113 protein-coding genes, 1 pseudogene and 1 riboswitch (2 of these 115 running past the window's edge) are annotated in these 115343 nt (G+C 64.3%); of the genes and pseudogenes, 54 read left to right on the top strand and 60 right to left on the bottom strand.

Going from position 1 to position 115343, the window contains the following annotated elements; all coding sequences use genetic code 11:
* The 13 genes from murC to FGL95_RS07585 all read right to left on the bottom strand — a co-directional run.
* Positions 1-450: the 5' portion of a UDP-N-acetylmuramate--L-alanine ligase gene (gene murC, locus FGL95_RS07645; RefSeq protein WP_338079780.1), read on the bottom strand. 1050 nt of this gene lie to the left of the window's left edge; 450 of the gene's 1500 nt are visible here — the first part of the coding sequence; its start codon is at positions 448-450; its stop codon lies off the left edge, out of view.
* An 8-nt stretch (positions 451-458) separates the two neighbouring features.
* Positions 459-1592 (bottom strand): undecaprenyldiphospho-muramoylpentapeptide beta-N-acetylglucosaminyltransferase, encoded by a 1134-nt coding sequence (gene murG, locus FGL95_RS07640; RefSeq protein WP_169585608.1) that lies wholly within the window; start codon positions 1590-1592, stop codon positions 459-461.
* Positions 1589-3094: a putative lipid II flippase FtsW gene (gene ftsW, locus FGL95_RS07635; protein ID WP_169585607.1), complete on the bottom strand. Its 1506-nt coding sequence runs from the start codon at positions 3092-3094 to the stop codon at positions 1589-1591. The genes murG and ftsW overlap by 4 nt, the downstream gene beginning before the upstream one ends.
* Positions 3091-4524: a UDP-N-acetylmuramoyl-L-alanine--D-glutamate ligase gene (gene murD, locus FGL95_RS07630; RefSeq protein ID WP_338079750.1), complete on the bottom strand. Its 1434-nt coding sequence runs from the start codon at positions 4522-4524 to the stop codon at positions 3091-3093. Before murD ends, ftsW begins: the two co-directional genes overlap by 4 nt.
* Positions 4525-4530: 6 nt before the next feature.
* Complete coding sequence (mraY, locus tag FGL95_RS07625) at positions 4531-5610, bottom strand: phospho-N-acetylmuramoyl-pentapeptide-transferase (RefSeq protein ID WP_169585606.1); 1080 nt, start codon at positions 5608-5610, stop codon at positions 4531-4533.
* Between the two features lies 1 nt (position 5611).
* The gene (locus FGL95_RS07620) at positions 5612-7132 is read right to left on the bottom strand and encodes a UDP-N-acetylmuramoyl-tripeptide--D-alanyl-D-alanine ligase (RefSeq protein ID WP_169585605.1); all 1521 of its coding nucleotides are present in this window, start codon (positions 7130-7132) and stop codon (positions 5612-5614) included.
* On the bottom strand, positions 7129-8706 hold the full coding sequence (locus FGL95_RS07615) for a UDP-N-acetylmuramoyl-L-alanyl-D-glutamate--2,6-diaminopimelate ligase (protein WP_169585604.1): 1578 nt from the start codon (positions 8704-8706) through the stop codon (positions 7129-7131). Before FGL95_RS07615 ends, FGL95_RS07620 begins: the two co-directional genes overlap by 4 nt.
* A 55-nt stretch (positions 8707-8761) precedes the next feature.
* Positions 8762-10534: a peptidoglycan D,D-transpeptidase FtsI family protein gene (locus FGL95_RS07610; protein WP_169585906.1), complete on the bottom strand. Its 1773-nt coding sequence runs from the start codon at positions 10532-10534 to the stop codon at positions 8762-8764.
* 140 nt (positions 10535-10674) lie between these two features.
* Complete coding sequence (gene ftsL / locus FGL95_RS07605; RefSeq protein ID WP_206071600.1) at positions 10675-11352, bottom strand: cell division protein FtsL; 678 nt, start codon at positions 11350-11352, stop codon at positions 10675-10677.
* Positions 11349-12356: a 16S rRNA (cytosine(1402)-N(4))-methyltransferase RsmH gene (gene rsmH / locus FGL95_RS07600; protein WP_169585603.1), complete on the bottom strand. Its 1008-nt coding sequence runs from the start codon at positions 12354-12356 to the stop codon at positions 11349-11351. The genes ftsL and rsmH overlap by 4 nt, the downstream gene beginning before the upstream one ends.
* Before the next feature lie 153 nt (positions 12357-12509).
* Entirely contained in the window at positions 12510-12941 is a 432-nt protein-coding gene (mraZ, locus tag FGL95_RS07595) for a division/cell wall cluster transcriptional repressor MraZ (RefSeq protein ID WP_169585602.1), read from the bottom strand.
* A 448-nt stretch (positions 12942-13389) separates the two neighbouring features.
* A complete protein-coding gene (locus FGL95_RS07590; RefSeq protein ID WP_169585601.1) occupies positions 13390-13812 on the bottom strand; it encodes a DUF3040 domain-containing protein in 423 nt (140 codons plus the stop codon).
* 142 nt (positions 13813-13954) lie between these two features.
* Positions 13955-14413: an SAV_6107 family HEPN domain-containing protein gene (locus FGL95_RS07585; RefSeq protein WP_169585600.1), complete on the bottom strand. Its 459-nt coding sequence runs from the start codon at positions 14411-14413 to the stop codon at positions 13955-13957.
* A gap of 160 nt (positions 14414-14573) precedes the next feature.
* Between FGL95_RS07585 and FGL95_RS07580 the strand changes: the two genes are divergently transcribed.
* The 3 genes from FGL95_RS07580 to FGL95_RS07570 are packed head-to-tail and all read left to right on the top strand — an operon-like array spanning position 14574 to position 17598.
* Positions 14574-15191 (top strand): GNAT family N-acetyltransferase, encoded by a 618-nt coding sequence (locus FGL95_RS07580; protein ID WP_338079749.1) that lies wholly within the window; start codon positions 14574-14576, stop codon positions 15189-15191.
* Positions 15188-16744 carry an FAD-dependent oxidoreductase gene (locus tag FGL95_RS07575; protein ID WP_169585599.1) on the top strand — a complete coding sequence of 519 codons (1557 nt, stop codon included), beginning with the start codon at positions 15188-15190 and terminating at the stop codon, positions 16742-16744. Before FGL95_RS07580 ends, FGL95_RS07575 begins: the two co-directional genes overlap by 4 nt.
* Complete coding sequence (locus tag FGL95_RS07570) at positions 16729-17598, top strand: carotenoid biosynthesis protein (protein WP_476726934.1); 870 nt, start codon at positions 16729-16731, stop codon at positions 17596-17598. The genes FGL95_RS07575 and FGL95_RS07570 overlap by 16 nt, the downstream gene beginning before the upstream one ends.
* Positions 17599-17704: 106 nt before the next feature.
* On the opposite strand, the pseudogene FGL95_RS33260 reads toward FGL95_RS07570, so the two are convergent.
* Positions 17705-17929, bottom strand: a pseudogene (locus FGL95_RS33260) (acyl-CoA thioesterase); the annotation flags it as partial.
* Positions 17930-18058: 129 nt separating this feature from the next.
* Between FGL95_RS33260 and FGL95_RS07560 the strand changes: the two are divergent.
* Together FGL95_RS07560 and FGL95_RS07555 are read left to right on the top strand one after the other, a co-directional pair.
* Positions 18059-18781: an LppM family (lipo)protein gene (locus FGL95_RS07560; RefSeq protein ID WP_169585597.1), complete on the top strand. Its 723-nt coding sequence runs from the start codon at positions 18059-18061 to the stop codon at positions 18779-18781.
* 3 nt (positions 18782-18784) lie between these two features.
* On the top strand, positions 18785-19921 hold the full coding sequence (locus FGL95_RS07555) for a glycosyltransferase (protein ID WP_169585596.1): 1137 nt from the start codon (positions 18785-18787) through the stop codon (positions 19919-19921).
* Here FGL95_RS07555 and metF read toward each other — a convergent pair.
* Complete coding sequence (metF, locus tag FGL95_RS07550; RefSeq protein WP_169585595.1) at positions 19901-20869, bottom strand: methylenetetrahydrofolate reductase [NAD(P)H]; 969 nt, start codon at positions 20867-20869, stop codon at positions 19901-19903. The genes FGL95_RS07555 and metF overlap by 21 nt on opposite strands.
* Before the next feature lie 154 nt (positions 20870-21023).
* Here metF and FGL95_RS07545 point away from each other — a divergent pair, with 154 nt between their 5' ends.
* From FGL95_RS07545 to FGL95_RS07535, 3 genes are all read left to right on the top strand, one after another.
* Positions 21024-22082: a polyprenyl synthetase family protein gene (locus tag FGL95_RS07545; RefSeq protein WP_420838025.1), complete on the top strand. Its 1059-nt coding sequence runs from the start codon at positions 21024-21026 to the stop codon at positions 22080-22082.
* The gene (crtI, locus tag FGL95_RS07540; protein WP_169585594.1) at positions 22079-23644 is read left to right on the top strand and encodes a phytoene desaturase family protein; all 1566 of its coding nucleotides are present in this window, start codon (positions 22079-22081) and stop codon (positions 23642-23644) included. The genes FGL95_RS07545 and crtI overlap by 4 nt, the downstream gene beginning before the upstream one ends.
* Before the next feature lie 63 nt (positions 23645-23707).
* On the top strand, positions 23708-25270 hold the full coding sequence (locus FGL95_RS07535) for an alpha-(1->6)-mannopyranosyltransferase A (RefSeq protein WP_240962810.1): 1563 nt from the start codon (positions 23708-23710) through the stop codon (positions 25268-25270).
* A 7-nt stretch (positions 25271-25277) separates the two neighbouring features.
* Here the strand turns inward: FGL95_RS07535 and FGL95_RS07530 are convergent, their stop codons facing one another.
* Positions 25278-25646, bottom strand: coding sequence for an Rv2175c family DNA-binding protein (locus FGL95_RS07530; protein WP_169585592.1), 369 nt, complete (start codon positions 25644-25646; stop codon positions 25278-25280).
* A gap of 79 nt (positions 25647-25725) precedes the next feature.
* Between FGL95_RS07530 and FGL95_RS07525 the strand changes: the two genes are divergently transcribed.
* Together FGL95_RS07525 and pknB are read left to right on the top strand one after the other, a co-directional pair.
* Positions 25726-26643: a phytoene/squalene synthase family protein gene (locus FGL95_RS07525; protein ID WP_169585591.1), complete on the top strand. Its 918-nt coding sequence runs from the start codon at positions 25726-25728 to the stop codon at positions 26641-26643.
* Positions 26644-26657: 14 nt separating this feature from the next.
* Complete coding sequence (gene pknB / locus FGL95_RS07520; protein WP_169585590.1) at positions 26658-28712, top strand: Stk1 family PASTA domain-containing Ser/Thr kinase; 2055 nt, start codon at positions 26658-26660, stop codon at positions 28710-28712.
* 12 nt (positions 28713-28724) lie between these two features.
* Here pknB and FGL95_RS07515 read toward each other — a convergent pair whose 3' ends face one another.
* Positions 28725-30113, bottom strand: coding sequence for a class II 3-deoxy-7-phosphoheptulonate synthase (locus FGL95_RS07515; RefSeq protein ID WP_169585589.1), 1389 nt, complete (start codon positions 30111-30113; stop codon positions 28725-28727).
* Between the two features lie 91 nt (positions 30114-30204).
* On the opposite strand from FGL95_RS07515, the gene FGL95_RS07510 reads away from it, so the two are divergent.
* Positions 30205-30708, top strand: a complete 504-nt coding sequence (locus FGL95_RS07510) for a polyadenylate-specific 3'-exoribonuclease AS (RefSeq protein ID WP_169585588.1) — start codon at positions 30205-30207, stop codon at positions 30706-30708.
* Positions 30709-30748: 40 nt separating this feature from the next.
* Positions 30749-31960: a glycosyltransferase 87 family protein gene (locus FGL95_RS07505; protein WP_169585587.1), complete on the top strand. Its 1212-nt coding sequence runs from the start codon at positions 30749-30751 to the stop codon at positions 31958-31960.
* Here the strand turns inward: FGL95_RS07505 and FGL95_RS07500 are convergent.
* The 10 genes from FGL95_RS07500 to FGL95_RS07455 form a co-directional block, all read right to left on the bottom strand.
* Positions 31957-32688, bottom strand: coding sequence for a lysophospholipid acyltransferase family protein (locus FGL95_RS07500; protein WP_169585586.1), 732 nt, complete (start codon positions 32686-32688; stop codon positions 31957-31959). The genes FGL95_RS07505 and FGL95_RS07500 overlap by 4 nt on opposite strands.
* Before the next feature lie 102 nt (positions 32689-32790).
* Positions 32791-33771, bottom strand: a complete 981-nt coding sequence (locus FGL95_RS07495) for an ROK family protein (protein ID WP_169585585.1) — start codon at positions 33769-33771, stop codon at positions 32791-32793.
* Positions 33753-34199: a hypothetical protein gene (locus tag FGL95_RS07490; protein ID WP_206071597.1), complete on the bottom strand. Its 447-nt coding sequence runs from the start codon at positions 34197-34199 to the stop codon at positions 33753-33755. Before FGL95_RS07490 ends, FGL95_RS07495 begins: the two co-directional genes overlap by 19 nt.
* Complete coding sequence (locus FGL95_RS07485) at positions 34196-35428, bottom strand: ArsA family ATPase (RefSeq protein WP_338079778.1); 1233 nt, start codon at positions 35426-35428, stop codon at positions 34196-34198. Before FGL95_RS07485 ends, FGL95_RS07490 begins: the two co-directional genes overlap by 4 nt.
* Before the next feature lie 29 nt (positions 35429-35457).
* A complete protein-coding gene (locus FGL95_RS07480; RefSeq protein ID WP_169585584.1) occupies positions 35458-35895 on the bottom strand; it encodes an SRPBCC family protein in 438 nt (145 codons plus the stop codon).
* Between the two features lie 45 nt (positions 35896-35940).
* The gene (locus FGL95_RS07475; protein WP_169585583.1) at positions 35941-36321 is read right to left on the bottom strand and encodes a polyketide cyclase / dehydrase and lipid transport; all 381 of its coding nucleotides are present in this window, start codon (positions 36319-36321) and stop codon (positions 35941-35943) included.
* Positions 36322-36427: 106 nt separating this feature from the next.
* Positions 36428-37567 carry a glycosyltransferase family 4 protein gene (locus FGL95_RS07470; protein ID WP_169585582.1) on the bottom strand — a complete coding sequence of 380 codons (1140 nt, stop codon included), beginning with the start codon at positions 37565-37567 and terminating at the stop codon, positions 36428-36430.
* 31 nt (positions 37568-37598) lie between these two features.
* Positions 37599-38849 carry a hypothetical protein gene (locus tag FGL95_RS07465; RefSeq protein ID WP_338079748.1) on the bottom strand — a complete coding sequence of 417 codons (1251 nt, stop codon included), beginning with the start codon at positions 38847-38849 and terminating at the stop codon, positions 37599-37601.
* Between the two features lie 97 nt (positions 38850-38946).
* Positions 38947-40008, bottom strand: coding sequence for an NlpC/P60 family protein (locus FGL95_RS07460; RefSeq protein ID WP_169585581.1), 1062 nt, complete (start codon positions 40006-40008; stop codon positions 38947-38949).
* Between the two features lie 258 nt (positions 40009-40266).
* Positions 40267-40812 (bottom strand): C40 family peptidase, encoded by a 546-nt coding sequence (locus tag FGL95_RS07455; RefSeq protein ID WP_169585580.1) that lies wholly within the window; start codon positions 40810-40812, stop codon positions 40267-40269.
* A 13-nt stretch (positions 40813-40825) separates the two neighbouring features.
* A riboswitch (cyclic di-AMP (ydaO/yuaA leader) is annotated at positions 40826-40990 on the bottom strand.
* A 533-nt stretch (positions 40991-41523) separates the two neighbouring features.
* Between FGL95_RS07455 and FGL95_RS07450 the strand changes: the two genes are divergently transcribed.
* On the top strand, positions 41524-43266 hold the full coding sequence (locus tag FGL95_RS07450; RefSeq protein WP_169585579.1) for a DEDD exonuclease domain-containing protein: 1743 nt from the start codon (positions 41524-41526) through the stop codon (positions 43264-43266).
* A 33-nt stretch (positions 43267-43299) separates the two neighbouring features.
* A complete protein-coding gene (locus FGL95_RS07445) occupies positions 43300-43575 on the top strand; it encodes an Lrp/AsnC family transcriptional regulator (RefSeq protein WP_169585578.1) in 276 nt (91 codons plus the stop codon).
* On the opposite strand, the gene trpD is transcribed toward FGL95_RS07445, so the two are convergent.
* Positions 43576-44643: an anthranilate phosphoribosyltransferase gene (gene trpD, locus FGL95_RS07440; RefSeq protein WP_169585577.1), complete on the bottom strand. Its 1068-nt coding sequence runs from the start codon at positions 44641-44643 to the stop codon at positions 43576-43578.
* A gap of 215 nt (positions 44644-44858) precedes the next feature.
* Between trpD and ctaE the strand changes: the two genes are divergently transcribed.
* The 4 genes from ctaE to qcrB all read left to right on the top strand — a co-directional run bounded on the left by ctaE (position 44859) and on the right by qcrB (position 49353).
* Positions 44859-45476 carry an aa3-type cytochrome oxidase subunit III gene (ctaE, locus tag FGL95_RS07435; RefSeq protein ID WP_169585576.1) on the top strand — a complete coding sequence of 206 codons (618 nt, stop codon included), beginning with the start codon at positions 44859-44861 and terminating at the stop codon, positions 45474-45476.
* Between the two features lie 63 nt (positions 45477-45539).
* Positions 45540-46415, top strand: a complete 876-nt coding sequence (gene qcrC / locus FGL95_RS07430) for a cytochrome bc1 complex diheme cytochrome c subunit (protein WP_169585575.1) — start codon at positions 45540-45542, stop codon at positions 46413-46415.
* Positions 46412-47659 carry a cytochrome bc1 complex Rieske iron-sulfur subunit gene (gene qcrA, locus FGL95_RS07425; RefSeq protein ID WP_206071596.1) on the top strand — a complete coding sequence of 416 codons (1248 nt, stop codon included), beginning with the start codon at positions 46412-46414 and terminating at the stop codon, positions 47657-47659. The genes qcrC and qcrA overlap by 4 nt, the downstream gene beginning before the upstream one ends.
* On the top strand, positions 47656-49353 hold the full coding sequence (gene qcrB / locus FGL95_RS07420) for a cytochrome bc1 complex cytochrome b subunit (protein WP_169585574.1): 1698 nt from the start codon (positions 47656-47658) through the stop codon (positions 49351-49353). Before qcrA ends, qcrB begins: the two co-directional genes overlap by 4 nt.
* Before the next feature lie 398 nt (positions 49354-49751).
* Here the strand turns inward: qcrB and FGL95_RS07415 are convergent, their stop codons facing one another.
* Positions 49752-50168, bottom strand: a complete 417-nt coding sequence (locus FGL95_RS07415) for a cytochrome c oxidase subunit 4 (protein WP_169585573.1) — start codon at positions 50166-50168, stop codon at positions 49752-49754.
* Positions 50169-50182: 14 nt separating this feature from the next.
* On the bottom strand, positions 50183-51223 hold the full coding sequence (ctaC, locus tag FGL95_RS07410) for an aa3-type cytochrome oxidase subunit II (protein WP_169585900.1): 1041 nt from the start codon (positions 51221-51223) through the stop codon (positions 50183-50185).
* Between the two features lie 230 nt (positions 51224-51453).
* On the opposite strand from ctaC, the gene asnB reads away from it, so the two are divergent.
* Positions 51454-53379 carry an asparagine synthase (glutamine-hydrolyzing) gene (gene asnB / locus FGL95_RS07405; RefSeq protein ID WP_169585899.1) on the top strand — a complete coding sequence of 642 codons (1926 nt, stop codon included), beginning with the start codon at positions 51454-51456 and terminating at the stop codon, positions 53377-53379.
* A gap of 2 nt (positions 53380-53381) precedes the next feature.
* Here asnB and FGL95_RS07400 read toward each other — a convergent pair whose 3' ends face one another.
* Positions 53382-54347, bottom strand: a complete 966-nt coding sequence (locus FGL95_RS07400) for a PfkB family carbohydrate kinase (RefSeq protein WP_169585572.1) — start codon at positions 54345-54347, stop codon at positions 53382-53384.
* A gap of 92 nt (positions 54348-54439) precedes the next feature.
* The gene (locus tag FGL95_RS07395; RefSeq protein ID WP_169585571.1) at positions 54440-54790 is read right to left on the bottom strand and encodes a HesB/IscA family protein; all 351 of its coding nucleotides are present in this window, start codon (positions 54788-54790) and stop codon (positions 54440-54442) included.
* A 95-nt stretch (positions 54791-54885) separates the two neighbouring features.
* Here FGL95_RS07395 and FGL95_RS07390 point away from each other — a divergent pair, with 95 nt between their 5' ends.
* Positions 54886-55533, top strand: coding sequence for a DUF3043 domain-containing protein (locus FGL95_RS07390; protein WP_169585570.1), 648 nt, complete (start codon positions 54886-54888; stop codon positions 55531-55533).
* On the opposite strand, the gene FGL95_RS32745 is transcribed toward FGL95_RS07390, so the two are convergent.
* The gene (locus FGL95_RS32745; protein ID WP_277351751.1) at positions 55530-55655 is read right to left on the bottom strand and encodes a hypothetical protein; all 126 of its coding nucleotides are present in this window, start codon (positions 55653-55655) and stop codon (positions 55530-55532) included. The two genes, FGL95_RS07390 and FGL95_RS32745, sit on opposite strands and share 4 nt — an antisense overlap.
* 87 nt (positions 55656-55742) lie before the next feature.
* Between FGL95_RS32745 and FGL95_RS07385 the strand changes: the two genes are divergently transcribed.
* From FGL95_RS07385 to FGL95_RS07370, 5 genes are read left to right on the top strand one after another with little or no spacing between them, the layout of a single operon-like run.
* The gene (locus tag FGL95_RS07385) at positions 55743-56711 is read left to right on the top strand and encodes a helix-turn-helix domain-containing protein (RefSeq protein WP_169585569.1); all 969 of its coding nucleotides are present in this window, start codon (positions 55743-55745) and stop codon (positions 56709-56711) included.
* Between the two features lie 4 nt (positions 56712-56715).
* Entirely contained in the window at positions 56716-57243 is a 528-nt protein-coding gene (locus tag FGL95_RS32230; protein WP_338079747.1) for a bifunctional adenosylcobinamide kinase/adenosylcobinamide-phosphate guanylyltransferase, read from the top strand.
* Positions 57244-57252: 9 nt separating this feature from the next.
* Positions 57253-58293 carry a nicotinate-nucleotide--dimethylbenzimidazole phosphoribosyltransferase gene (cobT, locus tag FGL95_RS07380; RefSeq protein WP_240962809.1) on the top strand — a complete coding sequence of 347 codons (1041 nt, stop codon included), beginning with the start codon at positions 57253-57255 and terminating at the stop codon, positions 58291-58293.
* Positions 58290-59027 carry an adenosylcobinamide-GDP ribazoletransferase gene (locus FGL95_RS07375; protein ID WP_169585568.1) on the top strand — a complete coding sequence of 246 codons (738 nt, stop codon included), beginning with the start codon at positions 58290-58292 and terminating at the stop codon, positions 59025-59027. The genes cobT and FGL95_RS07375 overlap by 4 nt, the downstream gene beginning before the upstream one ends.
* Positions 59028-59036: 9 nt before the next feature.
* The gene (locus tag FGL95_RS07370; RefSeq protein WP_169585567.1) at positions 59037-59747 is read left to right on the top strand and encodes an MBL fold metallo-hydrolase; all 711 of its coding nucleotides are present in this window, start codon (positions 59037-59039) and stop codon (positions 59745-59747) included.
* 11 nt (positions 59748-59758) lie between these two features.
* On the opposite strand, the gene FGL95_RS07365 is transcribed toward FGL95_RS07370, so the two are convergent.
* Positions 59759-60865, bottom strand: coding sequence for a branched-chain amino acid aminotransferase (locus FGL95_RS07365; RefSeq protein ID WP_169585566.1), 1107 nt, complete (start codon positions 60863-60865; stop codon positions 59759-59761).
* Between the two features lie 27 nt (positions 60866-60892).
* Positions 60893-61993, bottom strand: a complete 1101-nt coding sequence (gcvT, locus tag FGL95_RS07360) for a glycine cleavage system aminomethyltransferase GcvT (RefSeq protein WP_169585565.1) — start codon at positions 61991-61993, stop codon at positions 60893-60895.
* Positions 61994-62073: 80 nt separating this feature from the next.
* Here gcvT and FGL95_RS07355 point away from each other — a divergent pair, with 80 nt between their 5' ends.
* Positions 62074-63558, top strand: coding sequence for a leucyl aminopeptidase (locus FGL95_RS07355; protein WP_169585564.1), 1485 nt, complete (start codon positions 62074-62076; stop codon positions 63556-63558).
* Here FGL95_RS07355 and FGL95_RS07350 read toward each other — a convergent pair.
* Positions 63555-63887: an oxidoreductase gene (locus tag FGL95_RS07350; RefSeq protein ID WP_169585563.1), complete on the bottom strand. Its 333-nt coding sequence runs from the start codon at positions 63885-63887 to the stop codon at positions 63555-63557. The two genes, FGL95_RS07355 and FGL95_RS07350, sit on opposite strands and share 4 nt — an antisense overlap.
* A 237-nt stretch (positions 63888-64124) precedes the next feature.
* On the opposite strand from FGL95_RS07350, the gene sucB reads away from it, so the two are divergent.
* Genes sucB through FGL95_RS07320 form a run of 6 tightly spaced genes read left to right on the top strand, consistent with a single transcriptional unit; the run spans position 64125 to position 69800 of the window.
* Complete coding sequence (gene sucB / locus FGL95_RS07345) at positions 64125-65888, top strand: 2-oxoglutarate dehydrogenase, E2 component, dihydrolipoamide succinyltransferase (RefSeq protein ID WP_169585562.1); 1764 nt, start codon at positions 64125-64127, stop codon at positions 65886-65888.
* 6 nt (positions 65889-65894) lie between these two features.
* Positions 65895-66779, top strand: a complete 885-nt coding sequence (locus tag FGL95_RS07340) for a TIGR01777 family oxidoreductase (RefSeq protein ID WP_169585561.1) — start codon at positions 65895-65897, stop codon at positions 66777-66779.
* On the top strand, positions 66776-67270 hold the full coding sequence (locus tag FGL95_RS07335; RefSeq protein WP_169585560.1) for a GNAT family N-acetyltransferase: 495 nt from the start codon (positions 66776-66778) through the stop codon (positions 67268-67270). Before FGL95_RS07340 ends, FGL95_RS07335 begins: the two co-directional genes overlap by 4 nt.
* A 17-nt stretch (positions 67271-67287) precedes the next feature.
* Positions 67288-68007, top strand: a complete 720-nt coding sequence (lipB, locus tag FGL95_RS07330; RefSeq protein ID WP_169585559.1) for a lipoyl(octanoyl) transferase LipB — start codon at positions 67288-67290, stop codon at positions 68005-68007.
* The gene (lipA, locus tag FGL95_RS07325) at positions 68004-69020 is read left to right on the top strand and encodes a lipoyl synthase (RefSeq protein ID WP_169585558.1); all 1017 of its coding nucleotides are present in this window, start codon (positions 68004-68006) and stop codon (positions 69018-69020) included. The genes lipB and lipA overlap by 4 nt, the downstream gene beginning before the upstream one ends.
* Positions 69021-69062: 42 nt before the next feature.
* Complete coding sequence (locus FGL95_RS07320; RefSeq protein ID WP_169585557.1) at positions 69063-69800, top strand: DUF4191 domain-containing protein; 738 nt, start codon at positions 69063-69065, stop codon at positions 69798-69800.
* A 4-nt stretch (positions 69801-69804) separates the two neighbouring features.
* Here the strand turns inward: FGL95_RS07320 and FGL95_RS07315 are convergent, their stop codons facing one another.
* Positions 69805-70266 (bottom strand): RDD family protein, encoded by a 462-nt coding sequence (locus FGL95_RS07315; RefSeq protein WP_169585556.1) that lies wholly within the window; start codon positions 70264-70266, stop codon positions 69805-69807.
* 236 nt (positions 70267-70502) lie between these two features.
* Here FGL95_RS07315 and glnA (FGL95_RS07310) point away from each other — a divergent pair, with 236 nt between their 5' ends.
* Positions 70503-71939, top strand: coding sequence for a type I glutamate--ammonia ligase (gene glnA / locus FGL95_RS07310; RefSeq protein ID WP_169585555.1), 1437 nt, complete (start codon positions 70503-70505; stop codon positions 71937-71939).
* 1 nt (position 71940) lies between these two features.
* Here glnA (FGL95_RS07310) and FGL95_RS07305 read toward each other — a convergent pair whose 3' ends face one another.
* Positions 71941-73080, bottom strand: a complete 1140-nt coding sequence (locus FGL95_RS07305) for a tyrosine-type recombinase/integrase (protein WP_338079746.1) — start codon at positions 73078-73080, stop codon at positions 71941-71943.
* Between the two features lie 146 nt (positions 73081-73226).
* Positions 73227-73820 carry a helix-turn-helix transcriptional regulator gene (locus tag FGL95_RS07300; protein WP_169585553.1) on the bottom strand — a complete coding sequence of 198 codons (594 nt, stop codon included), beginning with the start codon at positions 73818-73820 and terminating at the stop codon, positions 73227-73229.
* A 90-nt stretch (positions 73821-73910) separates the two neighbouring features.
* Between FGL95_RS07300 and FGL95_RS07295 the strand changes: the two genes are divergently transcribed.
* From FGL95_RS07295 to FGL95_RS07280, 4 genes are all read left to right on the top strand, one after another.
* Positions 73911-74144 (top strand): helix-turn-helix transcriptional regulator, encoded by a 234-nt coding sequence (locus FGL95_RS07295; RefSeq protein ID WP_169585552.1) that lies wholly within the window; start codon positions 73911-73913, stop codon positions 74142-74144.
* Between the two features lie 5 nt (positions 74145-74149).
* On the top strand, positions 74150-74533 hold the full coding sequence (locus FGL95_RS07290) for a hypothetical protein (RefSeq protein ID WP_169585551.1): 384 nt from the start codon (positions 74150-74152) through the stop codon (positions 74531-74533).
* Positions 74534-74692: 159 nt separating this feature from the next.
* The gene (locus FGL95_RS07285; RefSeq protein ID WP_169585550.1) at positions 74693-75238 is read left to right on the top strand and encodes an HNH endonuclease family protein; all 546 of its coding nucleotides are present in this window, start codon (positions 74693-74695) and stop codon (positions 75236-75238) included.
* Between the two features lie 203 nt (positions 75239-75441).
* Positions 75442-78195 carry a DUF3987 domain-containing protein gene (locus FGL95_RS07280; RefSeq protein WP_169585549.1) on the top strand — a complete coding sequence of 918 codons (2754 nt, stop codon included), beginning with the start codon at positions 75442-75444 and terminating at the stop codon, positions 78193-78195.
* 471 nt (positions 78196-78666) lie between these two features.
* Here the strand turns inward: FGL95_RS07280 and FGL95_RS07275 are convergent, their stop codons facing one another.
* The 3 genes from FGL95_RS07275 to FGL95_RS07260 all read right to left on the bottom strand — a co-directional run bounded on the left by FGL95_RS07275 (position 78667) and on the right by FGL95_RS07260 (position 81552).
* A complete protein-coding gene (locus tag FGL95_RS07275) occupies positions 78667-79236 on the bottom strand; it encodes a hypothetical protein (protein WP_169585548.1) in 570 nt (189 codons plus the stop codon).
* 504 nt (positions 79237-79740) lie between these two features.
* Complete coding sequence (locus tag FGL95_RS07265) at positions 79741-80589, bottom strand: hypothetical protein (protein ID WP_169585547.1); 849 nt, start codon at positions 80587-80589, stop codon at positions 79741-79743.
* A 96-nt stretch (positions 80590-80685) separates the two neighbouring features.
* Positions 80686-81552: a DUF6602 domain-containing protein gene (locus FGL95_RS07260; RefSeq protein WP_169585546.1), complete on the bottom strand. Its 867-nt coding sequence runs from the start codon at positions 81550-81552 to the stop codon at positions 80686-80688.
* Between the two features lie 100 nt (positions 81553-81652).
* Here FGL95_RS07260 and FGL95_RS07255 point away from each other — a divergent pair, with 100 nt between their 5' ends.
* Complete coding sequence (locus FGL95_RS07255) at positions 81653-81895, top strand: hypothetical protein (protein WP_169585545.1); 243 nt, start codon at positions 81653-81655, stop codon at positions 81893-81895.
* A gap of 48 nt (positions 81896-81943) precedes the next feature.
* Here the strand turns inward: FGL95_RS07255 and FGL95_RS07250 are convergent, their stop codons facing one another.
* The 5 genes from FGL95_RS07250 to FGL95_RS07230 all read right to left on the bottom strand — a co-directional run bounded on the left by FGL95_RS07250 (position 81944) and on the right by FGL95_RS07230 (position 86759).
* Positions 81944-83047: an LppP/LprE family lipoprotein gene (locus FGL95_RS07250; RefSeq protein ID WP_169585544.1), complete on the bottom strand. Its 1104-nt coding sequence runs from the start codon at positions 83045-83047 to the stop codon at positions 81944-81946.
* A gap of 106 nt (positions 83048-83153) precedes the next feature.
* A complete protein-coding gene (locus tag FGL95_RS32880) occupies positions 83154-84197 on the bottom strand; it encodes a ScoMcrA-related endonuclease (protein ID WP_169585543.1) in 1044 nt (347 codons plus the stop codon).
* A 337-nt stretch (positions 84198-84534) separates the two neighbouring features.
* Complete coding sequence (locus FGL95_RS07240; RefSeq protein WP_169585542.1) at positions 84535-85305, bottom strand: hypothetical protein; 771 nt, start codon at positions 85303-85305, stop codon at positions 84535-84537.
* A 40-nt stretch (positions 85306-85345) separates the two neighbouring features.
* Positions 85346-85948 carry a hypothetical protein gene (locus tag FGL95_RS07235; protein ID WP_169585541.1) on the bottom strand — a complete coding sequence of 201 codons (603 nt, stop codon included), beginning with the start codon at positions 85946-85948 and terminating at the stop codon, positions 85346-85348.
* A 79-nt stretch (positions 85949-86027) separates the two neighbouring features.
* A complete protein-coding gene (locus FGL95_RS07230) occupies positions 86028-86759 on the bottom strand; it encodes a recombinase family protein (RefSeq protein WP_169585540.1) in 732 nt (243 codons plus the stop codon).
* A 287-nt stretch (positions 86760-87046) separates the two neighbouring features.
* Between FGL95_RS07230 and FGL95_RS07225 the strand changes: the two genes are divergently transcribed.
* On the top strand, positions 87047-87580 hold the full coding sequence (locus FGL95_RS07225) for a hypothetical protein (protein ID WP_169585539.1): 534 nt from the start codon (positions 87047-87049) through the stop codon (positions 87578-87580).
* 151 nt (positions 87581-87731) lie between these two features.
* Here FGL95_RS07225 and FGL95_RS07220 read toward each other — a convergent pair whose 3' ends face one another.
* Complete coding sequence (locus tag FGL95_RS07220) at positions 87732-88346, bottom strand: hypothetical protein (protein ID WP_169585538.1); 615 nt, start codon at positions 88344-88346, stop codon at positions 87732-87734.
* Between the two features lie 295 nt (positions 88347-88641).
* On the opposite strand from FGL95_RS07220, the gene FGL95_RS07215 reads away from it, so the two are divergent.
* The 3 genes from FGL95_RS07215 to FGL95_RS07205 all read left to right on the top strand — a co-directional run bounded on the left by FGL95_RS07215 (position 88642) and on the right by FGL95_RS07205 (position 90664).
* Positions 88642-89106: a hypothetical protein gene (locus tag FGL95_RS07215; RefSeq protein ID WP_169585537.1), complete on the top strand. Its 465-nt coding sequence runs from the start codon at positions 88642-88644 to the stop codon at positions 89104-89106.
* 10 nt (positions 89107-89116) lie between these two features.
* A complete protein-coding gene (locus FGL95_RS07210; protein WP_169585536.1) occupies positions 89117-89941 on the top strand; it encodes a hypothetical protein in 825 nt (274 codons plus the stop codon).
* Positions 89942-90208: 267 nt separating this feature from the next.
* Entirely contained in the window at positions 90209-90664 is a 456-nt protein-coding gene (locus FGL95_RS07205; RefSeq protein ID WP_169585535.1) for a hypothetical protein, read from the top strand.
* A 167-nt stretch (positions 90665-90831) separates the two neighbouring features.
* Here FGL95_RS07205 and FGL95_RS07200 read toward each other — a convergent pair whose 3' ends face one another.
* The 3 genes from FGL95_RS07200 to FGL95_RS07190 are packed head-to-tail and all read right to left on the bottom strand — an operon-like array spanning position 90832 to position 92424.
* Positions 90832-91539 carry a hypothetical protein gene (locus FGL95_RS07200; protein ID WP_169585534.1) on the bottom strand — a complete coding sequence of 236 codons (708 nt, stop codon included), beginning with the start codon at positions 91537-91539 and terminating at the stop codon, positions 90832-90834.
* Positions 91536-91751, bottom strand: a complete 216-nt coding sequence (locus tag FGL95_RS07195) for a hypothetical protein (protein WP_169585533.1) — start codon at positions 91749-91751, stop codon at positions 91536-91538. The genes FGL95_RS07200 and FGL95_RS07195 overlap by 4 nt, the downstream gene beginning before the upstream one ends.
* Before the next feature lie 10 nt (positions 91752-91761).
* Positions 91762-92424: a class II aldolase/adducin family protein gene (locus FGL95_RS07190; protein ID WP_169585532.1), complete on the bottom strand. Its 663-nt coding sequence runs from the start codon at positions 92422-92424 to the stop codon at positions 91762-91764.
* Positions 92425-92488: 64 nt separating this feature from the next.
* Here FGL95_RS07190 and FGL95_RS07185 point away from each other — a divergent pair, with 64 nt between their 5' ends.
* Positions 92489-93355, top strand: a complete 867-nt coding sequence (locus FGL95_RS07185) for a DMT family transporter (protein WP_338079745.1) — start codon at positions 92489-92491, stop codon at positions 93353-93355.
* Here the strand turns inward: FGL95_RS07185 and FGL95_RS07180 are convergent.
* Together FGL95_RS07180 and FGL95_RS07175 are read right to left on the bottom strand one after the other, a co-directional pair.
* Entirely contained in the window at positions 93273-94397 is a 1125-nt protein-coding gene (locus FGL95_RS07180; protein ID WP_338079777.1) for a glycosyltransferase, read from the bottom strand. The genes FGL95_RS07185 and FGL95_RS07180 overlap by 83 nt on opposite strands.
* A 5-nt stretch (positions 94398-94402) precedes the next feature.
* Positions 94403-95143 (bottom strand): DUF2334 domain-containing protein, encoded by a 741-nt coding sequence (locus FGL95_RS07175; RefSeq protein ID WP_169585530.1) that lies wholly within the window; start codon positions 95141-95143, stop codon positions 94403-94405.
* A 113-nt stretch (positions 95144-95256) separates the two neighbouring features.
* Here FGL95_RS07175 and FGL95_RS07170 point away from each other — a divergent pair, with 113 nt between their 5' ends.
* The 3 genes from FGL95_RS07170 (at position 95257) to FGL95_RS07160 (ending at position 99699) form a co-directional block, all read left to right on the top strand.
* Positions 95257-97329, top strand: a complete 2073-nt coding sequence (locus FGL95_RS07170) for a M20/M25/M40 family metallo-hydrolase (protein ID WP_169585529.1) — start codon at positions 95257-95259, stop codon at positions 97327-97329.
* A 64-nt stretch (positions 97330-97393) separates the two neighbouring features.
* A complete protein-coding gene (locus FGL95_RS32875) occupies positions 97394-98950 on the top strand; it encodes a CHAD domain-containing protein (RefSeq protein ID WP_169585528.1) in 1557 nt (518 codons plus the stop codon).
* Complete coding sequence (locus tag FGL95_RS07160) at positions 98947-99699, top strand: ParA family protein (protein WP_169585527.1); 753 nt, start codon at positions 98947-98949, stop codon at positions 99697-99699. The genes FGL95_RS32875 and FGL95_RS07160 overlap by 4 nt, the downstream gene beginning before the upstream one ends.
* On the opposite strand, the gene FGL95_RS07155 is transcribed toward FGL95_RS07160, so the two are convergent.
* The 5 genes from FGL95_RS07155 to FGL95_RS07135 are packed head-to-tail and all read right to left on the bottom strand — an operon-like array spanning position 99683 to position 107628.
* Positions 99683-100654, bottom strand: coding sequence for an endonuclease/exonuclease/phosphatase family protein (locus tag FGL95_RS07155; protein ID WP_338079744.1), 972 nt, complete (start codon positions 100652-100654; stop codon positions 99683-99685). The two genes, FGL95_RS07160 and FGL95_RS07155, sit on opposite strands and share 17 nt — an antisense overlap.
* A 54-nt stretch (positions 100655-100708) precedes the next feature.
* On the bottom strand, positions 100709-101650 hold the full coding sequence (locus tag FGL95_RS07150) for an endonuclease/exonuclease/phosphatase family protein (protein WP_169585526.1): 942 nt from the start codon (positions 101648-101650) through the stop codon (positions 100709-100711).
* The gene (locus tag FGL95_RS07145; protein ID WP_169585525.1) at positions 101647-104646 is read right to left on the bottom strand and encodes a bifunctional [glutamine synthetase] adenylyltransferase/[glutamine synthetase]-adenylyl-L-tyrosine phosphorylase; all 3000 of its coding nucleotides are present in this window, start codon (positions 104644-104646) and stop codon (positions 101647-101649) included. Before FGL95_RS07145 ends, FGL95_RS07150 begins: the two co-directional genes overlap by 4 nt.
* Positions 104647-104672: 26 nt before the next feature.
* Positions 104673-106013, bottom strand: a complete 1341-nt coding sequence (gene glnA / locus FGL95_RS07140) for a type I glutamate--ammonia ligase (RefSeq protein WP_169585524.1) — start codon at positions 106011-106013, stop codon at positions 104673-104675.
* Between the two features lie 49 nt (positions 106014-106062).
* The gene (locus FGL95_RS07135) at positions 106063-107628 is read right to left on the bottom strand and encodes an alpha/beta hydrolase (RefSeq protein WP_169585523.1); all 1566 of its coding nucleotides are present in this window, start codon (positions 107626-107628) and stop codon (positions 106063-106065) included.
* 196 nt (positions 107629-107824) lie between these two features.
* Between FGL95_RS07135 and FGL95_RS07130 the strand changes: the two genes are divergently transcribed.
* The 7 genes from FGL95_RS07130 (at position 107825) to FGL95_RS07100 (ending at position 112985) form a co-directional block, all read left to right on the top strand.
* Positions 107825-108538: an O-methyltransferase gene (locus FGL95_RS07130; protein WP_240962848.1), complete on the top strand. Its 714-nt coding sequence runs from the start codon at positions 107825-107827 to the stop codon at positions 108536-108538.
* Between the two features lie 91 nt (positions 108539-108629).
* On the top strand, positions 108630-108803 hold the full coding sequence (locus tag FGL95_RS07125; RefSeq protein WP_169585521.1) for a CsbD family protein: 174 nt from the start codon (positions 108630-108632) through the stop codon (positions 108801-108803).
* A gap of 189 nt (positions 108804-108992) precedes the next feature.
* A complete protein-coding gene (gene panB, locus FGL95_RS07120; RefSeq protein ID WP_169585520.1) occupies positions 108993-109829 on the top strand; it encodes a 3-methyl-2-oxobutanoate hydroxymethyltransferase in 837 nt (278 codons plus the stop codon).
* A gap of 56 nt (positions 109830-109885) precedes the next feature.
* Complete coding sequence (locus FGL95_RS07115; RefSeq protein ID WP_169585519.1) at positions 109886-110653, top strand: phosphotransferase; 768 nt, start codon at positions 109886-109888, stop codon at positions 110651-110653.
* Between the two features lie 45 nt (positions 110654-110698).
* Positions 110699-111133: a hypothetical protein gene (locus FGL95_RS07110; RefSeq protein ID WP_169585518.1), complete on the top strand. Its 435-nt coding sequence runs from the start codon at positions 110699-110701 to the stop codon at positions 111131-111133.
* A gap of 5 nt (positions 111134-111138) precedes the next feature.
* Positions 111139-112095 (top strand): prolyl aminopeptidase, encoded by a 957-nt coding sequence (gene pip, locus FGL95_RS07105; protein ID WP_169585517.1) that lies wholly within the window; start codon positions 111139-111141, stop codon positions 112093-112095.
* Positions 112092-112985: a CHAD domain-containing protein gene (locus FGL95_RS07100; protein WP_169585516.1), complete on the top strand. Its 894-nt coding sequence runs from the start codon at positions 112092-112094 to the stop codon at positions 112983-112985. Before pip ends, FGL95_RS07100 begins: the two co-directional genes overlap by 4 nt.
* Here FGL95_RS07100 and FGL95_RS07095 read toward each other — a convergent pair.
* Together FGL95_RS07095 and FGL95_RS07090 are read right to left on the bottom strand one after the other, a co-directional pair.
* Entirely contained in the window at positions 112959-114365 is a 1407-nt protein-coding gene (locus FGL95_RS07095) for an RNB domain-containing ribonuclease (protein ID WP_169585515.1), read from the bottom strand. The genes FGL95_RS07100 and FGL95_RS07095 overlap by 27 nt on opposite strands.
* Positions 114366-114377: 12 nt before the next feature.
* Entirely contained in the window at positions 114378-114713 is a 336-nt protein-coding gene (locus FGL95_RS07090; RefSeq protein ID WP_169585514.1) for a hypothetical protein, read from the bottom strand.
* Between the two features lie 174 nt (positions 114714-114887).
* Here FGL95_RS07090 and FGL95_RS07085 point away from each other — a divergent pair, with 174 nt between their 5' ends.
* Positions 114888-115343: the 5' portion of a lipoprotein LpqH gene (locus tag FGL95_RS07085; protein ID WP_206071592.1), read on the top strand. Its footprint extends 75 nt past the window's final position; the window shows 456 of its 531 coding nt (coding positions 1-456); the start codon lies at positions 114888-114890; its stop codon lies beyond the right edge, outside the window.

Raw genomic sequence — 115343 nt, 5'->3', positions numbered from 1 at the left:
GAGCTCGCCGCCGACCGCGAACGACGGATCGAAGCCGCAATGCTGCAGCGCCACGATCAACATCGATGTGGTGGAGGTCTTGCCATGCGTTCCCGAGACGAGCAGCGTGCGGTGCCCGCGCATCAGCGACGCGAGGACCTCAGGACGCAGAATCACCGGGATGCCGCGCTTACGGGCCTCGACCAGCTCCGGATTGTCCTTCGGTATCGCCGCATGCGTTGTCACGACGACGGTCGGACCACCAGGCAGCAGATCGAGCGCACTTGCGTCGTGGCCGATTCGAATCACGGCGCCTCGAGCGCGCAACGCCAGCACGCCACGGCTTTCCTTGGCATCCGAGCCGGAGACCTGACCGCCACGCGACAGCAGAATCCGGGCGATCCCGGACATGCCAGCGCCACCGATTCCGACCATATGCACGCGTTGCAGGTCTGCGGGAAGATCGGTCACCTCTTCACTCATCCGCGCGCTACCTCCAACACAATTCTGGCGACCTCGACAGCCGCGTCGCGATGCCCCGCGTCAGCCGCCGCGCGACTCATCACGAGCAAACGTTCGCGGTCGCGCAGCATCGGAATCACCTGATTCACGATGTAGTCCGGCGTGAGTTCGGCATCGGGGACGATTCTTCCACCGCCCTGCGCGACGATCGGTTTGGCGTTGAGTTCTTGCTCACCGTTGCCGTGTGGTAGCGGCACATAGATCGCAGGCAGGCCGACTGCGGACACCTCGGCGACCGTCATCGCGCCCGAACGACAGATAGCCGCGTCGGCAGCGGCGTAGGCCAAATCCATCCGCGACAGGTAGGGCACTGCGACGTACGGCGCGCCGTCCGTCGGCGACGGGAGGGTGATCGTGTTCTTCGGTCCGTGCGCGTGCAGCACGGAAATGCCTGCGGCGGCAAGCTGTTCCGCGGCACCGGACACCGCTTCGTTCAACGTGCGGGCGCCCTGCGAGCCACCGAAGACCAGCAGCACTGGGGTATCGCCCGGTAGACCGAAGTGGGCGCGCGCTCCCCCGCGGAACGCGTCACGGTCGAGACCGGTGATCGACGAGCGAACGGGGATCCCGATCACCTCGGCGTCCGACATGCCCCTGGCGTGAATCCCGGAACCGGGAACGGCCGCGAGCACTCGTGCGGCCCGCCGTGCGCCGATCTTGTTGGCAATTCCGGCTTTTGCGTTCGCTTCGTGAACCACGATGGGCACTTTGCGCCGGCGCTTCGACGGACCTGCACCCGCGGCAAGATACGCAGGCAGCGCGACGTAACCGCCGAAACCCACGATCACATCCGCCTCGACGCGGTCGATGACCTCGCGCGCAGCTTTGACCGACGCCCGCACGCGCGGCGCCAACTTGGCCAAGTCCATGGTCGGCTTACGCGGCAACGGCACCGGCGGAATCAACTCGAGCGGATAACCCCGCTCAGGAACAAGCTTCGTCTCCAGCCCGCGCGCGGTGCCGAGCGCCGTCACCCGGATCGATGGATCCAGCCGATGCAACGCGTCGGCCACCGCAAGCGCAGGCTCGATGTGCCCCGCTGTACCACCGCCCGCGACGATTACCGACAGACCCGTCGCTTCGTCGCTCACCTGGTAAATCCTCGCTCTCCTGCGCGCCGGCGTGGTTCCGGCGCTCGTCGCCGCTGTCCCTGCGACCTGAGTCCCTGCGACTGCTCTCTGAGCTGCCGCTGCTTGTGCATCTGCCGCTGCCGCGCCTGAGCAGCTTCTTTTGCCCGTGCGGCGCGCGCCTGCGCGGCTCGTGCAGCGTTGCGCTTGGCTGCCTTGGCTCGGGCAGCCTCCGCTTTCACCGGCGAGTACTTCTCCGGCTTCGGCAGTCGGAGCAATTTGCTGAACCGCCCGTCCTTGCCGGCATGCAACGCCGCAATCGCTTCAGGCTCGTGTCTGGCCGCATTTGCGATCACACCGAACATCAGCAATGTGATCGCCAGCGAGGATCCGCCGGCGGACACCAGTGGCAACTGTAGGCCGGTGACGGGAAGGAGGCCAACGACGTAACCCATGTTGATGAACGCCTGCGCGACGATCCACGATGTCGCGGCCGCGGTGAGCAGGCGCAAGAACGGATCGGCCGATCGCATCGCGATACGCAGACCGGTATAGACGAACAAAGCGAACAGGCCGATCACCAGCGTGCAGCCTAGGAAGCCGAGTTCCTCGCCGATGATCGCGAAGATGAAGTCGTTGTGCGAGTTCGGCAGATAGTTCCATTTCGCGCGACTCTGCCCGAGCCCGCGTCCCCAGATACCGCCGTCGGCAAGGGAATACATCGCCTGCCTGGCCTGATAGTTCTTGCCCTGCGGGTCCAGACTCGGATTCAGGAAGCTCTGGACACGAGCCGAGCGATAGCCGACCGAGAGAGCGAGCACGACCGCCATCGCCATGCCACTGGCGACGATCGTGACGAACAACTTGACCGGCAGCCCGCCGAACCACAACAGCGCCGCGAGGATGATGCCGAGCGAGATCGTCGTACTGAGGTTCGGCTGCAACACGACCAGACCACAGACGACGACGCCGGCCGGGACCAACGGAATGATGATCTCTTTGAGGCTGGCGTTCTCGGACCGGCGCGACGCGAGAATGTGCGCGCCCCACAGCGCCAGCGTCACCTTCGCTATCTCCGACGGCTGGACCGACACACCGAAAATGTTGAACCAGCGACGCGCGCCGTTGACCCACACACCGATGCCGGGAATCAATACGAGTACGAGGGCCAGCACCGAGGCAGCGAACGCCGGGAACGACAGCTTGCGCAGCACGCGGATGGGCATTCGCAGCGCGAAATAGAACAGCACGAGACCGAGCAGCGCAAACATCGCCTGCTGGAAGAACAACCCGTACGCCGAACCGTCGTGGCTGTAGGACTCGACGCTCGATGCAGAGAGCACCATGACCAGACCGAGCAGGGTCAGCAGCGTTGCGATCGTGACGACGAGATGAAACGACGCGAGTGGACGCTGCAACCATGCCCCGAACCGCGTCCGGGGCTGCGGCTGCTTCGAGTCACGGGTGGCGACGACGCTCTTGTCCTGTTTGGCGGGTGTTGCCCGGACCGAGTCGAGGACACTCATCGGCGCGCCACGTCGGGGCCGGAGAGCGCGCGGACGGCGTCGGCAAAGCTGTCGCCGCGGTGGCCGTAATCGGTGAACATGTCGAGGGATGCTGCGGCGGGAGCAAGCAACACAGTGTCGCCGGAAGACGCAAAACGTGCCGCAAGCGTCACCGCGGCTGCCATGATTGCGTCCGGATCCGGATGTGTCGGTGCTTTGCTCACCCCAGCATCGTCTCCCGCACCCACGCGGACGACCGGAACATCCGGCGCGTGTCGCGCCAAAGCCTGGGCGAACTCGCTCGCATCACGCCCGATCAGGACAACTCCGACAAGCCGATCGGCGATCTCGGCCACCAATTCGTCCACCGAAGCGCCTTTGAGCAATCCGCCAGCGACCCAGACCACACGCGAGTGCGCCAGGATCGACGACCGTGCGGCGTGCGGGTTCGTCGCCTTGGAATCGTCGACGAATTGGATTCCGTCCATCGTACGAACCAGCGTCGCGCGGTGCGGTCCGACGCTGAAATTGCGCAAACCGTTGCGGACCGCGCTCGGTGCGACGCCGATCGAGCGAGCCAGGGCTGCCGCCGCGAGGGCATCCATGACTCCGGCGGGTCCAGGCGGGTTGATCTCGCTGACCGGCGCAAGAACCTCGTCGTCGCCGAACGCGCGGTCGAGCAGCTGACCGCCCCACACGCCCAGTTCGCCTTCTTCCGGTTCGCCCAGCCGAAAGCCCACCGTCCCACGCTTGCGCTTGCCCAACGCCGCGGCGTTCGCGTCGTCGAGTCCGACGATGCCGACCTTTCCGGTCAGTGCTCGCGCCTTCGCCTCGATGTACGGCTCCATGCCGCCGTGCCAGTCGAGATGGTCCTCGGCGATGTTGAGCACGACGCCTGCCTCCGGGCGTACCGAAGGCGCCCAACGCAATTGGAACGACGACAGTTCGACCGCCAGCACTTCGGCACGTGGTTCACTCCGGCGCAGGGCCTCGAGAATCGGTATGCCGATGTTCCCGCAGGCTTCGCTGGGTATGTTCGCGGCTTCCAGAATAGAGGCGAGCATCGCCGTCGTCGTGGTCTTGCCGTTGGTGCCCGTCACAACCAACCAGCGCCGGACCGGACCGTAGATTTCCGCCTGGTCCACCTGCCAGGAGAACTCGACGTCGCCCCAGACCGGAATTCCCGCTTCGGCGGCGGCGACCAGCAACGGTGACGTCGGCGGCCAACCGGGGCTGGTGATCACCAACGCGAAGCGAGCCAATGCGTCCGAAGCGAGCAGATCGTCGGGCGTTGCGGTCGCCAGTCCCCGACCTGCCGCATCGGCCAGGCCGCTGCCGCTCGTGACGCAGATCTGGGCGTCCAGTTCCTGCAACGGCTCGACGAGTGCACGCGCGGAGATGCCCCACCCCGCGACCAGTACCTCTCGGCCGGCCAGCCACTCGAGACTCACTGTCGGTCAGTCCCCGACCGCCGCGAGGTACTCGCTGTAGAACAGGAACAGTCCGATCGCCGAAGCGATGGCAGCGAGTAGCCAGAACCTGATGATGACCGTGGTTTCAGCCCAGCCTGCGAGCTCGAAGTGATGGTGGAACGGTGCCATTCGGAATATTCGCCGTCGCGACGATCGAAACACTGCGACTTGAATCAGGACGCTTGCCGCTTCGGCGACGAACAGCGCGCCGATGACGACCATCAACAATTCGGTCCGCGTCGTGATGGACAGGCCCGCGAGCATGCCGCCGAGGGCGAGCGAACCGGTGTCACCCATGAAAATCTTCGCAGGAGCGGCGTTCCACCATAGGAATCCGACGCACGCGCCGGCACCTGCACCGCACAGCAACGCCAGGTCCAACGGGTCACGCACGTCGTAACAGCCTTGACCGGCCGACGTTTCGCACGCATTGCGGTACTGCCAGAACGTGATGATGACGTAGGCGCCGAGCGCGAGGCTCATCGAGCCCGCGGCGAGACCGTCCAGGCCATCGGTCAGGTTGACGGCGTTGGAGAACGCACTGACCAGGAAGTAGGTCCAGAGGATGAAGACCATCGCGCCCATGGACAAGAACGTGATGTCGCGAACGTAGGACACATGCGTGCTACCCGGCGTCAGGCCGCTCGCGCCCGGGAACTGCAGTGCAAGAAAGCCGAATGCAATTGCCGCACCGAATTGGCCGACCAGTTTCGCCGTCTTGTTGAGCCCGAGGTTGCGTTGCTTCCGGATCTTGATCAGGTCGTCCATGAAGCCGACGCCACCGAGCGCGGTCGCGAGACCGAGCACCAGCAGACCCGAGACCGACGGTCCGTCGGCGTGGTAACCGATACCGATCAGGTGCGAACCCCAATAACCTGCCCAGATACCCGCGATGATCGCGACGCCACCCATGGTCGGTGTGCCGCGTTTGGATTGATGACTGGCCGGGCCCTCGACGCGGATCTCTTGACCGAAACCTTGTCGCGAGAACGCTTTGATCAGGACTGGCGTCAGAAGAATCGATACGAACAGCGCGATTCCCGACGCGAACAGGATCTGTCTCAAGTTAGGTCGCCTCCATGCTGGTTCGATGCTGCCCGTCAGCGTCGAACTCCTGCTCGGGGGAGAGTAGCCGCTCTGCCACCGTCCATAGCCCGATCGATTGTGATGCCTTGACGAGAACCACATCGCCCGGACCGACTTCGGCCACCAGCAACGCGATCGCGGCGTCGATATCCGGCACCAACATCGACTCGTTTCCCCAGGAGCCCTCCATCACCGCGCCTTGATGCATGGCGTGCGAGGGTCGCCCGGTTCCGACAACGACGAGCCTGCTCACCGCGAGGCGCACCGCAAGGCGACCGATTGCGTCGTGAGCGGTCACCGACTCGTCCCCCAGCTCGCCCATCTCGCCGATGACGGCCCAACTGCGGCGCGGCGCGGCGGGATCGGCGCGGGCCATCGAGACCAGCGCCTTCAGTGCTGCGCGGACCGAATCGGGGTTCGCGTTGTAGGAGTCGTTGATGACGGTCAGGCCGTCCGGCCTGGTCTGCACGTCCATTCGCCTGATCGATGCGGCATTCGCGTTCTGCAGCGAATTCGCGATCATGGGCAGGTCCGCGCCGCATTCGAGCGCTACAGCTGCCGCGGACAGCGCATTGCCGACTTGATGTTCGCCGTGGACCGCGAGCTGTACAGCGATGTCGCCGATCGGCGTGACGAGGGTGAACGCCGCACGGGCCTCGGCGTCGAGCCGCACGTCCTCGGCCCGCACCTGGGCATGAGAATCCTGGCCGACGAGCACGACGCGCGCCTGCGTTCGTGTCGCCATTGCCGCGACGAGCGGATCGTCGGCATTGAGAACGGCGACACCGTCGGCCGGAAGCGCTTCCGCAAGTTCACCTTTGGTTTCTGCAATCACATCGCGGGAACCGAATTCACCGATATGAGCAGTGCCGACGTTGAGGACTACGCCGATTCTGGGCGGCGCGGTCTCGCTCAACGACCTGATATGGCCTGGTCCGCGAGCAGACAGTTCCAGGATCAGGAACTTCGTGTCGGTGTCGGCACGCAACGCGGTCCACGGGTGGCCGATCTCGTTGTTGAACGACCCAGGGGGCGCCACCACCGGACCGAGCGGCGACAGCACAGCCGCGAGCAGATCCTTGGTCGACGTCTTTCCCGACGATCCGGTCACGCCGACGACGGTCAGTCCGTCGGCAGCAAGCCGATCGACGACCGCACGCGCAAGCTTCGCAAGCGCCGCCAGCACCGCAGCACCGGACCCGTCAGTGTCGTGCTCCAAAGCCATTGCGTTGGTTTCGGTTTCGCCGACCGGCTCGACGACGATCGCAGGCACGCCGACCGGGCGCGCGGCAAGTACAGCAACCGCGCCCGCCTCGATCGCGCCCGCGGCGTGCTCATGACCGTCGACACGAGCGCCGGGGAGCGCCAGGAACAACCCGCCGGGCCCGACTTTTCGGGAATCGAATTCGACTGTCCCGGTGACCTTTGCGGTCGGGTCAGGGACATCGTGCAACGTTGCGCCGACGATCTCTGCGATCTCGGCAAGTGAAAGGGCGATCATTTCCCAACCCGACTTTCGAGGGCGTCCGCAAGTACTTCGCGGTCGTCGAACGGATACTTCACTCCCCCGATGTCCTGCCCGACCTCGTGGCCTTTGCCTGCGACCAGCACCACATCGCCCGGCTTCGCCCACGCCACGGCTTGCGCGATGGCGCCCGCACGGTCGCCGATCTCACGAATCTCGGCGCGGCCCTGCTCGGCGGTAGCGCCTGCCACGATGGCAGACCGGATGGTGGCAGGGTCTTCGCTGCGGGGATTGTCGTCGGTGACGATCAGAAGGTCAGCCAGGCGCGCGCTCACCGCACCCATGATCGGGCGCTTCTCTGCATCACGGTCACCACCGGCGCCGACAACGACAGCGACGCGCCCGACAGTGCTTTCCCGAAGCATGGTGATGACCTTCTCCAATGCGTCGGGCTTGTGTGCGTAGTCGACCACGGCAAGGAAGTCCTGGCCCCGATCGACGCGCTCGACCCTGCCTGGCACGTCCACGGTCGCTATTCCGGGCACTGCTGCGGCAGGCTCGACTCCGACCGCCGCGCAGGCCGCGACGGCGAGCAGCGCATTGGCAACGTTGTAGCGGCCGGGCATGCGCACCGTCGCGTGAATCGTTCCGGCTGGTGCGTCGATGTCGAAGCTCTGCGAACCACCGGGGGCAATCTCGACGTTCTCGACAGTCCAATCGGCATCGGTCGTCGTCGACACTGTGACGGCCGAGTCACCGGCAACTCCTGCCATGCGCACGCCCCACTCGTCGTCGATGCAGACGACGGCGTGTTCCGCACGGACTGTGGAGTCTTTGGCGAACAAGCGTGCCTTCGCCGCAAAATAGTCGTCGAAATCCTTGTGGAAGTCCATATGGTCCTGCGAGAGGTTCGTGAAGGCACCGACCTCGAACCGCGTCCCGTCGACCCGGCCCAGCGAAAGCGCGTGGCTGGACACCTCCATCACGACCGCGTCCGTACCCTGCTCGACCATGAGGGCCAGCAGAGCCTGCAGTTGCGGCGCTTCTGGCGTGGTCAGCGCGCTCGGCACGCGATGGCCGTCGATCCGGGTCTCGATCGTCCCGATGAGGCCGGGTTTGAGCCCGGCAGCGGTGAGGCCCGCCTCAATCAGGTACGAGGTGGTCGTTTTCCCCGAGGTTCCGGTCACGCCGATCACCTTCAGGCGCTCGGACGGCTCACCGTAGATCGTGGCTGAGATGTTGCCGAGGACCCCGCGCGGGTTCGCTGCGACGATGACCGGAACGTCCGGATCGGCTCCGAGGACGTCGACTCCGGCTTCGTCGGTCAGCACTGCCACAGCACCACGCTCGATGGCTGCTGCCGCGTACTCCGCTCCATGGGAATGGCGGCCGGGCAGTGCGGCGAACAGGTCGCCTGGCTGGATGGCCTGGTCACGTAGTTCGATGCCGGTGACATCCCGGTCTGGGCCGGACAGTCGCGCCGAGATCGACTCGGCGAGGAAGGCCACGGACGTCGACGGCGGTGCCGACGGGCGGAGCGCAGGCTGCGCAGGCAACTTTGCTCCTCTCGGGCGATATGGGAAAGGTACAGCGAGGCTGCACGACAACATGGTCGATCGAACAGGTTACCGGCGCGCAAGCTTGCGCGTGAATTGCCGGGGCTGCTCAGTCGGCCGTCAGGACTTGTGGCGGGCCCGGATCGGGCGAAAGCGGGACGCTCGCGCGCTGCAGCATCCAGGACGCAATGTTATGGAAGAGCGGGGCGGCAGACTGTCCACCGGAGCCGTCGGCGCTACGCACCGGAGCGTCGAGCATGATTCCCACCACAAAACGCGGATTGTCGGCCGGTGCGATGCCTGCGAACGTAATTCGGTACTCCGAGTTCGAGTAGCACTTGCACTTGGGATCGACCTTCTGCGCAGTGCCCGTCTTGCCGGCGATCTGATAACCCTCGATCGCTGCCGGCCAGCCGGTTCCGGTCTGGTCGCCGCGCATGGGATCGCGCTGCGTCACCGATCGGAAAATCTGGCGCAGGGTCGCCGCCGTCTGCTCGCTGACAACTCGAATGCCCTCGGGCTGCTCGCTTTCGGTCCGCGAGCCGTTGGGTTCGACGGTCGCCTTCACGATTCGCGGCGGGATCCGCAGTCCGTCGTTCGCGACAGCCTGGTACATGCTCGTCATCTGCAGCAAGGTCATCGAAAGACCCTGCCCGATAGGCAGGTTGGCGAACGTACCACCGGACCACTGTTCACGGGCGAGTAGATCGCCTGCACTCTCGCCCGGCAGCTCGATTCCGGTCCGCTGGCCGAGGCCGAAGCGATTCAACATGTCTGCGTAGCGCTCTTCACCGACGCGCTGCGCCAGGATGAGTGTGCCGACGTTGGACGAACGGCCGAAAACACCGGTCGTCGTGAACGGTTCGACCCCGTGCGGCCACGCGTCGTTGACCGTGACGCCGGCCATCCGGATGCTGCCGGGGACCTGCAGCACCTCGGTCGGGTTGGTCAAGTTGTTCTCGACCGCTGCCGCGGCCGTGACGATCTTGTTCACCGACCCCGGTTCGAACGGCGACGTGATCGCCGGGTTGTACAGCTCTGCGTCTTTGTTCCGCTTGTCGCCGATACCGATCGCCGGGTTGAATGTGTTGTCGTTCGACATGGCGAGCACTTCGCCGCTTCGCGCGTCGAGCACGACGGCGGACGCGTGCTGGGCACCGGAGAGATCCTTGGCCTGCTGGACTTGCTGCTGGACGTAGTACTGCAGGTCCGAGTCCAGCGTCAGTTCGATGTTGGAGCCGTTGATGGCTGGCTGATTGTCGCGTTGGCTGCCGGGAATGACCGCACCGTCCGAGCCGCGGTCGTAGGTGTGCGAGCCGTCGGTGCCTGCCAGCGAAGCGTCGAGCGCTTCCTCCAGCCCGACCGCGCCGTGCTTGCCGTCCCACCGAGTCGCGCCGACGACGTTTGCCGCGAGCGAGCCACCGGGGTATTGCCGGATGTCCTCGCGGTCCGCGCCGATTTCTTCGTATTTGGTTTGAATTTTCGCTGCGATCGCCGGATCGATGCCGTGCGCGAGATAGTCGAACGTTTCGCCGCTACTGATCTTTGCGTAGAGCTCGCTCTCCGTCGGACCGGCTGCGCCGAGGATCTCGTGGATTCCTTTCGCGATCTCCTTGAGCCGCTTCTCCACGTCCGGCTTCGTCGGGTCCTTCTGATGCTTCTGCGCAATTTCCTTCTGGACGCGAGTCGGCTGAATCGTCAGCGCGCGGGCCTCCATGGTGAAGGCGAGCTTGCGACCGGATCGATCCATGATCGCGCCGCGGGTCGCGTAGTCCTTGTCTTTGTAGGACCGCTGGGTCGCTGCCTCGGCCGACAGGTCGGCAGCCGTAAACCCTTGCACCCACAGCAATTGCACCGCCGCCACGGCAAGTGCCGCGAACATGACGGTGCGACCGACGCGAAAGCGAAAGCGCACTCCTGAATCGGGTTTAGATTTCGCACGAGCCGAATGCGGCCGGTGCGGGAGGCGACGGCCTGGTGCCCGCGAGGAACCAGCACGAGGCGACCGCTGCGGCGATCGGCTCACCGCGGCGCCGCCGTTGCGGGCTGCGGACTGATCGTCATGGGTACCAATTGTTCACCCTGCGCTTGCAACTGCGGCCCATTCGTGGTTTGCGGCGTGGCGTTCGGGCTATTGGTCGGCGACGGTCGGACCGCCGGATTCGGCCTAACCGGACCCGGCTGAGCTGTGTTGTTCAGCAGTGGCGCGGGCGCCCCCGATGCGGGCGTCGGCTTGCCGATCACAACGACCGATCCGTCGGGTGCGACGACCAACCGTGCCGGATCTTTTGCCGGGATCATGCCGAGTTCGCGAGCCTTGGCGGCGAGGTCCGGGGCGGAATCGGCTGCCTGCACATCGCGCTGCAGGGCTGCGCGCTCCTGTGACAAGCGCTCGTTGTGCTCGCGGGCGGTCGACAACTCGTAGCTGTCTTGTGCGGCACGTGTCGTCAGCAGCAAAGTAATCGCGAGACCCACACCGAGCAACGCAATGATCGTGGCCACGAAAGGAACTCGCGCAGCTAAGGTCGACGCGGTCTGTGGCAGGACACCTGTTTCGGAGCTCGCCAGGGCACCGGCGCGCTGATTGCGGCGTTCGTACGCGCGCTTGGCCGCGCCCGACCGGCTGTCCTTCTTCTTGGCCGTCTTTCTGGCAGGTTTGGCATCGTCGTTGCGTCGACGTTTCGATGTGCGATCGCTCATGCGGCCGACCTCCTGGCAATACGTTCAGCAGCGCGCATTCGCACCGGTGCCGATCTGGGGTTCTGCTCGATTTCGGTGTCGGAGGCCTTCTCGGCCCCTCGGGTCAGCAACGTGAATTCGGGTCCCATCCCAGGCAGTTCGACCGGTAGTCCAACAGGCGTCGCCGACAACACACGCGGGGCCAGAGCCTGTTTGACGACCTTGTCTTCCAGCGATTGGTACGACATGAACACGACGCGGCCCCCGATGCGCAACGCATCCAACGCCGCCGGAATTGCAGCGCTCAGCGAGTCGAGTTCGCCGTTGACTTCGACGCGCAGTGCTTGGAACGTCCGCTTGGCTGGATGGCCACCGGTTCGTCGGGTCGCGGCGGGGATGGCGTCGTAGATCAGCTCGACCAACGCGGCACTCGTCGTGAACGGCACCTTCTGCCTGCGGCGTACGACCTCCGATGCGATCCGGCCCGCAAAGCGCTCGTCGCCGTAGGTCTTGAGGATGCGCGCCAGATCGCCATGACTGTAGGTATTGAGAATGTCGGCCGCTGTCAGCCCAACGGTCGGGTCCATTCGCATGTCCAGCGGGGCGTCGATGGAATATGCAAAGCCGCGGTCGGACTCGTCGAGTTGCATCGACGACACGCCGAGATCGAACAGGATCGCGTGCACCGAGTCGGTCGGCGCGAGGCCCGCGTGGGCAAGTGCTTCGGCGATTCCGTCGTATCGGCTGTGTACCAACGTGATTCGATCGGCAAAAGGCGCGAGCCGCTGACCGGCCATCGCGAGCGCTTGCGGATCGCGATCGAGACCGATCAAGCGCAGATTCGGGTAGGTCCGCAGAAAGTGTTCGGAATGTCCGCCGAGCCCGAGGGTGGCATCGATGAAAACGGCATCGTCACCGCCGACAGCAGGTCCCAGCAATTCGTCTGCGCGATGCAGGAGAACCGGGATGTGCGTGGCAGCGGGGTGGCCGGGAGGATTCTGGTCGGCTCCCGCATCGCGGTCCACGTGTGTCCTCCGGATCCTGCTTTTGCTTCGGCCGCCTGCTGTGGGAGCGAGTGCCGCGGGGTCCCTGACCGAGCGGGGAACCTGGCGCTGGGGAAGTGCGTCAGGGTCCCCCTCGGGCAGAGGCCTCGCGGCGCTCGCCTGAGTCGTGGCCGGCTACAGAATTCCGTCCAGCGACTCGTCGCTAGCTTGCGAGTAACTCTCTTCGTTCGCGGCGGCGTAGTTTTCCCACGCCTCCTTGTCCCAGATCTCCACGAAGTCGACCGAACCGATCACGACGCATTCCTTGGAAAGGCCTGCGTACTTGCGATGATTCGACGACAAGGTGATGCGGCCCTGGGCGTCCGGAACTTGTTCGTCGGTGTTTGCGGCCAACTGGCGAACGTAGGCACGCGCTTTCTCGTTGCTTCGCGACGCTGCAGCGGCTCTACGAGCCAATGCGGCGAACTCGGCACGTGGGTAGACGGCAAGGCTGTGGTCTTGACCGTTCGTCACCATCAACCCTCCCGCCAGATCGTCGCGAAACTTTGCGGGCAACGTGAGTCGCCCCTTGTCATCGAGTTTGGGCGTGAAGGTACCGAGGAACACTCGACACCTCCGGTTGCTTCACCCTTCGCTCTCCGCTTTGCACCACATTACCCCACTTTCCCCCACACGCAATCACCTCGGTGTAATTCCCAGGTCAGGCGTGTCTTTCAGTGTGCAGCACTACGGTGATCATGGACAAAAGGACCGTTCGTACTGCGTAAATTGGTCCCTTTCTCCGTGATCACCGTAGCTGGTGGTGGTTTGTGGGGTGAGAAACCGCCACACGGCGGCGCGGTGGGGCGAAGTGGGGGCGATGGCCCGCTCGGTGGCGGAAGCGGCCTGCGCCAGCCCTGATTACCGCCGCCGGGCCCGCATCAATGTCACATTCAGCCGATCTGACCGGTTGAATGTGACATTCATGCCCTAGGTGCGCCGAACCGACCGCGGACGCACAAAAAAACGGCGCCGCACCCATCCGGGTACTGCGCCGTTGTTGTCGGTAAGGAGACTATTCCTGTTCGAACCTGCGCCGGAAGCGGTCTTCCATGCGCGCCGCGAAGCCACCCGACTTGCGGGCACGAGACTTCGCTCCCCCACTGCCGGGCCGCCGGATATCGCCGCTGGGCGGCTCGGCGGCGTCACGATGGGCTTTAGCGGAGCCGCCAAGAAGTAGCAGCACACCTGCTCCGAACATCACGATGAAGCCGATCAGACTGATGATCGGAAATCCGCCGGGCTTGATCGGCAGAGCAACACCTGCGACTAGTAATACGAGGCCAAGGACGAACAACGCCGCCGCTTGGAGCCGACGACGGCTGGAGGCTGCGCGTAGACGACCAGCCTTCACCGTCGAAGCGAACTTGGGGTCCTCAGCATAGAGAGCGCTCTCGATCTGATCGAGCATGCGCTGCTCGTGCTCGGAGAGTGGCACGGTACCTCCCCTTGCACTAGATCTCTTGCCGCCTTTGTGCGAAGACGACGAGTAGCCGACTTTGGCGGCTACCTATTCACCATGATACGAGGTGATTGTAAGCCGTACCACCAATCCACCCCCTACTTGCAAACATTCCCCCTCAAGCAGACACTCCGGACCCCCAATCGGACTCTGGACGGAGCCTTCCGGCCTCTCCAAGGAGATCTTCGACGTCATGGAGGAAGGCACTGACCCGCGCGTAGAAGGCGTCGGCCTGCTGATCGGTGATCTCACGCGACAATCCAGCCTCCAGCGCAGCGCGCGTCGCCGAATGATCCGCGAAGTAATCGGCCCACATCACGAACTCTGGAGCCGCTCCCGCCAGCAATACCCACGCACTGCGCGACCGCTCCCGCGCGGGACGCGTTGCGACCGTCGCCGCCAACACCGCCGCAGCCCCTCGCAGGGCGGCAAGGTAGGCGACCTGGAAGCGCTCGCGCGGATCCTCTTCGCCCACCGCGTCCATCAACAAACGGTCTGCACGGTCGAGCAAAGCGCGTGGCGCCCGCACACCCACGGGCGGCGCAATCCGCTTCGCCCGACTGACCTGACCAGCCATTTAGTTGACCTCCTCGCCACCGGCCGGATGATCGGATAATCAAGCTCGGGACCCGGCGTGACCCGCTTCCCTCGGGTGTACGCCGGATCACCGACATCGAACGTTTATTCGACGGTTTGAATATAGAGCGGGCCACCGACAGGTTTCGTCGACAGAAGAGGTGAGGGCAGTCGAACACATCCCCGCCCAGACACCGCTTGTCGTCGATCTGTCGCCGCAGGAGGTCCGTGCGCGGCTTCGCGAAGCTCTCGCCATCTACGTCGCTGCGATGGACTACCCGAAGGGCACCGAACACCACCGGGCACCCATGTGGACCGAACACATCTCCAGACCGGGTTGGCGGGCAGTCGGGGCCGTAGTCAACCAAGGCCAATCGTCCAAACTGGTCGCGGTCGGCTACGGCTACCGCGGAGCCCCACACCAGTGGTGGCACCAACAGGTCTACGGCGGCATGCGCAACGCAGGGTGGAGCGAGGCCGCAATTCGGCAAACGATGGCCAACTACTTCGAATTGACCGAGTTGCACGTTCACCCGAACGCGCAAGGACACGGCTTGGGTGAAGCGATGCTGGTGCGGTTGCTGGCCGACCGCACCGAGCAGGTCGCGCTGCTGTCCACTCCCGAGGTGAACCACGAAGACAACCGAGCGTGGCGCTTGTATCGCAGGCTCGGGTTCAACGACGTCATCAGGAACTTCACTTTCACCGGCGACAGCCGGCCGTTCGCCGTGCTCGGCAGGAATCTGCCCCTCACCGCCGACGACCGACCGACCTCGTGATCGACGTTGCGGTCGTCGGGTCCGGACACAATGCGCTGGTAGCGGCCTGTTACCTCGCAAAGGCGGGGTTGTCGGTCGAGGTGTTCGAATCCGATTCGGTCCTAGGTGGCGCCGTGTCGACCGTCGAACGCTTCCCCGGCCATCGCGTCGACCGCGGTTCGTCGGCGCACATCATGATCCGCCACACCGGGATCATCGAGGAGCTGGACCTCGCCAGCCACGGCCTTCGCTACATCGACTGCGACCCATGGGCTTTCGCGCCCGCTGCGCCCGGCACCGGTGGTCCGGGAATCATCTTCCACCGCAGCGTCGAGCGCACCTGCGAGTCGATAGCGGCCTCATGCGGTCTCGCCGAGGCGGCTGCGTATCGCGGGTTCGTCGACGTGTGGGCACCGCGCAGCGAACGCGTGATGCGGGCCTTCCGGTCCGCGCCGTCGCCCGGTGGCCTGCTGCGATCGTTCTGGGGCCTCGACGCAGACGACGGCGGCAGCGAACTGTCTCGACAGTTTCTGTCCTCCGGCGACGCGTTGTTGGACGAGACTTTTCGCGACGAGCGGCTGAAAGCGGCGCTGGCCTGGTTCGGCGCCCAGTCGGGACCGCCGATGTCGGAACCTGGCACCGCTCCGATGGTCGGATTCGCCGCACTGATGCACACCACACCCCCTGGTCGCGCTGTCGGCGGTAGCGGCGCATTGACGGACGCGTTGGTATCGCGGCTGGCTGCCGACGGCGGCGTCGTCCATGCGTCCACCGCCGTGACCGAGCTTCGGCACACCGACCGTGGCTGGCTGGTCCGGACGGCGGACGGCGAGCTCCGTGCACGGACCGTCGTGGCCGGCTGCCACGTCCTGACCACGTTGGACCTGCTGTCGCACGGCGGTTTCGACACCGCGACGCTGGACGACTGGCGTCGACGCATTCGAGTCGGTCCGGGGATCGGGATGGTCGTGCGGCTGGCGACGTCGGGGCTACCCAACTACGGGCAATCCACCGCCGACACTGCGACCGGCCTGCAGCTGCTCGTGCACGACCGTGCCCAATTGCGTCTTGCCCACGGCGCCGCTCTCGCGGGCGAATTGCCCCCGCACCCGGCAGTGCTCGCGATGAGTTTCAGCGCTGTCGATCCGTCGATCGCGCCGGCCGGCCAGCAGCAGATTTCGCTGTGGTCGCAGTGGCAGCCGTACGCGCTGTCCGGCGGCAGGTCGTGGACCGATGCCGCAGAGCCCGAGGCAGATCGGATCGTTGCAGAACTCGAAAGTTACGCACCGGGATTCACGGACTCCATCCTCGACCGGCACGTCCAGTCCCCTGCAGAGCTGGAGCGAGAGATCGGTCTGATCGGTGGCAACGTGATGCACGTGGAGATGTCGCTCGGCCAGATGATGATGTGGCGGCCGCTTCCCGAACTGTCCGGCTATCGAGTGCCTGGCGCGAAAGGGCTGTACCTGACCGGGGCGTCGACCCATCCGGGTGGTGGCGTGTCCGGAGCGAGCGGTCGTAGCGTCGCGCGGCTCGCCCTCGCCGACCGTCGAAAACCGTGGCGGCGAGCGTGATCGCCGGACGCGTGTCCGTCGCGCTGGCGATCGCAACGGTGTTGACGCAGATTTCGTATCCGTTGACGAACGGTCATGCGCGTGACGTCGTCACCGTTGCCGTCGTGGTGCTGTTTGCTGCCGCATGTCTCGTTCACGCCGCAGCCGTACGTGGCTTCGCCTGGGCGGCAGCCTTCTTTGCGATCACCGGCGGAATCGGTCTGGCCGCCGAAATTGCCGGTGTGACCACGAGTTTCCCGTTCGGCTCCTATCACTACGACCTCTGGCGGCTGGGTCCGTCCATCGCGGACGTGCCCGCAATCGTCCCCCTCGCCTGGACCGCCGGTATCTATTCTGTGTGGACAGTCGCAGCATTTCTCTTGCCCAGCAAGCCGATTCGGATCCTCGCCACCGCGATTGGAGCAGTCGGCTGGGATCTCTACCTCGACCCACAGATGGTCGCCGACGGGCAATGGACCTGGACCTCGCCGCGGCCGGGACTGCCTGGCCTGGAACACATTCCGTACACGAACTATCTCGGCTGGTTCGCGGTCGCGCTGCTGATGGCGGTACTCATCGAGGTCGTGAGTCTTTTTGGAGTCCATAGACTCCAAAAAGACTCACGAGGGTTGGCGGCAGTGCCGTTCGCGCTGTTCACCTGGACCTGGCTCGGATCGGCGTTGGCGCACACGGTGTTTCTCGAGGCACCTGAGCTGCGGTACTCGGCCTTTTACGGCTTCGTCGTCATGGCAGTGCTCGGGATTCCGCTGTCGCTGCGTATGTGGCGCGAATTGCAGCCAATCGAGCTTCCATCTCTCGCCGCAGTTCGCGGCGCTGCTTGGCCGCCTCGAAGCGCTCGCGATCGTCGTCTGTGACGAGGTGCTTCGGCGGCACTGCGACAGGCTTCCCCGACGGATCGACAGCGACCATCGTGAAATAGCACCGGTTGGTGGTTCGGATGGACTTGGACCGAATGTCCTCGGCGACAACCCGAATTCCGATCTCCATCGACGTTCGGCCCGTGTAGTTGACCGTCGCGTGGAAGGTCACCAACTCCCCCACGTGAATCGGCTCCTGAAACGTGACCTGGTCGACCGACATGGTGACGACGTACGACGACGCATAGCGACTCGCGCAGACGTACGCGACTTGATCGAGCAATTTCAAGATCGTGCCGCCGTGTACGTTTCCCGAGAAATTGGCCATGTCGGGCGTCATCAAGACTGTCATCGAAGCGCTTGTGCGCGATTCGTCCATCGCGGCCCTTTCTGATCGGCCGGATCTCACCACACCAAGTCTGCCGTGTGACCAGCTTCGGCCACCAGGTCTGGCAGGATGTCGCATGTGCCGCCGACCCCCACTGCGAACGCTCGACGCGTCTTCTCCGTCGCCATACTCGCGCTGTTGATGGTCCCGATGCTGACGAGCTGCCTGCGCGTCCAGGTGTCGATGGGCGTTTCGGCTGACGACCGCGTATCCGGCCAGATCGTCGCGGCTGCCGTTCCGCAGAACGAGAACGACAAGGGTCCGCAGCTCAAGCCGCCGGACTCGCTCTCGGGCAAGGTGCGCGTGCAGGAATACAAGCAGGACGGCTACGTCGGTAGCCAGGCGTTTTTCAGCAACTTGTCGTTCGGCGATGTGCAGCAGTTGGGCCAGATGTCGGATCAAAGCAGCGGCGCGTTTCAGCTGCAGTTCCAGCGTGCAGGCGACCTCGTGTCGCTGACCGGAAAGGCCGACCTCAAGAACGTGCCTGCTCAGGGCAGCGATGTGCAATTCACGATTGCATTCCCCGCCCGCGTTGCGACGACGAACGGCACCCGCGAAACAGACTCGATCGTCTCCTGGAAGCTGCCGCCCGGGTCGGTCACCACGATCCGCGCCGAGGTCCGCTACGCCGATCCGAACACCCGCAGCTTTGCCGGGTGGGCAGGCATCGTCGGTGGCGTCGCCATCGGTGTCTCCGCGATCATCGTCGCCCTCGCGTACGTCACCCGCACACCTCGCCCTGGTCAACCCAGGCCGACGTTGAAGTGGCCGAAGGCAAAGCAGGACGCCTAGTTCGTGTTCGGTTCGTCTGCGGCCACGTCGACTCGCATCGGCGCCGCGATCTCGATCGGTTTCGCGTCGACCGCCCTGTACAACCGGCTGACGTTGCGTCAACTCCGACCCAATGGCCCCGTCGGACCGGTCACTGTCTGCATTCCCGCTCGCAACGAGCGGACCCGACTGCCAGCCTTGATCACGGACCTTCGGGTTCAGCGCGGTGTTGCTCTGCGAGTTCTGATCCTCGACGACGATTCGACCGATGGCACGGCCGCAGCCGCGTCGATCGCCATCGACGGCGACCCTCGTTTCCAGCTCTTGTCGAACCACGCTTCACCCGACCCCGGCTGGACCGGGAAGGCCGCCGCGTGCCGTCGGCTCGCCGAAGCCGCAGGTCAGGCTGACACACTCGTACTCCTCGACGCAGACGTCCGGCTCAAGCCCGATGCCATCGCCGCCGCAGTGGCCGAACGTCGCCGCTCGGACGTTGCGTTGCTGTCGCCATGGCCGAGGCAACAGGCCGAGTCGATGACCGAGCGGCTTGTGCAACCGCTGCTGTGCTGGTCGTGGAGCAGCTCGCTGCCGATTACCGTCGCCACGCGTAGTCGGACGCCGTCGACAGCGGTCGCGTGCGGACAGTTCCTGGTGTTCGACGCCGACGCCTATCGGGAAATCGGTGGGCACGCGGCGGTCGCGTCGAGCGTGACCGAGGATCTCGACATCGCGCGGGCACTACGTCGCGCCGGTCACCGGACCGCACCGGTCGGCAGCGGCGGCCTAGCGCGTTGCCGAATGTATACCGGCGCAACCGAACTCGATGCCGGCTATACGCGATGGTTGTGGTCGGCGTACGGCTCGGCCCCTGCGAGCGCAGCCGTCGTGGCGGTCGCTGCGCTTGCGTTCGTGGTTCCACCGGCAGCGGCGCTGACGGGTAGCCGCGCGGGAGTTGTCGGATACCTCGCCGCCGTGGCGTCGAGGCTGCTCGCAAGGTCGACCGAAAGCGACGGACACCTCACCCGCGCGGACCTGCTCGACGCGCTGGCCCACCCGGTCTCGGTCCTCGCCTATGCGAGGCTGACGTGGCGATCGCACCGCGCCCACCGTCGCGGTGCGCTGATGTGGAAGGGCCGCGACCTAGACGCGCGCGGCACCTAGCCCAAGATTTGCGAGGACCTCGCTGGTCGCGCGGGCGAAGTTGAGCGTGATGAAGTGCAGGCCCGGCGCCCCTTCGGCGATGAGCCGCTCCCCCAATTGGCTAGCAGCCTCGATCCCGACCTCGCGGACCGCCGCGCGATTTTCGTCCGGCCCGTCGCCTGCAGCCTTCGCCAGTCGCTGCTCCAATTCGGTCGGGAGTGCCGAGCCCGACAGTTCGACCATCTTGCGCACCGACTTGAGCGAAGTGATCGGCATGATTTCCGGAATGATCGGTTTGGCGCCTTGCTCCGCATCGAAGGCTGCCACGCGGTCGCGCAGCCGCAGGTAATGCTCGATGTCGAAGAACATCTGGGTGATCGAGTACTCGGCTCCCGCACGAAGTTTCGCGACCAGAAACTTCGTGTCGTGCTCGAGGTCCGGTGAGCGGTAGTGCCCTTCGGGAAACGACGCGACGCCGACGTGGAAGTCGCCGAGATCGCGCACCAGCCGGACCAGTTCGTCGGCGTATTCGACACCTTGGGGATGGCGCTGCCATTCACCCAGGGGATCGCCGGGTGGGTCGCCTCGGAGCACGAGGATGTTGCGGATCCCGCAGTCGGCGTACGCACCGACCATTGCGCGCAGTTCCTCGACGCTGTGCGAGACGGCTGTGAGGTGCGCCACCGGCAGCAGTGTTGTTTCCTGGGCGAGTTGCCCGGTCACGCGGACCGTACGGTCGCGAGTCGAGCCACCGGCACCGTAGGTCATCGACACGAATGCGGGCCGCATCGTCTCGAACTCGCGGACTGCGCGCCACAGCCGTGCTTCGGCAGCAGCGTCGCGCGGCGGCGAGAACTCGACGGAAAACGGCACGCGACCATCGGTTTCCGACCGCAGACGGTCGACGACGGAGGGTGTTTGCGACACCCAGCCCGCGCTGGAACGGCCCCTGACCGAATCGAATACCACTGATTCAGCATACGGAGTTGGGGGTACCCGGTCTCACACGAGATCCGGAGCGAGGCGAAGTTAGAGTGTTAGAAAGCCGCGCAACACTCGAGCGATCGCTAAGGAGACACCACTGTCTGCGGGAGTTGTCCCCATCTCGACCGAGCCGACGGCCTTGACCGCGGCGTTCGAGGCTGCGCTGCGTGAGTTCTTCGAATCCCGCAGGCCGACCGTCGATTCGATCGGCGGCGATTTCGCGGTTGCGGTCGACCACTTGGAACAGTTCGTGCTCCGTGGCGGCAAGCGCATTCGGCCGGCATTCGCATGGACCGGTTGGCTGGGCGCCGGAGGCGACCCTGCCGGTCCGGATTCCCCGATCGTGCTGCGGGTCTGTGCCGCGCTCGAGCTGATTCAGGCGTGCGCGCTGATTCACGACGACATCATCGACTCGTCGCATACCCGGCGCGGTCGGCCGACGGTGCACATCGCCTTCGCCGATCGGCATCGCGGCCGAGCGTGGTCGGGCGACTCGACCGACTTCGGCGATGCGGTCGCCATCCTGCTCGGCGACCTCGCGTTGTCCTGGGCGGACGACATGGTCCGCGAGTCGGCCCTCTCCCAGGCAGCAACGGCCAGGCTGGCGCCGGTGTGGTCGGCAATGCGGACCGAGGTGCTCGGCGGTCAGTTCCTCGATCTCCATTCCGAGGTCACCGGCGACGAGACTGTCGAGGCCGCGTTGCAGATCGATCGGTACAAGACCGCCGCGTACACCGTCGAACGTCCGCTGCACATCGGTGCGGCGCTGGCCGACGCCGACCTGGCCCTCATCGATGCCTATCGCCGCTTCGGAGCCGACATCGGCATCGCGTTCCAACTTCGCGACGACCTGCTCGGCGTATTCGGTGATCCATCGGTCACTGGGAAGCCATCGGGCGACGACCTGCGCGAAGGCAAACGGACCGCTCTGTTCGCGGTCGCACTCCAGCGTGCGGACCGCGATTCCCCAGCAACCGCAAGCCTGCTGCGGAGCAGCATCGGGACCGAACTCGACGACGAACAAGTCGAGACCATCCGCGCCGAACTGCACCGGCTCGGCGCAGTAGACGACATCGAAGCGCGGATTTCCGCACTGACTGAACGGGCGATCGACACATTGTTTACAAGCAGCGCCACGCCGGTGGCCAAAGACCTCCTTCGAGACATGGCCGTTTCGGCGACCTCGCGCACCTCATGACCAGGACCATCAGCGGGTCCGGCGACCACGTGGTCATCGTCGGCGGAGGCCTCGCAGGACTGTGCGCGGGCCTGCATCTGCTCGGCGCAGGTAAGCAGGTCACGATCCTGGAACGCAACGATCACGTCGGTGGTCGGGTCGGCGTCTACGACTTCGACGACTACCAGATCGACAACGGCGCGACCGTGCTGACTATGCCGAACCTGATCACGGAGGCGCTCGCGGCGGTCGGCGCGGACGCCGACTCCACGACTCCCCCGCTTCGCATCCTCCCGCTCGCGCCCGCCTATCACGCGCGGTTCAGCGACGGTTCGGACATCGACGTGTATTCCGACACCAACGCGATGTTCGCCGAGATCGAGAAGAAGTGCGGCACCGAGGATGCGCGTTCGTATCTGACGATGCGGCAATGGCTGGCTGATCTGTTCGAGGTCGAGTATCCGACCATGATGGACGAGAGCTTCGACTCGCCGCTCGACCTGCTGTCGTCGCCGCGCGCGTTGCTTCGCTTCCTCATGCTCGGCGGATTCGGGAAGTTGGGCCGCAAGGTCGCCAAGTTCATCGACGACGAACGGCTGGTTCGACTTTTCACATTCCAAGCTCTGTATGCGGGTGTCGCACCGGCAAAGGCGCTCGCCGCCTACGGCGCGATTCCGTACATGGATACCTGCCTCGGTGTCTTTTACCCCGAAGGCGGAATGCGGACGATCGCCGCGTCGATGGCGGACGCGTTCACAACGGCGGGCGGGCAACTGGAATTGCACGCCGATGTCGCTCGGATCGAATACGACGGCAAGCGCGCGCGAGCCGCAGTGACCGCGGACGGACGCGAATTTGGTTGCGACGCGCTGATTCTCACGGTCGACTTCGGTTCGATCGCGCCGCTCTTGGACAAGCGCAGGTCCCGCAAGCTGCGCGCGTCACCGTCGGCTGTCGTGCTGCACGGCACGATTCCCGTCCGGGTTTCGGACGAGTGGGCAGCGCCCGCGCACCACACGATCGACTTCGGAGCCGCATGGGCGACGACCTTCGAGGAACTGACCGCGAGCCGCGGTCGCGGACGACTGATGTCGGACCCGTCGTTGCTGGTGACGAGACCCGCCGTCACCGACCCGGGACTGCGCATCGAACGGGCAGGCGTTACCTACGAACCGTTGTCGGTCCTTGCGCCGTGCCCGAACCTTGTCTGCGCTCCGCTCGAGTGGGGCGCCCTCACCGACGCCTACGTTCGCGAATTGCTCGATGAACTGGAGCGCCGCGGATACACCGGCATCTCGACCGAGTACGTCGTCGATCACGTCGACACTCCCCAGACGTGGCTGGACAAAGGCATGCTCGCGGGCACGCCGTTCTCTGCGTCACATCTGTTCAGGCAGACCGGACCATTCCGGACTCGCAACCTCGTGCCGTCGAAGGAGAACGTCGTACTCGCAGGTTGCGGAACCACGCCGGGCGTCGGCGTTCCCACCGTGTTGATCTCCGGGAAACTCGCGGCCGAGCGGATCGTGGGCCGACAAGTGCGAGGCAGAAGCAAGATATCTGCACTTGAGCCACTAAACTAGGCACGCGACCGCACACCTTTGCTCATCCGACGCCGAGCACCTATGGGGGAGGAACCGGATTTGATGTCCCGCCCCCGAACACCATTCACGACGCGGCTCGCTCAAGTCGGAGTGTTCGCTCGGACCCCCGAAGGCCACGCCGCGGTGCTCGGAATGATCGGTTCGTTCATGATCATGTTCGGCGGCTTCGGCGCGGGCAGCGTTCGACGCCAGGATCCCCTGCTGGAGACGGCTCATCTGTCGTGGCTTCGTTTCGGGCATGGCTTGGTGTTGTCGACGCTGACTGTGTGGATCGGCGTGATCCTCATGATCACGGCGTGGGTTCGCCTGGGCCGCACGACGATCGGCGGCGGGGTCTCGCTCAACGAACTGCGCGCCATCATCCCGATGTGGATCGGGCCATTGCTGTTGTCGGTGCCGATGTTCAGCCGCGACGCGTATTCCTACCTTGCGCAGGGCGCGCTGCTTCGCGACGGCTTCGATCCGTACAAGGACGGTCCGGTCGTCAATCCAGGCATTCTGCTGGACAACGTGAGCAACGTCTGGACCACCACGACGGCACCGTACGGACCGATCTTTCTCATGCTCGGGCGCGGAATCACCAGCCTGACCGGCGACAACGTCGTGGCGGGGACGATCGTGCTGCGGTTGGCCATGCTGCCCGGGCTCGCGCTGATGATGTGGGCAGTGCCGCACATCGCTCGCCACCTCGGCGGTAAGCCTGCGGTCGCATTGTGGCTCGCAGTGCTCAATCCCCTCGTCCTCATCCACCTCATCGGCGGCGTGCACAACGAGATGCTGATGGTCGGATTGATGGCGGCGGGCATCGCCATGGTGCTCGAGCGCCATCACGTCGCGGGGATCGCGGTCGTGGCGATCGGTGTCGGCATCAAGGCGACCGCGGGCATCGCGCTGCCGTTCCTCGTGTGGATCTGGATGGTGCACGAACGCGAGAAGCGTGCGCAAGACTCTGATGCAAAACCCAACGACATTGTGCTGTTCGGCAAGACGGCAGGCGCGGGGGTCGGCGTGTTCGCCGTCATCTTCGTGGCCGCGTCGGCGCTTGCCGGCGTCGGAATTGGTTGGCTGACAGCACTTTCCGGTTCGGCAAAGATCATCAACTGGCTCTCGCTACCGACCATCATGGCGCACCTGATCACGGTCGGCGCGTCGTTGTTCGGCGACCTCAGCCTGCCGCCAGTCCTCAAGGTCACGCGGCTGATCTGCGCTATTGCTCTGCTCCTGATTCTCTGTTGGACGTGGTGGCGCTTCCGTCGCAGCGAGAAAGAGGCGGTTCTCGGCATCTTGATCGCCTTCATCGCGATCGTGATCTTGTCCCCCGCCGCGCTCCCCTGGTATTACTCGTGGCCGCTGGCTCTGGCCGCGGGCTTCGCGTTGTCGACGACGACGCTGATGATTCTGGTCGGCCTGTCGACCTGGTTGATGCTCGTTTTCCAGCCCGACGGTTCGATCGGCCTCTACACGTTCCCGCACGTCGCTGCGGCGACGTTTGCGGCGGTTGTCGCGGCGATGTCGTTGCGTACCGTAGATCCACTTCGACTGCGCGCGAGCAACGACGACACGCCGGTGCCGAAAGTGACTCAGGCAGCGCCCGGCGCCGCCTGATCGTCGGTCAGATGGCCATCGCTTGAGCGCGGCGAATGACTTCGCGCGCTTGATGCCCACGCAGTGCAGCCACCGGTGTACCCGGCAGACTGTCGTCTTCGGCGAACAGCCAACGCAGCGCCTCGACCTCGGTGAACCCGCCGTCCGACAGCACCGCGAGCAGTCCGGGCAGGAACTTCAGCACCTTGCCGTCGGCGCCGAAGAACTCTTCAGGGACCGCGATGATTCCGTCGCGCTTGACGGCGATCAACTGGTGGTCGCGAAGCAACTGGTGAACCCTGGTGACCGCGAGGCCGAGTTGCTTGGCCACATCCGGAAGCTGAAGCAGAGGCACGGATTCGGGCAGAACGTCGTCGGCGTATGGGATTGCACTCACAGGAGTCAACGTTATCGGGTCGGCCTGACATGAGCGTGCGGAACGCACCCGCGTCGGTGTCCGGGATAATCGATTTGTGATGAATGAGCGGAGCCGGTCCGAGGGCGCTGTCCTCGACGGCAGCTACCGCGAGTGCAAACGGATCAATCGCCGCCACGGCAAGACCTACTACTGGTCGACGAATTTGTTGCCGCGCGAGGTCAGGCCGCACGTGCACGCGCTGTATGCGTTCTGCCGGCTCGCCGACGACATCGTCGACGTCAGCGGCGAGTCGGCAGACACCCGCCTGATGGAGCTGAGGACGTTCGAATCGGCGTTCTTCACTGCCCGCGAGACCGGGCGCAGCGACCATCCCGTGATCAGCGCGGTGGTGCACACGGCACGCGAGTTCAAGCTGCAGGACAACGACTTTCGGCGATTCTTCGGCGCGATGTACCTGGATTTCGAAGTCGAGCGCTACGCGACGTTCGACGATCTGATGGGGTACATGGACGGTTCGGCTGCAGTCATCGGCGAGCTGCTGTTGCCACTGTTCGGCGCAGCCGACCCAGCGTTGCGCACACCGGCCGCCGCACTCGGCGTCGCCTTTCAGTTGACGAACTTCCTTCGCGACGTCGCCGAAGATCTCGACCGGCATCGCGTGTACCTCCCGCAGGACGAGCTTGCCCGGTTCGGTGCTGCCGAAGCGCTGATGCAGCGACGCGTGACGCCCGAATGGGAGCAGTTCATGGCCTTCCAGCTCGCGCGAACCCGCGAGTTCTACGATTCGGCGCTGCCCGGGCTTCGCGCGTTGCCGGGTCGAACGCAACGCTGCGTCGGCGCTGCGTGGCAGCTGTACGGCGAAATCCTGGACCGCATCGAAGCCGGTGGCTACGACGTCTTCTCACATCGCGCCTCGGTCCCCATGGCGCGCAAGGTGGCAATCGGTCTCGGCGTCCGCCGTCTCGTTCCGGTGGCTCAGTACCATCGAGCTTTGAACGTGCGCAGCACGACGTAGACGAAGGGGGTGACATGAGAGCGGACGGACACGGACTGATCGGCGAAATGCTGGATCGGCGCTACCGCGTGGATGCACCAATCGCGCGTGGCGGAATGTCGACGGTCTACCGCGGTCTCGATGTGCGCCTCGACCGGCCGGTGGCCATCAAGGTCATGGATGCGCAATACGCGGCCGATCCGAAGTTCCTGTCGCGGTTCGAGTTCGAAGCCCGCGCGGTCGCCCGGTTGAAGCATCCAGGGCTGGTTGCGGTGTACGACCAGGGCGTCGATGGCGACCTCGCCTTCCTCGTCATGGAACTCGTCGAAGGTGGCACGTTGCGCGAGTTGCTGCGCGAGCGTGGGCCGATGCCGCCGCACGCGGTCCGTGCCGTCGCCGAGCCGGTACTCGATGCTCTCGGCGTAGCCCACGCGGCCGGGCTCGTCCATCGTGACGTCAAGCCGGAGAACGTGCTGATTTCGGATTCTGGCGAGGTGAAACTCGCCGACTTCGGCTTGGTCCGAGCGATTGCCGCATCGAGCACCACCTCGAGCAGCGTGATCCTCGGCACCGCCGCCTACCTCTCCCCCGAACAGGTCGCGACCGGTGTCGCCGACGCGCGTAGCGATGTCTATGCAATGGGCATCCTGATATTCGAAATGCTCACCGGTAGAACACCTTTCACTGGCGACACGTCGCTGTCGATCGCCTATCAGCGGCTGCACAACGACGTGCCGAGCCCGAGCGAATTCATCGACGGTGTCCCTAGCGAATTCGACGATATGGTGCTCGACTCGACCGCACGCGAACCAGCACACCGGTTCGTGAACGCGGCAGCAATGGCGGCGCAACTGCGCATAGTCGCCCGCGCACTCGATCTGCCCGACTATCGCGTTCCCGCACCCCAGCGGTCCGCAGAGCACGCCAGCGCGCAGTTCCCCCGGCAGCGCGCCGCGCCGCCGACGGACCCGCTGCAGAAGCAGGCACCACCGGCCCCGCGGACGTCGACTGCGGTCGCAGCGACGCCCGCACCCCCCGCCGTTGCGCCGCAGCAGCAGCCACAGCACCCGCAGCAACGGCCTCATGCGCCGACGCAGCACACCAAGGTCTTCACTGCCTCGACGCCTCGGCATCCGCAGCTGCCACCCAGCGACCCGGGGATGCCGTCAGGTGTGCTGCCTGCGAACGACCGGCCCTACCCCGCGTACGTCGATACACGCCGCAAATCGCGCCGAGCGATGTACATCTGGCTGCTCATCGTGGTGCTGCTCGCGCTCCTCGTCGGGATCGCCGGCTGGTGGGTCGGGTCCGGTCGATACACGGCTGTGCCGTCGATCGACGGTCTCGATCGCACCGCCGCAGTTGCCGCCATCGAGAGCGCCGGGCTGAGGGCCGAGACGCAGAATCGCTATTCGGACACCGTGCCTGCCAACGCGATCATTGGGATCGACCCGGCGGCGGGGTCGCAAATTCTGCAGAATTCGACCGTGGCGCTGCTGATTTCGCTGGGCAAGCCCGTCATCCCGACGATCGGCGACAACGAGAGCGTCGCAGCGGTTCAGAAGAAGCTCAAAGACATGACGCTGGAGCCGATCGACGGCGGCGAAACGTTCAGCACCAAGGCGGCAGTCGGCTCGGTCGCCTCGCTCGACCCAGGTCCGGGCACGACCGTCGCTGTCGGGTCCAAGGTGAAGGTGGTCCGCAGCAAAGGCGCGCCTCCGGTCGAATTGCCCGATATCAGGAACCGCAGCGAAGAGGACGCACGCAGGGCGCTCGAGGCGGTCGGCGTCAAGGTCGGCGAAACGAAGACCGAATTCGACGACGGGATCGACGGCGGCAAAACGATCACCACCGACCCTGCGCCCGGCACAGCCGTCACCGCAGGCAGCGAGGTGACGCTCATCGTGTCGAACGCAGTGACGGTGCCGTTCGTGATCGGCCAGTCGGTCAGCTCGGCACGCGCCAAGCTCACCGACCTCGGACTGGACGTCAACGCCCGATCGGACGCGGGGTTCGTGATCGGTCAGCTTCCGGGCGGCGGCTCCAGGGTGAAGCCGGGTAGCAGCGTCAACCTGGTGTCGTTTCCCTGATCCGCTGGCGGATCAGTCGCGCAGCATCTCCGCAACGAGGAACGCCAATTCCAGCGACTGCTGGGTGTTGAGTCGTGGGTCGCACGCCGTCTCGTACCGTCCGGAGAGGTCGAGATCCGAGATGTCCTGTGCGCCGCCGAGGCATTCGGTGACGTTCTCGCCAGTCAGCTCGATGTGGATGCCACCTGGATGCGTGCCGAGGCCGTGGTGCACCTCGAAGAAACCCTGCACCTCGTCGACGATGCGGTCGAAGTGCCGCGTCTTGTAGCCGGTCGAGGATTCGTGGGTGTTGCCGTGCATCGGGTCGCACTGCCAGATGACCTGGTGGCCCGTCGCCTGAACCTTCTCGATGATCGGGGGCAGCAGATCCCGGACCTTCGTGTTGCTCATCCGCGACACGAGGGTGAGCCGTCCCGGCTTGTTCGTCGGATCGAGGCGCTCGACGTACTCGACCGCCATCTCCGGCGTCGTGCTCGGACCGATCTTGAGGCCGATCGGGTTGGCGAGCAGTTCGGCGAAGGCAATGTGGGCACCATCGAGCTGGCGGGTGCGGTCACCGATCCACAGGTAGTGGGCGGACAAGTCGTACAGCTGCGGGTTGCCCGCCTCATCGTGCGACAGGCGCAGCATCGCGCGCTCGTAGTCGAGAACGAGCGCTTCGTGGCTGGCGTAGATCTTGGCGGACTGCAGATTCGGATCCGTCACGCGGCAGGCATTCATGAATGCGAGGCCGCGGTCGATCTCGGACGCCATCTGCTCGTACCGTGCTCCGGCAGGCGAGTTCGCGACGAACGCGCGGTTCCAGTCGTGCACCTTGTGCAGGTCGGCCATCCCCGCTGCAGTCAGTGCACGGACCAAGTTCATCGCGGCACTCGCATTGGCGTAAGCCCGGACCAGCCGCGACGGATCGTGCACGCGGACCGCTTCGTCGGCGACGAGCGAGTTGATCATGTCACCGCGGTAGGACTGCAGGCCCAGGGCGTCGATGTTCGACGAGCGTGGCTTGGCGTACTGCCCCGCAATGCGGGCAACCTTGACCACCGGCAAGCTCGCGCCGTAGGTCAGCACGACCGCCATCTGCAGCAACGTCCTGATGTTGCCCTTGATGTGCGGTTCGGTGTTGTCGGCAAAGGTCTCCGCGCAGTCACCACCCTGCAGCAGGAACGCTTCACCACGCGCGACCTCTGCAAGGCTCGCCTGTAGATCCTCCACTTCGGAAGGCATACAGATCGGCGGAACGCTCTCGAGAACGGTCCGCATGGCAGCAGCTTGGCCCTCCGGCCAGTTCGGCTGTTGAGCGGCGGGCTTCGCGAGAGCCGCATCGAGCCCGTCCCGCAGGTCGGCAGGGAGGGGCGGCAGCTCGGGCAAGCGTTCGATCGGCACATCGACGGTCCAGTTCACTCTTACAGGATATTCGCAATCGCGCGTTTCCAAGGTGTCGGGATCCCCCACTAAGGTGAGTCGGTCCGGTCAGTGCGAGGAGAACGCTCGAGTGCGCTATTTCTACGATTGCGAATTCATCGAAGATGGCGTGACCATCGACCTTGTTTCGATCGGCATCGTCGCCGAAGACGGGCGTGAGTACTACGCGGTATCGACCGAATTCAACCCGGACCGTGCCATCCCGTGGGTCCGGCGGAATGTGCTGTCGAAGTTGCCGCCGCCGTCGTCGCCGCTCAACAAGAGCCGCCAACGAATTCGAGACGACGTGCTCGAATTCCTGGTTCCCCGGCCCGGCGTCGAACCCGAATTGTGGGCGTGGGTCGCTGCCTATGACCACGTCGCACTGTGCCAGCTCTGGGGCTCGATGACGGAGCTGCCCCGGGCACTTCCCCGCTTCACGAGAGAACTGAAGCAGCACTGGGAGGATCACGGCCGGGCGCCGCTGCCGAAGTTGCCGAACGACGCTCACGATGCGCTGGAGGATGCGCGGCACAACCTCGCGAAGTTCGACGCCATCGAGGCCTATCGTGCGCGGGCAAACCCCCAGCGGTAGCTATGCTCGTTCGGCGAGGCTGGTCGACGCGAGGAGTGCAATGGGGCGGGTTCGGTGGAGTGCGGCGGGGTTGAGCGCTCTGTGGCTCGCGGCGTTGATCGCCATTCCCTTGTTGCTGGTCGGCCGAGGCGAGCCCAACATGATCGACCTCGAGGTGTATCGAACGGGTGGTCGAGCCTGGCTCGAGGGGAACCAGCTGTACGCGAAGGATTTTCCCGGAACCCTGCCTGGCCCGCAGTTGCCGTTCACCTACCCCCCGATCGCGGCGATCATCTTCGGCGGTCTCGCGCTGATTCCGCTGTGGCTCGGTAAGGTCGTGATCTGCGTCGCCACCTTCCTCGCGGCAACTGGTACCTGCCTGGCGGTCGCGTCGAAACTGGGCTTCCGGCAAGCAGTTCTGCTTTCCGTCGTCGCGGGATCCGCGGTGGTCGGAGTACTGAGCCAGCCATTTCGGTCGACACTGGATTTCGGTCAGCTCAACGCGTTGTTGATGGTGCTGGTCGCGGTCGATTGTCTTGCCGTCCGCAGCGATCGTTTTCGTGGGATCCTGGTCGGCCTCGCAGCAGCGATCAAGCTGACCCCCGCGGTGTTCATCATCTACTTCCTGGTTCGTCGCGATTGGCGAGCGGCAATCATGACGGTCGTGTCGTTCGCCTTCTTCACACTGCTCGGACTCGTCTTCGCCTTCCGCGACACGAAGGACTACTGGTTCGACGCGCTGCTCGATCCGAGTCGGGTCGGCGGACTCGCTTATGCGACCAACCAGTCACTGCGCGGCGTGCTGCATCGGCTGCATCCGCCGGCTGAATCGAAATTATGGGCGTTGCTCGCGCTCGCTGTGCTGGCTCTAGCGGTGATCGCGGCGCTGCGCGCGGTGAAGGCACGCAACGACGTCGCCGCTCTCGTCTCGGTTGCGACCGCTGGGTTGTTGATCTCGCCCGTGTCGTGGGCACACCACTGGGTGTGGGTCGTGCCGGCGATGATGCTGGTGGGCGCAGCGATCTGGCACGCATCCGCCTGGCGCTACATCCCGGTCTTTCTCGGTGTCGGGACCGTCTTCTTCCTCGGCCCGTTCAATTGGCTGCCCAAGGAGCAAGACAACGAGATGCACTGGAATCTCTGGCAACACGTCGTCGGCAACTGCTACGCCTGGCTCGGTCTTGTTCTGCTGATCGTGCTGGCCTTCTACTGGCGCTACGACACCGACCCGAAGGCGGTCGAATCGGTCGACGAGGCCGCGGCAGCGAGTTAACCGGCGCGAGTGTCCGGAATGCGATCGGCGCGCGCAGACTTCGTCTCCGCGGCAGCGCCCTTCTTCTTGAGCGACGCGCCGTAGATGTCGACGTACTCCTGACCGGAAAGCTGCATCAACTCGTACATCACCTCGTCGGTCACAGCACGCTCGATGAAGCGGTTGCCGCCGAGTCCTTCGAAGCGCGAGAAGTCCATCGGTGCACCGACTTTCACGGTGACCTTGGCGGGACGATACTTCGTGGTCCCGGGCGGAGTGACGAGGTTCGTACCGATCATCGCCACCGGAATCACCGGCACACCGGTATCGAGTGCGATTCGCGCAAGGCCCGTCTTGCCCTTGAACAGACGCCCGTCAGGCGACCGCGTTCCCTCCGGGTACAGGCCGACGAGCTTGCCCTTTTCCAGATACTTCTTCGCGGTGTTCATCGCGTCCTCGGCTGCGTCGGCACCGCTGCGATCGATCGGCACCTGGCCGGTCGCAGTGAAGAACCAGCGCTGCAGCGCACCTTTGAAGCCAGGCGTCGTGAAGTACTCACTCTTCGCCAGGAACGTGACCCGGCGCGGCGACATCAACGGCAGGAACAGCCAGTCCGTGATCGACAAATGGTTGCTGGCGAGAATCGCAGGCCCGTCGGTGGGGATGTTTTCGAGACCTTCGATCCGTGGTCGATTGACCAGACGCAGGATCGGTCCGACCAACACGAACTTCAAGAGCCAGTACGCCATGGCAACCTTTCCCGATCGCGAGTGAACACTCGACTATCGAGGCGTAACTCTACCGAGCATTTTGGAGGTGAGCTACCGCGCCTACATGAACGACAGTCATCCTCACGCCAGCAATGACCGCGCAAGCTCGGCAGCGCCGATCATCGTCGCCGCCTCCCCCAACTGGGTGGTCCGGATGCGGGCCAGCGGGCGGTGCCCGGCTCCCGTGACGAGCGCGCCGTAATGCTCTCGCGCCTCGTCGAGGTACAGCGGCGCCGACGTGCTGACACCGCCTGCGATTACGATCAGGTCCGGGTCGTAGATATCGCTGATGAAGGCAAACCCGATGCCGAGCCAGTGCGCGAACTCCGCAACGGCAGCGAGCGCGATCCGGTCGCCGTCCTGGGCCGCTCCCGCGACCCGACGTCCCGTCAACGAGCCAGGATCGCGCACGGCTTCACGGGCCATGCTCGCCGATTCGGCAGGGTTCGCAGCGATCAGCTCGATCGCCGTATCCGCCAAAGCCGTTCCGCTGCAATAACGTTCCCAGCAGCCACGTTTGCCGCACGCGCAGGCGCGCCCGTCGGGAACGACCTGAACGTGGCCCAATTCCGGTGCGACACCATGACTACCGCGATACAACTTCCCGTCGATCAGCAGCGCGGCTCCGATGCCGGTCCCGATCGCCACGAGCACCACATTGTGGCCGCCGTGCGCGGAGCCGAATTTGTGCTCCGCCCAGATCGCCGCGTTGGCGTCGTGTTCGAGAATCACCGGCAAGCCGAGCCTGGTGCTCAGATCCCGACCGACCGGCGCGTTGACCCACGGCAGATGCGGCGCGAACCGCACCGTAGTCCGGTCGGGCGTGATGAAGCCTGCGACAGCGAGACCGACCGCGCCGATCGGGTGCCTGTTCGCCAGCTCCCGGACCGCACGGTCGAGAGTCTTTTCGAGCGCTTTGGCTGATTGCGGCGTGGGCGCCTGGATCGAATCCAGCACCTGGCCCGAAGCATCGACGACCGCGGCACGAATACTCGTGCCACCGACGTCTATACCTACTGTCAGTGCGGTCGCACCTTTGCGGCTCACACCACCGGTGTCCATGGGGTCGAATTGTGCCCACTCGAGCGTCGGTCCGTACTGGTCTCGGCTTTTATCGTCACCGGAATGTTCACCAAACGGTGAGAATCGGGCTCCGCAGGCTCTGGGTCCGCCGAAGCGGGCTTCGCCTCGGCCGGCAATTTCGGCTCGACCGGTACACCCGCGAGCGCCTCACGCAGAACGACGACGATGTTCGTGCCGTGGTCGGCAAGGATGCCGAGAAAGTCGTGGTGCTCGCCTCGGAGCAACGCGGCAGCGGCGCAGACCGGGCACCAATCGCAATTGGCCCACACCTCTTTGCCGACGCCCGTGGCCGCCGCACGCAGTGCGGGCTCGGCGCGTTCGAGGACGGCTTCGGCGAGCATCCGCAGCTCTTCACCGAGATCGGTGTGCTTCTCCGGCTTCGGTCCCTGCTTGTCTTGACGGCTCATTTCGGCCACACCTTCGGATCTGGGCGAAACCGGACAATCAAATTGTGACCGTCGAGCTCGGCCGCGTCGACTGTGCAGCGGCGAAGAACCGACGTGAGCCGAATCCGCCTGCGTGCACCGTCTGCTCCCACTATCAAATCGTCCTCCGCTCGTGCCAGGCTCAGGCTCGACGGCGCGGCCAGCGGAAGGTAGATCCGCATGGCATAAACCGATTCCGTGCCCGTTCCTGATTCCAGCCACACCGTAGGCGCCGTCGCATCCTCTTCGCGAGAGCCGTCGGTGTCGGCCAGTTCTGCGTTCACTGCATAAGCGAGCGCTCCTAGAGACGACAACCCTACCGGCTCCGGACCGGTGTGCTGAGCCGTGAAGACTATGACGTCGCTCATGGACTGTTCGAGCGATTCGACGACGTCGAGCTGTTCGCTGCGGCGGTTGCGGTACCAGCGCGCCGATGGATGGGCGTCACCGTCGACCTGCTCCCCCGGTGGGTCCAGTGGCGGAAGCACTTTGTTCACGATGACGGCGTCGAGGCGAAGGCCGAGGAGCGCGATCGCCGACCGGGTCCGGGCCGCTTCCGCGACAGCGACGCGCTCGGGTTCGGTGATCAAGCGCACGCCAGTTCGTTTGTGGTCGGCGAGTACATCGCGGACCGTGGCGACCGCCGACGAGATCTTCTCGACCGTCGCGACGATCACCGCCTGGCGAATGTCGATGCCGATTGCCGACGCCACGCGGCGATGCCGCGGCCAGATTCGCTCGAGATAAGCGAGGAACATGTCCGGTGCTGCAAGGGTGCGCAATGCGTCTGCTGTCGGTCCGCAGTCGACCACCACGATGTCCCACTGGTCGTCGGACGCCAACTCGACGATCTCGGCGAGGCCGAGCAGTTCCTGCACACCAGGCATGCCAGTGAGTTCGCCAGGTTCCAGCGAGGTGAGCTCAGCGCCGATCCCATGGTCGTGGCCGGTCCCGACCTTCAGCGTCTTCACGGTGTTGCGGTACTTGTCTTCGAGGAGCGCGAGCGTGTCGATCTCGATGACGTCGAGCTCGTCCATCACGGTCTTGAAGCCGGCGGTGGTGCCGGGGTCGTGCGGAATGTTGACGCCCATGGCGTCGCCCAACGAGTGGGCTTGGTCGATGGACGCGAGCAGTACCCGCTCCCCCGAACGTGCGAGCGATATTGCGGTCGCGCAGGCCAGCGTCGTCTTCCCGACGCCACCCTTGCCGATGAACAGCTCGATGCGCGCCGTGTCGCCGCTCAGCCTTCCACTCTCTTCTTCAGTTCCTTCAACGCCGTATCCGTGATGACTTTCTCTGCCTTCCGCTTGAACATGCCGATCATGGGAATGTTCAGATCGACAGCGAGCTCGTAGGTGACCTCGGTGCAGCCGCCGGGCTGGTCCGCCAAGGTGTAGGTGCCGTACTGCGATTTCTGAAGATCGCCGCGCACCAAGTGCCAACTGACGGATTTACCGTCAGCGGCCCAGTCGTAGACCAGATCGTAACTGTCCTTGACGATTCCCGCGTCCAGGACGAATCGGACCATATGCGCGCGGTCGTTCGCACCAGTCTCGACAACCTCGACCGTCTTGGCTGCTGCAACCCACACCGGGTACTGGTCGAAATCCGCGATGACGGCCATGACCTGGTCCGATGGTGCGGAAATGATGATCGACCGCTTTGTCATATCGGCCATCGTGAACCGCTGTCCCTTCGAGGAGATTGTGCTGGAGGAGATGGATCAGGCCGGCGGCTCGCCTGGTCGGCGGCCCGCTTCCAACTTGCCCTTCACTTCGAACGACATGCGCCGACCGGCAACCCGCCGAGCGCGAATCGCAGCCAGCAGGTCGCGCGGCCCGTCGTAGGACTGTCCGGTCGGTTCGGCATGCAGAAAATAGTGGAGGATCACACCGTCGAGTGACGGCTCGAGCCACACTTCCATCGTCCCGGACAACGCGCCCGCGACGGTCCAGCGGATGCCGTTCTCACCGCGGTCTTCGGATACGCCGAGAGTGAGGTCCGGCCACCAGTTCCGCCACTGTGACGGCGACGCGACCGCCGCTGCCACCCTCGCTGCAGGTGCTGCAACGAACGTCTGATCCGCGACCTGAATGCTGCTCACGCCGCAACCTCGCTTCGCTCGGTGGCAGCGCGCCCAGCGGCGCTGTGTCCAATTTGTCGCTCGCTGCGCTCGCTCATGCTTGCTTCACGGGCAGGAGCCTATCGACTCAATGCCCCTCGGAGCCAAGCAACCCGGTCAGCCTCGCGGCGAGCACGTCCCACCGCCAACTCTGGCTCACCCACTCCCGGCCCGCAGCCCCCATCGCAGCAGCGCGGTCGCGGTCGGAAAGTATCTCGATGATCGCGTCGGCCACCTCTACACCCGCCCGGCCGTTGACGACGGTCCCCGTTTTGCCCTCGACGACGGTCTCCGGCGCACCACCCGACCGCCCTGCCACGACAGGCACACCCGTCGCAGAAGCCTCGAGAAACACGATGCCCAGGCCCTCGACATCCAGTCCGGCACCGCGAGTGCGGCATGGCATCGCAAAAACGTCGGCAATCGTGTGGTGTGCGGCCAACTCGGCCGAGGGCACGCCACCGGTGATGATGACGTCGCCGGTCAACCCGAGGCCTTCGACGAGCTTGCGTAGCGCGTCCTCGTACGGACCGCCGCCCACGATCACCAGGACCGCGCCGTCGATCTTCTCTTTGACGCGCGCGAAGGACTTGATCAGAACGTCCTGCCCTTTACGCGGTACTAGACGCGACAGACATAGGACGGTTGGGCGATCACCGAGTCCGTATCGCTTGCGCAACTCCTCTCGCGCCGCGGGATCGGGTTTGAAAACGTCGGTGTCGACGCCCGGCGGGAGATGCTCGAGCGCGGCTCGAGCACCGAAGGCCGACGCGAATCGGCCGCGGGTATAGGCGCTGACATAGGTGACGACGTCGGTGTGATCGCCGATCACGCGCAGCGTCTGCCGCGCGGCGGGCAGCATCGACCAACCCACCTCGTGGCCGTGTGTGCTGGCAACGATGCGTTCCGCACCAGCCCGCCGCAATACCGGCGCGAGCACGGCCAACGGCGCTGCCGCCCCGAACCAGGCACTGTCGCACCCGCGGTCGGCGATCAGCTGCGCAGCCCGTCTGGCCACGAGCGGAGTCGGCAGCATCAACGTCGTCGGATGGCGGACGACCTCGAACGGCTGCTTGGCGTCGAAGCGAATATGGCTGTCACCCCGCCACCGAGGTGCATAGACGACGAGGTCGTCACCGGGCAGCTGCGTAGCCAGCGAATGCAAGTACGACTGGATGCCACCGGGGCGAGGTGGAAAGTCGTTGGTCACCAGCAGGGTGCGCGGCATGCGAACACCGTACTCAACCTGGCGGTGCGCGCTACGGCATGTGGCCGATCAGCGTCTCGCCCCAGCCTTTCACGAACTGGTCGGTGCCGATTCCGAGGACCTCGCGCAAGGCTCGGTCAAGGCCCGCGGCGTCGAGCGGTCCTTGTGCGATGCGGCGATAGAGGGCGACCAGCTTCTGCTCGCCGTACCGAGTGGCGACGTACGAGCAGATCGACCAGCCTTCCTCGTATGCCAGCCTTGCGGAATCGGGCGAGGAGAAGTCGGCGTCGGTCGGTAACTCGGTCGGCGGCCCGCCCGCCTGCAGTTGCGCGGTGAGCGTCGGCGCGATCTGGTGGAACGACAGGTCCGAATTTCGATAACCCGAATAGTCTGCGAAACCCTCGAGCATCCACAGCGGCGAGCCGTCGACCGTGGCCGCGCGAGCGGCGACGTGGGTGAGTTCGTGCCGCAACACCGTGCGAAGGGTGACCTCGGTCAAACGGTCGGCGGCTTCCGGACTGAACACGATGCGCTGACCACTCACGACGGATGTGCCCTTCGCGACGGCATCCGAGATCGAGACAGCGGCGATTTCTGTCCCGCTGTGCTCGGTGCCGACCAGTTCTGTGAACTCCTCCTGATCGCTGGCCGCGATGACGAGCGCCGCGCCCGCCCAATCGGGACCCCACAGTTCCGTCACCGCACTCACCGCGGTCGCAAGCTCGGCGGCGAGACTGTCGATCGTCGACTGCTGTTCGGGATGGCCGAGAACGACGGATTCGCGACCGTTGCCGTTCGGCACCTTCTCCGCCACCAGCGGGCCGAAATCCCATGGGCCACGCCACGTTTGGCGGCCACCAACGGCATCGTCGGAAACGAGTTTCCACGTATCGCCTCGTCGGGCGACGGTGAGCGACACTGGTTTGCGGGTCGAGACCGCATCGGGCCCCGCGACGGCGTATCGGAGATACACCGCCGGAGCCCACACATCGGAGGCCTGCAACGAGTCGAATACCTCGGGCGTGACCGGCACTTCCGGCTCCGCACTGATTTCGAATGCCCAGTCCGCGAGGGGTACACCGATGAGATTGTGTGCGCGTCGCACTTCACGGTCGAGGAAGCCAGCGCTCGCGCGTTCGTCGAACAGTGCGGGCAGGGCGTCGGCGTCGTCGTTGCGCAAGGCGGCAGCCCACTCGTCGAGCACCTTCTGCACGGCTGCTCGGCGCGCGGCATCGAACGGGTTGGCCGTCGAGGTGCTGCGCGATCCGGAACCCGGCAGATCGTCGCGACTCGGATGCAGCACGACGATGCCGATCGCGACGAGTACGGCAGCGACGAGCCCGATCAGGGCCGCGAGCTGCCAGCGTGCAATGCGGGAGGTAATCCGTTCCTACCCGCCGTCAGTACCGGCGCGCGCCGTAGAACGGACCGCCTCGATCCAGCGGCACGACGGCGACAGGTACACCGAACGTGGAGGCGTGGATCAGCAGACCGTTGCCGACGTAGATTCCGACGTGCGAAGCGTCTTCGTAGAACCCGATGACATCACCAGGCTGCAACTGGTCGCGCGGGACGGGCGTCCCGGCCGCCATCTGCGCCTGACTCGAGCGCGGCAGCGTCTTGCCTACCTGCTGGTAGGCCCATACGACCAGCCCTGAGCAGTCGAACGAGTTCGGACCGGTCGCACCCCACACGTACGAGTCGCCGACTCGGGTGAGGGCAGCCTGCAGCGCACCGAGGCCGGTTCCCGCAGGCAGACCCTGCAATAGAACGCTCGGATCGAACCCGGGCGGGAATGCTGCACCTGCGAGCATCGCCTGGTCGCCGGGTGAAAGCTGCGCCCACGCCGCCGTGACCTGTGCAATCGCGATCTGGAGTTCGCTCTGCTTCTTCTGCAGGTCCGCACTGACGGCCTTGGCCTGCTCGACGACGTTGCGCGCAGCGTCCGCGGACGCGCGCGATGCCTTCTCGGCACCGGCCGCAGCGTTGATCGCGACCCTGAAGGTATCGACTTGGGTGGTTGTCTTGTTCGAGATCACGTCGATCGCGGACATTTGATCGAGCAGCTGCTGCGGGGAGTCGCTCGTGAGGACTGCGAAGAGCCTGGTTGTGCGCGCACCTTGGTAGTTGGCTGCTGCAACCTTGTCGATCACCGGCTGATACTCGGCCACAATGCCTTTTGCGGCATCGAGTGCACGCTGATCCGCGGCTTGCCTGGCTTCGGCGTCCTTCTGGGCTCCGACCTTTTGATCCAGGTCGATCTGGGCGTTGTGGATCGCTTCGTTCAACTGCTCGGACTGCCGAGCAAGCTCCGTCAACTTCTGGACCGCATCACTCGCGTTGCCGGGTAACGCCACCGGGTCTGCCGCCGCGGGACCGGCGGGAACTCCTACCAAAGCGACCGCAAAGAGGCCGACGGCAACTGCGCCGCCGAGCGAACGCTTGAAACGCTGTAGCGCCACGGAACGAGTCTCCGTTCTTCCGTCATGCACCGGTCGCGGTGGCCGGTACGCCTAGGGCTGGGAAGATCAGCCCACGACCGCGAAAATATTCCGCGAGGTCTCGGATAGGTTACGGAACGGCATACATCGATGTCCAGCGCAGACACGATTCGATCACGACGAATCGCGTGCCGCGAGCTACCCAAGCCTCGGTCGCTGGACCCTACACGCAAAAAAGGTGGGCCGGTTGCCCAGCCCACCTGTCGCGCGTGCTCTGTATTAGATACGTCGTGCGGCGTAAATCGCCATCGAGTGCAACGGCGCATACTGCACCGGGGTACCCGAGGTGGAAGCGTGAATGATGTTTCCGTCGCCTGCGTAGAGGGCGGCGTGTCCACCACCGTTGTAGATGACGATGTCGCCGGGCCGCAGGTCGTCGACCGAGACCGCGTAGCCCGCGCCGGCCTGCGACTCGCTGGTGCGCGGGAGTCCGACGCCGACCTGGTTGTAGGCCCACATGACGAGACCCGAGCAATCGAAGGCGTTCGGGCCGGTTGCGCCCCAGACGTACGGGGAACCGAGCTTGCTCTGCGCAGCTTGAAGGGCCTGCTCGCCTGCGCTGATGATCGGCGCCGCGAACGGGGTGGGAACGCCCGGAATCGGCGGCAGCGGCGGGACAGCGAAGGGGACGTCGAAAGTTCCGATACCCGGGACGGTGACCGGGTCGGCGAGTGCGGGGGTGGCAGGCAGAATCATTGCGCCGAGGGCGATCGCCCCGGCGACGGCTGCACGACGCGCTTGTCGGTGCGAACTGAGTGACGCCATGAAAGTAGTGCTCCGTTCCGTTTTCATCCACCTGCCGAGTTAGCTGACGGGTTCGGGCTGGGAATCGTCAGCCCTACCCGCGTGATCGCTAGTGCGACGTCCGCGGGATTCACCCCAGAAGAACCTGGGTTCCCGGCTCGTCCGCCTTGTGTGGCGGCCGATTTGGCGGTGACCCGCGGTGCTGTGCAAGGTTGCTCAGCAAGACTCCGCAAGGTCTCGAAAAGGTTACGAAGCGATAAATCTGGTGTCTAACCTGCGACGCGTTCCCAGACCGGTTCGGCCTAAACCCGTTTCAGCCGATGCGACGGGGGTCACTTTCGACGCCATCCGGCGACACGCCGCGTGCAGCGCTCGAGTTGCGTACCGAAACAAGCCGCAAAACAGGGACCATCCCCGCTTCGGCCAGCACCGCAATCGCGTCCTGTTCTTCCTGGTCAAACCGAAATCGCTCGGTGCCCCCAGTAGTAGGGGCATGCGGGTGCCGTGGCAGCGCCGGTGGACCGAGCAGAACGGTGACAACGCATTCCGCGCACGCGGTGCCTCTGACAGCGCATTCATTGCAATCGACAATCACTGTGATCCCCATCTCCGAACGCCCGAAACGGCCGAGATGACGGCCGATACGCCGGAAAGCTAGCGCTCACCACCGACAAGTTCGGCGGTCCGGCGCGTCGGTCGGCGCTGTCGGTGGGCCGCCATACGCTGACGCCCGTGAGCACCGCACCAGCGCGTATCGGCCGCCAATTGGCGTTCGACGAGCTGGATACGCCGCTGCGAGACACGACATTCGTCGTCGTCGACCTGGAAACCACAGGTGGCAGCCCGACAGCAGACGCGATCACCGAGATCGGCGCGGTCAAGATTCGCGGTGGCGAGGTGATCGGTGAACTCGCGACGCTGGTCGATCCCGGGCGATCCATACCGCCGCTCATCGTCGAGATCACCGGAATCACCACGGCAATGGTGCTGGGCGCACCGCGCATCGAGCGCGTGCTGCCGAGTTTCCTGGAGTTCGCGGCGGGCGCGGTCCTCGTCGCGCACAACGCCCAGTTCGATACCGGATTCCTGCGAGCGGCAGCGAAGCAATGCAATGTCGAGTGGCCTGCGTTCAAGGTGCTGTGCACCGTGCAGCTCGCCCGCCGCGTCCTGACGCGTGACGAAGCCCCATCGGTCCGGCTGTCGGCGCTGGCCTCTCTGTTTGCTGCGACCACACAGCCGACGCACCGAGCCCTCGATGACGCACGGGCGACTGTCGACGTGCTGCACGCCCTTTTCGAGCGAGTCGGCAACCAGGGCGTGCACAGCTTCAGCGAGCTCGTCGACTATTTGCCTGCGGTGTCGTCGGGGCAGCGGGCCAAGCGGTCTCTCGCTGCGGGGTTGCCGCGCACTCCTGGTGTCTATCTCTTCCGCGGTCCATCGAACGAGGCCCTATATATAGGCACGGCAGTGAACCTGCAGCGCCGTGTCCGCAACTACTTCACCGGCTCCGAGACGCGCGGCCGGATGAAGGAAATGGTGGCGCTGGCAGAGCGGGTCGATCACGTCGAGTGCGCCCACGCGTTGGAAGCAGGCGTGCGCGAGCTGCGCTTGCTCGTCGCACACACTCCCCCGTACAACCGACGGTCGAAGTTTCCGAAACGGGCGTGGTGGGCGTCGCTGACCGACGAGCCGTTTCCACGGTTCAGCCTGACCCGAAAGGCGACACCGAACGCCCTCGGACCGTTCGGCTCGCGCACCGACGCTGCCGATGTCGCGGCCACCATCGCCGAATACTGCGGAATACGGACCTGCACCGACCGCATCGGGGCGTCCGGCGTGCACGGTAAGAACTGCCCACCCGCAGCGGTCGGTGGCTGCCCGGCGTCCTCTATACAGCCGCTGCAGACGGCCGAGGAGTACGCCGAGGCAGCCGCGAAGGCCGTGGCCCTGATCGCCGGCACCGACGACGCGCCGTTGCACCGCATTCGAGCACGCATCGAGCGCCTGTCGGATGCCGAGCTGTTCGAAAGTGCCGCACGAGTCCGCGATCGCGCGGCAGCGGTGGTGCTGGCACTGCGCAAGTTGCAGCGCCTGGTTGCGGTGGCCTCGATCACCGAACTCGTCGCAGCCCGGCCCGCGATCGAGGGCGGCTGGGAGCTGATCGTCGTCCGATCCGGTCGCTTGGCCTCGGCAGGCATCGCGGCCCGAGGCGTCGCCCCGATGCCGGTCGTCGCTGCGCTCACCGCCGCTGCGGAGACTGTCGTCCCGGACCAATCGCCCTTGCGCGGTGCGATGGCCGAGGAAGTCGGGCTCATCGCGCGGTGGCTGGACTCCCCGGGAGTGCGGATAGTCGCTGCGTCGGAGGGATACCGCGAACCGGCCGCCGGTGCAGGCAGTTGGCTAGGGTGGGCCGAGCTTGCCCGCGACGCGGTCCGGGCGGAGTCGGCAGGCGCTGCCTACCTACGCTTGGCCTGACACGTCTGCCGATCGACTCGAGAATGGAGCGAAATGATCACCGCAATCGTCCTGATCCATGCCGAGGCCGCGCAAATACCCGAGGCTGCGCAGGCGCTCGCCGACACACCGGGCGTGACTGAGGTCTATTCGTGTGCAGGTGACGTGGACTTGATCGCCATCGTGCGCGCGCAGGACCACGCCGAGATCGCGACCGTGGTCACGGGCCGAATCAACAAAGTCCCAGGAGTCGTGAAGACCGTCACTCACATCGCGTTCAAGTCCTACGCGACCGCCGAGGTCGACGCGGGGTTCTCGATAGGAGACTGACTAATCGGCGCCCAGTTCGTTCGACAGCGCTGACCACTTCTCCAGTACCGCGGTCGCGGCCCCACTGTCGATCGACTTCGCAGCACGTTCGAGGCCCTTGGCGATGGCACCTTCGAGGTCGTCGCCTACCCCCTCGAAGGACGCGATCGCAGCGGCAGCATTGAGTAGTACTGCATCGCGGACCGCTCCTGCCGCGCCGGCGAACGTGTCCCGCGCGATCTGTGCGTTCTCCACGGCGTCGCCACCGGTCAGCGCCTCCAGCGGGACCCGGGCGATGCCGAGGTCCGTCGGATCCAAGGTCCGTGGCGTGACCGTACCGTTCTCGACGACGAGCACCTCGGTGGTCGTCGACGTCGTGATTTCGTCGAGTCCGTCGTTCCCGCGGACAACGAGCGCACTGTTCCCTCTGGCCGCAAACACGCCTGCGACGACAGCCTGCAAATCGGCGAACGCACACCCGATCAACCCGGCGCGGGGCCGTGCAGGGTTGGTCAATGGTCCGAGGACGTTGAAAACCGTTGGGACGCCTATCTCTTTGCGTGGCGGGCCCGCGAAACGCAACGCCGGGTGAAAGACCGGGGCGAAGCAGAATCCGATCCCGACCTGTTCGACGCACCGGGCCACGCTCTCCGGTCCGAGGGCGATCCGAATCCCCAGCGCCTCCAGCACATCCGCGCCGCCACTTTTCGACGAGGCAGCCCGGTTGCCGTGCTTCGCAACTCGGACCCCAGCGGCTGCGACGACAACGGCGGCCATGGTCGAGATGTTCACGGTGCCGGACCGGTCACCGCCGGTACCGACAATGTCGACGAGGTTCGCATCGACCGGAACGACTCGCGAGTGCGCGAGCATCGACGTGGCCAGACCGGTGACTTCCTCTGCGGTCGGGCCTTTCATCTTCAGCGCTATTCCGAAGCCCGCAATCTGAGCGGACGTCGCGCGGTCGGACATGATCTCGTTCATCGCCCACTCGGTGTCGGCGCTCGCGAGGTCGCGACGGTCCGACAGAGCCCCGAGAATCAGTGGCCAAGTGCGCATGCTGTCGCCCTCGGCATCTGCTGCAACCATGCGTGCAGCTTAGTCAGGACCCGTTCGCTGCGCTCCAATGCCGCCGATCGTCCGGCGCGACGCTCCGAACGCAGGTCGGAGCTGATCTTGCGCCGCACCAGTGCACCCGCATCTACCTGGGCAAATTCGAGGCCGCGACGACGAGCGAAAAAACACTCCGACCAATTTCGCACCCCCGCACATGTTTCGTACTACGACCAGTCATACTTCTTCCTGTGACGACCGCAGTAGGTTCTCCAGGATCGGCAATTACCCAGCGCGTGCACTCGCTGAACCGGCCCAACATGGTCAGCGTCGGCACCATTGTGTGGCTGTCGAGTGAGCTCATGTTCTTCGCCGGGCTGTTCGCGATGTACTTCACCGCGAGAGCCCAGGCCCACGCGTACGACAAGTGGCCGCCCGAACCGACCGAGCTGAATTTGAAGCTCGCCATCCCGGTTACGGCAGTGCTCATCGCGTCGTCGTTCACGTGCCAGATGGGTGTCTTCGCTGCTGAGAAGGGCGACGTCTTCGGCCTTCGGCGCTGGTACTTCATCAGCCTGGTCATGGGCGCGATGTTCGTTGCCGGCCAGGGCTACGAGTACTACCACCTGGTCCAGGAAGGCACGTCGCTCTCGTCGAGCGTCTACGGCTCGGTCTTCTACATCACGACCGGTTTCCACGGCCTGCACGTCATCGGCGGTTTGATCGCGTTCATCTTCCTGATCGCACGAACGCTGGTCAGTAAGTTCACGCCCGCGCAGGCCACTGCAGCGATCGTCGTGTCGTACTACTGGCACTTCGTCGACATTGTGTGGATCGCCCTGTTCGCCACGATCTACTTCATCCGCTAGGAACACCGCAATTTCGGCCCCGTCGGTCCCCTCCAACAGCCCCCGCGAAAAAAGGGATCCCAGATGAGTTCCTCTCCCCCTCCAGCAGCTGAGCCTGACGGCCCGGTCCGGACAGCGCCGCTTTCGGCTTCGCAGTCGCGTCGCCAGCGCAAGCTTCGTAAACGTGTCGCGCGAGCGATGGCGTTGCTGCTGGGCTTGATCGGTGCCGGCCTGCTCGCTGCTGCGCTGACGCCGAACCCCCAGGTGGCCACCGCGCGCGAGGACGAAGAGGCGCTGATCATCGAGGGCAAGCAGCTGTACGAAACGTCGTGCATCACCTGCCACGGCGCGAACCTGCAGGGTGTCGCCGACCGCGGTCCGAGCCTGATCGGTACCGGCGAAGCGGCCGTGTACTTCCAGGTGTCGACAGGTCGCATGCCCGCCGCGCGTGAAGAGGCACAGGCAGAGCGCAAAGAACCGCGCTTCAACCTGCAGGAAACCGACGCTCTCGGCGCTTACGTTCAGGCCAATGGTGGCGGCCCCACCGTGCGGCGGGACGAGAAGACCGGAGAGATCGAAATGTCGTCGCTGCGTGGCGACAGCATCGCCCGCGGTAGCGAGCTGTTCCGCCTCAACTGCGCGTCGTGCCACAACTTCACCGGCAAGGGCGGCGCCCTGTCCTCCGGTAAGTACGCACCACCGCTCGCACCGGCGAACGAACAGCAGATCTACGACGCGATGCTGACCGGTCCGCAGAACATGCCCAAGTTCTCGGACCGCCAGATCACGCCGGCAGAAAAAGAAGACATCATCGCGTACGTGAAGTCGGCGACCGAGACGCTTCCCCCGGGTGGCTACGGGCTCGGCGGACTGGGTCCGGCCACTGAAGGTCTCGCGATCTGGGCAATTGGAATCGTCGCCATCGTCGGCGCGGCACTGTGGATCGGAGCAAGGTCATGAGCGACGCCGACGACGCGTCACTGGATAAGCCGTCGCTGGAAAAGCACGGCGAAGCAGAAAAGCACGCCGAACCGAAGAAGTACACGTCCGCTGAGCTCGAAAACATGAGCAAGGACGAGCTGTTCGAGCTCGGCACGAACCTCGACGGTGTCGACGTCGCGTTCCGTCGCGATCGTTGGGCGGTCAAGGGCACCCGCGCGGAAAAGCGTGCCGAGCGGTCGGTCGCATTCTGGTTCGCGCTGGCCGGGCTTGCCGGGCTCGCATTCGGCTTGATCTACGTCTTCTGGCCGAAGGACGCCAAGGGGAATGGGATCGCGACCGGCTGGGAGTACGCCGGAATCGATGATCCCGGGTACCTCATGTACACGGTGTACACCCCGCTTCTCGGTCTCACGCTGGGCCTCGCCGTCCTCTCGATCGGCATCGGTGCGGTCGTCTACACGAAGAAGTTCATCCCCGAAGAGGTGTCGATCCAGGATCGCCACGACGGCGGATCGTCGGAGGTGGACAAGAAGACCGTGGTCGCCGTGCTCGGCGATTCACTGACCACGTCGACGATCGGTCGACGCAAGCTCATCATCGGCAGCGGACTCTTCGGCGTTGGCGCGGTCGGAACCATGGCGATCCTGCCGTTCCTCGGCGCGATGATCAAGAATCCGTGGAAGGGCGGCGACAAGGCGGCCCTGTGGGTCTCCGGTTGGACTCCCGACTACCCCGGCCAGACGATCTACTTGCGTTACGACACCGGCCGCCCGCACGACATCGTGCTCGTCCGGCCCGAAGATCTCGACGCAGGCTCGATGATGACGGTGTTCCCGTTCAAGGAAGCCCACCGCAACGACGAGCACGCGCTTTTCGAAGAGCTCCGTGGCATTCGCAACGCGGTGATGTTGATCCGTCTGCGCACCAAGGATGCCGAAGGCGCGATCAAGCGGCGGGGTCAGGAGAGCTTCAACTACGGCGACTACTTCGCGTACTCGAAGATCTGCACGCACCTCGGTTGCCCGACATCGCTGTTCGAGCAACAGACCAACAAAATTCTCTGCCCGTGCCATCAGTCGCAGTTCCTCGCGACAGAATACGGCAAGCCAATTTTTGGTCCGGCTGCAAGGGCTTTACCTCAGTTACCACTTACGGTTATAAAGGAGAAGGGTCCGGACGGCAAAGTGGAGGAATTCCTCGTTGCAGCGTCCGACTTCCACGAGTCTCTGGGACCTGCATTTTGGGAGCGTAAAACGACATGAGCATTTCAGAGAAGGTCAATGCCAAGGCTGCGATTGCGGCCGAGAACGTCGACTCCCGCTACCATCTCGCCGCTGGATTGAAACGACAGATCAACAAGGTCTTCCCGACCCACTGGTCGTTCATGCTGGGCGAGATCGCGCTCTACAGCTTCATAGTCCTGCTGTTGTCCGGTGTGTATCTCACTCTGTTCTTCGACCCGTCGATGGCCGAGACCACCTACAACGGTGTGTACGCGCCGCTGAAGGGCGTCGACATGTCGCGGGCATACGCGTCGACACTCGACATCTCTTTCGAGGTCCGCGGCGGTTTGTTCGTCCGCCAGGTCCACCACTGGGCTGCGCTGCTGTTCGCAGCGTCGATCATCGTCCACCTGTTCCGCATCTTCTTCACCGGCGCATTCCGTCGCCCGCGCGAAGCGAACTGGGTGATCGGCAGCCTCCTGCTGGTGCTTGCGATGTTCGAGGGCTTCTTCGGTTACACGATCCCCGACGACCTGCTATCCGGCACCGGCCTTCGCGCCGCAATGGGCGGCATCACGCTGAGCGTCCCGATCATCGGCACGTGGACGCAGTGGCTGATCTTCGGCGGCGACTTCCCTGGCACGATCATCATTCCGCGGCTGTACATGGCGCACATTCTCCTGCTTCCCGGAATCATCCTGGCGCTCATCGGTATGCACCTCGCGCTGGTCTGGTACCAGAAGCACACACAGTTCCCCGGCCCCGGCCGCACCGAACAGAACGTCGTCGGCGTCCGCATTCTCCCTGTGTTCGCACTCAAGGGTGGCGCGTTCTTCGCCATGACGGTCGGTGTGCTCGCACTGCTCGGTGGCCTCGTGCAGATCAACCCGATCTGGAACCTCGGGCCATACAATCCGTCGCAAGTTTCGGCAGGTTCGCAGCCCGACTTCTACATGATGTGGACAGACGGTATGGCCCGCCTGTGGCCGGCTTGGGAGATCTACCCGTTCGGTCACACCGTTCCGGCCGTGTTCGCAATCGCGATCATCATGGGCCTGATCTTCACCCTGCTGTTCGCGTACCCATGGATCGAGAAGCGCCTCACCAAGGACGACGCGCACCACAACATCTTGCAGCGTCCTAGGGACGCACCGGTCCGTACCGGTATCGGCGCGATGGCGATCTCGTTCTACCTGGTGCTGACGTTGTCCACGGTCAACGACATCATCGCCTTGAAGTTCGACATCTCGCTCAACGCAACAACGTGGATGGGACGTATCGGGCTGCTTGTCGTACCGCCGCTCGCGTACTACCTCACCTACCGGATCTGCATCGGCCTGCAACGCGCCGACCGGGCAATCCTCGAGCACGGCATCGAAACCGGAATCATCAAGCGGCTTCCCCACGGCGAGTACATCGAGGTGCACCAGCCGCTCGGACCGGTCGACGATCACGGCCACCCGATCCCGCTCGAGTACCAAGGTGCGGCAGTCCCGAGCAAGATGAACAAACTCGGCTCAGCCGGCAAGCCTGGCATGGGCAGCCTCTTCAAGGCCGACCCAGGCTCCCAAGCTCGTGCACTCATCGCCGATGAGCACGAAGCCGAGCACCGCCAGCTCGCCATCATGAAGCGAGTTCAGGACGAGATCCACGGCCACAGCAACGGCAATGGCAATGGCAATGGCTCGTCGGGCAACGGCTCATCCGGCAACGGAGACGCACCGAGCCACTAGCTCCGCAGCGCACAAAGTCAAGGCCCCGAGTCCAACCGGACTCGGGGCCTTACCTTTTGCCCCACTCCCCCACCACGCTGCTCGAGTGCTGAATCCCGTAGGTGTCACCACGCACCCAGCTGTCGGCGATGTCGCGGGAACAACCCACACACACTGCATGGATGGCCCATCGCCTCACTCAGACTGCGACAATGGCCCATTCATGCAGTCCCCGCCCAGCCGACCACCGCATCAATGTCACAGCCAGCCGCTCAGATCGACTCAATGCCGCATTCATGCGGGTGTGCGGGACCAACTGTCAACGACCACCCACCACAGCCCCGACTTCTCCCCACAAATACAAACCTCGCGCACCCTATGGGGTACGCGAGGTCGGTAAAACAGGCGCTAAGTGGCGTTCAGTGCTTCTCTGGGCCGAGGTGGTACTCGAACAGCAATCCAGTGACCGCACCGAGGACACAAACGACTCCGAGGGCGATCAGCCATGGCTCGAAGAACGCGAGGCCGGTGGCGGTCAGAGCGGCTGCCGCGGCCAAGGTGACGGGCCAAATGCTGTGGGGGCTGAAGAAGCCCAGGTCGCCGGCACCGTCGACGATCTCTGCGTCTTCGTAGTCTTCCGGCCGCAGGTCGATGCGACGAGCGACGAATCGGAAGTAGGTACCGATGATCATGCAGAGGCCGCCGGTCAGGACCATGCCGGTGAGGCCTGCCCACTCGACGCCGGTGCGTGACAGTCCGGTGAAGACCGCATAGATGATCGCGACGATAAAGCAGAACCCAGTGAGGATCTCGAAGAGCTTGGCTTCGACCTTCATATCAGTTCGTGTCCTTACTTCTGATCGTCGTAAGTTGCTTCACGGGCCGTACGCACCGAGGTGAACGGCGTCGTCGTCGTGGCTACAGGCGATTCGCCGATGCCAGCCAAAGCCTCCGCATTAGTCTTTCCGCCCTTGCGGAGCGAGATGTAGGTGTTGAACTTCTCCGGCGTCACAGCCCGGACCTCGAAGTTCATCATCGCGTGGAACGTGCCGCACATCTCCGCGCACCGACCGACGAACGCACCTTCGTGCTCGATCTTGGTGATCTGGAAGGTGTTGTCCGAGTGGTTTTCCTTCGGATTCGGGTTCACGTCCCGCTTGAACAGGAACTCCGGAACCCAGAATGCGTGGATGACGTCGGCGGACGCGATGTCGAACTGAATGATGCGCTCGGTCGGGAGGACGAGCACGGGAATCTCGTGGCTGGACCCGACCGTCTCGATCTGGTCGTAATGCAGGTACGAGAGGTCGTTTGCATCCTTACCGTGGATCGGGCCGCGGCCGCCGTCTTCGACGGTGCGCTCTTTGGCTTTCTCGGCAGCCTCGTGCAGCGGTTCCTCGCGTGCGGTGTCGGTCAGCGCGTTCTGCTGGTCCTTGTCGACGGTCCGGTAGCCGAACTTCCAGTTCCACTGGTAGGCGGTGACGTCGACGACCACGTCCGGGTTGTCGACCTTCTCGAACACGTAGTTCTGGACAACGACCGTGAAGTAGAACAGCACGGCGATGATCACGAACGGCGCAGCCGTGTAGCTCAGCTCGAGCGGCACGTTGTAGCCGAACTGCTTCGGGAACTCCGGCGAATCCGCCTTCTTACGGTGGAAAACCACCGTCCAGAACGTAAGACCCCAGACGATCACACCCATCACCAGCGCCGCGATGACCGACCACGTCCACAGCTCGCGCATCCGAGTGGCCTGTGGCGTAACGCCTTCCGGCCAACCGAACCGCAGGACACTGTTGTTGATCGAGCAACCCGACAGCATCAGAGTCGCCAAACCCAGGGATCCAGCTAGCCCGGCTCGTCGAATAATCCGACTGTGCGCCACTTTCACGCCTTCCTGATCGCCGCAAGTTTCGATGGCGGTTTTCCACCGCCGGCCACTTGGCATGGCTCGAATACTACGCAGCGTAGACCAAACGCGGGGGCGGTTCGGGCTTGGGTATGAGCCGACACTCCGAACTATCTGCGGCATACTCGGCGTGGAGTTTCGGCGCCGCCCTCACCTAGGGCGATGAGCCATCGATTTCACGCAAGCGCAGCGAAAATGAGGTGCAAGTCACAGTGTGCGGACTGCTCGGGTATCTGACGGCCAACGGCACCACCGACCAGGCCGTCGAGGCGGTCGACGCTGCGATGCATTGCCTGCGGCATCGCGGTCCCGACGAGCACGGCACCTGGCACGACGACGACCTGGTCTTCGGCTTCAACCGCCTGTCGATCATCGACATCGAGCACTCCCATCAGCCGCTGCGCTGGGGCCCAGCCGACCAGCCGGACCGTTATGCCCTCACGTTCAACGGCGAGATCTACAACTATCTGGAACTTCGCGCTGAACTGGCCGAGAGCCATGGCGCCCAATTCCACACCGAAGGCGACAGCGAGGCCATCGTCGCTGCGTTCCACTACTGGGGCGATGCGGCCGTGGAGCGACTGCGCGGCATGTTCGCTTTCGCAATCTGGGACACGGTGACGCGCAAACTCTTCATCGCGCGCGACCCTTTCGGCATCAAACCGCTGTTTCTCGCCACCGGACCCAACGGGACCGTTTTCGGCAGCGAAAAGAAGAGCCTGCTGGAGTTGGCCCCACTCGTCGGCCTCCGTACCGACCTCGACCCACGTGCCATCGAGCACTACACGGTGCTGCAGTACGTTCCCGAGCCCGAAACGCTGCACCTCGACATTCGCAGGCTCGAATCCGGCAGCTACGCGCATCTGAGTCCGGGCGAGCCGCCCAAGATCGATCGCTATTTCACGCCGACGTTCCGGATCAAGCCGTTCGCGGAAGGCCAAGCCGAGGCGCGGTACGCAGAAATTGCCGCGGCTCTCGAAGATTCGGTCGCCAAGCACATGCGCGCCGACGTGACCGTCGGGTCCTTCCTCTCCGGCGGCATCGACTCGACAGCGATCGCGGCGCTGGCCATGCGACACAACCCGAAACTGATCACGTTCACCACCGGATTCGAGCGCGAGGGCTACTCGGAGGTCGACGTTGCGGCCGAATCGGCCGAATTGATCGGCGCGCGGCACATCGTCAAAGTGGTCGGGCCGGAGGAGTTCGCCAATTCGATCCCTGAGATCGTCTGGTACCTCGACGACCCGGTTGCCGACCCCGCGCTCGTCCCGCTGTATTTCGTCGCCAAGGAAGCCCGTAAGCACGTCAAAGTGGTCTTGTCGGGAGAAGGCGCCGACGAACTCTTCGGCGGCTATACGATCTATCGCGAACCGCTGTCGTTGCGCCCGTTCGAACGCCTATCCCCCGGCTTGCGCCGCGCGGCCGCGCGCTTGTCGGACCGCATTCCGGAGGGTCGACGCGGTAAGAGCCTGCTCAATCGTGGCTCGATGAGCCTTGAAGAGCGGTACTACGGCAATGCACGCAGCTTCAACGACGCGCAGTTGCGCGCGGTCCTGCGCGACTTCCGCCCCGAATGGACCCATCAAGACGTCACAGCGCCGATCTACGCCCAGTCCGAAGGTTGGGACCCGGTCGCTCGCATGCAGCACCTGGACCTGTTCACCTGGCTACGCGGCGACATCCTGGTCAAGGCGGACAAGATGACGATGGCGAACTCGCTGGAGTTGCGCGTGCCGTTCCTGGATCCCGAGGTGTTCGCCGTCGCGGAACGGATTCCGCTGGAGCAGAAGATCACGAAGGACACCACAAAGTACGCGCTTCGTCGCGCACTCGATGGCATCGTTCCTGCTCACGTACTGAACCGTGCCAAGCTGGGCTTCCCTGTGCCGCTTCGGCATTGGCTGAAGGGTCCGGAGCTGTTCGACTGGGCGCAGCAGCAGATCGCCGACTCGCAGACCGATCACCTGCTCGACAAGGCCGCCATCAAAGGCATGCTCGACGACCACCGGGCCGGAGTCTCCGACCACAGCCGTCGACTCTGGACCTTGCTGGTGTTCATGGTGTGGCACGGCATCTTCGTCGAAAACCGCATCGTGCCAACCATTCAAGAGCCGGTGTACCCGGTCTCCCTGTAGACCTAGAAGCAGGCAGCGCCGATTTCCTTGGCAGCGTCGGCGCCATAGGCGTCGGTGAGTCGTTCCAGCGCGACGTCGCGGTCGAGGATCCAATCCTGGGTGCCGGTGGTCTCGAGGATCAGTACGGCGACCAACGACCCCAACTGCGCGGACCGCTCGAGGCTCAAACCCGACGTGTGACCGGTCAGGAAGCCCGCGCGGAATCCGTCGCCGACGCCTGTCGGATCGACCTTGGCGGTTTCCGGTACGACCGCGACCTGTACGACGGCGCCGTCGGGATCGATGACCTCGACCCCCTTCGACCCGAGCGTCCGGACCCGAATTCCGACCCGCGCGGCAATTTCGTCCTCGGTCAGGCCCGTCTTCTGCCGTAGCAGGCCCCACTCGTACTCGTTCGTGAAGAGGTACTCGGCGCCGTTGATCAGCTTTTCGGCGTCGACGCCGTCCAGGAATGCGAGCTGCTGCGACGGGTCGGCGGCGAACGGAATGCCGAGCGTGCGGCATTCGTCGGTGTGTCGCAGCATCGCGCCGGGATCGTTGGCGCCGATGAGCACGAGCTCAGGCGTCACATTCAGCGAAGAGATGGAAATTTCGCGGGCTTCGCTCATCGCGCCGGGGTAGAACGACGCAATTTGCGCCATCGACTGGTCGGTCGTGCAGACGAAACGCGCGGTGTGGGCAGCCGTGGAGGTCCGCACTCCGCTGCAATCGACGTTCACTGCCTCCAGAGCGGCGCGGTAATCGGCGAAATCGGCCCCGACTGCGCCGACCAACAGCGGTGAGCCGCCGAGTTGGCCGATCGCATACGCAATGTTGCCGCCTACGCCACCCCGCCTGACCTGGAGATCGTCGACGAGGAAGCTCAGCGAGACGTGCTCGAGCTGGTCTGCGAGCAGCGAGTCGGCGAACCGACCCGGAAACCTCATCAGATGATCGGTGGCGATGGATGCGGAGACGGCAATTGTCACAGAGCTGGACCTTTCACTGCACATGACGATGCGAGGCCCTTCACAAGGAAAGGCCTCGCATCACTAGATTTCTCGGACCGACGCAGACGGCGTCAGTTGAAGCTGTCACCGCAGGCGCACGAGCCGGACGCGTTGGGGTTGTCGATCGTGAAGCCCTGCTTCTCGATGGTGTCGACGAAATCGATCGAAGCGCCGTCGACGTACGGTGCACTCATCCGGTCTACGGCGAGGGTTACTCCACCGATCTCCTTGATGAGGTCGCCGTCCAACGAACGGTCGTCGAAGAAGAGCTGGTACCGGAGTCCAGCACAGCCACCCGGCTGGACTGCAATGCGCAGTGCCAGGTCGTCGCGGCCTTCTTGATCGAGCAGAGCCTTCGCCTTGGCTGCCGCAGCATCGCTCAACGTGACACCGTGGGTGGTGGTCTCGTTCTGTACAGTCATGGACTCTCCCTATAGACAGGCTTGTTCATACCCCGCGAATGCTTCAACGGTACTCCGGCGATCTCTATTCCTCTAAATGCAGATAGCCTGGACGGGTGAAGCTGTTACGTCGAGGCGACGACGACAACTCGGACCAGACCACCGACGCGTCGGTCTCGGTCGACGACGATTCCGCCAAGGTCTCGCTTGGAAAAGGACGTCCGACCCCCAAACGACGCGATGCGGAGGCTCGCAAGCGTGGCCCTGTCGCGCCTGCGCCGCTGACCTCCAAGGAGGCGCGCGCTCGCCGCAAGACGGTCAAGGGGACCAAAGAGGACCGCAAAGTCGCAGCCGCCGCGCGCCGCGAGGCCGCCGCGACGCGTCGCGAGCGTATGGCCGCCGGCGACGACGCCTATCTGCTGCCGCGCGACAAGGGTCCGGTGCGGGCATTTGTCCGCGACATCATCGACTCTCGCCGCAACCTCGTCGGCATGTTCATGCCGTTGGCGCTGGTCCTGATCGTGACGATGTTCATCAGCCCACTGCTGCAGTTCATCGTCACCTTCGCCATGCTGGTGATGATGCTCTTCATGATCGGCGAGGGCGTCTACCTCGGCAAGATGGTGAACAAGCGGGTCGCCGAGCGCTTCCCCGATTCCCCGGACGGCGGTTTCAAGCTCGGGTGGTACGCCTTCACGCGCGCATCGCAGATCAAGAAGATGCGCCTGCCGAAGCCGCGAGTGAAACCGGGCGACGCGGTCTAGCGGTGCGCTGCCATTGCGGCTAGCTCGGTCGACACGCGCTCGACGTCGCGGTCGGCTGGGTACTGCCCAGCCAGGAATCCATGTGGCGAGAAGAACTCTCGTAGTGCTGCCAAGATGCTCATGGCAGTAAGTTTGCGCTCGCACATTTAGTGCCACCAGCGGCAGCAATGCCATGGTGCATCAAGATTCTGCCAGTTACACTTGGCGCCATGTTGTCCACGGTTGCTGCCGTATTGGTCGAACCTGCGGCGATGTTCGAGTTCGGCGTCGTCTGCGAAGTATTCGGCCTCGACCGCACCGCAGATGGTCTGCCCGCCTTCGATTTTCGCGTATGCGGGCTCGAGCCCGGCCGTCCGCTGCGAATGTCCACGCCCGGTGTGGCGGTGACGCCCGAATTCGGGCTCGACGGTCTGAAGGGCGCCGACCTGGTCGCCATCCCGGCATCGAGAACCACGACGAACGTCGACCCCGCGATACTCGACGCCATCCGGACGGCGTCCGACGCGGGCGCAACAGTGTTGACCGTCTGCTCTGGGGCGTTCCTCGCGGGCGAGGCCGGGTTGCTCGACGGTCGCAAGTGCACCACCCACTGGCGCTACGTCGAGGCATTGGCGGAGCGTTTCCCGACCGCTGTGGTCGATCCCGACGTACTGTTCGTCGACGAAGGGAATCTGATCACCAGCGCAGGGACCGCTGCGGGAATCGACGCGTGTCTCCACCTGGTCCGTCGGGAACTCGGCAGCTCGGTCGCCAATGCGATAGCCCGGCGCATGGTGGTTCCGCCGCAGCGTGACGGTGGCCAGCGCCAGTTCATCGAGCGACCTGTCGTCGAATATCGTTCCGACAGTTTGAGTTCCACGCTCGAATGGATGAACGACAACCTCGACCTGCCACACACGATCGACGACCTGGCCTTCCGCTCGACGATGTCGACGCGGACCTTCGCGCGCAAGTTCGCGGCCGAGACCGGGACGACACCGGTGAAATGGCTGACCAACCAGCGCGTGCTGCTGGCCAAGCAACTCCTCGAAGACACCGACCTCACCCTCGACCGGATCGCAGAACGCTGCGGCTTCGGCTCGGGCGCCCTACTGCGCCACCACTTCAATCGCGCCGTCGGCATCCCGCCTGCGGACTACCGTCGACGCTTCGCAGCCCCGGGAGTTGGTAGCGTCTAGCCTCGTGCCAGCCGACCCTCCCCCGCTCAAGACGCTGGTCCTGGGCGGCGCGCGGTCAGGCAAGTCGGCACACGCGGAACAGCTGGTCGGCGACGGTCCGGCTCGCTACGTCGCAACCGCCCGGCGCAATCCTGACGACGCCGATTTCGAACACCGCATCGCCGCACACCGGACCAGACGGCCGTCGACGTGGACCGTGGTCGAGAACGTCGACCTCACCGCCACACTGCGCACCGCCGGACCACCGACCCTGATCGACGACATCGGCACCTGGCTCACCGCCGCGCTCGACGCCGCACAAGCCTGGGACCGTCCGCGCGGGACGATCGACACAGCGCCGCTGGTGAATTCGGTCGCCGACTACCCCGGTCGCCTCGTCCTCGTGAGCCCCGAGGTGGGGCACGGCGTCGTACCGGCGACCGCGTCCGGCAGGCTGTTCCGCGACGAACTCGGCACGCTTAATCAACGGCTGGCTGCGGTATGCGACGAGGTCGTATTCGTGATCGCAGGCCTGCCCATGAAGCTCAAGTGAAAGGCACCCATGACTGAGTTCGACCACATCGAACCACCGAGCGCCGCAACGCGTTCCGAAGCGGAAGCTCGGCAGCTGCAGCTGACGAAGCCGGCCGGATCGCTCGGCCGCCTCGAGCTGCTCGGCAACTGGGTCGCCGCCTGCCAGGGTGTGTGCCCGCCGAACCCGCTCGCGCGGCCACGGGTAGTGATCTTTGCCGGTGACCACGGCATCGCTCGCAAGGGTGTATCGGCATTTCCGAGCGAGGTCACGCCGCAGATGGTCGGCAACTTCATCAACGGCGGCGCAGCGGTGAATGCGCTGGCGAAGGTCGCGGGCGCGACGGTCCGCGTCGTCGATATCGCCGTCGATGCCGATACCGGCCCCGCAGTGTCGACCCACAAGGTCCGGCGATCCTCGGGGTCGATCGATAGCGAAGATGCCCTCAGCCAGGACGAAGTCGAGCGCGCCATCGCCGCAGGCAGGGCAATCGCCGACGAAGAGGTCGACTCTGGCGCGGACCTCCTTATCGCCGGTGACATGGGAATCGGCAACACCACTCCCGCCACCGTCCTCATCGCCGCACTCACCAACACCGAGCCGGTCGCCGCCGTCGGCCGTGGAACGGGCATCGACGACGCCGGCTGGAGCAAGAAGACTGCAGCCGTCCGCGATGCCCTGCGCCGAGCCCGCCCGGTCGTGAAGAACCCCGTCGAGCTGCTGCGAGTCGCGTCGGGCGCGGACTTCGCGGCGATGGCCGGATTCCTCGCCCAAGCCGCGATCAGGCGGACCCCAGTCATCCTCGACGGCGTCGTCGTGACGGCTGCCGCACTGGTCGCCGAGGACCTCGCACCGGGTGCATCAGCGTGGTGGGTCGCCGGCCATCGCTCGACCGAACCTGCCCACACGATCGCCTTGGCACAACTTCGGCTGGAACCGCTCATCGAGATGGACATGCGGTTGGGCGAAGGATCCGGCGCGCTGACAGCACTGCCGATCCTGCATGCAGCGGTGGCGACGCTGGCGGAAATGGCGACGTTCGGCGACGCGGGAGTGTCCGACAAGTCGTGACCGGGTTGCGGCTGGCGTTCTCCTGGCTGACGGTCCTGCCGATCCGCGGACCGGATACCGTCGATCGCACCCTCGCGAAGAAGGCGATTGCGTTCACGCCGGTGGTTGGGCTTGTGCTCGGCGGCGTGGCAGCCGGACTGTTGTGGCTGCTCGAGCATCGGATCGAACCATCGCTCGCCGGACTGCTGACGGTCGCCGCACTGATCCTCGCCACTCGCAGCATGCATCTGGACGGATTGGCCGACACCTTCGACGGTCTGGGCTGCTACGGTCCGCCCGAACGCGCCCGCGAAGTTATGCGGTCCGGGTCCGCCGGACCGTTCGGCGTCGCAGCGATCGTCGTTTCGATTGGTGTGCAATCGCTTTCGTTGGGCTTCCTCGGCTTCTCCGAGGAATGGGCCGCCATCGTCATCGCCGTCTGCACGGGCAGGGTCGCCGTCGTCCTTGCCTGCCGTCAAGGCATCCGCGCGTCGAGCGACACCGGCTTCGGTGCGCTCGTCGCAGGCACTCAACCACTCTGGATCGGCCTCGTGTGGTCAGCCGCGCTGGTCGTTGCCGCAGCCTTCGCACTCGACTGCTGGTGGCAGCTGCCGCTGGCCGTCGTCGTCGTACTGGCCCTGAGCATGCTGTTTGTCGCGCACTGCGCCAAGCGGTTCGGGGGCGTGAGCGGCGACGTCCTCGGGGCCGTCATCGAGGTTACGGTCGCGAGCTGCGCTGTCGGCGCGCTTCTATAGGCTGGCCGCATGCCCGACGACCGCTTGTATTTTCGCCAACTCCTCGCCGGCCGCGATTGGGCCGTCGGCGATCCGATCGCGACGCAGATGCGGAACTTCTCCTATCTCATCGGTGATCGGGAGACGGGCGACTGCCTCGTCGTCGACCCCGCGTATGCGGCGGGCGATCTCGTCGATGCGATCGAGGAGGACGGCCTGCGCCTGTCCGGTGTGCTCGTCACGCACCACCATCCAGACCATGTCGGCGGGACCATGATGGGGTTCACCCTCAAAGGTCTGGCCGAGTTGCTCGACCGCGTGCAAGTGCCGGTCCATGTGAACGAGCATGAGGTGGACTGGGTTTCGAATGTCACGGGCATCGAGAAGAGTGTGCTGACCGGGCACGGCCATCGTGACAAGGTCAGTGTCGGCGCGATCGAGATCGAACTACTGCATACCCCCGGCCATACGCCGGGCAGCCAGTGCTTCCTGCTCGACGGCCGCCTGGTTGCGGGCGACACGCTGTTCCTCGAAGGTTGCGGCCGGACCGACTTTCCCGGCGGCGATCGCGACGAGATGTATCGCAGCCTGCAGAACCTCGCGCAGCTCGAAGGCGACCCGACCGTCTTCCCCGGCCACTGGTACTCCGACGAGCCGAGCGCGGCACTGTCGACGGTGAAGGCGACGAACTACGTGTTCAAGCCGCGCAACCTTCAAGAATGGCGGGCGTTTTTCGCCTGACGCCGCATCGCCTAGCGGAGTTTCGTCATCCAGCCGTGGATGTCGGCGAACGTGCCGCGCTGGATGCCGGTCAAGGTGTCGCGCAGCGCCATCGTCACGTCACCCGGCTCGCCGTCGGCGATCGTGAATTCGCCGTCCGCCGATTTCACCGAGCCGACGGGCGTGATCACCGCAGCCGTTCCGCACGCGAACACCTCGGTGATCTCGCCGGACTTCGCCTTCTTCTTCCACTCGTCGGTCGCGATCTTGCGCTCCTCGACCGCGAAGCCCGCGTCGGCGGCGAGGGTCAGCAATGAGTTGCGCGTGATGCCTGGCAACAACGAACCGGACAGCTCGGGTGTGACGAGACGCGCGTCCGGACCGGACCCGAACACGAAGAAAAGGTTCATCCCGCCCATTTCCTCGACGTAGCGGCGTTCGATCGCGTCGAGCCATACCACCTGGTCACAGCCCTGCTCAGCAGCTTGCGCCTGCGCAACGAGCGAGGCCGCGTAGTTGCCTGCGAACTTCGCTGCTCCCGTGCCGCCGGGTGCGGCGCGGACGTACTCCGTCGACAGCCAGACCTTCACCGGCTTGACGCCGCGCGGGAAGTAAGCGCCTGCAGGCGAAGCGATGAGCAGGTACCTGTACTGCGACGCGGGCCGCACACCCAGACCTGCTTCGGTGGCAAACATGTAGGGACGCAAGTACAGCGCATCTTCCCCACCTGCGGCGGGCACCCACTCGTGGTCGACGTCGATGAGTTCGATGACCGACTGGATGAATAGCTCTTCCGGCAAGGACGGCATCGCGATGCGCTGCGCCGAGGTTTGCAGGCGACGAGCGTTCGCGTCGATCCGGAACGACGAGATTCCGCCACCCTGCTGCCGGTACGCCTTCAGTCCCTCGAAGATCGCCTGGCCGTAGTGCAGCACCATCGAGCACGGATCGAGCTGGATCGGGCCATAGGGAACAACCTGCGCGTTCGACCAGCCGGCGTCTGCCGTGTAGTCGATGGACACCATGTGATCGGTGACGTATTTGCCGAAACCAGGTGCCGCCAGGATCGCAGCCCGAGCCTGCTCCGTCGCTGGAGACGGATGCGGGACACGACTGAAGTCGAGGGCGGCAGATGTCATGCCCGCAATTCTATCGAACGGCCACCGTTACTTCGTCTTGACCTCGACAAACGGCGGGTTGACGACCTCGCAGCGCAGGCGCCGTCCGCGGACGTCGACTTCGACCTCGGCGCCTGCTTCGATCCCCGCTTCCGAGTCGACGAGCGCGAGCGCGATCCCGACCTTCAGCGTCGGCGAGAACGTGCCTGACGTCGTCTCGCCAACCGGTTCCCCGTCGCGCAGCACGGACTGCCCCTGCCGCAGCACGCCGCGGTCCAGCAGTTTCAGCCCCCACATCTTGCGACGCGGACCGTCAGCCTTTTCCTTCGTGAGCGCGTCTTTGCCCCAGAACTCCGACTTCTTCCACCCGATCGCCCAGCCACATCGGGCCTGCAGCGGCGAGATTTCGAGCGACAACTCGTGACCGTGCAAGGGGTAGCCCATTTCGGTGCGCAACGTGTCGCGGGCGCCGAGCCCGGCCGCCGCTCCCCCTGCAGCCTGGACCTGCTCGATCAACGCCCGGAAGAGCGCTTCGGCGTCGTCCCAGCGTGGCAGTAGTTCGAAGCCGTGCTCACCGGTGTAGCCGGTTCGGCACACACGCACCGGCACCCCGGACCACTCCGCGTCCTCGAAAGCCATGTACTCCATGTCGGTCGGCAAACCCAGTGCGGCAAGCACTTCGGTCGAGCGTGGCCCCTGGACGGCGAAGACGCCGAACGCACGATGCTCGTCGGTGACGGTAATACCCTCCGGTGCAACCTTTTTCAGCTCTGCGACGACTGCCGCCGTGTTGGCCGCGTTGGGCACGAGAAACATCTCGTCGGCGCTCACGTAGTACGCGATCAGATCGTCGACGACACCGCCGTCAGCTGTGCAGCACAGCGTGTACTGCGCCTTGCCCGGCCGGATCTTGCCAAGATCGTTGGTGAAGGCGCTGTTCACGAAATCCGCTGCGCCAGGACCTTTCACGGTCGCCTTGCCGAGGTGGCTGACATCGAACAGCCCGACCGTTGTGCGGACCGCATTGTGCTCGGCGACGGTGCCCGCGTACGACACCGGCATCGACCAGCCGCCGAACGGCGCGAACGTCGCGCCGAGCTCACGATGGACGGCCTCGATCGGTCCCTGCAAAAGGTCTGCGTCGGTCATGGCACCAAACGCTAGCCGACGGGTCCGACGGGCATGGCTAGCATTGGCATGTCCCGGCCGTCACCACCCAAGGAGACCTTGTGAGTTCCGCGCAGCCCCCAGCCCGACCGCTCGGCCCCGAGCTGGCGCTCAGCGAAAACCTCGAAGCCGCCGACGTCCTTGTGATCGGCCTGTTCTCGGGCGATGACGGTCCGACGATTGCGGGCGACGGCCTGAACGACACCGCGGATCTGTTGGCCCAACTCCGCACGGTCGGCGCGAAAGGTAAAGCCGACGAGGTCACTCGCGTGCCCGCGCCCGAGTCACTCGGCGTAGGCAGCGTCGTTGCCGTCGGACTTGGTTGCGCCGACGACGTGAACGCCGAGCAGATTCGTAAGGCTGCCGGTGTGGCAGCCCGGTCGCTCGCAGGCACCGCTAGCGCGGTCACGACTCTGTCGACGATCGACCTCGGCGCGGCCGCGGAGGGCTTCTACCTCGGCGCGTACTCCTTCACCGCCTTCAAGACCAAGAACGGCGACGACCCGCTCGCCAAGGTCACGTTGGTGTCGACCGCGTCCGACGCAGCAACGACCCTCGAGCGCTCGGCCGCGATCGCAGAGGCGGTGTCCACCGCCCGCGAGTTCGTCAACACTCCCCCGAGCCACCTCTACCCGGCCGAGTTCGCTTCGCGGGCAGCGGCTCTCGGCACCGGTGTCGGATTGGCCGTCGAGGTGCTCGACGATGTCGCTCTCGAGAAGGGCGGCTACGGCGGCATCTACGGGGTCGGCAAGGGTTCGTCGCGGCTGCCACGGCTCGTCCGGCTGACCTACGCGGGCGGCGACGACTCGGCACCGAAAGTCGCGCTCGTAGGCAAGGGCATCACGTTCGACACCGGCGGCATCTCGATCAAGCCTGCTGCCAATATGGAGCAGATGACCTCCGACATGGCGGGAGCCGCGGCGGTCATCGCGACGACCGTCCTCGCCGCGAAACTCGGTCTGGCGATCAACCTGACCGCCACGGTCCCGATGGCCGAGAACATGCCGTCCGACACGGCCCAACGTCCCGGCGATGTGCTCACGCAGTACGGCGGCACCACCGTCGAGGTGATCAACACCGACGCCGAAGGTCGCCTGATCCTGGCCGACGCGATCGTGCGCGCCTGCGAAGACGGGCCCGCCTACCTGATCGACACCGCAACACTCACCGGCGCACAGATCGTTGCACTCGGCAACCGGACGCCGGGCGTGATGGGAACCGACGAATTCCGCGACCGCGTCGCCCGAATCTCCCAAAGCGTCGGCGAGAACGGGTGGCCGATGCCGTTTCCCGCGGAGTTGCGCGCCGACCTCAAATCGAACGTCGCCGACATCGCGAACGTCACGCCACACCGCTGGGGCGGCATGTTGACTGCAGGGATCTTCCTTCGCGAGTTCGTCGCCGAGGGAGTTCAGTGGGCACACGTCGACATCGCAGGCCCCTCGTACAACACCGGCGGGCCGTGGGGTTACAACCCCAAAGGCGGCACGGGCGTACCGGTCCGCACGCTCATCGCCGTGTTGGAAGACATCGAAGCCAACGGTTAGCCGTCGGCTTCGCGCCTGCGCAAGATCTTCTGGCGGGCGTCGAAGTCGCGCATGCGCTGTGGATACCCGGTCTTGCGAACGTCGTAGACCGGGATCTTCAGTTCGTCGGCCAGCTTCGACGCGCCACGCTCACCGACGATGCGCCTGGTCCACTCCCCGTCGGTCGCAATCAGCACCACCGTCACATCCGTGACCGTCGTTTTCGGCTCGACGTAGGCCTCCACTCCCACGTGGGTCCGCGTCCATAGAGCGAGGTAGGCGGAGTCCTCCTTGCTCGCCGAGCGCGCTCCGCCGGACTTGCCGCGCTTCAACCGATCGAACAGCCCCAACGAGTGCCTCCCTCGGTCGCCGCCCAGCTGCGGTGGTGCAATCAATCTTGCCAGCTACCCGCACCACCAATCGTGGCTTCGGCCAACCGGTCCGGCCGCACGGCGAAGTTGCGTAGATGTAAGGATGAAGATCACAGCAAGACCCCCCGCGAATCGCGGAGGCAAAGCACAATGGTGGGCGATCACGAGTTGCCCACCACCCGAGTACCGAACTCAACTGTCGAGGAGTCAACAGACATGGCCTTCTCCGTCCAGATGCCAGCTCTTGGGGAGAGTGTCACCGAGGGAACGGTGACCAGGTGGCTCAAGCAAGAGGGCGACACCGTCGAAGTCGACGAGCCTTTGCTCGAAGTCTCGACGGACAAGGTCGACACCGAGATTCCGTCTCCCGCAGCAGGTGTTCTGACGAAGATCACCGCACAGGAAGACGACGTCGTCGAAGTCGGCGGCGAGCTGGGCGTGATCGGCGACGCGAGCGAATCGTCGTCTTCCGACGACTCGGCACCGAAGGAAGAGTCCGAGCCGGAGCCTGAGCCTGAGCCCGAGCCCGAGCCGGAATCGAAGTCCGAGCCGGAACCAGAGCCCGAGCCGGAGCCCGCGAAAGAGGAATCGAGCGGTTCGGGGGAAGGTACGTCGATCACGATGCCAACCCTCGGCGAGTCGGTCACCGAGGGCACGGTCACGCGCTGGCTGAAGGCTGTCGGCGACTCGGTCGAGGTCGACGAGCCTTTGCTCGAAGTCTCGACGGACAAGGTCGACACCGAAATCCCGTCGCCCGTCGCGGGCACGTTGCTCGAAATCACTGCGCAGGAAGACGACGTGGTCGAGGTCGGTGGCCAGCTGGCCGTCGTCGGATCGGGTTCGCCCGCGAAGAAGGCGGAGCCCAAGGCCGAGCCGAAACCCGAACCCGAACCCGAGCCCGAACCGGAACCGGAGCCCGAACCGGAACCAGAGCCCGCACCGGAACCTGAGCCCAAGGCGGAGCCGAAGCCTGAGCCCAAGCCGGAACCCAAGGCCGAAGCGAAGCCGGCACCGAAGGAAGAGTCCGACTCGGCGCCGTACGTCACCCCACTCGTTCGTAAACTCGCCGCCGACAACGACGTCGATCTCTCGACGCTCACCGGAAGCGGCGTCGGCGGCCGAATCCGCAAGCAGGATGTGCTTGCGGCTGCCGAGGCGAAGAAGGCTCCCGCACCGGAACCCGCGAAGCCTGCAGCTGCTCCCGCGGCCGAAGCACCGAAGGCCAAGCCTGCGGCAGCCCGTCCGGACCTGGAGCACTTGCGCGGAACCACGCAGAAGGCAAACCGGATTCGCCAGATCACTGCGATCAAGACTCGCGAATCGCTGCAGACGACTGCGCAGCTGACGCAGGTCCACGAAGTGGATATGACGAAGATCGCAGCTCTGCGGGCGAAGGCGAAGGCGAGCTTCAAGGAGCGCGAAGGTGTCAACCTCACCTTCCTGCCCTTCTACGCGAAGGCCGTCGTCGAGGCGCTCGGCGTACACCCGAACGTCAACGCGAGCTACGACGAGCCGAAGAAGGAAATCACCTACCACGCAGCGGTTCACCTCGGCATCGCAGTCGATACCGAGCAGGGCTTGCTGTCGCCGGTGATCCACAACGCGAGCGACCTGTCGTTGGCGGGGCTCGCGAGGGCTATCGCCGACATCGCCAACCGCGCACGTACCGGTGGCCTCAAGCCCGATGAGCTGTCGGGTGGCACGTTCACGATCACCAACATCGGCAGCGCGGGCGCACTCTTCGACACACCGATTCTGGTTCCGCCGCAGGCGGCGATGCTGGGTACCGGTGCGATCGTCAAGCGCCCCGTGGTGATCACCGACGAGTTCGGCAACGAATCCATCGGTGTGCGGTCGATGTGCTTCCTGCCGCTCACCTACGACCATCGCCTGGTCGACGGTGCAGACGCCGGTCGTTTCCTCACGACCATCCGGCACCGGCTCGAAGAGGCGTCGTTCGAGGCAGAACTCGGCCTGTAGCTGCCGATGAGAATCACGATCGCGGGTTCGTCCGGTCTGATCGGTACGGCGCTGGTTGCGTCGCTTCGCCGGGATCGGCACGAAGTGGTCCGGTTGGTGCGTCGTCCGCCCGCAGGGGCGGACGAGTACCAGTGGGATCCCGAGCAGGCGCTCATCGACGAAAAGGCACTGCGCGGTTCCGATGCCGTAGTGAACTTGTGCGGGATCAACATCGGCGACAAGCGATGGTCCGGCACGTTCAAGCAGCAGCTGCGCGACAGCCGGATCACGCCGACCGACGTTCTTGCCAACGAGGTCGCGCGCGTCGGCGTGCCGACCCTCGTCAATGCCAGCGGCATCAGTTTCTACGGCGACACCGGCGATCGCATCGTCGACGAGAGCTCGCCGTCCGGTGACGGCTTCTTTCCGGCGCTGTGCAGGGATTGGGAGCAGGCAACCGAGCCCGCGCGTGCCGCCGGTGCCCGCACGGTTCTGTTGCGTAGCGCGCCGGTCATGTCGCGGCGTGGCGGTGTGCTGGAACGGCTGAAGCTCGTGTACTCGATCGGTTTGGGCGGTCGGCACGGCAGCGGTCGGCAGTACTTTCCGTGGATCTCGATGGACGACGAGATCGGTGCGATCACCTTGGCGATCACCAACGACGCACTGAGCGGTCCGGTGAATCTGGTCGGTCCGGCGCCGGTGACGAACGCCCAGTTCAATCGGGCGCTGGCCAAGGCTTTGCACCGGCCGGCGCCGTGGGTAGTACCGAAGTTCGTCCTTTCTGCGGCGTTGGGCGAGCTCGCGCAGGAGTTGCTCTATGGCCCGCGAGCAATCCCGACCGCGCTCGAGAAGGCTGGATACTCGTTCCAGCACAACACGATTGCCGAGGCGCTCGAGGCTGCGCTGACGTGACGCAGATCAGGGACGCGCAACACTCGGACCTGCCAGCGATACTCGAAATCCACAATGCAGCCGTCGTCGAATCGACTGCGATCTGGGACGACGAGCGCGACGACCTCGCCGACCGGGTTCGATGGTTCGACGAGCGTCGTGCGGCCGGATTCCCCATCCTGGTGGCTGACGTCGACGGGCAGGTGGGCGGCTACGCCACCTACGGACCGTGGCGGTCCAGGTCCGGGTACCGGCACACGGTCGAGAACTCGGTGTACGTGGGCGCCGACTTCCAGCGCCGTGGCCTGGCGACGCTGCTGTTGACCGAACTGCTGGACCGTGCGCGGGCAGCGGGGCTGCACGTCGTCGTTGCCGGAATCGAATCGTCCAACCAGACGTCGATCGACTTGCACGAGAAGTTCGGCTTTCGCGTGGTCGGCCAAATGCCCGAGGTGGGAACGAAATTCGGCCGCTGGCTGGACCTCACCTTCATGCAGCTCACGTTTTCCTAGGCGCGTAATCTGGCTCCATGACGCGTAGAACGGAATCGGCACGGCTGTCGACGGAGCCCGTCGCCGTCGATCACCTCGGCCTGATCGACTATCGCGAAGCGTGGGAGCTGCAACGCCGCATCGCCGACGAGCGTGCAAACGACATCGGCACGGACCGTTTGCTGCTGCTGGAGCACCCGTCGGTCTACACCGCAGGCCGCCGCACGGACCTCGCCGATCTGCCCCAGGACGGCACTCCCGTCATCGACGTCGATCGTGGCGGAAAGATCACGTGGCACGGTCCAGGGCAGCTGGTCGGGTATCCCATCGTGAAGCTTGCCGAGCCGGTCGACGTCGTCGATTACGTTCGCCGGCTGGAAGAGGCGCTGATCGCCGTGTGTAACGGTCTGGGTGTCGAGGGTGGCCGAGTCGAGGGTCGGTCGGGAGTGTGGCTGCCTGCTTCGTTCGTTCGCCCGGAGCGCAAGATCGCCGCCATCGGAGTGCGCGTCCAGCGCGGCGTCGCGCTGCACGGCTTCTCGTTGAACTGCAACCCCGACCTGTCGGCCTTCGACACCATCGTTCCGTGCGGAATTCGCGATGCCGGTGTGACGTCGCTGTCGATCGAACTGGGCCGTGAGGTCGGCGTCGACGAGGTCACGGCCGTTGTCGCCGAGACCGTCGTCCGCGCCCTCGACGGTGTGCTTCAGGTCTCCGCTCATGACGTCGCAAGGGACGCCCGCGTAACATCGGGAACGTGACTGCCTCTCCGGATGGACGAAAGCTGCTCAGGATCGAGGTCCGAAATTCGGAGACCCCGATCGAGCGGAAACCTGGCTGGATCCGGACGCGCGCGACGATGGGTCCGGAATACACCGAGCTGAAGAAGCTCGTCAAAAGTGAAGGGCTGCACACGGTTTGCGAGGAAGCCGGCTGCCCCAACATTTTCGAGTGCTGGGAAGATCGCGAAGCGACCTTCCTCATCGGCGGTGAGCAATGTACCCGTCGCTGCGACTTCTGCCAGATCGATACAGGTAAGCCCGACGCGCTGGACCGTGACGAACCACGCCGGGTCGCCGAGAGTGTCGCGACCATGGGCCTGCGGTACTCGACCATCACCGGTGTCGCGCGTGACGATCTCGACGACGGCGGCGCCTGGTTGTACGCCGAGACGGTCCGGGCGATTCACGCCAACAGTCAAGGCACCGGCGTCGAGTTGCTCATTCCCGACTTCAACGGTGTGCCCGTACTGCTCGACGAGGTTTTCTCCTCGCGTCCGGAGGTGCTGGCGCACAATCTCGAAACCGTGCCGCGCATCTTCAAGCGGATTCGTCCTGCGTTCCGTTATCAGCGCTCACTCGACGTCATCACCGCCGCGCGGGAGGCAGGCTTGGTGACGAAATCCAACCTCATCCTCGGCATGGGTGAGACGCCCGACGAAGTGACCGCCGCGCTCGCCGATCTGCACGACGCGGGCTGCGACATCATCACCATCACGCAGTACCTGCGGCCCTCACCACGGCACCATCCCGTCGAACGATGGGTCAAGCCGGAAGAGTTCGTCGAGCACTCGAAGACGGCGCAGGACATGGGGTTTGCCGGAGTCATGGCCGGCCCGCTCGTCCGGTCGTCCTACCGCGCCGGCCGGCTGTACGCGCAAGCGATGGCCCACCATGGCCGCGAAATTCCAGCGGACATGGCGCACCTCGCCAAGGAAGGCAGCGCCGCGCAGGAGGCCAGCTCGGTTCTCGCTCGCTTCGCACCTGCCGGATAACCGGCGGCATTCACGACCCTCGGATGGGCCTATTCTTGGACCATGGCGAACGGCACGAATGCGAGCAAAGAAGCAAAAGCGGCGGCGAAAGCTGTCAAGAAGCAGGAGTCCAAGGAGCGGCGCGCGCAGCTCTGGCAGGCGTTCAACCTGCAGCGTAAAGAAGACAAGCTGCTGCTGCCGTTGATGATCGGCGCGCTCGTGTTGTCGATCGTCGTGTTCTTCCTGGTCGGCTTGATCTTCGATCTCCAGTGGTTCCTGCTGATCTTGGGCGTTCTGGTCGGCATCTTGCTCGCGTTCATCATCTTCGGCCGCCGCGTGCAGAAGACCGTCTACGGCAAAGCCGAGGGCCAGGCAGGCGCGGCAGCGTGGGTGCTCGACAACCTCAAGGGCGCGTGGCGGGTGTCCCCGGCCATCGCCGCGACCACTCATCTGGACACTCTGCACCGCGTGATCGGACGTCCCGGAGTCATCCTCGTCGCCGAAGGCGCTGCGCACCGTGTCAAGCCGCTCCTCGCGCAGGAGAAGAAGAAGACTGCCCGACTGGTCGGCGATACGCCTATCTACGACGTCATCGTCGGCAACGAAGAAGGCCAGGTCCCGCTGAAGGACCTGCAGAAATACCTGGTCAAGCTGCCGAACAACATCGACACCAAGCGGATGGACAACATCGAGTCCCGTCTGGCGGCACTCACCGCTCGTGGTGGGCCGGCTCTGCCGAAGGGCCCGATGCCCGGTGGCGCGAAGATGCGCGGCGTGCAACGGACGATGCGCCGCCGCTAGAGCGTCAGCGCGAGCGGACCACCACGGTCTTCGACACGCGGTCGTGCACTCCGCGACCGTCGATGTCGGTGATGAGGCCTGGGATCACGAACGCGAGTAGCACCGACCGAAATACCCCAGACACGATTCCGACCCGCGGCGCATTATCGACGCGGGCAACCTGCAGGCCGAGAAAGTACTGCCCAGGGGTGAAGGAAAACAGGCTGACGGCCAGAATGCCGATCACCATCCACACCAGCAACGTGATCGTCGAAACCTGGCCGCTCACAGTCTCCTGACCGACGAGCAACGCCGCGATTCCGACTCCCATCAGCCAATCGATCGTGAGCGCGCCGATTCGACGGCCGCTCCCGGCAATCGATCCCGGCCCGGATTCCGGGAGGCCGAGCCGCTCCCCCCGGTACTTCGTCGTCGCATTGCCGTCGCCCACTGGACCCGACAGCCATTCGCCGGTGATTCTCGCCATGCTGCAAGTTTAGGTTGCAAGATCGCCCCCCGGCTCGCGGCCACTGATCTTCGATGGCAGTATGGGTGCGCTCGCTCACATTGCAGGCAATCGTGGTAGAGCGGCGCGCAAAAGTGCACGTGTAACACTGGCGAAACACAGTCTTGACTGCGGGGCAACACCAGGTCCATAGCGTCTGGTCGCGACGCAACATGTAGTTGTCATTGACTGGGAACCGAACTGAAGGAGCAATCAGCGTGGCGTTCAGCACGGCCGAAGAGGTCATCAAATTCATCGCAGAGGAGAATGTCGAGTACGTCGACGTTCGCTTCAGCGACCTTCCCGGTATTCAGCAGCACTTCTCGATTCCGGCGAAGTCTTTGACGACAGACCTCGCTGAAGAAGGACTCGCGTTCGACGGCTCGTCCGTCCGCGGCTTCCAGTCCATCCACGAGTCGGACATGCTGCTGCTCCCCGACTTCACCACCACTCAGCTGGACCCGTTCCGCGCCGCCAAGACGCTGAACATCAACTTCTTTGTGCACGACCCGTTCACTCGCGAGTCCTACAGCCGCGACCCCCGCAACGTCGCGCGCAAGGCCGAGGAGTACTTGGCCAGCACCGGCATCGCCGACACCGCGTTCTTCGGTGCCGAGGCCGAGTTCTACATCTTCGACTCGGTCAATTACGAATCCGGCGTCAACCACGCGTCCTACGAGATCGATTCGGTCTCCGGCTGGTGGAACACCGGCAAGAAGACCAACTCGGACGGCACCCCGAACCGCGGCTACAAGGTTCGCCCGAAGGGCGGCTACTTCCCCGTCGCTCCGTACGACCACTACGTGGACCTGCGCGACACGATCGCCACCAACCTGCAGAACGCGGGCTTCGTCCTCGAGCGTGGCCACCACGAGGTCGGCACCGCCGGCCAGGCCGAGATCAACTACAAGTTCAACACGCTGCTTGCCGCTGCTGACGACCTGCAGCTGTTCAAGTACATCGTGAAGAACACCGCCTGGGAAGCAGGCAAGTCGGTCACCTTCATGCCGAAGCCGCTCTTCGGCGACAACGGCTCGGGCATGCACGTGCACCAGTCGCTGTGGAAGGACGGCAAGCCACTGTTCCACGACGAGGCCGGCTACGCGGGTCTGTCGGACCTGGCACGCCACTACATCGGCGGCATTCTGCACCACGCGCCGTCGCTGCTGGCTTTCACCAACCCGACCGTGAACTCCTACCACCGTCTGGTTCCGGGCTACGAAGCGCCGATCAACCTGGTCTACAGCCAGCGCAACCGTTCGGCCGCGGTCCGTATCCCGATCACGGGCAACAACCCGAAGGCCAAGCGTCTCGAGTTCCGCGCACCCGACAGCTCGGGCAACCCGTACCTGTCGTTCGCAGCGCAGATGCTCGCAGGCCTCGACGGAATCAAGAAGAAGATCGAGCCCCAGGCACCTGTCGACAAGGACCTCTACGAGCTTCCGCCCGAGGAGGCCAAGAACATTCCGCAGGCCCCCACGAGCCTCGCGTCCGTCATCGACCGCCTCGAAGCGGATCACGAATACCTCACCGAGGGCGGCGTCTTCACCGACGACCTCATCGAGACCTGGATCAACATCAAGCGTGAGCAGGAAATCGCACCGGTCAACCTGCGCCCGCACCCGTACGAATTCGAGCTCTACTACGACGTCTAGGTCAAATAGGCCGCTGGCCTGCGGGTTCTCGCTCAGCTAGTTCGCTCCGTCCGCAGGCCGTCCGCAGGCCGTCCGCAGAAGCACCAAACGAGTCCATTCGTTCCGCCAGTACTTCACCGATGGCGGTCCGGGTGGACTCGTCTGCGTCGGGCCACATGTGCCCGTACACATCAAGCGTCGTCTTCGCACTGGCGTGCCGTAACCGCGCCTGCACGACCTTCACGTCTGCACCCTTGGAAATGAGCAGCGACGCCAGGTAGTGACGGAAATCGTGGAACGTGAACTCGTCGGGCACGCCTTCAGCAGCACGCGCCTTGACCGCGCGCAGTGCGCGGTCGATCTGCCACGGGGGAACCGGATTCCCTTCGGCGTCGGACACGAGGTACTCCCCCGGCCATCTCTGCACCGACGCGGACAACATGAGCGTCAGCTCACGCGGTACCGGAATTTCGGCGTCGCTGCCCTTGGTCTTGAGCGGCTTGTCTGGCCACTGCCGTTGCGGATGAACGATCCCGCGAACGAAGTCCACGTCCGAGGTCTTCAACGCCGACACTTCAGCGATACGGAGACCAGCGAACGCACCGAGCGCCACGGCAGCGCGAAGGTGTGGCGGCATGGCGTCGTGGATCGACCAGAGGTGCTCGGTAGTGAGCACGTACGGCTTCTGATCGCCCATCGGCGGTGACGTACGACGAGAGCAGGGATTTCGAGCGAGAAGCCCGTCGTACACGGCAGCTTCGAGAACCTGATTGAGCCTGCCGTGCAGGGCGTAGACGTAGCTCGGTGCGCTACCGCCCGTTTTCAGCTTCGCGCACCATGCCTGTATCGCAGAAGGCCGGACCGCTGAGAGCTGCATGTGCCCGAATTCGGCTTCGATCTGACGAATGTGCACCTGCGCGGCTCGCACTGTGCCCGATCGGTTCACCCGGTAGCCCTCTAGCCACGTTTCGCACCATTGCTTCACGGTGATCCGACCGTCGCGCGGTGCAACATGCGTGCCCTGCACTATGGCTGCGGTCTGCGAGTCCAACCACGTCTGAGCGTCAGGTTTCCGGTCGAAGCCCTTGACGTGCTCGGAGCCGAGTTCATCGACGTACCGCGCACGCCAACGCTTCCCTGTGCCGTAGTTCGTAGACCGCACCGGGTCAGAGAGCGGATTCCCTCGGCTATCCACTTTCTGGTTACCGTGCGCATCGAGGCGCGGCACGCGCTGACGTGTGTGCCATCGGTCCTCTACACCCGAGCGGCGGCCTCTCGGCTGCGGTGTGCTCGGCTGTGGTCTCGTGGTCATCGCGAGTCCTTTCGAATGGTCGTGAGTTTTGCGGTGAGTGTTTCGTGGTCTGCGTGACGCACGGTCGCCGCCACCGCGAATTCGGCAATCGACTGGGACAACAGTCGACGCCCGTTCTCGCTCGTCAAAGCCATCACGAGCGCACGCAACGTGTCGATGGGCAGACCGTCGATGTTGCTGGTCTCCCCTGCCGCCAACTGGTCGCGGAACTCCGCGTAGTCGATCTTGCGAACGAGGTCTCGTTCAGCCAGCGCCATCGACTCCGCGATCTTCGTGGCATCGAGGCCACTTTGCTGTGCAGATGTCGCGAGCCGGTCCAACGCGAAGGCGAGATCCTCTTCGCGTTCCGAACCGAGCATCCAATCCAGCGAGACTTGAAAGATCTCGGCGAGCGCCACGGCTTCGTCCACTCGCACAGAGCGGTTGCCCGTTTCGATCTTGGCCAACAGCTGACGGTGTGCGCGCGTCGATGTGTCTCCACGCTGCGCGAAGACCAGTTCGGCTAGGTGCTGCTGCGACCATCCGCGTTGCTCGCGCTCTGCCTTCACTTTTCGGGCGAACAGTTTTTCGATCGGTTCCTTTGTCCCCATATTAGGGACTGTACCATTTTGCGTTGACTATTGACGGCTGGTGTTGGCAATCTTGGAATCACGAGTTGTCCGAGGCTGCAAAGGAAGCAAATGAGCAATCCCAACGATCTCCTGTCCGCCGTCGAGCTTGAGGCCGAGACGGGCACATCCGAAAGCACTTGGCGGTACTGGGCATCGATCAACTTCGGCCCGCCGAGCTTCAAGATCGGCAGGCGGCGAGTATGGCGCAGGTCGACGGTGGTCGCATGGATCGCCGAGCAGGAGCGGCTCGCCAGCCCGGTAGCTGTCGTCGGTGCCGTACAGCCGCGCTCAGGCACTCGGTAGTCGACATGTCCACGCGCATACCGACGTTCGAAGAGCTGGCTGCGTATCCGCCGCAGCGATCGAAGACGTTGAACGCGACGTTGGTGCGGGTCGACCGTAAAACCTGTGCGTTCATGGAGCGGCCTTTTAGGATCGCCGTCGACGGTCACCTCGCCAAAGCCGCTGCCGAGCTACTCGCCGAATGGTGGCGACCGGAGGACGCAGCACGTCCGTGGTTGGTACCAGGTTTGTTCGACAGGCCGAACGTCGAAGTAGTAGTGCTGCCGTGCGCGGGGCTCGACTTTCAATCCTTTTTCGTCGTGCATCCGGTCGCCTGGAGCGATGACCAAGTGCTTGAACGTCTCGCGCGTGCGGTCAACAGTTTCGACCCCACGGCAATTAGCAATTAAGCAAGATTCTTCCCCTGTACGAGCTGGCTATCTAGCTGCTCGACACATTTAGCGCAACTCAAATCGCTTCCCATCGAATCCCTGCAGTGCCTCCCCATCAGTGCAATGCGAACAAGGCTGGCAAAAGTTGCCGGTCTCGGATCGAAAGGGAAACGAGAAATGCGAGTTGCGACCGGGAAATGGCCGGGACGTTCGTACTTCGATGAGCTGGAAACCTGGCCCGAAGCCCGGCTCGAAAAGCTCCGAGCAGCCTTCCACGCGCGCATACGAATGGACACCGAAACGCACCCCACCCTCGGCAGTCCGTGCGTCGTGTGGACCGGTGAGACCAACGGCAAGGGCTATGGGCTGTTGCGATCGCCCGGTAGCCGCCGCAGCTTCGTCGCCCACCGACTTGCGCTGGTCTTCAATGGCATTCGCGATGATCCGAGCTTGGTAGTGAACCACTTATGCCTCAATAGGCGATGCTGCAACGTCGATCACGCGGAGCAGATCACGAGCGGCGAAAACGTGCTGCTCGGTACCGGACCGAGCGCGGTCAACGCGGCGAAGTGGACCTGCGTTCGCGGTCATTTGTTCGACAGCGAGAACACCTACCGCACCGCAACGGGCGGGCGGCAATGCCGAATATGCAGGCGATTCTTGAATCGGCGGCGGAAAGCCCGACTGAAGGGGTCCAGAACAGCAGTTTGGACGGCTACTTGACCCACGGCGCAAGAAAGCCCCCGTGGCCACAGATTGTCATTTAGCAGACCGGGGGCTTGCTTGCCGATTCGGAAGTCGAGTTGCGCTTTTCACCTTAGCGAAACGCGAAAGCCCCGGCAATGGGACCGGGGCCTCGCAACTAGCAACTAACAACTTCAGGGCAAGGTCCAGTCTAACCGGCTGGGCGAAAAGGAGCAGAACAAATGTATTCCATCCCCGCCGAACTCGTAACCGAGGGCATGGCAGGAAGCCTCACTTTGGTACGGGCTGCCGAGCTTCTCGCTGGTGGCGGCTTTGCTGTACTTCCGCTGACTTCGGAGCCGACCAAGCGGCGTCCGAAGGTAGATGCGAGCAAGAACGCGGGCGCGGTTCTCGGAAAGGGTTGGCAGCACAAGACCAGCACAGACCCGGAAACGCTGACTGCGTGGTTCACACCCGCGCCGACCAGTACCGCCAAGCTCGGCGACGCGGAGAAGCTACCGCCTGATTGGTATCGCCCGGTGCCGTTCTCGACCCTTGGAATCGGTGTGCACGTAGGGCCTGATGTCGTTGTCGCCGACATCGACAGCCCGGAACTGGTGCCCGCCGAGATGTGGCAGTACTTGGACAAGGTGCCGTTCCAGAGTTCTAGCGGTACAGACGCCAAGCGCGGCCACTACTACTTCGGCTTGCCGGACTCCGGAGAATTTTTCTTCGGACAGACGAGTGCAATTCGAGGCGGCGCTGGCGAACTGCGGCACGGTAATTCGATCGTGGTGTCGGCACCGTCTGCGCACAGCAAGCGGGGGCTTGGTCGGCGGTACCGCTGGGTCAGGGGCGGGATCGTGGAGAGTATGCCGCTCGCGGTTGCTGCGTGGCTGCAGTCTGAGCGCAAGGTAGCGACGTGGAACGGCGGGGAGCTGACGGTCTGCGAGGCGTCCTGGGCTGACATCGAAGAAATACGCGAAACGTTCACGACGGCAAGCAATCCCGAGATATTGGCCGAGCATGTGGACCACCTCGCCCGAATGTGTGATGACCACGGGCTTCATGCGGGACTCTTGCCCCCTTTGATCGACCTCATTCAAATGGCAGTCTGCGGATTTGTTGCGGCAGCTGACGCGCTCGATGCGGCTGAAGCGCTGTTCGTCGGTATGGCTGTGACGCCGCGTTCGGGTCCGGGCTGGACCGGCAATATCAGGACCGAAGAGCAGGCTCGCGGTGAATTCTGGGACGCGCTGAAGTGGGCTGCTGGACGAGTCGAAGCGAAGTTGGCGGTGAGCGCGGATTGGGTCCGCTACGAAACTTCGGAATTCGTCGGAGATATCTATGGAGTCGCCGTCTCGCCGCTGCCGAAACCTGAAGGGTGGGTGGGCGAAACAAGCAGTGAGGTAGACGAGTGGCCACCCCTCGACCCCTTCCGGGCACCGCCCCCGCCGCTACCGCTCGACGGGCTGCCCTCAGTGCTGCGATCGTTGGTCACCGAAGCCGCAGAGGCCCTTCAGGTCTCGACCGACCTCGTGCTCAACCATGCTCTGGGGGCGCTGTCGAGCGCCCCGTACGGCACCGTCAAGTGCCGAGTGCGGCCCGGTTGGGAGGTACCGCTCAACCTCGCCGTCATGACGCTCGCCAAGTCCGGCGAACTGAAGTCGCCGACCAACGCGCTCGTGATGCGACCGTTCGATCAACTGGAAACCGAACGGCGAGAACGCGACCATGACACTGCTCTCGACCGCGCTGGCGAGATCGAAGCCCTGACCGCCAAACTGGAATCGGCGAAGCGTGCACTCAAGACCGTGCCCACGGCGACGACGCCCGCAAGCGGTAGTCACTTCGCATCTGTGGCGGCTACGGGGTCCGGCTACATCGAAGTGGCTGCGCTGCAACGCGAGATCGTCCGTCTCAAAGGAAAGCATCTCCGTTGGTCCGCGATCTTGGACGATGCGACCCCCGAGGTGGTCGGTGTCCGACTGGCCAGCACGTACACCGGTGCCACGCTGATGCGCAGCGACGAAACCAACATCTTCAGCCACATTGCCGGGCAGGCGCACAACGGTGGCGGCACCGAAAAAGCGAAGGTGTATCTGATGGGCATCTCCGGTGACCCGATTCGCACCGACCGACTCTCACGCGACGAGGTGTACGTCGATAACCCCTCGCTGTCACTAGCTCTGATGATGCAGCCGGAGGTCTTCGAATCGACACTTCGGAACTCGCCGCTGCTTGTCGACATCGGAATCGTCCCACGGTTTCTGATCGTGCGACCCGCATCGAAAGTCGGTAGCCGCAAAGCAGATCCACCACCGGTGTCCAACACGACCGAGCACGGATGGCACACCGCCGTCCACGGCATCGCCACCGCCGCTGAAGCGCACGTAAACCGTGTTCTGCGTAACCGAGCTGTCGAAGCCGCTGCGAAGGGCACGACCGTACCGGTACGGCAGGTCGAGCCGCGCATCATCGTCATCGACGCTGCGGGTTGGGAGCTGCTGCGCGCCTACAAAGATCGCATCGAACCCGAACTCGGCAAGAACGGTCGGCTCGAAGCCGTCCGTGCGTGGGGCGGGAAGTCGACCGCGTACATCGCCCAGATCGCTGCGCTGTTCACGCTCATGGACGACCCGGTAGCCACCGTCGTGGACAACGTCTACATCGCAGTCGCCGAGAAGCTCATCGACGGCTACGCCCTGCATCAGCTCGCAGTCGCGGAGGTACCGACCGAAGCAGCCGCCGAGGCGGTCTGGGCAAGACTCGGCGACCTGGACGATGCGAAGTTCGATGCAGACGGTTACCTGAAGCTGACGGCAGTACGAAAGCTTATACAGAATCAGACATGGTTCAAGAACGCCGAGCTGCGAAACCGCGACGAGTTGCTGCGCCATGCTCTCGACTCGCTGGAGAGTCGCGGATACATCAAAACCGAGGTCGGCAAACGCCAAGATTCCCTGAAAATTCGGCGTCGACCGGACTGCGCATGACGACCGTCCGAAGCCGAGCGTCGATGGCCCAGAAAACAACTGGCACTACTGGCACCCAGGTTTGGGGTGTAAGGCCGATTCTGGAAACCCGCCACGGGAGTCTGAAATTCAGTCACGGGCAAGATATATAAAAAATTGACCTTATTAGAACAGGGTTCCAGTAGTGCCAGTTGCGTAAAAGCCCAGGTCAGACAGGGCCCCAACTGGCACCCAAACCGACTGGCACAACAACTGGCACCCAAAACAGCCAAATTCGACCCAATTCTGCGCCGCCTTGGGTGTGCCAGTTGCCCCTCGGATGTGACAGTCGCTGTGCCAGTTCATTTTCCTGCGTGTGGCTCGTTCAATTGCGGTGCACTGCACTCCCGCACTGTTTTCACCCGGTCGATTGCGATGATGAAAGCGGGGGCGTCTGGGTCGAAAGGCCGATCCCCCATCGGGAGACCGGCCCTACCGCGAAATTTGTTGACGTTAGAAGGAGTCGTTGATCGTCACCTTGTCGTAGTTGGGGGGGAGATCGTCGCCGCTGAAGCAGCTGAGTGTGACGGTCGTGCCGACGTTGATGGGCTCTGTGGTGCAGTCGGCTTTGCCGAGGACTTCGGTTCCGTTCCACAGTTTGATTTCGACGAGTGACGAATCGCGCTTGTCGCGGTTGTTGGTGACTTTGAGTCCGCTTACTTCGATGTCGCCGAGCGCGCCTGCCCCGAGTGTCCAGCCGTCGGCGTATTTGAATCCGTCGACTTCGAATCCTCGGCCCGCGACGATGGTGAGGGGGTTGTTTGTGCCGCCGGGTTTCTCGGCGTCGTCTTTGATGTCGTTGGATATTTCGTTTGCGACGCCTCCGACCAAGGCGAAGCAGCCGCCCACCAGCAATATGAATCCGATGATGACGCCGATGAGGACATTCCGGACGGTGTGCTTCTTCTTCGGTTTGGGCAGGCTCGGGTTGGGGACCCATGCGTTGCCGGTCCAGACGAACTGTCCGTCGGGGCTGACTTGCCCTGGAACTGGTTGCTGTGGTTGTCCTTGCGGTGTGGTCATTTGCCCTCTGTCCCCGGATCGTGTTTCACCGCAGTATTTCCCGATACTGTGCGCGGCGATGGATTGACAGGTCGTTACCTTACGTTTAACAGAGCGAGCTGGCCTGGGTTTTGCGTGCCTAGCTTCGCGCCCCCGCGACGTCGCGTTCGGGCCGAGTTTTCGCGCGCGCTCATCATCCAGAGGGTTGGAGCGCACAGACAGGGAGAACTCAAAGAGAATCTGAGCTTCGCCAAGGACACCGACGGCGCGTGCGCGATGCTCATGCACTCGATCATGGGCGCGGTCGCAGAGTTCGAACGGGCACTGATCTTGGAGCGCCAGCGCGAGGGAATCGCCATCGCCAAGACGAAGGGTGTCTACAAGGGCCGCAAGTCTTCCCTGACGCCCGACCGGGTAGCAGCGGTAGCCGAGCCGCCTCGCAGGCGGGGAGTCTGCCACAGCGCTCGCACGCGAGTTCGGCGTCTTGCGCGCGACGATCTACAACGTCACGTCGCGCTCCACGACCTAAGACGTTGCGCCGCTTGGACGTTCTTCTGTCGCCGGAACACGCCGTTCGTCGTACAGCCTGTCCGCTCGTTGCAGGATCGCCACGGTGATGCCCAGGACCTGCGCCAGCGGGTGGTAGCTCGGCGTGAAGGTCGCAGTGGCCGAGCCGGACCCAGTCGACTGCGTGTCTGTCGCAGCGGTGACCGCTGTGAACGCCCAGAACTTTCCGTGCGACATTCCGCTGCAGGTGCGCCACGCGGCCTCGACCGACTTGGACGTTCCCCAGTTTTCGTCGATGTCCTTAATCACTGCGGAGTATCCGTGCCACTTGCACCGTTGCGCGTCGAGTTCGCGCGTCGTCAGGATACTTTCAAAGCCGCGCTTGCGACTCTCGATTTCGTCCTCCGCGCCTGCGATACCGCGCGAGCGCAGCGCGTTTCCCAATTCCTTGCCGTCGTCCTCTTCGATCGCCGCACGGCGTTCGAGCCTCTGGATCGAGGCATCGGGCTTGAGCAGCCACACAGCCGTCGCCGCAGTCTCCAACGCACCCCGCACGAGTAGGTACGGGACGAACGGCTGAAGTCCTGTCTGCAAGAGCTGATGCAACGCCCGCAGGCAGTCCTCGCTGTGCCTGAGTGATCGATTCACGCTCGACGCGACGAGAAGTTCCGGCATGGTGTCGTGATCGAGCTGCAAGGCACTGCCTGGCAAGACCTCGTACTTTTCGCCCTTCACCTTCGTTGCGATCGGGCCCACCGCTTGCAACAAGGCGTCAATTCGGTCGAACGCCGCGACTTCTTTCGCTTCGTGTGCGTCAATCGCTGCTTGATCTGGCGGTGGTCCGGGTTGCGAGGGGGTGGCGGTCACTCGCGGATCGTACGCACACAGGTCGATCGAATGTCGCGGAGCAGCACAAATTCCTAGTTGCGATGTGCTCTTTGTTGACACGACCGATGGGCACATCTAGCTCCGGTCGTCCGAGAATTCGAAGGACGCCGACTGCTGCGCCATGTACGCCTTGTGCTCATCGAACGGGAACAAGTACGGCGTCATGACCGATTCCGTGCGCCGGATGCGCGGCATCGCCTTGTGCAGCCAACCGATCATCCACGCCAGCGGTACATGGGTCGAGAAGGAGGTCCAGCCCGTCAACGGAGGCTGGCCCAGCAGGATTGGGCCCTGGCCTGAGCGCAGATTCCAGCACACGGACTCTCCCAACACGAACACTGCGTCGACCGCATGTTGGGCTGGCCCATCCTTGCCGTCGGGCGGTTCGACTAGTGGAGCTAGCGTCAGAATCTCGCGAATCGTGGGCATGGCGATTCTGTTCTCCAACGCGACCACGAAGTACGGTGGTAGACAAAGTGTTTTAGCTTGATATTCGGGACTCTGATTCGTGACCACGTCTCCCTTGATCGGTGTCGTCCGAAGTCGCTTCACCTTCGATGCCGATTCGATGATCTCTCTGAGGTTCGTGGTAGTCAGGATCGACTTGACTTCGCCGACTGCTGCCACACCATCGAAAATGTGTGGTCCTGGCTCGTCGTTGGGGTAGCGGATGGGGTGCTCGTCGTTCGTGACGATGATGTCGACCTGGCCGGTACCGTCGCCGAACGCGTCGTAGATCTCGCCGTGGCCGACATCGAGGTGTCGAGGCAGGTACTTGCGCAACGTATCCCGCGTTGCAGCTTCGACCGCCGAGCCTTTGTTGCCCTTGTGTTCCATGCCTGCTCGGGCCTCTTCGAGGCTATGCGCGAGCCTGCGCTCGACAATTCCGAGCACGTCCTCGAAGCGGGTTCGCAGTATCGGATCTTCTGGCGCGTCGGTCACCACGGCGACGGTACTCGAACAGCATTCAGCTGAGCTCCGATCGCGCACAGGACCGCGCGTGTCCTAGCGCAAACCCGTCCACCTTCATAGACTTTGGCTCATGGTCGTGAAAGAGATGCTCGACAAGTGCCCCCTCGATGGTTCGCTGCCCGACGGCACCTGCCGGTACGTCGGTCGGGCAGACCGTGGGAAGTGGGGCACCGTCTGCAAGAAGCACGCCGACAGGATCGATAAGTACGGCGATCCGTATGCAAGTCCCTTACCTGGAGACAGTAAGGAACCTTCGTTTGAAGAGATCATGCGGCGGCGCCTTCACGGCGATCTGAATCGCAACGCCGACTAGCGATCGGGGCGCGTGACGGCCTACGCAGGACTTTGGACGCCGATGGGACTACCCCGTAACCCCTTTCGGCAGAGGCTCGTTCATGACCACCGTCGAACCGTTCCAGGTGTAGGTGATCGTCACCGGACCGCCCTCCGGGCAGCAGAACGCCTCGTCGCCGACGAGCCACTTGTACTCGACGCCGACTGTGTCGTCGTCTGCCTCCACCACCTGCGTGAATGGGTACGGCTCCGATGTTGCTGTGCCCAAGTACTTCCCGTCGTGAAAGAACAGGACGTGGTTCGGGGCGGCAGCAGAGTTTCCGCCTGACGCAGATAGCCAGAGCAGATCTGGACACGCTCCCCCTTGCGCATCGCTACTGTTGTCGATCGTCCAATCACCGTTAAGACTCGCGAGTGCGTTCCGGACTCCGGTCGACGTCGGGTCGAGGCAAAGCCCGTTCCCGCTGATTTGCGGTCCGGAATTTGTCGTCGGCCGGGACGGTGCGCTGCTTGGTGTCGGCGCGCCGACTGTGGTCGACGCCTCCGTTTGTGAAGATGTGTCGCCTGGGGAGCTGCTCGGCGCCGGGAGCGCCGAGGTTGCCACCGCTGCAACACTGACTTCGACGGTCATCTTGCGCGGCGAGAGCGTCAAATGGGCTAAGTCTTCGCGGTCTTTCACTTCGAATAGCTTCGTCTTGGGAACGTCGGGAGTGAACGTCAAAGCGGTCACGTTCCCTGGGTTTCGCAGGATCACCCAGCCATCAGCCGTGGTGTTGTCCGTCAAGTAGTTGTCGACGAACCCCGGAAACTGCTGGTCGCATCCGTCGAGGCCCGGGCCCCAACCGGCGCTGTTCACCACCTGCTGCTCAGCGCCGTCAACGGTGGCGGTGAAGTCGCTTGCTCCAACGATCGGGCCGAAGTGGTCAGCCGTCGTGACTCGCAATTTGACGCCGATGGCGGGTACTTTCTGGTTATCGTCGTCGAGATAGACGCAGTGCTCCGGTACCGCGACAACCTCCTTTACGGCGACTTCGAGGATGCGCGTGCCGTCGGACGTGAATGTGACGGTCTCGCCGATCTTTACCGGACCGTCGCTTAAAGACGAGGACTCGCTGCACCCTGCCGCAGCGAACGCAATCGCGGCCGCGAAAATTGCAATAACAACTCGCATAATGCCCCCACTTATTTCTGGTCCGACCGGGCCTTCTTATCAGACCAAGCAGACAAGCGGGTCATTCTCGCGTACGTGAGATAGCGCAGGAAAGCCCTCAGCCGCCCTACTCGGTCGGGTTTGCGTTTGTCGGTGCGCGAGAGGCCAAAATGATTCCTCGCAGCTCCTCGGGCGTCTTCCAGCTCGGCCCACGGTGAATCATCTGGTGGCAGTTAGCGCAGAGAAGTACGAGGTGCTCGAGAGTGGTTTCCACCTCGCCGGAAAAATGGAGCGGGACAACATGATGAACGTGTATGAATCCCGCACCCAGTTCGCCGTAGACAACTTCGAAGTCGAAATCACATGTCTCACAAGCGATCGTGCCGCGCCGCTCCCTTGCCTGCACCATCTTTTCGCTTCGGAGTGCACCGCTTCGCTCCCGCGTCTTGACAAGACGCTGCCGAACGCGACCCTCGACCGCCTGCGTCAGCGCGTCGGGTGAATCGACATCCGACGGAGCCCCGTCCGGCGTCCCGACCAAGCCATCTGAGTCCCCTAATCCGAGAGACCCACTCGCCCACAGTTCTTGCGCGTTCGCGTGCATTTGGTCCGGGTTCGCGACGAACGCCGCGGCCATCTGCGCAGTCAGTTCGCCGCCCTTCTTCGTCGGTTGGCCCTGCCCAACCCGATCAGGGTGTGCGGTTCTGAGATCTTCGAGTTTGTGGTGCACGCTTGAAGAACTACGAAAGTCATCGATGTACAGGGAGATTGGTGACTGCGACCGCAAGAAACTCGATAGTGCGGCGACCCGGTCGTCCGACTCTCGCAGTGGTTGCCACGCATTGAGGTGCAAGAGATCGCATGCGAGCAGCAACTCATCCCACTGCCATTTGTCGTCGCCTGTCACTTCGAAGCCCAGATCGCGGAATCGCTTGACTAACGCTTCGCCGCCTGTGAAGTCATCCCACTCGAGGCGCTCGTCGGTGGCGTATCTGTGAGCGACACCAGCGATTGCCTTGCTGTCGTATCCACGTCCGTTGTGCATCAAGTAGAACTTGCGGGCTTGCTTGAAGTTGCTGTCCTGAAGGAACGCCGTGCGACCGACCCGATCACACTCTGCGATCGCCTGCAAAACCGAGCGACGATCGAACTGCGGTCGTGTTGTTGGCACACCCGGACTTTAGTCGTTGACGCGACGCGGCGAGTGCGGTCAGCGTGTGCAGCCTTGCGCGGTTCTGGCAGGGAACCGAGGAACGTCACGCGCGCGCCATGCTCCACGAGCGCGTCGACCATGCGCATGCATGCGTGTGTATGTGGTGTGTTCAGGCTGAGTGCCTTCGCACCCGCGCAGGCGCACGCGCGAGGTCGAAGGGAGCCGAGGTCTCACGCGCGCGTCCCGCACGCGATCGGAGCAGTCGGGTCCACAGCAGTCAGGCTGAGGTCGACATCGGTTCGACCTGAGTCGAGCACCTTCGGTACCGAGCGACCACACACCTTCGGGTGTGGGGCTATGGCGTCTGTTGATCATCGATAGCGGTTTCGTATGTATGCGGGATGTCCAGACGGTCCAGCCACTGTCCTGCGAACGTCGTCACGCTGTCGCAGGCCCAGCGAGCACAGCCAGCGCTGAGGCATTTGTTAGGGAACCACGGATCGCCGATCGGTTGCGTGTTCTCGGTGAACGAGTTTGCGAGCTTCCGGTGGATCTTCGAAGACTTGTTCTGGTGCACGCTGGCTTCGTGCCAAGCGGGCTTGAAATGCACGAGGAAGTCCCGCAGCACGATTACCTTGTGCGCTTCCTTGTAGGCGATGTCGGCCTTCTGGAACTTCGTCTTGCCCGCGAATTCGAGGGCCTTGGCGTACTTGTGCATGAGTCTCGTGTGCACCACCGGAGTGGCCCCTTCGGTCGCTTCCCACTCGGCTTTGAGTTTTGGGATCACATCGGGTTCGAGGGGCTTCAGCAGTGCGCTGTAGTCCGGCATCACCGCGTCGGCGGCGTCGCTGTACACCTCGTTCACGAGCGCCTCCAGAAACGAGACGGCGAACTTGACGGCAGCCATGACGTAGGACCGGTGCGCGAGGTCCACCTTGTCCAACCCCTGCTCGGTGATTGCGGTCTCGCGTTCCTCGGCGAGACGAGCGAAGTGGCGAGCAGCCCACAGATGTTGAGCCGCCAAGGGCTCCCGCACCTTCACCCTCGCCGACAGCGCTCGCCCTCGCCCTTTCGCTGGCGGTGTCGGCACGATCACATCGTTGGAAGGCTCACCGTCGCTGGTCATGTGCCGATCGTGTCACGAAGTAGCGCAAAGCATTTAGTAATTACGGACCTTGCGTGTCTCTGTCAGCATCGCCTTCGACAAACCGGAATTCCAGGCCGTCCCAGTCGGCGGGGTCGGCGGAAGGCCGCAGAATTTCGATGGGCCGATCGCCGCGAAGAGTTCGCGTGCCGCGTCCGTTCGCTTGTACGTAATGCGCGTGTGCAACAAGCCATCCGCACTCGTGCAAACGCTTCGTCAGACCTTCGCGACTGACAACCTTCGGAGGTGGAGTGGGTGTCAGACCGGATCCGTGCACCGTGGGCGTCACCTCCAGCCGGTCGACGTCGAGTTCCACCATTTGAGCCGAGTGCGCCAACCGGTCGCGCATCTCTTTGCATTTGCGGAATACATGCGCGTAGTTCGAGAGATCGGTGTCGACTTGCCAGGCGGCAGCGACACCAGCGAGCAGTCGTGGGCGGAACCCGTCGTCGATCCGCTTCAGCACCCCTCTGTGGTCGAGCCAGAACTCGAGGTCTGGTGTCGTCCGTTTGAAGTACGCGCCAACCACCCAATCCACGGAGTGCTGCGTACGGGCGAACTCACGAATTAATTCGAGCCCCAGCGAGCGTATCGGTGCCGTAGCGGTGTCAAGGTCAGTCGTCATCAATTGATCGTGTCAAAACTGCGAACTAGCGCAACACAATTAGCAAACAAGGTACTCGCACCATCGGCTATCGAGCAGATCAGACCGTCACGAGTTCCTGCGCCCGCTGGCAGTCGAGCGCGCGTTGCACCTGCGGCGCATGCCATTTCGCCTTACCCACGCCGGTCGGAATGCCATCGGCCATGAGGCCCTCGGCGATCTTTCGCAGGCTCACACCGCTGTTCGCCTCGGAGATGATGCGGCGCAGCACGTCGTCTGGCACATTGGTCGGCTTGCCGAGCTTCACCCCAGCGGCCTTACGGACGGCCAGGGCATCGCGGGTGCGTTGCGAGATCAGTCCGCGCTCCAACTCTGAGAAGACCACCATCATGTGCGCGGCAGCGCGACCCTGCGGCGTGCTCATGTCGACCGCCATGTCGCAGGTGACGAAGTGCCAGCTCTTGCGCTCGGCTTCGACCAGCAAACGGCCCATATCGGCGACAGACCGGCTCACACGGTCCAGCTTGGCCGCGACCAGCATCGCCGCCTCACGGTTGCATACAGCGGCCAGAGCGGCAGACAGGCCGGTACGGCGCGCGGGAGCTACGCCACCGCTGACACCCTCATCGGTGTGCCAAGCAACGATCGTCCAACCTCGGCGGTCTGCCTCGGCTTGGATAGCAGCCCGCTGCGCCGCAAGGCCCGCGCCCGACTCGACCTGCTCGTCGGTACTGACGCGCGTGTAGGCAACGCAGGTGTTCGCGGGTGCGGTTGCGCGACTACGGCGACGCCGACCGGGGACTGCGGGAGCTTGGGAATCGGTAGCGGGCATGGCTCAAGTGTAACACTGACGGTCCACACTGTTACGAATTTGCGGACTTCCGAGTGCTTCGAGCACGGCTACCGCACCCTCCATACGGGCGACTTCGGTAGGCGAGGCTCCGATCTCGCCCCGCTCGATACTCGCCAGCACCACAGAGAACCGCTCGGCGATCTCACGAGCCGCAGACACTCGCTCTGCAGGCGTAAGCCCTCTGAATGCGTCATCGAGCGTGTCCAACATGCTCTCGATTGTCCCACCCTTACCGCCGAATGCGAGGGCCACGGTAGGAAGGGAATATGTGGATCACTGAGCCGGACGGTACTAAGACCGAGCTGAATACGCTTGCGCTAAAACGTGACAGCGCAATGTATCTGGGGGTGCAGCACCTGGCACCAGCAGCACAGCGCCCGGCTCGCACCAGGCGCTACCCGGCCACAGTCGAGGGCGTGCCCTTCACAACAACCACCCTGCGGTACGCAGCCACAGGCGAGCTGGCGTCCAGCACGCGCAGCAGATGGAGCAGACCCGAGTTGAGCTGGGCACTGGCGAAGCTGCGCCTGCACAGGCAAACACACGACATGTCATCGGCTTTGCCTACGTCGATGCGGGACATGTGGGCCGTGGCTCTGTTCGATCGCGATGACGATGACGTTTTGCAGACAGTGGTAGTGCATCCGACGATCGCCACCGAGGCCGACGTTGTGCAGGTCTTCGAACTCAGTGCGCGCCTTGCGGTCCGCAGGCAGTGGTCGAGCGACCTTGCGCACGAGCGCAGTCGGCTGCGGCTGGAGCGAACGTTCGCGGAGGACAGGGAGCTTCGGTTGGCGTAGAGCTGGGCCGCTCAGGGCAGCGCGGTCAGACTTCGGAGACTATTACGGCGAAGGCTTCCGGCAGGCAAAGTGAACCACGGAGATCAAAAAGCACCGTTGTGCTAATCAGGGACCGAATCCCACACTCGCGCAGCACCACTCGGCTGTACAGTCAGCCAGCGCCGAACGCAGCACCTAGCCGGTCGTACTGCTCGTCGGTGAGACGCCCCATGTTATAGGCGTGGCCTACTACGGCGAACGAGTCGTCGTCGTACGCGCGAGCGTCGTTCTCGTCTGCCGGACCGCGTACCGCGACTCGGAACTTTTTCTGGCTCAGTGCAGCAGCTACTTGCTCGGTGGTCATCTCCCCGGCGACGAGCTTCTCCACGAGCTGCCGCACCGTCGGCTTGCCTACGAGTCGGTCTCGGAAGTTCGCGCGCTCCACGTCCCAGTTGTGCTGGACGCTGTGGCGCACCTGGTCCCAGATCTGCGCGGTGTCAGCAGGCCAACTTTCTTCGTGCAAGGGGTCGAGGCTGAAAGCCGAACAGAGCGTTTCGCGTCTCCACTCGGTTTCGCTCAGCTCGCCTTGCTCGAACTCTTTCCACCGTGCGGTGATCCGATCCATTTCGGCGTCCCACGCTGCCTGATGTTCGGCGGTCCAGTCCTCGCTGTAGTCGCTGTAGCCGCACTTATTTTCCAAGCAGAACGGCAGGTATGCCTCGCCGATCGCGGCGTGCAATCCGGCTTTAAGCGCGATCCAACGCGCGTCAGTAGTTTCTTCTTTCATTCGGAAGGTCTCGCTTTCCTGGGGCGCAGAAGCCCACAAGACTATATTACACTTGTGCTAAACGAAGACCCTGCGCTTTCCACCTGTCGGAGCGGAAGCGTTTCCGCACCGAACAATGGCGATTATTTGGAGCTCGTTTGCAACATAACTGCAGCTCAGGAGCATATGACAACGCGTGTTTGTCAATTAGCAATTAAGGCCGGTCTGTCAATTAGCAATTAACGGTTGGGCTTGACAACACACGCGGAGTAATCCATTCTCGCGCGGGCGCAAAAATGGCTCTACGATCACGATCATGATCAGCGCGAACAGCAACTACGACACCGGAGACTTTCTCGCTGAGCCGATACCGAAACAACTGCCGCAAGGTCACCCGTTGCGAATTCTGGCGTTCGTCACGAGCAGCAAGCGCGGCCCGAGCGCGCTGCAGTGGGAACTTCTGAGCGAGGCCCCGCTTGGTCCGTACCGACCGGCACTCGTAGAGCTGCGCAAAGACGTAAGAAAGCTCTTCGAAGACGGCTTCAAATGGCGTAGTCCCGAGATCGAGGAGCGCACTGCGCGCGCCGTCGAAGAGCTGGCAGCGGTCGCGCCTGACGCCGAGTTCGCGCCCGGACCGACGCCGTTGCAGGCGTTCGTTGCCAAACGCCTTCAGGCCGGACCGAGACGCCAGCGCCGTTGGGACGAGAAGCGGCTGGAACGGATGATCCGCAGCGAAGAGAACACAGCTCGCAACCGAGCGCGCTACGCGCCGAAACCATAAGGAATACAAAGTGACTACTCAGTACTACGACACCGCAGAGACGACGGCGCGGCTTCTGTCGCGAATCGTCAAGAACTCGGGAGTGGAGCCGACCGAGCGAGTCGCGAAAACACTCGCCGAGCTGGCCAAGATTACCGCCGATGAGAGGCGGATGCTCGCCGAGATCGCTGGCGAAGAGTCCGAGATGCAAGACCTCTGCGATGTCGTGGCCGATCGCTACGTCGCGGGCGAAACCAACGCCGACGAGCTGTTGCAACAGCTCGCGTTGAAGGCGCGCATCACCGGAAAAGAGCGCAGGCGAGCGTCCAACCAGATCACCTTCCGTACCTCGCGGGCAGCGGGCTCGGCGTTGAAGAAGCTCGGCGACGGGATGATCACCGACATCTTCGGTCCGTGGTGCGCCTCGGCTGTCCGTGCCGTCGAGTCTGGTGCGCCGCTCGTGGTCGAGGGTGGGCAGGCGGGCGTCTGGGAGGCAGTCAACTGGAGCCGCGAACTGACTGACTGGAAAGAGCACGTCCAGAAGTTCGAGAAGGCCGGTTTGATGACTGCCGGGACCGCGCGCTTTGCTGCCGTGCTCCGGATCGGCGAGCTGCGAGAGGAACTCGACAAGGTCTGGGCTCAGGTGCAAGACCTTCGCACTCGTGGGTACCTCACGGCGAGCGACGATCCGACCTTCGACCCTCGGCGGTACCGCTGGGCTCGACCCGATCGACTGCCTGACGCCGAGAACGAGTACGTGCACGAGGCGCTGTGGCTCTCGCAGGCGCTCGTCAACGGTGCCGAGCCGTGCGTCCGGACCGCCCACGAGGCGATTGCGAGGCAGCCGGTCAGCTGACGGTGCGAACTGAGCGCACCCGACGCAGCTTTCGGCTCCGTCCGCAGAGCGTCCGCAGGACAGTCGGCGACAGCCGTGACCAACCAACGAAACCAACGAACAAAATGCCTGGTCAACCGCCCGCGAGATGGCCGACCTCGGCATTGTTTCCGCAGGTACGAATTCGAGCTCTACTACGACGTCTAAGTCGTAAGCAGGCAGACGAGCCCACCCGTTCCGCAACCGCGGAACGGGTGGGCTCGTTTTGGGTGTGTGTACGTTGAAACGATGACGTCCCTTCGAAATTCGGTCCTGGTGAGCGGTTTAGCGGTGGCAGGCTTGATCGGTGCGGCGTCTCCCGCAGCAGCCGATCAAACGCAAGACAGGTGGGTCAACCTGCGTGACACTGTGACCGTCGCCGACGGAATCGCCTGCGGCGGCCGTATCGGTGGCGTCACGGTCGCGACGGACAGCCTCCCAGGGCAGCTGTACATCCGACTCAATGCGACGTTCGTCGGCATTTCCGCGCCGCCCGGAGTTGTGTGTTCTGTCCTCGCCACCGTCGGGTGGCGCAATCTCGAGACCGGCGCAACCGGGTCGTGGTCCACGGTCGCAGCAGGAAGCCCCGTCGATTTTCCGGCGGAGCCGAACACTCACCTTCAAACAGGGTCGGGACGGGTCGAACTCACCTTGACGACCACTCGTCCGCACCTACCGAGCGTTACCGCGGTCAACGTCTACTGACGTCGACGCGCTGTCGGTCAGGCCGCGAGTAGAGCGAGTTCGTCCGCAACGAGCTCTACGGCTTCGGCCTCGGTCAATCCGCCGAACAGGTGATTTGTGAACATGCTCGCTGTATCGCCTCGACAAGCGATTGTGTTGCACACGATCTTGTGTCGACGAACTGTCTATTACGCACCGCGATCGGACACAGCTTCGACGCGGTTCCGTCCGGGGGCACTCAGACCGCTGAACACCTCGGCGAGCACGTCGGCCAAGTCGGCCTCTCGGGCCGCACCGAGCACTGCCGCCAGTCTGTCGTCGTCGATCGCGGCGAGCATCGCGTCCAGGCTCTCGGTGGACTCGGCGAAGAGATAGACAGCCAGCAGGTCGGCCGGGTCTTCGATCAACTCGGCCGATGCTTGCACCTGATCCTGGGTTGCCGCCTCGACGAGCCGGGAGATCGTGACGAGATCTCGACGCTCCACCAACTCGGTCATCACGGGGACCAAGATCGACAGTTCGATCCCCTTGATCAACGGGCCCGACGTTCGCGGATTGACGTAGGGCGTCACGTCGGCGACGAACTTCATCGGCAGATGGGCGATCATGCTCGCGGCGCGCTCGGCGGCGATTTCGGATGCGACGGCGCCACACAGCATGGGACCGAAGAACCGGGTGGCGATCGTCGCGGCGAGCGCAACGGGGACGAGCGCACTCGCTCGGGCGAGTCGGCGGAACATAGGCCGATGTGGTTCGTCCAGGCTGGCCGCGATCCTGTACCGAATGGTGCGCACGGCCTCCGGTGACGAGCCAGCCAAGAACGCGAACTCCGATGGGTCCGTACCGAGTTCGCGCGCCAGCTTGGTGATCTCGGCTTCGGTGATCGAGTGCGTCACGAGAACAGCACCTTCCGGACGACAGGACGGAGCAATCGCGGCAACACACCAAGGCCACCGTCGATGGCGGTGTTCAGGTCCTTCTCGCGAGCGTCGCGGGCTCGCTCGTACAGGTCGGCGAATTTCGCCAAGTCAGCAGTCGAGATTTCGCCGAGGGCCTCGACCTCGCTTCGGTCGATCCCGGTCGCATCGCAAAATCTGTCGGCGCTCACTGTCCCACTCTCACTGTTGCACTGCTCTGACTGATCCGTAGTTCTTCTCGACGACGGCTGCGGCGAAGGCCGCTTGTTGCTCGGTCGTCAGCGCGCGAACCGTTCCCATCGACCTCGCTCGCAAATAGACTTCGGCAGCCCATTCGAGCAGCCGCGCGGAGTCGAGCGCAGCGTCGAGGCTGGGACCGTAGGTGATCGCACCATGGTTCGCCATCAGTGCTGCCGACTTGCCGTCGAGTGCAGCGACAACGGTGTCGGCAAGCTCCTGCGAGCCGAAGGTGACATACGGCGCGACCCGCACGGACCCGCCGAACGCGAGCATTTGGTAATGGACGCAAGGCAATTCGTCGACGACGCATCCCACAGCTACGCAGGTCGGCGCATGCGTGTGGACGACCGCCCTGGCGTCGAACTTCCGGTAGATGTCGAGGTGCAGCGCAATCTCCGACGTCGGCGCCAAGCCGCCGGCGACGACGGCGCCGTCGAGATCCACGACAGTGACCTGCTCGGCGGTGATCGACTCGAACTTCGAGCCCGTCGCAGTGACGGCTATCGAATCGCCGACTCGAACGCTCACATTGCCTGCGGTCCCGAGCACCAGCCCGTCGGCCGCCAATCCTCGGCACGCTCGCGCGACCTCGTCACGCGTGTTGCGCACCTCATCGGACACCATGGTGCGAAATCTTAGAGGCACCCTGATGTACCTCCAGTTCATATGGGTCGACAACGATGGCTGAGTGGTCAGCATCGCACTCGCCGTCGTTGCGGCCTTTCTGTTCGCGATGTCGGCTGCGCTGCAGCAATCGGCAGCCCGGACCGCGGCGCTCGCCCGACCAGGTCGCAATCGATTCATCGCGGCCTTCGAACTACTGGGCACCCTGTTGCGTGATCGAATCTGGCTCGCAGGATTCGCTGCGGCCCTCTCGGGTTTTGCCGCACACGTGCTGGCACTGCGTCTCGGCTCGATCCCGACCGTTCAGGCGGTACTCGTCGTACAACTCCTGTTCGCATTGCCGTTCGCAGCGGTCCGTTGCAAGTCGTGGCCGCTTGTTCGCGACTGGTTGGGCACGGCGTTGGTCTGCGGCGGTTTGGTCGCACTCGTGACTCAGGGTGTGCCTCGCGGCGAGGTCCGGCCGCAGCTCTTGCCGATTGCGGCGGCTCTCGCGGCGACGGCAATCGGTGTCCTCGTCGTCGTAGCGCGTGTGGTGGGCCACCGCCAACAAACGCGGTCAGCGCTCGTCGCGATCGCCGCGGGCTGTTGTTTCACGACGACGGCGGTCGCCGTCTATTTGACCGCGGCCAACCTTCCACACGTGAGTTGGGCCCTGCCGTGCATCGGAGTCTCGACAATCGTCGGTGGACTGCTCGTGCAGGAAGCGTTCGCGAGCGGCTCGCTGCCGACCGCGCTCACCGCCATGACGATCACCGACCCTGTGCTGAGCTATGCCGCCGGCGTCACGTTGTTCGCCGTGGCGACAACAGCGAGTCCCGCAATACTCGTGTTCGCAGCGGCGCTCGTCATCACCGGCGTTGTGCTGCTTGCCAATTCACCGACTCTTCATGACGAGTCAGATCGGAGTACAGCGCCAACAGACGCTCGATAGTCGCCGACCATGGATATCGCTGCGCGGTTACGCGCGCCGCCTTCCGCCGCTGCACCTCGGGCACGGTCAGCAGCGCCCGGACCCCTCGCGCCAACCCCATCGGCGATCCGTCGGTCACCGCTCCGGACCCGACGTCACCGACCAACTCGGGTGCCGCGCCCTCGCTGGGGACGACGATCGGCGTTCCGCACGCCAACGATTCGAGCAATGCCAGTCCGAACGTTTCGGCAGGTGAAGGAAACACCGCGATATCGGCAGCGCCCACCATGCTCGCAATCGTCTCGCGGCTCGCGATGTGGCCTGCGAACGTCACAGGAAGTCCATCGGCCAGCGCTTCGATGCGGGACCGCAGGGGTCCGTCACCGATCATCGTCAGTTCGGCGTCGACGCCGTCGGCACACAGAATCCGCAGCGCTTCGACGGCCAGGTCGGCGTTCTTCTCCCCCGACAGTCGGCTGAGCGTCACCAACTTCACCGGGCCCGGCGCGGACTTCCCTAGTCGTGGCCGAAACACGTCCAGGTCGACGCCGAGCGGGATTCGACTGACGTTCGTCGCTCCAACACGGGCGAATTCGGCGGCGGCGAAGTTCGACGTCACAACGATCTCGTCGGCTCGCCTGCTCAGCCGACTGTTGGAGGCGTTTGCGAGCGCGACGAGTGGGAACCAGTCAGGTACGCGGGTCCGGAGTATCGCGTCGATCCGCTCGTGCGAGAACAAGACCAGCGGCACCCCGCGCCTACGCGCCCACGGGGCAAGCCACGCGACGCTGAGCTTGTCACTGACCTCGAGGACGTCAGGTTGTTCCTCGTCGAGTAGTCGGCACGTTTGCCGACTGGTCAGCACGTGATAGGTCTTCGACCAGAAGAATTGTGGGCTGCTCAGCGTGACCCGCCGCCCCGCTGGAGTGTCTTCGGTCGCGTAGGCGTCGCCCGGAACAACCAGCACGCGCTCGTGGCCCGCGTCCAGATACCCGCGTCCGAGTTCGTCGACGGTGGTTCTGAGGCCGCCGGACGTCGGTGTGTAGAAATTGGCCAGCTGCACGATCTTCAACGGGCGACCACCGCGTCGTAGGTGGTCGCTGTCGCTCCCGCCGCGAGTGCACGCTCGATTGTTCGCAGCGTGGTGTCGCGTAAGCCGGGCTGCCGCAGGTCGTCGGGGTGCAGTGCGAGTCGAACCAGGCCGCCGCGGGCAGCATTGCGCTGCGCGACCCTGCTGAACATCGCCTCCCCGAACTGCTCGGTCCAGCCGCCGCCGGGTCGGTGCGACAACGCGAAGCCGCGATGCAGCCGTCCGGACCGCAGGTCTTTCACGCCGAAGTGGTTCGTCGTATGGGTGAATCCTGCGCGTCGCAACGCGCGTTCGGCGGCAGGCGACGCGAGCCAACCGGGCGGTGTGAAGCCCGTGGTAGCCAGTCCAGCCCGAGACATGACCGCTCGACCCGCCGAAATCCGCTCGCCAGCCTGGTATTCGTCGAGCGCCGCGAATTCGGCGGCCCCGCGCGCGACCAGTCGGCCGACTGTCCTGCGCAGCGCCGAACCCTCGGGTCCGGCGGCATGCGCCCAACCATGCGCGACGATCTCGTCACCCCCAGCTCGCCGTTTCTGCAACTGGCTTGCGAAGTCGGGAGTGTCGTCGAGGCACATCCCCCGCCACGGACCTGGAATGACCAGCAGCGAAACCGGGATACCCAGCGCGTCGGCGTCTGCGCACCATCGAGCCGTTTCGTCGGCGCTCGCCGGCGCCACGTCGTGCACGCTCACAACCAACCGTGCGGACCCGTCGGCCATCCCTCGCTCCCCTGACTCGTGGACCAGAGCGGCGACGGTAACACCGGCGGATTGCCGGGGGCTGAACAAATATCGTCGAGGTGGGTGGAGTGTCGAACGCTAGTGTGGGGAAGGTGACCATCGCCCTCGACCATCTCGTGCTGGGTGTTCGAGACATCGAACGAACGATCCGCGAGTTTCGCGCGGCGGGATTCGACGTTGTCGACGGCGGCAGGCAGGACGGCGGGTCGACGGTCACCGCGTTGGTGACGTGCCGCGACCAGACCTACATCGAACTCGTGTCCTTCGGCTCCCCAACCTTGGGCAGGGCGGCCCGATTGCTCGCGAGAACGCCTGGCTGGCAACCGCTCATGAATCGACGGACCGCGGTCGAACGCCGCATCGGCGACGTACTGGGACGTGCCGAGGGGCTGATCGGCCTGGTGCTGCGCGTCGACGACCTGGACGCTCGCGTCGCCGACCTGCGCGACCGCGGATTCGCAGTCGACGAGCCGACCGAAGTCAGCCACACCACCCCGAGCGGCGACCAGGTCCGGTGGCGAATTGCGGCGGCCGACGACCCGACGTTGCCGATGCTGATCGCAGACACCACGCCGACCGAGTTGCGCGTCCCACGCGATTCACCGGTGGGGATCGACCGCGTCACGGTCGTCACCGACGACCTCGACCGCACCGCGAACGGGCTCGAAGTTCTACTCGGCGAGCCCGATTCGGCAGGCATGTGGCGGTTGGGCAATACGACAATTCGACTCGACAGCGGCAAGATCGACGTCGCTCTCCCACGCATGCGTGCTCGCCTCGACTGCGCGCCGCTCCCGCCCATCGGCTGGGTGCTCGGGTTGTCGACATCGGCCGACGAAGCCAGTCCCGCAGCGGCGCAACGCTTGTCGCAGGCGCTGCAGCTACGGACCGTATCGTTCGAGAATCCCGCCGACAGAGACGAAGGCGAACTCGCCCGGCTCGGCCAGCACCTCGAAACGTCCTTTCCACTCGTGCATTCCACACTGAAGTGCGAGGTGTTCGGCCACAGCCGCCTCTACACCTGGCCAGGCACAGACCCCAGCCGGATCGCCGCGCTGTTCCTTGCGCACATGGACGTCGTTCCAGTCGGCGACCCCGACGCCTGGACCCACCCCGCGTTCTCCGGTGTCGTCGACGACGAATTCATCTGGGGCCGTGGTGCAATCGACGACAAGAGCCGCGTGCTCGCATTACTCGAGGCGGTGGAGGCGCAGCTCGCGGAGGGATTCACACCGCAGGGCACCCTCCTGTTCGCCTTCGGCCACGATGAAGAGGTCGGCGGCGACAACGGGGCTGCCACGATCTCCGCACATCTGGCCGCGTCGGGAATTCGCCCCGAACTCGTTCTCGACGAGGGCGGAGTCGTTACCCGTGGTGTCGTCGACGGCGTCGAACGCCCGGTCGCCACAATCATGTTGGGTGAGAAAGGCTTTGTGACGGTTCGGCTGTCGGTGCACGACATCGGCGGCCATTCGTCGATGCCGCCGAAGCGCACCGCCGTCGGAATCGTGGCACGCGCCGTCGACCGACTCCAGGAAAATCCGATGCCGCTGCGGGTGACACCGCTTGTGCTCGACATGGTTCAGCGGCTGACGCCGTTCTTCTCCGAACCACGCCGCTCGCTGCTTGGGGTCGCCGATCGTCTGACCCCGATTCTGGCTCGCATCATGTCCGATCGTCCGCAAACCGAAGCCCTCGTGCGGACGACGACGGCTCCAACCGTCATCCGCGGCGGTGTCTCAGCGAACGTGCTGCCCCAACACGCCGAGGCGCTGGTCAATTTCCGTATTCTGCAAGGCGATTCGGTCGCCGACGTGCTCGCTCATTGCGAGCACGTGGTCGCCGACGACCGGGTGTCGTTCGAGCTGGAACCAGGGATGCTGGCCGAACCGTCGCCGTTGACCAGCAGCGAATCTCCCGCGTTCACCCTCGTCGCCAAGACGGCTAGATCCGTGGTTCCCGGCATCGCGATCACGACCGGGCTCGTGCCCGGCGCGACCGACGCGAGGCACTACGACGACATCGCAGACGCAAGGCTCAACTTCGCCCCGATCGTCCTGGACACAGCTGATCTCGAACGAATACACGGCAACGACGAGCGGATCTCACTGCTGAATTACGGCAGATTGATTGCCTTCAATCGTCGGCTCGTGGCGCAACTCTGAGTTCACGTCCGGGGACTACTCTGGTCCCGGTCGCCCCCAACCGAGCTCGAGGAATCCTATTGCCGTGGCAGATCATTCCGACCCGCTGACCCTCGTGTGGCGAGGCGAGCCGACCGACCTCGACGAGTCGGACGTTCCGGCTGCGCTCGAGGCACTCGCTGCGGAATACAGCCTCACCCCGGGCAATCGACGGACTGTGTCGACGACCTATGTCGACACGGTCGACGGACGGCTGCGCAGTCGCGGACTAACGTTGAGTCACGAACGCACCACTGGTGGAGGCGAACTCGTCCTCGTCGGCGAAGACCAGGTGACGCGGACCGCACTCACCGAACCGCAGCATTGGCCGGCGCGAATCGAGCAACTCGCCGAGGGCGCGGTTCGAAACGCCGTGGCCGGCCCGTTGTGGATCCGTGCGGCGGTTCCCGTATTGCGGAGCAAGTCGACGACTCGCGAGATCGCGGTCCGCAACTCCGACGACAAGATCGTGGTCCGGCTGGAGTGGACCGCTGCCGAAGGGGTCGAGCCGCCGACCAAGCCGATCGTCCGGGTGACCGTCCGGCCGGTCCTCGGTTACCAGAGCGACGCTGCCGCGGTAGGTAAAGCGCTGCTGGCGACCGACGTGTTCGGCAAGGCGAAGAACTCGCTCTACGAAGCTCTCACTCGCGCAGTCGGGGTGTCGATCGACCGTTCCACCGGCGATGTCATGGCCGCCGACACCCGCGCCGATGTTGCTGTGGCGACTGCCTTGCTGGGGTTCACCGACGCGATCACGTCGAACGTGGACGGCACCGTCAAAGACATCGACTCCGAATTCCTGCACGATCTCCGCGTCGCCGTTCGCCGAACTCGGTCCATGCTCAAGCTCGCCGGTGACGTATTGCCGGGCGAGATCGCAGCGCGGTACGAGCCCGAATTCCGCTGGCTCGGCGACCTCACCACGCCGACAAGGGATCTCGACGTCTACCTGCTCGAACTCGACGACCTTGCCCACCACCTGACCGTCGGCGAGCCCACTGACCTGGATGCGTTCGGCGAGCATCTGCGCACGGTCAGGGTCACAGAACGGCGCACACTCGCGCGCGGACTGGGGTCGGCCCGGTTCACCGACTTCATGGAGAGCTGGCGCGCCGAACTCGTCGCGGCGGCGGACGGGTCGGCTACCTCGGCGCGCAAACTCACCGCCGCCGCGCTCGCAGCGGACCGGATTTCCCGGACCTACAAGCGCGTCGTCAAGAAGGCGCAAGCCATCACCCCGGAATCGGAGTCCGAGGAGGTCCATGCACTACGCAAGCGGTGCAAGGAGTTGCGCTACCTACTCGAGGTCTTCGGGCCGGTCTGCGAGCCGACCGCGCACCGCGGCGCGGTGAAGGACCTCAAGCAGTTGCAGGATCTACTCGGCAAGTTCCAGGACGGCGAAATGCAGAGTGCGGGGCTGCGAGTGTTCGCCCAGGAGATGCTCGAAGCCGAGCGCCCGCCGGCGGCGACGCTACTGGCGATGGGCGAACTATCAGCCGCTTTCGGTCGGCAGCAGCGCGAGGCGCGCGAGGCACTCAACGACCAGTTGCACCGCTACCTCGGTCCGCATGCGCACAAACGGATCGAAGCGCTGCTGCCATGAAAATCGTTGCGTCCTACACGATCAAGGGCGGGGTCGGAAAGACGACCACCGCGGTGAACCTGGCATATCTATCCGCCGAATCCGGGCTACGGACCTTGTTGTGGGATCTCGACCCACAGGGTGCAGCTACGTACCTGTTCCGCATCAGACCGTATGTGAAGGGGGGTAGCGCCAAGCTGGTCAGCGGCAAGAACCCGATCGAGGGGGCGCGCAAAGGCACGGACTTCGAGAATTTGGACCTGCTGCCCGCCGACTTCACCTACCGCAACATGGACATCGACCTCAGCCAGTCCACCAGCAGTCAGCGCCGTGTGACGCGCGCTCTGGCTGCTCGGTTGAAGGATCTCAAGGACGACTACGACGTCGTCTTCCTCGACACGCCCCCAAGCTTGTCGCTGGTATCCGAAAATGTTCTGCACGCCGCCGATGTCGTTATCGTGCCGATCATTCCGACGGTGCTGGCCGCGCGCACCTTCGATCAACTGACCGAGTTCATCGAGACGTTCGAAGGCAAGAAGCCGAAGGTGATCGCGTTCTTCTCGATGGCCGATCGTCGAAAGTCGTTGCACAACGAGATCATCGCGAACCTGCCGGCTGAACGGGACGGCATCAGCTCCATCGTCATCCCCGCTTTATCAGCGATCGAGCAGATGTCGGTACACCGTTCTCCCCTACCCGATTTCGCCCCACACTCCCCCGCGACCGACGCCTACCGAGCCCTCTGGTCCGAGGTCAAGGCGCTCCTCTAGGGATCCGCAGGCGGACTTCGGCGACGATCGCCAGGTGGTCTGACTGCGGAATCGGTACGGTCCCAACGGTATCGGCGCGCGCACCGGCGGCCAGAATGTGGTCGATCCCGACGAGAGCGGGATAGATCTGGTCCGCTGGGTAGGTCGCCACCATTCCCGCCCCTATCTGATCGGCGGCGTCCTCGAACCGTGTTTCGAGCAGGCTGCGGAACAATGCATGGTCGTGTGTCGCGCCGAGGTCGGCGCCGACGATCGCTGCCCCAGCGCTTTCCGGCGAACCGAACAAGATCGACTTGATCTCGCGCATCTCGACACTCCAGCGGTCGGTGTCCGGATACGGCGGGACCGGGTGAAAAGCGAACACGGTCACGACCTCTCCGCTCGGTAACGTCATCCGCGCGGACAGTTGGACGTTGCCGAAACCGTCGTAGCTCCGCTGCTCGGTCAACGGATACCGGCTCCAGATTCCCTCACCGGCGCTACTCGGCGCGGGCACGACGTAGCTGTGCGGAAGCAGCTCCCCGATACCAGCGGCCGCGAGATTCGCGAGGGCATCGTCGGTCAGTTCACTGACCGTCAGCACGTCGACATTATTGGCCCGGATCTGCGCGACGAGCGCGTGTGCGTCGGCGTGACCGAACCGGATGTTCGACTGCATCGCCGTGAGTTGGGCGCCTGCACCTGCAGCGCCGTTGGCGACGAAGACTGGCAGTTGGGTCCATACCGCGACACCCACGACCACCACACTCGCCCACACACCTATGCGGTGCTTCGCGACGGTCGACAACAGCAGTCCGAGCAACCCGGCCAGCATCACGTAGGGAGCGAACGCCGCGAGGAGAACCAGAATTTTCGTCGTCGACTGTGTCGAATGCAGATAGATGCCGAACACCCCGACCGACACCGAGAGCCACGCAGCGCCGATGACATATCGGCGGCCACGCTCGTCCTTCACCAGACGAGGATAGGGACCACCGAGCGCCTACACACCTAAGACGCGCTCGACCGGCTAGTCCAAGCGCAGGTCAGCGATGATCGCCAGGTGGTCGGCGTGCGGAATCTCCACGGTTCGTACGCTTTCGGCGCGTGCACCGGCGAGCAGGATGTGATCGATCCCGATGATCGCGGGGTACCACTTCTCCGCCGGGAACGTTGGGACGATCCCGGCGCCCACCTGACCGGCGGCGTTCTCGAATCGGGTCGACAGCACATCGCGGAACAAGGAATGGTCGGTGGTCGAGTTCATGTCGGCGCCGACGATCGCCGGACCGCTGCTGACGTCAGCGAGGATCTGTTCGACTCTGCGCATCTCCGAAACCCATTGCTCGGTAACGGGATACGGCGGAACGGGGTGGAGTGCGAACACCGTGACCGCTTGGCCATCTGGCATAAGCATCCGAGCCGACAGTTGGGCTAGCGCAAAACCGTCGTAGCGCTTGTGCTCATCGAGCGGATATCGGCTCCACATTCCTGTCCCCGAACCGCCCGGACCGGGAGCGACGTACCGGTGCGGCAACTCGGACCCCACGCCTGCAGCGTCAAGCCGGGTGAGCGCGTCGTCGGTGAGTTCGCTGACGGTGAGTAGGTCGACGCCGTTGCGCCGGACCTCGTCGACGACTACCCCGGCGTCGCCGCCGCCGAACAAGATGTTCGTCTGCATGACCGTCATCGCTGGACCCGCACCAGGAGTTCCGTTCGGAAGGTAGCCAGGCAGCTGAGTGGCGACCGACGCGCCGATCACCAGCCCACCCACTGCCACGCCGACCCAGTGTCTGGCGATGGCCAACACCACGAATCCCAGCACTCCGCCGAGCATCAGGTACGGCGCGAACGAGGCAAGCAGAATCAACAGCTTCACGGTCGACGACGACACGTGGAGATAGACGCCGAACAGCCCGACCACCACCGCTGCCCAACCGAAGCCGATGGTGATCCGACGGCCCCAGCTCATTCCCCGAAGACCCGCTCGACGACGGCTTTGGCGCGTCGGGTGATGCGCAGGTAGTTGTCGAGAAACGCGCCACCGTCGGCCTTCCAGCCCGCCACATGTGCGACCGCGGTCAGCACGCGACCGGGCCCCGGCAACTGATCAACGGGCTTGCCGCGGACCAGAACCAGCGCGTTCCTGGCTTTGGTTGCAGTCAGCCAGGCATCACGCAGCAACGAGACATCGCTGGCGCTGAGTAGCTCCGCCGAGCCGATCGCATCGAGAGTTTGCAGCGTCGACGTATTGTGCAGCGACTCGATTTCGTGCGCGTGCCGCAGCTGAATCAGCTGGACCGTCCACTCGATGTCCGCCAACCCACCGCGCCCCAGCTTGGTGTGCGTCGCAGGATCGGCCCCGCGTGGCAAACGCTCGGAATCGATGCGCGCCTTTATCCGCCGGATCTCGCGGACCGCTTCAGGTGACACGCCGCCCTTGGGGTAGCGGACCTTGTCGACGACGTGCAGGAATCGCACACCCAGATCTTCGTCGCCTGCCATCTGATGCGCGCGCAGCAGCGCCTGCACTTCCCACGTGTGCACCCACTGCGCGTAGTACGCCTCGTAGGCGGCCAGCGTGCGGACGAGCGGTCCGTTGCGACCTTCCGGCCGCAGCCCCGCGTCGACCTGCAGCGGTGGATCGGTACTCGGTGCGCCGAGCAGCTTCGTCACCTTCTCGGCCACGCTGTTCGCCCATTTGACCGCGTCGGTCTCGTCGGCGCCCTCGACGGGATCGCAGACGAACAACACATCCGCGTCGGACCCGTAGCCGAGTTCCCAGCCGCCCAAGCGGCCCATCCCGATGACGGCGAACGTCGCAGGTGCCGGACCCCCGCGCTCGGCCTCGGAGGCTTTGATCACCGCAGACAACGCGGCACCGAGCACGGCCGCCCAGACCGACGACAACGCTCGACACACTTGGGGAACGTCGTACATACCAAGGATGTCGGCCGACGCGATCCGGGCCAGTTCGTGGCGCCGCAACGACCGTGCGGCCGCAATCGCGCGCTTCGGGTCGTCGTAGCGCGCCGACGACGAGAGGATCCCTCGTGCCACGTCGGCCGGATCCGGACCGAGCAGCAGCGGACCGTGCGGACCGTCGGCGTACAGCCGAATCACATCCGGCGCCTTGACCAGCAGGTCCGGCAGATACGCCGACGAACCGAGGACCTGCATCAGCCGTTGGGCGATCGCTCCCTCGTCGCGTAGCTCCCGAAGGAACCACACCTGATCGTTGAGCGCATCGCTGACCCGGCGATATGCGAGCAAGCCTGCGTCGGGATCGGGAGTGTCGCTGAGGTATTCGAGCAACGTCGGCAGCAGAAGCGCCTGAATTCTGCCTTTTCGCTCGGGTCCTGCCGCCAACGCCTTCAAATGCCCGAGCGCGTTCTCGGGAGCCAGGTAACCGAGTGCTTTCAACTGCCGCACCGCCGCGTCCGGGCTCAACCGAATCGCATCTTTGTCCAACCGCGCCACGGACTCCAGCAACGGACGATAGAAGAGCTTCGAATGCAGCCGACGAATACGCAGCGAATTCCGCTTGATGTCGGCATTGAGCACACCAAGTGCGTCGTTTCGTCCGTCCGGGCGAACGTGCGCCGCCCTGGCCAGCCATCGCATCGCCTCCTCGTCGGACTGCGGCGGAAGCGTATGGGTGCGTTTGAGTTTCATCAATTGCAGGCGATGCTCGAGCAACCGCAGAAACTCGTACGACGCGGTCAGGTTGGCGGCATCGTCGCGCCCGACGTAGCCGCCTTCTGCGAGCGCAGTCAGCGCCTCGACCGTCCCCGTCACATGCAGTGCCTCGTCGGCGCGCCCGTGCACCAACTGCAGCAGTTGCACAGCGAATTCGACGTCGCGCAGCCCACCCTGGCCGAGTTTGAGCTCGCGCTCACGCAGTTCGGCGGGCACGTTCTGTTCGACGCGACGGCGCATTGCCTGGACCTCTGGGACGAAATCGTCACGTTCCGATGCCGTCCACACCATCGGGAGCAGTGCCCGCTGGTAGTCCTCGCCGAGTGCCAAGTCACCCGTCATGGGCCGGGCCTTGAGCAACGCCTGAAACTCCCAGGTCTTCGCCCAGCGTTTGTAGTAGGCGACGTGCGAATCGAGCGTACGGACCAGCTCGCCGCTCTTGCCTTCCGGCCGAAGCGCCGCGTCGACTTCGAAGAACGCCGCCGACCCGATTCGCATCATCTCCCCCGCGATCCGGCTGGCGCGGGTGTCCGCCGGTTCCGCGACGAACACGACGTCGACATCGCTGACGTAGTTGAGTTCTCGCGCACCGCATTTCCCCATCGCGATGACCGCGATACGGGACGGGCACGGCTCGTCGGGGCAGACCCTCGCGACACCGACCGCGAGCGCCGCAGTCAAGGCAGCGTCGGCGAGATCGGCAAGATGCCGACCCACCGTCTGGTACGGGAGTACGGGCTCGTTTTCGACGACCGCCGCAAGATCGACTGCGGCGAGCAGCATCAGATGGTCGCGATACCGCTTCTTGAGCTGAGCCACGACGGCCGGACCAGTATGTTTCGCGCGAAACAGCAAAGGCGCCGCATTGGGACCGGTCTCCGGCGTCGCCTCGACCACGCCGAGCATGTCTTCGATGAGGTGTTCTCGGGTCGGCAACGTGGTGCCGCGCAGCAATTTCCAGCAGGGCGGGTCGGCGACAACATGGTCGGCGAATGCCGACGACGCTCCGATCAGGCCGAACAACCGTCCTCGTAAGGACTTGTCGGTTCGCAGCACCGATTCCAGCTCGTCCCAGCCCTGACCGAGCGCGGATCGCATTCTCATCAGGGTCGCCAAGGCCAAATCGGCATTCGGTGCCCGCGACAGCGACCACAGCAACTCGATGCTGTCGCTGTCGACCCAACCCAGCGCCTGCAAGTCGTCAGGCGCCGATGGCTCGACCAGCCCGAGACGACCCGCCCTGGGAACAACAGAACGCGCGGGCCTCATGAACCAAACTTAGCCCAGTGCCTCGACTACAGACTCAGGTACTCCTTGAGTTCGAACGGCGTTACGTGGCTGCGGTATTCCGACCATTCGCGACGCTTGTTCCGAAGGAAGAAATCGAACACGTGCTCACCGAGGGCTTCGGCCACAAGCTCGGACCGCTCCATCGACTGCAATGCTTCGTTCAGGCTTCCCGGCAGTTCGCGGTAGCCCATGGCGCGACGCTCCGCCGACGTCAACGACCACACATCGTCTTCGGCCTCGGGAGGCAGCGTGTAGCCCTTCTCGATGCCGCGCAGGCCCGCCGCAAGCAGTACCGCAAAGGCCAGATAGGGGTTGCACGCGGAGTCCGGGCTGCGGACCTCGACTCGGCGCGACGACGCCTTGTTCGGCGTGTACATCGGAACGCGCACCAACGCCGAACGATTCGAGCGTCCCCACGACGCCGCCGTCGGCGCCTCGCCGCCGTGCACCAAGCGCTTGTAGGAGTTGACCCACTGGTTGGTGACCGCGCTGATCTCGCTGGCGTGCTCGAGAATGCCCGCGATGAACGCCTTCGCCGTCTCCGACAACTGGCCGGGGTCGTCCTGGTTGTGGAACGCGTTGGTCTCGCCCTCGAACAGGCTCATATGCGTATGCATCGCCGAGCCGGGCTGGTCGCTGAACGGCTTCGGCATGAACGTCGCGCGCACGCCCTCGTCGATAGCAACTTCCTTGACGAGGTACCGGAACGTCATCACGTTGTCGGCCATGGACAGCGCGTCGGCGTAGCGCAGGTCGATCTCCTGCTGGCCCGGGGCCCCTTCGTGGTGACTGAACTCGACCGAGATGCCCATCGACTCGAGAGCCTCGATGGCGTGGCGACGGAAGCTCGGCGCCTGGTCGTGCGCGGCCTGGTCGAAGAATCCGCCATTGTCGGCAGGCTTCGGCGGCGTGCCGTCGAGCGGACTGTTCTCGAGCAGGAAGAACTCGATCTCGGGGTGGACATAGCAGCTGAAGCCGAGGTCGCCGGCCTTGCTCAACTGACGGCGCAGCACGTGGCGTGGATCGGCCCACGACGGCGAACCGTCCGGCATTGCGATGTCACAGAACATGCGCGCCGAGTGCTGGTGGCCCTTGCTCGTCGACCAGGGCAGGATTTGGAACGTCGACGGGTCCGGCCGGGCGACCATGTCCGCTTCGGACACCCGCGCGAAACCCTCGATGGCCGATCCGTCGAAGCCGATACCCTCCTCGAAGGCACCGTCGAGTTCGGCGGGAGCGATCGCGACCGACTTCAGGTACCCGAGAACGTCTGTGAACCACAGCCGGACAAATCGAATGTCGCGCTCTTCGAGGGTCCGGAGCACGAATTCCTTTTGGCGATCCATGGTGGCGAGACTATGCACCCGGCGTTAAATCTGTGTTACATCGCGCAAATCAGCATCGCAAACCCTCGGGAGGCGACGTCAAGTCGACCAGATACGCGATAACAGCATCGTCTACACAGGGCACGCCGCTCAACGCCACGGTGTGCTGTGTTCCGTCGTAGGTGATCAGCGACGCGCCGAGCTGACGGGCGAGATCAACGCCGGCTTGATAGGGCGTCGCGGGATCTTCCGTCGTCGAGACGACAACAACCTTCGGCAACCCTGTCACCGAGATCGAGTGTGGCTTACCGGTATTCGGCACCGGCCAGAATGCGCACTCGTCGAGCGCCGACTGACCGGTCCCGCGTCCGTCGTCGAGGAACGGCGCGACCTTGCGTACATCGAGGTTGGCCTTGCCGACCGCCGCACGGTCCGTGATCGGCGGATCGTCCACGCACCGAATCGCTTTGAACGCGTCGTCGGCGTTGGAATAGGTGCCGTCGTCGTTCCGACCCTCGTAGAGGTCGGCAAGATTGAGCAAAGTGTCGCCCCGACCGGCCTTCAACTCCGTCAGCCCCTGCGTCAGTGCGTCCCAGATCTCGGTCGAGTACAGCGCCTGGATGACGCCCGTATGCGCGTCGCCGTAACCGAGGCCACGCGGATCGTCAGTCTTGGCCGGCTTGTCGATCAGCGGATCGACAAGCGCGCGGAACGCCTTCACCGCGTTGGCCGGATCAGTGCCGAGCGGGCAAGTCGTACTCTTCGCGCACTTGGCGGCATAGGCGTCGAACGCCTTCTGGAAACCTTCGTATTGCGCGACGAGCCCGACCAGCGGATCCTGCTCCGGGTCGACTGCGCCATCGAGCACCATCGCACGAACGCGCGTCGGGAAGGTTTCGGCGTACTCCGAACCGATTCGCGTGCCGTACGAATAGCCGACGTAGTTCAGCTTGTCGTCACCGAGCGCGCCACGGATGATGTCCATGTCCCGCACGACCTCACGGGTGCCGAGGTGAGCCAGCAGATTCTTGCCGACCCGCTGGTCGCACTTGGCGACGTAGTCCTTCTCTTCTTGCTCGGTCTCCGCAATTCCGGCGGGGGTCTCGTCGATGTCGAGGTCCGCGCGCTCCGCATCGACCTCTTTGTCCGTCAAGCACCGGACGGTGGGGGTCGAAGCGCCGACGCCGCGGGGATCGAAACCGATGCGGTCGAAGCGTTTGGCCAGCTCTGTACCCTTGCCTTGCGACGCGAGCCCGAGCCCACCGATGCCGGGACCGCCGGGGTTGAACAAGATGGAACCGATGCGATCGCCCGTTGCCTCGGCCTTCGAGATGGCGATCTTCGCCGTGTCCCCATCCGGATTGTCGTAATCGACCGGCACCGTGACATGCGCGCACTGGAAACTGGTCGGCAAGTCCTCGCCGCGTGCGGCGTAGTCCGCACACGAGCCCCACTCGACCTTCTGGTTGTAGAACTTCTCCAAGTTCTTCGGCGTGGGCTCGCCGGTCGACGTGCTGGTCGGCGGTGTGGTGCTCGGCTCCGCGTGCGGCTTGGATTCCTTGGTGCAGCCGGCAAGTAAAGCGGCTGCGCTCGCGCCGATCACGACGGCAACTGCGATTCGGTTCTTGATCGGCATACCACGATGGTGCCATGGACCCTTAGGCTTCAATCGTGCCGCAGCTTCGAGCGGTTCCAAGAGAGGATTTGGACACATGACTGCACCACGACTACTGCGGGGCGTGTTGCTGGCCGGAGGCGCCGTTGCCGCAGCAGTGGTCGCGAACGAACTTGCCGGCAAACCGATTCCGTTCTTACGTTGGTCGGCGCTCCGGATGCTGGTCGACTTGCCTGGACTCGACAAGCGAGGCCAGGTCGGCGACGGGCGCGAGCGGGCACTCGCGCTGTACGTGATCAAGAATTCGCGCGGCGGCGATATCGACGACGTCATCCGAGCAATCGACGAGTTCGCCCGCAAGAAGAGCTTCCTGATGAACGTCGGCGACGAGAAAGGTGAGATCCTCGACGCTGCTGTCCGGCGGGCGAAGCCCAAGCTGCTCCTCGAACTCGGCACTTATTGCGGCTACAGCGCACTGCGCACGATTCGGGCGATGCCTGCCGATGCACGGCTGTACTCGATCGATATCAACTCGGCGAACGCACGGATTGCGCGGCAGATCTGGGAGCACGCGGGTGTCGGCGACCGTGTGACCGCGGTTGTCGGAATGATCGGCGACAGCGGCACTACGATCGCCCGGCTGCGCAACGATTACGGCTTCACAGAAGCTGCGCTGGACTTCGTCTTCCTCGATCATCACAAGTCCGCGTACCTGACCGATTTACGACGAATCCTCGAAGAAGGTTGGTTACACCCTGGCAGCGTCGTCGTCGCCGACAACGTGAAGTTCCCGGGCGCACCCGATTACCTCGCCTACCTGCGGGCCAACGAGGCGACGCTGTGGCGCACGGTCGAACACGAGACCCACGCCGAGTATCAGAAAGTCATCAAAGATCTCGTCACCGAATCGGAATTCTTGGGAAAGGTCTAGTTCGGCCAGGTTTAGCCTCCGTCGCAATCGGGGTAATCGGTATTCGAGTCCCGCTTTCCGCGGGTCCGCCCCAGTAACGAGGAGGATTCACGTGAGTGCAATCGACAAGGCACGTAACAAGGCCGACGAACTTGCTGGTCAGGCCAAGGAGAAGCTCGGTCAGGTCACCGGCGACAAGAGCCAGGAGCACGAAGGCCGCGGCGACCAGGCCAAAGCGAACCTGAAGGACGCTGGCGAAAAGGTGAAGGACGCCTTCAAGAGCTAGCGCTACCTGCGTAAACCGAAGTGGCCGCGACCCGGAGTCAATGTCGACTCCGGGTCGTTTCGCTTCCGAACGCAGCACGGAGTGTGACGAACCGCACCCGCACACGACCGTGCCCAGGTCATAGACTTGACCACGCAACCACCCAACCCGGGGACCCGTAATGGGCCTCGAGGCCAGAAAGGGACAATGATGTCCGAAAACAATGCTTACGGTGCTGCAACAAATACCCCGAAGCGCAAGACGCGCGTACACCACCTGCAGGCGATGAAGACCGCGGGCGATCGGTGGGCAATGCTCACCGCGTACGACTATTCCAGCGCGAAGATTTTCGAAGAGGCCGGGATTCCCGTCCTCCTGGTCGGCGATTCGGCCGCGAACGTCGTCTACGGCTACGACACGACTGTGCCGATCTCCATCGACGAACTGATCCCGCTGGTCCGCGGCGTTGTTCGCGGTGCGCCCAGTGCCCTCGTCGTCGCCGATCTGCCGTTCGGCACGTACGAATCGTCCCCTGAGCAGGCTCTCGCGACCGCCACCCGCTTCATGAAGGAAGGCCAGGCGCACGCGGTCAAGCTCGAAGGTGGCGAACGAGTAGCCGATCAGATCGCGAAGATCGTGTCGGCCGGCATCCCCGTGATGGCTCACATCGGCTTCACACCGCAGAGCGTCAACACTCTCGGTGGGTTCCGGGTCCAGGGCCGCGGTGACGGTGCCGAGCAGCTCATCGCCGACGCCATCGCAGTTCAGGAAGCCGGCGCTTTCTCCGTCGTCATGGAGATGGTGCCCGCCGACCTGGCAGGCCAGGTCTCCCGCAAGCTCACGATTCCCACGGTCGGCATCGGTGCAGGTCGCGAATGCGACGCGCAGGTGTTGGTCTGGCAGGACATGGCCGGCTACACCAGCGGAAAAACTGCCAAGTTCGTCAAGAAGTTCGGCAACGTGGGCGACGAACTCCGCAACGCCGCAATGGCTTACGCCGACGAGGTCCGTACCGGCGCATTCCCGGCCGAGGAGCACAGCTTCTGATCCCACGTTCACTCGAGGCCCAACCCGCAGAGCCCCTGCTGGGTTGGGCCTTCGACGTGCTCGCGACCGAAGGCATCGACGTCGTAGGAGAACCCGACCAGACCCGACGCCGACAATGGTCGCTGATCACGCGCATCCCGACCACCGTCGGTCCGATCTGGGCCAAAGCGAACGCGCGCGGCTTCGCCCATGAGGGTCCGCTGATTTCCCTACTCGCGCAACACCATCCGGACCTCGTACTCGCACCGATCGCGGTGAACGCAGACCGAGGATGGCTGCTCACACCTGATGGCGGCCCTACGTTCGACAGCAGTGCGCATGACTGGCACCACGTTGTCGGCACCTACGCACAGTTGCAGCAGGACATGGCATCCCGAGTCGAGGACCTCCGCAACACCGCAACGCCATTTCTGCCACCCGACCGCCTCGTCGACATTTACCACCTATATGACGACGATCCGGCGATCGACACGGCGATCGCGCGCTACGCCGACATCCTGACCGAATCCGGCAGGCTGACCGTGGAACACAACGATCTGTACCCGGGCAACGTATTCGGCTCGGGCCGGCTGTTCGACTGGGGTGATGCGGTGATCACACATCCCTTCCTGTCGGTACGGATGTTCGGCGGCGACTGGTCCGACGAGTATTTCGCGCATTGGCGACAAGGTACGCAGGTCAGCGACCTGGAAATCGTCGCGGCGCGCAAGCTTGCACCGCTGATCGGGATACATCCGTGGAGTCGGATCGACAACCTCGCCAGCCCATTTGCCGAGTTTGTGGACGATCTGCTCGGTTCGCTGCGGCGCGGACTCTTGGACTGATGGCACACTCGAGAGCGATAGCCACAAACTACGGACGGGGTCTAGATGTCGGTTCGCCCGAAGGCAATTGCGTTGCTCGCGGCAGTGTCGGCGGCCGTCGCCGTCGCGGCCGGTTGCGCGACCGATAACACGAACCAACCCGGCGCGAAGTCGGCTACCCCAGCGCCGACGTCGCAGGGTGCGCCGACGACGGGCGCGTACGCGCACGGAAAAGTCACCGAGGCCGCAGCCAAAGATCTCTGCGCTCGCCTGGACCGCACGCTGTCGGATTGGCGGGTGCAAACGCCGACGCTGGGCAAGGGTGGGCTCAACATCTTGGTCCAGGAATGGGCCGCTGTGAACGGTGGACTGAACGGCGAGATCATCATGGACCGCACGATCATCGACAAGATCACGATCGACAACTGCGCCGACACGCGTGACCAGGCACTCAAGGCACTCGAAATCCCCGATTTCGCCGCCGGCCTCGTCGGCCTCTGATCCCGATGCGCGACCTCTACCCCGCAATCGAGCCATACGTGAGCGGTCACCTCGATGTCGGTGACGGTCAGCAGATCTACTGGGAATGCAGTGGCAATCCCGACGGCAAACCTGCGGTATTTCTGCACGGCGGCCCCGGCGGCGGCACGTCGCCGTTCCAACGGCAGTTCTTCGATCCCGCCGCGTATCGGATTGTGCTGTTCGATCAGCGTGGATGTGGGCGATCGACGCCCCACATCGCCGACGATGCCGACTTGTCGGTCAACACAACTGCGCACCTGATCGCCGATATCGAGGCGTTGCGAACGCATTTGGCGATCGACCGCTGGCTCGTGTTCGGCGGTTCATGGGGCTCGACGTTGGCGCTGGCTTACGCCCAGGTCTATCCAGCGCGGGTCACCGAGTTGGTGCTGCGCGGCATCTTTCTGTTGCGCCGCAAGGAGATCGATTGGTACTACAACGGCGCGGCTGGGTACGTCTTTCCCGAACTGTGGGAGCAATTTCTCGCACCGGTCCCCGAGTCGGACCGCTCCGGCGACCTCGTGGAGGCCTACCACCGCTTGCTGCACTCCCCTGATCTGGAGGTCGCGACCCGCGCCGCCGTCGCCTGGTCGACATGGGAAGGCGCCACGAGTTCGCTGCTCCCGCGCCCGGACCGCGTCGCCGAAACCGCCGAACCCCGTTTCGCACGCGCCTTCGCTGTCATCGAGAACCACTACTTCGTCAACCACGGTTTCCTCACCGAGGGCCAGTTGTTGACCGAAGCCACTGCGATACAACACATTCCGGGTGTGATCGTCCAAGGGCGCTACGACATCGTCTGCCCGGCGACGAGCGCGTACGAGCTGCATCGGGCGTGGCCGAAATCGGAGCTGATCATCGTCGACGACGCCGGCCACGCCGCCACCGAGCCCGGCATCGTCTCGCATCTCGTCGATGCAACTGACAAGTTCCGACCGTGAGCGAACCCGCCGAACCCGCCGAACCCGCTGGACCCGCGGTCGTCGAGGCGCTGCGCTCCGACGTAGACCGCCTCGTCTCCGCCGAGCCGGACGTGCGCGCGGACGCCACCGATTCGATTCACCAGATGCGCGTCGCCACACGCAGAATCCGGAGCATGCTGCGCTCGTACCGATTGGTGTTCGACCGCCAGGAAGTCAATGCAGTCCGCCTCGAATTGAAATGGCTCGCAGGCATTCTCGGCGTCGCACGCGATGCCGAAGTGATGGCGGAACGGTTCGAGCGCCTACTCGACGAACTCCCGACGGACCTCGTGGTCGGCCCAATCGCCGACCGACTGGTCGGAGCGCAGCGCGCCGCCTACACCGCCGCGCACAACGATGTGCTCGCTGCGCTCGACGGCGACCGTTACCGCGACCTGCGAAAACACCTCGACGATCTGCTGGCAGATCCGCCGTTTCGCCAACCGAGAGCGGAGCGCAAAGCCAGCAAGATTTTCACGAAAGCGCTGGCCGCAGAAAATGAACGATTGGTCGGCGAAGTCGACTGCGCGGCGGCCGCACGCGACGACGAACGCGTTGCGGCTTTGCACGAGGTCCGTAAATCGGCCAAACGCTTGCGGTACGCGGCGGAGTCGGCGCAACCGTTGGGTGAGCACGCGGCCGACCTCGGCGTGGAAGCCAAAGCGCTGCAAACGATTCTGGGCGATCACCGTGATGCCATCGAATCGCAGCGCGTCATTCTCGAGACCTGCGCGGTTGCGCGGGCTGCGGGCGAAGACACTTTCACCTACGGCGTGCTGTACCAGCTCGAAGGGGACGACGCACAGCGTGCGTTGGCACAGTACGAGCCCGCGCTCGACGCGCTAGCCCGAGTACGCGAAGACCACTGATCGGGCTGCGACGTCGGCGACAGCCAACTCGACCGCGACCATCTGACCTTCGGGCGGTTTGCCGGTGCAGCGAGCCGCGATCGGCGGATTGGCGACGAAGACGTCTGCGTCGCGTTTGCCGTCCGCCTCTTTGACGACAACGGCCTGAAATTTCTCGCCGACCCGGTTCGCCAGGATCACAGCTTCGGTGAGATCGACGCAGGCGCGATCGATCTTGTTTGCCGTCGAGTCGGATCCGCGCATCAGCTCGGCCAGTTCGGGCAACGCGTCGCGCGCCCACGCCGGGATATCGGTGCCGGCACTGACTGCGAGGCACACTTCCGTGGCATAGCGGTCCGACAGTCTGCGCAGCGGCGCTGTGACGTGCGCATACGGAGCGCCGATCCCGCCGTGTTCGATCAGTTCCGGGAGTTGCCCGTCGAAGGCGGCGTAGCCGGCGCCGCGCAGCAGCGTCGTCGCCTCTGTCATCAGGACCAGCGAAGCGGGCGAGTTCGGATCCAGCGCGGCGAGCAACTCGCCGACCGGTCTACCGTCGGCCCATGTCACACCCAACGCGGAGGCAGTGCGTCGAATCGACTGCAGCGCTTCGCGATCCGGTGGCGGCAGGGTTCGCAGCAGTCCGACCTTCGCCTCGATCATCAGCTTCGCGGCGCACATGCCGGTGAGCAGGGAGATCTCGGCATTCCAGTCGTCGGCTTCGGTATGCGGGTGCAGTTCGATGGTCCACTGACCGGGTGAACCAACTACCTCCTGGTCAGGAAGCTTCAATTCGATTGCGCCACGGGCGATTGCGGCCTCGCTGCGCAGTTTCCCGACCTCCGGGAGCGCTGCGATCGACGGGTGCAACGTCCCGGCCGCCGCAGCGGCCTGGACGCCCTGGTAGTCGAATCGAGCAACGGAACGAACGAGCGCTCGCGCGACCCCGAACTTCGTCGGTTCGCCGGTCGCATCGAGTTCGATCGTCCACAACGCTGCCGGGCGAACTTGGTCCGGCAGCAGGCTCGCCGAACCTTCCGACAGTTCGCGTGGATGCAACGGCAACGATCCGTCGGGAAAATAGAACGTCTGCCCACGTTTGCGCGACTCGATGTCGAGGGCGCTGCCCGGTACGACGACAGCCCCGACATCGGCGATGGCATAGCTGACGACGAAGCCCGAGTCGGTTTTTGCGATGTGCACAGCCTGGTCGAGATCCATCGACGTCGGCGGGTCGATCGTCACCAACGGCAGATCGGTCCGATCGACGCGGTCTGCGGCATTGGCATCGACCGCGCTGCGCGCCTGCTCGACCGCGTCGGCTGGATAGTCCTCGCTGAGCGCGAACTCGGTTCGGATCACTCCGAAATCGAGTGCGCGCGCGGCAATTCTGGTGCTGACCACAGGGATTCGGCGCTACTCCACGAAGGCGACGATTTCGCCCTGCGGTGCGTCGAGCGGTCCGAACGCGCTGAAGCTGACTCGCCCTTGCGGGAAAGTGCGGGCAAGTGCAGCCGCTGCGTCCAACGTCAAACCGAACGACTGAGCCGACGGGTTGGGGATCGCGTAGATCCCGAGGCCGACGTTGCTCTGGTCAACCCACACAGTCTCGTCGTGGGTGAAATCGACCTGCACCCCACCTGGCAGCGGCGTGATGGCTACCGCCGACGCGGAACCGGCCCCGAGAGCGCATATTCCAGCACTTGCGCCGAGCGCGACTACACCGACAGCAATTGAACGACCGAACGACATTTCCGGTTACCCCTACAAGATTCGACTAGCCCGATACGATCCCGCACAGTATGACCGGAATCACTGTGAGCTACGCAGCGACCCCCCATACTGATCTGCTGAGTCCCTGCTCCGGGACCGCCACGACTGCCGCGGCCACCTCCGGCCGTGGCCCTCTCGAATCAGGAGACTGAATTGATCCAGAGCAAGATTACGAAAGCTACTGCGGCACTCTGTTTCTCGGTCGCGCTCATCGGTGGACTTTCGGCGTGTGGGGACGACAAGAAGGACGACTCGAAAGCTGCGGACACCACCTCCGCCGCCGCTGCTGCAACCACGGGCGCCAAGACCGACACAGCGTCGGGCAGCAAATCGTCGGTGACGGTCGACGGCAAGGCTTGGACGGGAACGTTCACCACGGTGTGCGCGAAACAGGGTGATCTGCTCGCACTCACGATCGCCGATCCCTCCGGTGACGCGACCAAGGGCGCCAGCGCAACCGTCAAGAGCGACGACACGGTTTCCGCTGTCGGCATCGGCAATGTTGCCAGCGGCGGTCTCGGCTACGCCGAGGGTGCGCCGGGCGGATCCGCCAAGCTCGAGAAGAACGGCAAGACCTACACGGTGACGGGCGAAGCAACGGGCGTCGAC

Source organism: Antrihabitans stalactiti, from assembly GCF_012932915.1.
GTDB lineage: Bacteria > Actinomycetota > Actinomycetes > Mycobacteriales > Mycobacteriaceae > Antrihabitans > Antrihabitans stalactiti.
Note: the sequence above shows the minus strand (reverse complement) of the source record. Positions and strands in the feature narration are given on the sequence as shown.

What these genes read in the sequence shown, in the direction of transcription:
- ftsW (WP_169585607.1), bottom strand. Translation starts at nt 3,094, where the DNA reads ATGAGTGTCCTCGACTCGGTCCGGGCAACACCCGCCAAACAGGACAAG.
- FGL95_RS07620 (WP_169585605.1), bottom strand. Translation starts at nt 7,132, where the DNA reads ATGATCGCCCTTTCACTTGCCGAGATCGCAGAGATCGTCGGCGCAACG.
- FGL95_RS07615 (WP_169585604.1), bottom strand. Translation starts at nt 8,706, where the DNA reads ATGTTGTCGTGCAGCCTCGCTGTACCTTTCCCATATCGCCCGAGAGGA.
- FGL95_RS07610 (WP_169585906.1), bottom strand. Translation starts at nt 10,534, where the DNA reads ATGTTCGCGGCACTTGCCGTGGCGGCGGTGCAATTGCTGTGGGTGCAA.
- ftsL (WP_206071600.1), bottom strand. Translation starts at nt 11,352, where the DNA reads ATGAGCGATCGCACATCGAAACGTCGACGCAACGACGATGCCAAACCT.
- FGL95_RS07585 (WP_169585600.1), bottom strand. Translation starts at nt 14,413, where the DNA reads ATGGCTGGTCAGGTCAGTCGGGCGAAGCGGATTGCGCCGCCCGTGGGT.
- FGL95_RS07560 (WP_169585597.1), top strand. Translation starts at nt 18,059, where the DNA reads ATGTCGCATGTGCCGCCGACCCCCACTGCGAACGCTCGACGCGTCTTC.
- crtI (WP_169585594.1), top strand. Translation starts at nt 22,079, where the DNA reads ATGACCAGGACCATCAGCGGGTCCGGCGACCACGTGGTCATCGTCGGC.
- FGL95_RS07535 (WP_240962810.1), top strand. Translation starts at nt 23,708, where the DNA reads ATGTCCCGCCCCCGAACACCATTCACGACGCGGCTCGCTCAAGTCGGA.
- FGL95_RS07525 (WP_169585591.1), top strand. Translation starts at nt 25,726, where the DNA reads ATGAATGAGCGGAGCCGGTCCGAGGGCGCTGTCCTCGACGGCAGCTAC.
- pknB (WP_169585590.1), top strand. Translation starts at nt 26,658, where the DNA reads ATGAGAGCGGACGGACACGGACTGATCGGCGAAATGCTGGATCGGCGC.
- FGL95_RS07505 (WP_169585587.1), top strand. Translation starts at nt 30,749, where the DNA reads ATGGGGCGGGTTCGGTGGAGTGCGGCGGGGTTGAGCGCTCTGTGGCTC.
- FGL95_RS07500 (WP_169585586.1), bottom strand. Translation starts at nt 32,688, where the DNA reads ATGGCGTACTGGCTCTTGAAGTTCGTGTTGGTCGGACCGATCCTGCGT.
- FGL95_RS07495 (WP_169585585.1), bottom strand. Translation starts at nt 33,771, where the DNA reads ATGGACACCGGTGGTGTGAGCCGCAAAGGTGCGACCGCACTGACAGTA.
- FGL95_RS07490 (WP_206071597.1), bottom strand. Translation starts at nt 34,199, where the DNA reads ATGAGCCGTCAAGACAAGCAGGGACCGAAGCCGGAGAAGCACACCGAT.
- FGL95_RS07480 (WP_169585584.1), bottom strand. Translation starts at nt 35,895, where the DNA reads ATGGCCGATATGACAAAGCGGTCGATCATCATTTCCGCACCATCGGAC.
- FGL95_RS07470 (WP_169585582.1), bottom strand. Translation starts at nt 37,567, where the DNA reads ATGCCGCGCACCCTGCTGGTGACCAACGACTTTCCACCTCGCCCCGGT.
- FGL95_RS07455 (WP_169585580.1), bottom strand. Translation starts at nt 40,812, where the DNA reads ATGGCGTCACTCAGTTCGCACCGACAAGCGCGTCGTGCAGCCGTCGCC.
- FGL95_RS07445 (WP_169585578.1), top strand. Translation starts at nt 43,300, where the DNA reads ATGATCACCGCAATCGTCCTGATCCATGCCGAGGCCGCGCAAATACCC.
- trpD (WP_169585577.1), bottom strand. Translation starts at nt 44,643, where the DNA reads ATGGTTGCAGCAGATGCCGAGGGCGACAGCATGCGCACTTGGCCACTG.
- qcrC (WP_169585575.1), top strand. Translation starts at nt 45,540, where the DNA reads ATGAGTTCCTCTCCCCCTCCAGCAGCTGAGCCTGACGGCCCGGTCCGG.
- qcrA (WP_206071596.1), top strand. Translation starts at nt 46,412, where the DNA reads ATGAGCGACGCCGACGACGCGTCACTGGATAAGCCGTCGCTGGAAAAG.
- qcrB (WP_169585574.1), top strand. Translation starts at nt 47,656, where the DNA reads ATGAGCATTTCAGAGAAGGTCAATGCCAAGGCTGCGATTGCGGCCGAG.
- FGL95_RS07415 (WP_169585573.1), bottom strand. Translation starts at nt 50,168, where the DNA reads ATGAAGGTCGAAGCCAAGCTCTTCGAGATCCTCACTGGGTTCTGCTTT.
- FGL95_RS07395 (WP_169585571.1), bottom strand. Translation starts at nt 54,790, where the DNA reads ATGACTGTACAGAACGAGACCACCACCCACGGTGTCACGTTGAGCGAT.
- FGL95_RS32745 (WP_277351751.1), bottom strand. Translation starts at nt 55,655, where the DNA reads ATGAGCATCTTGGCAGCACTACGAGAGTTCTTCTCGCCACATGGATTC.
- FGL95_RS07385 (WP_169585569.1), top strand. Translation starts at nt 55,743, where the DNA reads ATGTTGTCCACGGTTGCTGCCGTATTGGTCGAACCTGCGGCGATGTTC.
- cobT (WP_240962809.1), top strand. Translation starts at nt 57,253, where the DNA reads ATGACTGAGTTCGACCACATCGAACCACCGAGCGCCGCAACGCGTTCC.
- FGL95_RS07370 (WP_169585567.1), top strand. Translation starts at nt 59,037, where the DNA reads ATGCCCGACGACCGCTTGTATTTTCGCCAACTCCTCGCCGGCCGCGAT.
- FGL95_RS07365 (WP_169585566.1), bottom strand. Translation starts at nt 60,865, where the DNA reads ATGACATCTGCCGCCCTCGACTTCAGTCGTGTCCCGCATCCGTCTCCA.
- gcvT (WP_169585565.1), bottom strand. Translation starts at nt 61,993, where the DNA reads ATGACCGACGCAGACCTTTTGCAGGGACCGATCGAGGCCGTCCATCGT.
- sucB (WP_169585562.1), top strand. Translation starts at nt 64,125, where the DNA reads ATGGCCTTCTCCGTCCAGATGCCAGCTCTTGGGGAGAGTGTCACCGAG.
- FGL95_RS07340 (WP_169585561.1), top strand. Translation starts at nt 65,895, where the DNA reads ATGAGAATCACGATCGCGGGTTCGTCCGGTCTGATCGGTACGGCGCTG.
- lipB (WP_169585559.1), top strand. Translation starts at nt 67,288, where the DNA reads ATGACGCGTAGAACGGAATCGGCACGGCTGTCGACGGAGCCCGTCGCC.
- FGL95_RS07320 (WP_169585557.1), top strand. Translation starts at nt 69,063, where the DNA reads ATGGCGAACGGCACGAATGCGAGCAAAGAAGCAAAAGCGGCGGCGAAA.
- FGL95_RS07315 (WP_169585556.1), bottom strand. Translation starts at nt 70,266, where the DNA reads ATGGCGAGAATCACCGGCGAATGGCTGTCGGGTCCAGTGGGCGACGGC.
- FGL95_RS07300 (WP_169585553.1), bottom strand. Translation starts at nt 73,820, where the DNA reads ATGGGGACAAAGGAACCGATCGAAAAACTGTTCGCCCGAAAAGTGAAG.
- FGL95_RS07295 (WP_169585552.1), top strand. Translation starts at nt 73,911, where the DNA reads ATGAGCAATCCCAACGATCTCCTGTCCGCCGTCGAGCTTGAGGCCGAG.
- FGL95_RS07290 (WP_169585551.1), top strand. Translation starts at nt 74,150, where the DNA reads ATGTCCACGCGCATACCGACGTTCGAAGAGCTGGCTGCGTATCCGCCG.
- FGL95_RS07285 (WP_169585550.1), top strand. Translation starts at nt 74,693, where the DNA reads ATGCGAGTTGCGACCGGGAAATGGCCGGGACGTTCGTACTTCGATGAG.
- FGL95_RS07280 (WP_169585549.1), top strand. Translation starts at nt 75,442, where the DNA reads ATGTATTCCATCCCCGCCGAACTCGTAACCGAGGGCATGGCAGGAAGC.
- FGL95_RS07275 (WP_169585548.1), bottom strand. Translation starts at nt 79,236, where the DNA reads ATGACCACACCGCAAGGACAACCACAGCAACCAGTTCCAGGGCAAGTC.
- FGL95_RS07255 (WP_169585545.1), top strand. Translation starts at nt 81,653, where the DNA reads ATGGTCGTGAAAGAGATGCTCGACAAGTGCCCCCTCGATGGTTCGCTG.
- FGL95_RS07250 (WP_169585544.1), bottom strand. Translation starts at nt 83,047, where the DNA reads ATGCGAGTTGTTATTGCAATTTTCGCGGCCGCGATTGCGTTCGCTGCG.
- FGL95_RS07240 (WP_169585542.1), bottom strand. Translation starts at nt 85,305, where the DNA reads ATGACCAGCGACGGTGAGCCTTCCAACGATGTGATCGTGCCGACACCG.
- FGL95_RS07235 (WP_169585541.1), bottom strand. Translation starts at nt 85,948, where the DNA reads ATGACGACTGACCTTGACACCGCTACGGCACCGATACGCTCGCTGGGG.
- FGL95_RS07230 (WP_169585540.1), bottom strand. Translation starts at nt 86,759, where the DNA reads ATGCCCGCTACCGATTCCCAAGCTCCCGCAGTCCCCGGTCGGCGTCGC.
- FGL95_RS07225 (WP_169585539.1), top strand. Translation starts at nt 87,047, where the DNA reads ATGTGGATCACTGAGCCGGACGGTACTAAGACCGAGCTGAATACGCTT.
- FGL95_RS07220 (WP_169585538.1), bottom strand. Translation starts at nt 88,346, where the DNA reads ATGAAAGAAGAAACTACTGACGCGCGTTGGATCGCGCTTAAAGCCGGA.
- FGL95_RS07215 (WP_169585537.1), top strand. Translation starts at nt 88,642, where the DNA reads ATGATCAGCGCGAACAGCAACTACGACACCGGAGACTTTCTCGCTGAG.
- FGL95_RS07205 (WP_169585535.1), top strand. Translation starts at nt 90,209, where the DNA reads ATGACGTCCCTTCGAAATTCGGTCCTGGTGAGCGGTTTAGCGGTGGCA.
- FGL95_RS07190 (WP_169585532.1), bottom strand. Translation starts at nt 92,424, where the DNA reads ATGGTGTCCGATGAGGTGCGCAACACGCGTGACGAGGTCGCGCGAGCG.
- FGL95_RS07175 (WP_169585530.1), bottom strand. Translation starts at nt 95,143, where the DNA reads ATGGCCGACGGGTCCGCACGGTTGGTTGTGAGCGTGCACGACGTGGCG.
- FGL95_RS07160 (WP_169585527.1), top strand. Translation starts at nt 98,947, where the DNA reads ATGAAAATCGTTGCGTCCTACACGATCAAGGGCGGGGTCGGAAAGACG.
- FGL95_RS07150 (WP_169585526.1), bottom strand. Translation starts at nt 101,650, where the DNA reads ATGAGCTGGGGCCGTCGGATCACCATCGGCTTCGGTTGGGCAGCGGTG.
- FGL95_RS07145 (WP_169585525.1), bottom strand. Translation starts at nt 104,646, where the DNA reads ATGAGGCCCGCGCGTTCTGTTGTTCCCAGGGCGGGTCGTCTCGGGCTG.
- glnA (WP_169585524.1), bottom strand. Translation starts at nt 106,013, where the DNA reads ATGGATCGCCAAAAGGAATTCGTGCTCCGGACCCTCGAAGAGCGCGAC.
- FGL95_RS07135 (WP_169585523.1), bottom strand. Translation starts at nt 107,628, where the DNA reads ATGCCGATCAAGAACCGAATCGCAGTTGCCGTCGTGATCGGCGCGAGC.
- FGL95_RS07130 (WP_240962848.1), top strand. Translation starts at nt 107,825, where the DNA reads ATGCTGGTCGACTTGCCTGGACTCGACAAGCGAGGCCAGGTCGGCGAC.
- panB (WP_169585520.1), top strand. Translation starts at nt 108,993, where the DNA reads ATGTCCGAAAACAATGCTTACGGTGCTGCAACAAATACCCCGAAGCGC.
- FGL95_RS07110 (WP_169585518.1), top strand. Translation starts at nt 110,699, where the DNA reads ATGTCGGTTCGCCCGAAGGCAATTGCGTTGCTCGCGGCAGTGTCGGCG.
- pip (WP_169585517.1), top strand. Translation starts at nt 111,139, where the DNA reads ATGCGCGACCTCTACCCCGCAATCGAGCCATACGTGAGCGGTCACCTC.
- FGL95_RS07090 (WP_169585514.1), bottom strand. Translation starts at nt 114,713, where the DNA reads ATGTCGTTCGGTCGTTCAATTGCTGTCGGTGTAGTCGCGCTCGGCGCA.